The sequence below is a fragment of the Serratia sp. BIGb0234 genome (assembly GCF_024809915.1).
In the GTDB taxonomy this organism is placed as follows: Bacteria; Pseudomonadota; Gammaproteobacteria; order Enterobacterales; family Enterobacteriaceae; genus Serratia; species Serratia liquefaciens.
The window spans coordinates 173,015-288,088 of sequence record NZ_JANUEI010000005.1; the positions used below are offsets into that span (position 1 = coordinate 173,015).

General features: G+C 56.8%; 108 protein-coding genes, 3 tRNA genes and 1 other annotated feature (2 of these 112 only partly in view). Of the genes, 36 read left to right on the forward strand and 75 right to left on the reverse strand.

Annotated features, from left to right (window positions below; translation table 11 throughout):
• The 3 genes from folA to M2407_RS18815 form a co-directional block, all read right to left on the reverse strand.
• Positions 1–73: the start of a type 3 dihydrofolate reductase gene (gene folA / locus M2407_RS18805; protein ID WP_020825173.1), read on the reverse strand. 410 nt of this gene lie to the left of the window's left edge; only the first 73 of its 483 coding nucleotides appear in the window; it begins with the start codon at positions 71–73; its stop codon lies beyond the left edge, outside the window.
• Positions 74–216: 143 nt separating this feature from the next.
• The gene (locus tag M2407_RS18810) at positions 217–681 is read right to left on the reverse strand and encodes a threonine/serine exporter (RefSeq protein WP_020825172.1); all 465 of its coding nucleotides are present in this window, start codon (positions 679–681) and stop codon (positions 217–219) included.
• A complete protein-coding gene (locus M2407_RS18815) occupies positions 678–1,478 on the reverse strand; it encodes a threonine/serine exporter ThrE family protein (RefSeq protein WP_259218903.1) in 801 nt (266 codons plus the stop codon). Before M2407_RS18815 ends, M2407_RS18810 begins: the two co-directional genes overlap by 4 nt.
• Before the next feature lie 129 nt (positions 1,479–1,607).
• Here M2407_RS18815 and M2407_RS18820 point away from each other — a divergent pair, with 129 nt between their 5' ends.
• Positions 1,608–2,222: a LysE family translocator gene (locus M2407_RS18820; RefSeq protein WP_020825170.1), complete on the forward strand. Its 615-nt coding sequence runs from the start codon at positions 1,608–1,610 to the stop codon at positions 2,220–2,222.
• 43 nt (positions 2,223–2,265) lie between these two features.
• Here M2407_RS18820 and kefC read toward each other — a convergent pair whose 3' ends face one another.
• From kefC to dapB, 5 genes are all read right to left on the reverse strand, one after another.
• Entirely contained in the window at positions 2,266–4,119 is a 1,854-nt protein-coding gene (kefC, locus tag M2407_RS18825; protein WP_259218904.1) for a glutathione-regulated potassium-efflux system protein KefC, read from the reverse strand.
• Positions 4,112–4,669: a glutathione-regulated potassium-efflux system oxidoreductase KefF gene (gene kefF / locus M2407_RS18830; RefSeq protein ID WP_020825168.1), complete on the reverse strand. Its 558-nt coding sequence runs from the start codon at positions 4,667–4,669 to the stop codon at positions 4,112–4,114. The genes kefC and kefF overlap by 8 nt, the downstream gene beginning before the upstream one ends.
• Positions 4,670–4,853: 184 nt before the next feature.
• Positions 4,854–8,078, reverse strand: coding sequence for a carbamoyl-phosphate synthase large subunit (gene carB / locus M2407_RS18835; RefSeq protein WP_044554139.1), 3,225 nt, complete (start codon positions 8,076–8,078; stop codon positions 4,854–4,856).
• Positions 8,079–8,094: 16 nt separating this feature from the next.
• Positions 8,095–9,243, reverse strand: a complete 1,149-nt coding sequence (gene carA / locus M2407_RS18840; protein WP_071844605.1) for a glutamine-hydrolyzing carbamoyl-phosphate synthase small subunit — start codon at positions 9,241–9,243, stop codon at positions 8,095–8,097.
• A gap of 470 nt (positions 9,244–9,713) precedes the next feature.
• Positions 9,714–10,535: a 4-hydroxy-tetrahydrodipicolinate reductase gene (dapB, locus tag M2407_RS18845; RefSeq protein WP_128865021.1), complete on the reverse strand. Its 822-nt coding sequence runs from the start codon at positions 10,533–10,535 to the stop codon at positions 9,714–9,716.
• A 433-nt stretch (positions 10,536–10,968) separates the two neighbouring features.
• Here dapB and M2407_RS18850 point away from each other — a divergent pair, with 433 nt between their 5' ends.
• The 8 genes from M2407_RS18850 (at position 10,969) to M2407_RS18885 (ending at position 19,723) form a co-directional block, all read left to right on the forward strand.
• Positions 10,969–11,700 carry a FadR/GntR family transcriptional regulator gene (locus tag M2407_RS18850; RefSeq protein WP_048762910.1) on the forward strand — a complete coding sequence of 244 codons (732 nt, stop codon included), beginning with the start codon at positions 10,969–10,971 and terminating at the stop codon, positions 11,698–11,700.
• A gap of 100 nt (positions 11,701–11,800) precedes the next feature.
• Positions 11,801–12,703, forward strand: coding sequence for a 2-dehydro-3-deoxygalactonokinase (locus M2407_RS18855; RefSeq protein WP_142815943.1), 903 nt, complete (start codon positions 11,801–11,803; stop codon positions 12,701–12,703).
• Positions 12,700–13,347: a 2-dehydro-3-deoxy-6-phosphogalactonate aldolase gene (locus M2407_RS18860; RefSeq protein WP_122077118.1), complete on the forward strand. Its 648-nt coding sequence runs from the start codon at positions 12,700–12,702 to the stop codon at positions 13,345–13,347. Before M2407_RS18855 ends, M2407_RS18860 begins: the two co-directional genes overlap by 4 nt.
• Positions 13,348–13,420: 73 nt before the next feature.
• Entirely contained in the window at positions 13,421–14,851 is a 1,431-nt protein-coding gene (locus tag M2407_RS18865) for a sugar porter family MFS transporter (RefSeq protein WP_122077115.1), read from the forward strand.
• A 34-nt stretch (positions 14,852–14,885) separates the two neighbouring features.
• On the forward strand, positions 14,886–16,286 hold the full coding sequence (locus tag M2407_RS18870) for an MFS transporter (protein WP_259218907.1): 1,401 nt from the start codon (positions 14,886–14,888) through the stop codon (positions 16,284–16,286).
• A 2-nt stretch (positions 16,287–16,288) separates the two neighbouring features.
• Positions 16,289–18,001, forward strand: coding sequence for a dihydroxy-acid dehydratase (gene ilvD, locus M2407_RS18875; protein ID WP_259219004.1), 1,713 nt, complete (start codon positions 16,289–16,291; stop codon positions 17,999–18,001).
• The gene (locus M2407_RS18880; RefSeq protein WP_116691307.1) at positions 18,001–18,903 is read left to right on the forward strand and encodes a dihydrodipicolinate synthase family protein; all 903 of its coding nucleotides are present in this window, start codon (positions 18,001–18,003) and stop codon (positions 18,901–18,903) included. Before ilvD ends, M2407_RS18880 begins: the two co-directional genes overlap by 1 nt.
• Positions 18,904–18,943: 40 nt before the next feature.
• Positions 18,944–19,723: an SDR family NAD(P)-dependent oxidoreductase gene (locus tag M2407_RS18885; protein ID WP_217331529.1), complete on the forward strand. Its 780-nt coding sequence runs from the start codon at positions 18,944–18,946 to the stop codon at positions 19,721–19,723.
• Positions 19,724–19,768: 45 nt separating this feature from the next.
• Here the strand turns inward: M2407_RS18885 and M2407_RS18890 are convergent, their stop codons facing one another.
• The 3 genes from M2407_RS18890 to pvcA all read right to left on the reverse strand — a co-directional run bounded on the left by M2407_RS18890 (position 19,769) and on the right by pvcA (position 22,968).
• Positions 19,769–21,028, reverse strand: coding sequence for a glycosyltransferase (locus tag M2407_RS18890; protein WP_128865036.1), 1,260 nt, complete (start codon positions 21,026–21,028; stop codon positions 19,769–19,771).
• Between the two features lie 20 nt (positions 21,029–21,048).
• On the reverse strand, positions 21,049–21,912 hold the full coding sequence (locus M2407_RS18895; protein ID WP_128865025.1) for a TauD/TfdA family dioxygenase: 864 nt from the start codon (positions 21,910–21,912) through the stop codon (positions 21,049–21,051).
• Between the two features lie 90 nt (positions 21,913–22,002).
• Entirely contained in the window at positions 22,003–22,968 is a 966-nt protein-coding gene (pvcA, locus tag M2407_RS18900) for an L-tyrosine isonitrile synthase (protein WP_128865026.1), read from the reverse strand.
• Positions 22,969–23,160: 192 nt separating this feature from the next.
• Between pvcA and M2407_RS18905 the strand changes: the two genes are divergently transcribed.
• Complete coding sequence (locus tag M2407_RS18905; protein ID WP_115060160.1) at positions 23,161–24,084, forward strand: LysR family transcriptional regulator; 924 nt, start codon at positions 23,161–23,163, stop codon at positions 24,082–24,084.
• 306 nt (positions 24,085–24,390) lie between these two features.
• On the opposite strand, the gene ispH is transcribed toward M2407_RS18905, so the two are convergent.
• The 5 genes from ispH to ribF all read right to left on the reverse strand — a co-directional run bounded on the left by ispH (position 24,391) and on the right by ribF (position 30,218).
• Positions 24,391–25,344, reverse strand: coding sequence for a 4-hydroxy-3-methylbut-2-enyl diphosphate reductase (ispH, locus tag M2407_RS18910; RefSeq protein WP_020825154.1), 954 nt, complete (start codon positions 25,342–25,344; stop codon positions 24,391–24,393).
• The gene (gene fkpB / locus M2407_RS18915) at positions 25,325–25,795 is read right to left on the reverse strand and encodes an FKBP-type peptidyl-prolyl cis-trans isomerase (RefSeq protein WP_046374547.1); all 471 of its coding nucleotides are present in this window, start codon (positions 25,793–25,795) and stop codon (positions 25,325–25,327) included. The genes ispH and fkpB overlap by 20 nt, the downstream gene beginning before the upstream one ends.
• Before the next feature lies 1 nt (position 25,796).
• Complete coding sequence (lspA, locus tag M2407_RS18920) at positions 25,797–26,306, reverse strand: signal peptidase II (protein WP_020825152.1); 510 nt, start codon at positions 26,304–26,306, stop codon at positions 25,797–25,799.
• Positions 26,307–29,123, reverse strand: coding sequence for an isoleucine--tRNA ligase (ileS, locus tag M2407_RS18925; protein WP_187962266.1), 2,817 nt, complete (start codon positions 29,121–29,123; stop codon positions 26,307–26,309).
• A 156-nt stretch (positions 29,124–29,279) separates the two neighbouring features.
• On the reverse strand, positions 29,280–30,218 hold the full coding sequence (gene ribF, locus M2407_RS18930; RefSeq protein ID WP_020825150.1) for a bifunctional riboflavin kinase/FAD synthetase: 939 nt from the start codon (positions 30,216–30,218) through the stop codon (positions 29,280–29,282).
• 390 nt (positions 30,219–30,608) lie between these two features.
• On the opposite strand from ribF, the gene rpsT reads away from it, so the two are divergent.
• Positions 30,609–30,869 (forward strand): 30S ribosomal protein S20, encoded by a 261-nt coding sequence (gene rpsT, locus M2407_RS18935; RefSeq protein WP_012005147.1) that lies wholly within the window; start codon positions 30,609–30,611, stop codon positions 30,867–30,869.
• 69 nt (positions 30,870–30,938) lie between these two features.
• On the opposite strand, the gene nhaR is transcribed toward rpsT, so the two are convergent.
• The 4 genes from nhaR to dnaK all read right to left on the reverse strand — a co-directional run bounded on the left by nhaR (position 30,939) and on the right by dnaK (position 36,585).
• Positions 30,939–31,838 carry a transcriptional activator NhaR gene (gene nhaR, locus M2407_RS18940; protein WP_004950031.1) on the reverse strand — a complete coding sequence of 300 codons (900 nt, stop codon included), beginning with the start codon at positions 31,836–31,838 and terminating at the stop codon, positions 30,939–30,941.
• 194 nt (positions 31,839–32,032) lie between these two features.
• Complete coding sequence (nhaA, locus tag M2407_RS18945) at positions 32,033–33,199, reverse strand: Na+/H+ antiporter NhaA (RefSeq protein WP_020825149.1); 1,167 nt, start codon at positions 33,197–33,199, stop codon at positions 32,033–32,035.
• A 235-nt stretch (positions 33,200–33,434) separates the two neighbouring features.
• On the reverse strand, positions 33,435–34,565 hold the full coding sequence (dnaJ, locus tag M2407_RS18950; protein WP_020825148.1) for a molecular chaperone DnaJ: 1,131 nt from the start codon (positions 34,563–34,565) through the stop codon (positions 33,435–33,437).
• 106 nt (positions 34,566–34,671) lie between these two features.
• Positions 34,672–36,585, reverse strand: coding sequence for a molecular chaperone DnaK (gene dnaK, locus M2407_RS18955; protein WP_020825147.1), 1,914 nt, complete (start codon positions 36,583–36,585; stop codon positions 34,672–34,674).
• Positions 36,586–36,909: 324 nt separating this feature from the next.
• On the opposite strand from dnaK, the gene satP reads away from it, so the two are divergent.
• Positions 36,910–37,509 (forward strand): acetate uptake transporter, encoded by a 600-nt coding sequence (gene satP, locus M2407_RS18960; protein WP_041415204.1) that lies wholly within the window; start codon positions 36,910–36,912, stop codon positions 37,507–37,509.
• Between the two features lie 51 nt (positions 37,510–37,560).
• On the opposite strand, the gene M2407_RS18965 is transcribed toward satP, so the two are convergent.
• The 3 genes from M2407_RS18965 to tal all read right to left on the reverse strand — a co-directional run bounded on the left by M2407_RS18965 (position 37,561) and on the right by tal (position 40,683).
• The gene (locus M2407_RS18965; protein ID WP_046374548.1) at positions 37,561–38,868 is read right to left on the reverse strand and encodes an MFS transporter; all 1,308 of its coding nucleotides are present in this window, start codon (positions 38,866–38,868) and stop codon (positions 37,561–37,563) included.
• A gap of 123 nt (positions 38,869–38,991) precedes the next feature.
• Positions 38,992–39,579 carry a molybdopterin adenylyltransferase gene (gene mog, locus M2407_RS18970; RefSeq protein WP_020825144.1) on the reverse strand — a complete coding sequence of 196 codons (588 nt, stop codon included), beginning with the start codon at positions 39,577–39,579 and terminating at the stop codon, positions 38,992–38,994.
• 150 nt (positions 39,580–39,729) lie between these two features.
• Complete coding sequence (gene tal / locus M2407_RS18975) at positions 39,730–40,683, reverse strand: transaldolase (RefSeq protein WP_020825143.1); 954 nt, start codon at positions 40,681–40,683, stop codon at positions 39,730–39,732.
• 381 nt (positions 40,684–41,064) lie between these two features.
• Between tal and M2407_RS18980 the strand changes: the two genes are divergently transcribed.
• Positions 41,065–42,489, forward strand: a complete 1,425-nt coding sequence (locus M2407_RS18980; protein WP_122077097.1) for a sodium:alanine symporter family protein — start codon at positions 41,065–41,067, stop codon at positions 42,487–42,489.
• 104 nt (positions 42,490–42,593) lie between these two features.
• Positions 42,594–43,367, forward strand: coding sequence for a peroxide stress protein YaaA (gene yaaA / locus M2407_RS18985; RefSeq protein WP_020825141.1), 774 nt, complete (start codon positions 42,594–42,596; stop codon positions 43,365–43,367).
• Positions 43,368–43,430: 63 nt separating this feature from the next.
• Here yaaA and thrC read toward each other — a convergent pair whose 3' ends face one another.
• The 5 genes from thrC to M2407_RS19010 all read right to left on the reverse strand — a co-directional run bounded on the left by thrC (position 43,431) and on the right by M2407_RS19010 (position 49,164).
• Positions 43,431–44,720, reverse strand: a complete 1,290-nt coding sequence (thrC, locus tag M2407_RS18990; RefSeq protein WP_020825140.1) for a threonine synthase — start codon at positions 44,718–44,720, stop codon at positions 43,431–43,433.
• A 3-nt stretch (positions 44,721–44,723) separates the two neighbouring features.
• Positions 44,724–45,653: a homoserine kinase gene (gene thrB, locus M2407_RS18995; protein WP_020825139.1), complete on the reverse strand. Its 930-nt coding sequence runs from the start codon at positions 45,651–45,653 to the stop codon at positions 44,724–44,726.
• A 1-nt stretch (position 45,654) separates the two neighbouring features.
• Positions 45,655–48,114, reverse strand: a complete 2,460-nt coding sequence (gene thrA, locus M2407_RS19000) for a bifunctional aspartate kinase/homoserine dehydrogenase I (RefSeq protein WP_122077094.1) — start codon at positions 48,112–48,114, stop codon at positions 45,655–45,657.
• Between the two features lie 25 nt (positions 48,115–48,139).
• Positions 48,140–48,258, reverse strand: a sequence feature (Thr leader region).
• Positions 48,197–48,283, reverse strand: coding sequence for a thr operon leader peptide (gene thrL / locus M2407_RS19005; protein WP_071592991.1), 87 nt, complete (start codon positions 48,281–48,283; stop codon positions 48,197–48,199). (Overlaps the previous feature by 62 nt.)
• Positions 48,284–48,477: 194 nt before the next feature.
• Positions 48,478–49,164: a tRNA/rRNA methyltransferase gene (locus M2407_RS19010; RefSeq protein WP_020825137.1), complete on the reverse strand. Its 687-nt coding sequence runs from the start codon at positions 49,162–49,164 to the stop codon at positions 48,478–48,480.
• A 633-nt stretch (positions 49,165–49,797) separates the two neighbouring features.
• Between M2407_RS19010 and arcA the strand changes: the two genes are divergently transcribed.
• A complete protein-coding gene (gene arcA / locus M2407_RS19015; RefSeq protein ID WP_004949989.1) occupies positions 49,798–50,514 on the forward strand; it encodes a two-component system response regulator ArcA in 717 nt (238 codons plus the stop codon).
• A 44-nt stretch (positions 50,515–50,558) separates the two neighbouring features.
• Here the strand turns inward: arcA and creA are convergent, their stop codons facing one another.
• Complete coding sequence (gene creA / locus M2407_RS19020; RefSeq protein ID WP_020825136.1) at positions 50,559–51,038, reverse strand: protein CreA; 480 nt, start codon at positions 51,036–51,038, stop codon at positions 50,559–50,561.
• Positions 51,039–51,380: 342 nt separating this feature from the next.
• Between creA and robA the strand changes: the two genes are divergently transcribed.
• The gene (gene robA / locus M2407_RS19025; protein WP_259218914.1) at positions 51,381–52,250 is read left to right on the forward strand and encodes an MDR efflux pump AcrAB transcriptional activator RobA; all 870 of its coding nucleotides are present in this window, start codon (positions 51,381–51,383) and stop codon (positions 52,248–52,250) included.
• Here the strand turns inward: robA and gpmB are convergent.
• Complete coding sequence (gene gpmB, locus M2407_RS19030) at positions 52,247–52,894, reverse strand: 2,3-diphosphoglycerate-dependent phosphoglycerate mutase GpmB (protein WP_020825134.1); 648 nt, start codon at positions 52,892–52,894, stop codon at positions 52,247–52,249. The genes robA and gpmB overlap by 4 nt on opposite strands.
• Positions 52,895–53,005: 111 nt before the next feature.
• Between gpmB and yjjX the strand changes: the two genes are divergently transcribed.
• A complete protein-coding gene (yjjX, locus tag M2407_RS19035) occupies positions 53,006–53,545 on the forward strand; it encodes an inosine/xanthosine triphosphatase (RefSeq protein ID WP_259218916.1) in 540 nt (179 codons plus the stop codon).
• Positions 53,546–53,566: 21 nt separating this feature from the next.
• On the opposite strand, the gene trpR is transcribed toward yjjX, so the two are convergent.
• Together trpR and sltY are read right to left on the reverse strand one after the other, a co-directional pair.
• Positions 53,567–53,896 carry a trp operon repressor gene (gene trpR, locus M2407_RS19040; RefSeq protein ID WP_259218917.1) on the reverse strand — a complete coding sequence of 110 codons (330 nt, stop codon included), beginning with the start codon at positions 53,894–53,896 and terminating at the stop codon, positions 53,567–53,569.
• A 55-nt stretch (positions 53,897–53,951) separates the two neighbouring features.
• Positions 53,952–55,880 (reverse strand): murein transglycosylase, encoded by a 1,929-nt coding sequence (gene sltY / locus M2407_RS19045; protein ID WP_259218918.1) that lies wholly within the window; start codon positions 55,878–55,880, stop codon positions 53,952–53,954.
• 737 nt (positions 55,881–56,617) lie between these two features.
• Here sltY and M2407_RS19050 point away from each other — a divergent pair.
• The 4 genes from M2407_RS19050 (at position 56,618) to ettA (ending at position 60,817) form a co-directional block, all read left to right on the forward strand.
• Positions 56,618–57,232 carry a YfiR family protein gene (locus M2407_RS19050; RefSeq protein WP_122077080.1) on the forward strand — a complete coding sequence of 205 codons (615 nt, stop codon included), beginning with the start codon at positions 56,618–56,620 and terminating at the stop codon, positions 57,230–57,232.
• Positions 57,229–58,476 (forward strand): diguanylate cyclase domain-containing protein, encoded by a 1,248-nt coding sequence (locus M2407_RS19055; protein WP_048762898.1) that lies wholly within the window; start codon positions 57,229–57,231, stop codon positions 58,474–58,476. Before M2407_RS19050 ends, M2407_RS19055 begins: the two co-directional genes overlap by 4 nt.
• A gap of 35 nt (positions 58,477–58,511) precedes the next feature.
• Entirely contained in the window at positions 58,512–59,009 is a 498-nt protein-coding gene (locus M2407_RS19060) for an OmpA family protein (RefSeq protein ID WP_020825128.1), read from the forward strand.
• A gap of 140 nt (positions 59,010–59,149) precedes the next feature.
• Complete coding sequence (ettA, locus tag M2407_RS19065) at positions 59,150–60,817, forward strand: energy-dependent translational throttle protein EttA (RefSeq protein ID WP_041414175.1); 1,668 nt, start codon at positions 59,150–59,152, stop codon at positions 60,815–60,817.
• A gap of 30 nt (positions 60,818–60,847) precedes the next feature.
• Here ettA and M2407_RS19070 read toward each other — a convergent pair whose 3' ends face one another.
• Positions 60,848–61,759 (reverse strand): LysR family transcriptional regulator, encoded by a 912-nt coding sequence (locus tag M2407_RS19070; protein WP_020825126.1) that lies wholly within the window; start codon positions 61,757–61,759, stop codon positions 60,848–60,850.
• A 98-nt stretch (positions 61,760–61,857) separates the two neighbouring features.
• Between M2407_RS19070 and M2407_RS19075 the strand changes: the two genes are divergently transcribed.
• A complete protein-coding gene (locus M2407_RS19075; RefSeq protein ID WP_259218920.1) occupies positions 61,858–62,859 on the forward strand; it encodes a zinc-binding alcohol dehydrogenase family protein in 1,002 nt (333 codons plus the stop codon).
• A gap of 33 nt (positions 62,860–62,892) precedes the next feature.
• Here M2407_RS19075 and nadR read toward each other — a convergent pair whose 3' ends face one another.
• From nadR to serB, 3 genes are all read right to left on the reverse strand, one after another.
• Positions 62,893–64,149 (reverse strand): multifunctional transcriptional regulator/nicotinamide-nucleotide adenylyltransferase/ribosylnicotinamide kinase NadR, encoded by a 1,257-nt coding sequence (nadR, locus tag M2407_RS19080; RefSeq protein ID WP_020825124.1) that lies wholly within the window; start codon positions 64,147–64,149, stop codon positions 62,893–62,895.
• Between the two features lie 56 nt (positions 64,150–64,205).
• Positions 64,206–65,591, reverse strand: coding sequence for a DNA repair protein RadA (gene radA, locus M2407_RS19085; protein ID WP_259218921.1), 1,386 nt, complete (start codon positions 65,589–65,591; stop codon positions 64,206–64,208).
• 65 nt (positions 65,592–65,656) lie between these two features.
• Positions 65,657–66,634, reverse strand: a complete 978-nt coding sequence (serB, locus tag M2407_RS19090) for a phosphoserine phosphatase (RefSeq protein ID WP_020825122.1) — start codon at positions 66,632–66,634, stop codon at positions 65,657–65,659.
• 104 nt (positions 66,635–66,738) lie between these two features.
• Between serB and M2407_RS19095 the strand changes: the two genes are divergently transcribed.
• Entirely contained in the window at positions 66,739–67,425 is a 687-nt protein-coding gene (locus tag M2407_RS19095; RefSeq protein WP_048762896.1) for a YtjB family periplasmic protein, read from the forward strand.
• 111 nt (positions 67,426–67,536) lie between these two features.
• Here M2407_RS19095 and M2407_RS19100 read toward each other — a convergent pair whose 3' ends face one another.
• The 14 genes from M2407_RS19100 to M2407_RS19165 form a co-directional block, all read right to left on the reverse strand.
• On the reverse strand, positions 67,537–67,743 hold the full coding sequence (locus M2407_RS19100) for a hypothetical protein (RefSeq protein ID WP_259218923.1): 207 nt from the start codon (positions 67,741–67,743) through the stop codon (positions 67,537–67,539).
• Between the two features lie 139 nt (positions 67,744–67,882).
• The gene (gene deoD / locus M2407_RS19105) at positions 67,883–68,614 is read right to left on the reverse strand and encodes a purine-nucleoside phosphorylase (protein ID WP_020825118.1); all 732 of its coding nucleotides are present in this window, start codon (positions 68,612–68,614) and stop codon (positions 67,883–67,885) included.
• A 111-nt stretch (positions 68,615–68,725) separates the two neighbouring features.
• The gene (gene deoB / locus M2407_RS19110) at positions 68,726–69,949 is read right to left on the reverse strand and encodes a phosphopentomutase (protein ID WP_020825117.1); all 1,224 of its coding nucleotides are present in this window, start codon (positions 69,947–69,949) and stop codon (positions 68,726–68,728) included.
• Between the two features lie 69 nt (positions 69,950–70,018).
• Entirely contained in the window at positions 70,019–71,341 is a 1,323-nt protein-coding gene (deoA, locus tag M2407_RS19115; RefSeq protein ID WP_046374560.1) for a thymidine phosphorylase, read from the reverse strand.
• 68 nt (positions 71,342–71,409) lie between these two features.
• Entirely contained in the window at positions 71,410–72,189 is a 780-nt protein-coding gene (gene deoC / locus M2407_RS19120; RefSeq protein WP_259218924.1) for a deoxyribose-phosphate aldolase, read from the reverse strand.
• A 366-nt stretch (positions 72,190–72,555) separates the two neighbouring features.
• Positions 72,556–73,833: a NupC/NupG family nucleoside CNT transporter gene (locus M2407_RS19125; RefSeq protein ID WP_048762894.1), complete on the reverse strand. Its 1,278-nt coding sequence runs from the start codon at positions 73,831–73,833 to the stop codon at positions 72,556–72,558.
• A gap of 195 nt (positions 73,834–74,028) precedes the next feature.
• A complete protein-coding gene (locus tag M2407_RS19130) occupies positions 74,029–74,805 on the reverse strand; it encodes a TatD family hydrolase (protein WP_115060173.1) in 777 nt (258 codons plus the stop codon).
• Entirely contained in the window at positions 74,802–75,923 is a 1,122-nt protein-coding gene (locus M2407_RS19135) for a patatin family protein (RefSeq protein ID WP_041414172.1), read from the reverse strand. Before M2407_RS19135 ends, M2407_RS19130 begins: the two co-directional genes overlap by 4 nt.
• Positions 75,924–75,933: 10 nt before the next feature.
• Positions 75,934–76,119, reverse strand: coding sequence for a hypothetical protein (locus tag M2407_RS19140; RefSeq protein WP_020825111.1), 186 nt, complete (start codon positions 76,117–76,119; stop codon positions 75,934–75,936).
• Positions 76,120–76,444: 325 nt separating this feature from the next.
• Entirely contained in the window at positions 76,445–76,606 is a 162-nt protein-coding gene (locus M2407_RS19145) for a DUF1328 domain-containing protein (protein ID WP_004857650.1), read from the reverse strand.
• A gap of 155 nt (positions 76,607–76,761) precedes the next feature.
• Positions 76,762–77,376: a molecular chaperone OsmY gene (gene osmY / locus M2407_RS19150; RefSeq protein ID WP_020825110.1), complete on the reverse strand. Its 615-nt coding sequence runs from the start codon at positions 77,374–77,376 to the stop codon at positions 76,762–76,764.
• A gap of 532 nt (positions 77,377–77,908) precedes the next feature.
• Complete coding sequence (gene prfC, locus M2407_RS19155) at positions 77,909–79,498, reverse strand: peptide chain release factor 3 (RefSeq protein ID WP_020825109.1); 1,590 nt, start codon at positions 79,496–79,498, stop codon at positions 77,909–77,911.
• A 170-nt stretch (positions 79,499–79,668) separates the two neighbouring features.
• Entirely contained in the window at positions 79,669–80,112 is a 444-nt protein-coding gene (gene rimI, locus M2407_RS19160) for a ribosomal protein S18-alanine N-acetyltransferase (RefSeq protein WP_020825108.1), read from the reverse strand.
• Positions 80,057–80,494 (reverse strand): DNA polymerase III subunit psi, encoded by a 438-nt coding sequence (locus tag M2407_RS19165; RefSeq protein WP_020825107.1) that lies wholly within the window; start codon positions 80,492–80,494, stop codon positions 80,057–80,059. The genes rimI and M2407_RS19165 overlap by 56 nt, the downstream gene beginning before the upstream one ends.
• Before the next feature lie 281 nt (positions 80,495–80,775).
• Here M2407_RS19165 and rsmC point away from each other — a divergent pair, with 281 nt between their 5' ends.
• Positions 80,776–81,819 (forward strand): 16S rRNA (guanine(1207)-N(2))-methyltransferase RsmC, encoded by a 1,044-nt coding sequence (gene rsmC, locus M2407_RS19170; protein ID WP_046374563.1) that lies wholly within the window; start codon positions 80,776–80,778, stop codon positions 81,817–81,819.
• A gap of 61 nt (positions 81,820–81,880) precedes the next feature.
• Here rsmC and M2407_RS19175 read toward each other — a convergent pair whose 3' ends face one another.
• Positions 81,881–82,873: an aldo/keto reductase gene (locus tag M2407_RS19175; RefSeq protein WP_259218925.1), complete on the reverse strand. Its 993-nt coding sequence runs from the start codon at positions 82,871–82,873 to the stop codon at positions 81,881–81,883.
• A 132-nt stretch (positions 82,874–83,005) separates the two neighbouring features.
• On the opposite strand from M2407_RS19175, the gene M2407_RS19180 reads away from it, so the two are divergent.
• From M2407_RS19180 to M2407_RS19195, 4 genes are all read left to right on the forward strand, one after another.
• A complete protein-coding gene (locus M2407_RS19180; RefSeq protein WP_046374565.1) occupies positions 83,006–83,950 on the forward strand; it encodes a LysR family transcriptional regulator in 945 nt (314 codons plus the stop codon).
• Between the two features lie 72 nt (positions 83,951–84,022).
• Positions 84,023–84,109, forward strand: a tRNA-Leu gene (locus tag M2407_RS19185).
• A gap of 34 nt (positions 84,110–84,143) precedes the next feature.
• Positions 84,144–84,230 (forward strand) — tRNA-Leu (locus tag M2407_RS19190).
• A gap of 44 nt (positions 84,231–84,274) precedes the next feature.
• Positions 84,275–84,361, forward strand: a tRNA-Leu gene (locus M2407_RS19195).
• Positions 84,362–84,446: 85 nt separating this feature from the next.
• Here the strand turns inward: M2407_RS19195 and M2407_RS19200 are convergent.
• A complete protein-coding gene (locus tag M2407_RS19200; protein ID WP_020825103.1) occupies positions 84,447–84,731 on the reverse strand; it encodes a DUF1435 domain-containing protein in 285 nt (94 codons plus the stop codon).
• 263 nt (positions 84,732–84,994) lie between these two features.
• Between M2407_RS19200 and M2407_RS19205 the strand changes: the two genes are divergently transcribed.
• Positions 84,995–86,068, forward strand: a complete 1,074-nt coding sequence (locus tag M2407_RS19205; RefSeq protein WP_020825102.1) for a GGDEF domain-containing protein — start codon at positions 84,995–84,997, stop codon at positions 86,066–86,068.
• Between the two features lie 17 nt (positions 86,069–86,085).
• Here M2407_RS19205 and fucP read toward each other — a convergent pair whose 3' ends face one another.
• From fucP to M2407_RS19240, 7 genes are read right to left on the reverse strand one after another with little or no spacing between them, the layout of a single operon-like run.
• Positions 86,086–87,315 (reverse strand): L-fucose:H+ symporter permease, encoded by a 1,230-nt coding sequence (gene fucP / locus M2407_RS19210; protein ID WP_048762889.1) that lies wholly within the window; start codon positions 87,313–87,315, stop codon positions 86,086–86,088.
• A gap of 27 nt (positions 87,316–87,342) precedes the next feature.
• Positions 87,343–87,702: an L-rhamnose mutarotase gene (locus M2407_RS19215; protein ID WP_046374566.1), complete on the reverse strand. Its 360-nt coding sequence runs from the start codon at positions 87,700–87,702 to the stop codon at positions 87,343–87,345.
• Positions 87,699–88,475: an SDR family oxidoreductase gene (locus M2407_RS19220; RefSeq protein ID WP_259218932.1), complete on the reverse strand. Its 777-nt coding sequence runs from the start codon at positions 88,473–88,475 to the stop codon at positions 87,699–87,701. The genes M2407_RS19215 and M2407_RS19220 overlap by 4 nt, the downstream gene beginning before the upstream one ends.
• A complete protein-coding gene (locus M2407_RS19225; protein ID WP_259218933.1) occupies positions 88,453–89,316 on the reverse strand; it encodes an amidohydrolase in 864 nt (287 codons plus the stop codon). Before M2407_RS19225 ends, M2407_RS19220 begins: the two co-directional genes overlap by 23 nt.
• 14 nt (positions 89,317–89,330) lie before the next feature.
• Positions 89,331–90,608 (reverse strand): L-fuconate dehydratase, encoded by a 1,278-nt coding sequence (locus M2407_RS19230; protein WP_142816000.1) that lies wholly within the window; start codon positions 90,606–90,608, stop codon positions 89,331–89,333.
• 14 nt (positions 90,609–90,622) lie between these two features.
• On the reverse strand, positions 90,623–91,468 hold the full coding sequence (locus M2407_RS19235; protein WP_142816001.1) for a fumarylacetoacetate hydrolase family protein: 846 nt from the start codon (positions 91,466–91,468) through the stop codon (positions 90,623–90,625).
• Positions 91,469–91,506: 38 nt separating this feature from the next.
• Complete coding sequence (locus tag M2407_RS19240; RefSeq protein WP_020825095.1) at positions 91,507–92,247, reverse strand: SDR family oxidoreductase; 741 nt, start codon at positions 92,245–92,247, stop codon at positions 91,507–91,509.
• Positions 92,248–92,482: 235 nt separating this feature from the next.
• Here M2407_RS19240 and M2407_RS19245 point away from each other — a divergent pair, with 235 nt between their 5' ends.
• Together M2407_RS19245 and ampH are read left to right on the forward strand one after the other, a co-directional pair.
• A complete protein-coding gene (locus M2407_RS19245; protein ID WP_020825094.1) occupies positions 92,483–93,241 on the forward strand; it encodes a FadR/GntR family transcriptional regulator in 759 nt (252 codons plus the stop codon).
• 327 nt (positions 93,242–93,568) lie between these two features.
• Complete coding sequence (gene ampH / locus M2407_RS19250) at positions 93,569–94,711, forward strand: D-alanyl-D-alanine-carboxypeptidase/endopeptidase AmpH (protein ID WP_020825093.1); 1,143 nt, start codon at positions 93,569–93,571, stop codon at positions 94,709–94,711.
• Positions 94,712–94,748: 37 nt separating this feature from the next.
• On the opposite strand, the gene hpaC is transcribed toward ampH, so the two are convergent.
• From hpaC to M2407_RS19305, 11 genes are all read right to left on the reverse strand, one after another.
• Complete coding sequence (hpaC, locus tag M2407_RS19255) at positions 94,749–95,264, reverse strand: 4-hydroxyphenylacetate 3-monooxygenase, reductase component (RefSeq protein ID WP_122077028.1); 516 nt, start codon at positions 95,262–95,264, stop codon at positions 94,749–94,751.
• A gap of 17 nt (positions 95,265–95,281) precedes the next feature.
• Complete coding sequence (hpaB, locus tag M2407_RS19260) at positions 95,282–96,844, reverse strand: 4-hydroxyphenylacetate 3-monooxygenase, oxygenase component (RefSeq protein ID WP_020825091.1); 1,563 nt, start codon at positions 96,842–96,844, stop codon at positions 95,282–95,284.
• A 315-nt stretch (positions 96,845–97,159) separates the two neighbouring features.
• Positions 97,160–98,056 (reverse strand): 4-hydroxyphenylacetate catabolism regulatory protein HpaA, encoded by an 897-nt coding sequence (hpaA, locus tag M2407_RS19265; RefSeq protein ID WP_044554078.1) that lies wholly within the window; start codon positions 98,054–98,056, stop codon positions 97,160–97,162.
• A gap of 169 nt (positions 98,057–98,225) precedes the next feature.
• A complete protein-coding gene (gene hpaX, locus M2407_RS19270; protein ID WP_116691327.1) occupies positions 98,226–99,596 on the reverse strand; it encodes a 4-hydroxyphenylacetate permease in 1,371 nt (456 codons plus the stop codon).
• 30 nt (positions 99,597–99,626) lie between these two features.
• Complete coding sequence (gene hpaI / locus M2407_RS19275; RefSeq protein WP_046375088.1) at positions 99,627–100,421, reverse strand: 4-hydroxy-2-oxoheptanedioate aldolase; 795 nt, start codon at positions 100,419–100,421, stop codon at positions 99,627–99,629.
• A 46-nt stretch (positions 100,422–100,467) separates the two neighbouring features.
• The gene (hpaH, locus tag M2407_RS19280; RefSeq protein ID WP_020825087.1) at positions 100,468–101,271 is read right to left on the reverse strand and encodes a 2-oxo-hept-4-ene-1,7-dioate hydratase; all 804 of its coding nucleotides are present in this window, start codon (positions 101,269–101,271) and stop codon (positions 100,468–100,470) included.
• A gap of 10 nt (positions 101,272–101,281) precedes the next feature.
• Positions 101,282–101,668 carry a 5-carboxymethyl-2-hydroxymuconate Delta-isomerase gene (locus tag M2407_RS19285; protein WP_020825086.1) on the reverse strand — a complete coding sequence of 129 codons (387 nt, stop codon included), beginning with the start codon at positions 101,666–101,668 and terminating at the stop codon, positions 101,282–101,284.
• Positions 101,669–101,719: 51 nt separating this feature from the next.
• Positions 101,720–102,793: a 3,4-dihydroxyphenylacetate 2,3-dioxygenase gene (gene hpaD, locus M2407_RS19290; protein WP_020825085.1), complete on the reverse strand. Its 1,074-nt coding sequence runs from the start codon at positions 102,791–102,793 to the stop codon at positions 101,720–101,722.
• A gap of 37 nt (positions 102,794–102,830) precedes the next feature.
• Positions 102,831–104,285 carry a 5-carboxymethyl-2-hydroxymuconate semialdehyde dehydrogenase gene (hpaE, locus tag M2407_RS19295; RefSeq protein WP_020825084.1) on the reverse strand — a complete coding sequence of 485 codons (1,455 nt, stop codon included), beginning with the start codon at positions 104,283–104,285 and terminating at the stop codon, positions 102,831–102,833.
• A complete protein-coding gene (locus M2407_RS19300; protein ID WP_115060190.1) occupies positions 104,282–105,046 on the reverse strand; it encodes a fumarylacetoacetate hydrolase family protein in 765 nt (254 codons plus the stop codon). The genes hpaE and M2407_RS19300 overlap by 4 nt, the downstream gene beginning before the upstream one ends.
• Positions 105,043–105,675 (reverse strand): fumarylacetoacetate hydrolase family protein, encoded by a 633-nt coding sequence (locus M2407_RS19305; RefSeq protein ID WP_046374572.1) that lies wholly within the window; start codon positions 105,673–105,675, stop codon positions 105,043–105,045. Before M2407_RS19305 ends, M2407_RS19300 begins: the two co-directional genes overlap by 4 nt.
• A 359-nt stretch (positions 105,676–106,034) precedes the next feature.
• Here M2407_RS19305 and hpaR point away from each other — a divergent pair, with 359 nt between their 5' ends.
• Positions 106,035–106,487 carry a homoprotocatechuate degradation operon regulator HpaR gene (gene hpaR / locus M2407_RS19310; protein ID WP_041415197.1) on the forward strand — a complete coding sequence of 151 codons (453 nt, stop codon included), beginning with the start codon at positions 106,035–106,037 and terminating at the stop codon, positions 106,485–106,487.
• Between the two features lie 96 nt (positions 106,488–106,583).
• Here hpaR and M2407_RS19315 read toward each other — a convergent pair whose 3' ends face one another.
• From M2407_RS19315 to M2407_RS19335, 5 genes are read right to left on the reverse strand one after another with little or no spacing between them, the layout of a single operon-like run.
• Positions 106,584–107,375 (reverse strand): SDR family oxidoreductase, encoded by a 792-nt coding sequence (locus tag M2407_RS19315; protein WP_128865546.1) that lies wholly within the window; start codon positions 107,373–107,375, stop codon positions 106,584–106,586.
• 4 nt (positions 107,376–107,379) lie between these two features.
• On the reverse strand, positions 107,380–108,177 hold the full coding sequence (locus tag M2407_RS19320) for a molybdenum cofactor biosynthesis F family protein (protein WP_020825079.1): 798 nt from the start codon (positions 108,175–108,177) through the stop codon (positions 107,380–107,382).
• Between the two features lie 10 nt (positions 108,178–108,187).
• Positions 108,188–108,970, reverse strand: coding sequence for an SDR family NAD(P)-dependent oxidoreductase (locus M2407_RS19325; RefSeq protein ID WP_142816002.1), 783 nt, complete (start codon positions 108,968–108,970; stop codon positions 108,188–108,190).
• On the reverse strand, positions 108,963–109,550 hold the full coding sequence (locus tag M2407_RS19330; RefSeq protein ID WP_259218942.1) for a DUF3156 family protein: 588 nt from the start codon (positions 109,548–109,550) through the stop codon (positions 108,963–108,965). The genes M2407_RS19325 and M2407_RS19330 overlap by 8 nt, the downstream gene beginning before the upstream one ends.
• On the reverse strand, positions 109,525–111,018 hold the full coding sequence (locus M2407_RS19335) for an APC family permease (protein ID WP_201895771.1): 1,494 nt from the start codon (positions 111,016–111,018) through the stop codon (positions 109,525–109,527). The genes M2407_RS19330 and M2407_RS19335 overlap by 26 nt, the downstream gene beginning before the upstream one ends.
• 565 nt (positions 111,019–111,583) lie before the next feature.
• Here M2407_RS19335 and M2407_RS19340 point away from each other — a divergent pair.
• From M2407_RS19340 to M2407_RS19355, 4 genes are all read left to right on the forward strand, one after another.
• Positions 111,584–112,231, forward strand: coding sequence for a LuxR C-terminal-related transcriptional regulator (locus M2407_RS19340; protein ID WP_046374577.1), 648 nt, complete (start codon positions 111,584–111,586; stop codon positions 112,229–112,231).
• Positions 112,232–112,371: 140 nt separating this feature from the next.
• Positions 112,372–113,544, forward strand: coding sequence for an MFS transporter (locus tag M2407_RS19345; protein WP_259218943.1), 1,173 nt, complete (start codon positions 112,372–112,374; stop codon positions 113,542–113,544).
• 13 nt (positions 113,545–113,557) lie between these two features.
• Positions 113,558–114,670 (forward strand): class II histone deacetylase, encoded by a 1,113-nt coding sequence (locus M2407_RS19350; RefSeq protein ID WP_259218945.1) that lies wholly within the window; start codon positions 113,558–113,560, stop codon positions 114,668–114,670.
• Between the two features lie 86 nt (positions 114,671–114,756).
• Positions 114,757–115,074, forward strand: the start of a protein-coding gene (locus M2407_RS19355; RefSeq protein ID WP_115060203.1) for an alpha/beta hydrolase. Its footprint extends 489 nt past the window's final position; only the first 318 of its 807 coding nucleotides appear in the window; it begins with the start codon at positions 114,757–114,759; its stop codon lies off the right edge, out of view.

Consider the following 115,074-nt stretch of genomic DNA (forward strand, 5'->3'; position numbering starts at 1 on the left):
GGTGCCAAGGCATGGCGTTTTCCATGCCAATAACGCGATCCGCCGCCAAGGCAGCGATCAGGCTGATAATCATTGTTAAACCCTGTGTAGGCAGCAAAATTGCTCACACTATACGTAAAGCCCCAACGGTCGTCGATAGGCTAATCAAGCAATATGAATATATAAGATAGCTCTTATCAGTATATCTAATGCCCAACAATTTTTGGCCCATGATCCTTAAACGCCGGGACGTTTGCGGTATAACCACAGCCCAGGTAATGACAGCCCAATCGATAATGCCCCCACGATAAAGCAGGCTTTGAGGAAGTTGGTCATCATGGTGGCCATCAGCGCCTCGCTGTATCCCAGATGCGAAATCTCCACCACGCTGATCATCGCGGTATAGGCCGAGATACCGGGGAACATCGGGATCACTGCCGCCACGGTAAACACCTTCGGATGCGCCAACAGCCAGCGCGACCAATAAATACCGATGATGCCAATCAGGATCGCCGCCAGCAGCGATGACCATTCAATATTCATCCCCACATGCATCATCAGCATGCGGGAGCCGTGGCCAATCGCCCCCAACAGCGCACAATAGCGCAGTGCGCGCAGCGGCACGTTGAACACCATGGCAAAACCCAACGCCGGCACCGCCGCCAGCAGCATATCCTGCAATAAGGCCCAGAGCAGACTCATGACCACCCCCGCAGATCCCACAGCGACATCGCCATCACCACGCCGATACAGGTAGCCAGCGTCAGCAGACTGGCCATCGCCCAGCGCGCCAAACCGGTATTGACGTGGCCCTTGAACATGTCGGCCACCGCGTTAATCAGCGGGAAACCGGGCACCAGCAGCAATACGCTGGCGGCCATCGCCACGGTGGAGGTTTCGTTAAACAGCGGCAGCCGCAGCAACAGCCCGGAAACCGAGGTCGCGACAAAGGCCGTCAGGCAAAAGTTAATCAAGGGATTCATGTGGCGTGCGGTCAGCACCTGACGCACCGACATAGCCAGGCCGCTGGCAATAAAGGTGACGGCAAAGGCCTTTTGATCGCCGCCGTTCAGCACGCTGAAACAACCGCATGACAGCGCCACCATCAATACCACCAACCAGCGTGGATAACGCAAAGGGCGGATCTTGTCGAAGCGCCGGGCAACGTCATGCACATCCGCCAGCCGATGCTCTGCCAAAATAACGATGTGCTGCACCTCCGTCACCATCTGCATATTGATGCCGCGATCGACGTTCTTGCGCGTGGTGGTCAGACACTCACCGTGGCTGATGGTGGTCAGCACCACCGCATTGGCCGAGATCGAACTTTCAACGCTGTCCATCCCCAGCGCTATCCCCAATCGGGTCGATAACTGCTCCACCACCGTGCTCTCGGCACCGTGCTGCAGCAACAGTAAAGCGCACTGAATGCACAGGCGGGTAATTTCACGCTGCTGTCGCTGCGTTTCCGGCTGGTCTATATGGGTTGTCTGATACATGAGGCCCCGTCGAGATCCCTGAGTGAATATTCATCATATTGCCAAACATTACCTCATTTGGTTGATGCGTATCAGGGGACGTGGCGTTATTATCGCCTCCATTACGCCTTTTGTGCAGAGAGTCAAATCATGCTTGAAACTTCGCTGTTCGTTGCTGGTATCGCCACCTTGGGCATGCTGTCACCCGGCCCGGACTTTTTCCTGGTGATCAAGAACGCCGCCCGCTACCCGCGTCTGGCCGCGATGATGACGGCTTTCGGCGTGATCTGCGGCGTCGCCACTCACATGTCTTACTGCGTCGCCGGGCTGGCGGTCGTGATCACCACCACGCCATGGCTGTTCAACGTGCTGAAATACGCCGGTGCGGTCTACCTGATTTGGGTCGGCATTCAGGCACTGCTGTCGCGCAGCGGCAGCAAGATGAACGTCAGTAACCTGCCGCCGCAGCAAACAAGCCTGAAAAGCGCCTTCGTACAGGGCTATCTGTGCAATTTGCTCAACCCAAAAGCTACGCTGTTCTTCCTGGCGGTATTCACCCAGGTGCTGCAAATCGACTCAGGGTTGGGCGAAAAACTGTGGTATGCGGGAATTATCCTTGGCCTGTCTGCTCTCTGGTGGCCAGTTCTGGTGTTCCTGATCCAAAGCGGACCGGTGCGTCGTGGCCTGGAGAAAACGCAAAAGGTGGTGGATAAGCTGCTGGGCGGGATGCTGATTGCTCTGGGTATCAAGGTGGCGCTGAGTTAATTCGGCCATCGTGGGCGCAGCCCGACGGCTGCGCCCATTAGGCTTATCCCTTGGCTTCCACCACCTCATCTTCCGGCGCTTTGCCATCAATACTGCCACGCCAACCACTCTGCGGTACTCGCGCCAACCGATCCTGATCCTGTTCGATGGCCGCGCTGAGCATTTCTTTCGCCCGCTGCAGGCTGGCAACGCGGAATTCGGTATCCTGATAATTATCCAGCGTGTCTTCCAGCATTTTCAGGTTATAGCGGCGGAAAGTATCCGCTTTTTCCCGCGCCTCGTAGGCGTCCAGCCCCAGCAGCTCCAGCGTTTCGCGGCCTATGCGTAGCGAGCTTTCAAAGGTTTCACGCTCCGGCTTTTCCACGCCTAACTGACGCAGCTGATACCAGTGATCGACATCACGCGCGCGCGCTACCACTTTCAGGTGCGGGAAGTGCCGTTTTGCCAACTCGGTCAGTTGCAGGTTAGCCTCCACGTCGTCGATGGCGTTGATCAACACCTTGGCGTGCTCGGCACCGGCGGCCTCCAGCAGATCGGCGCGGGTGGCATCACCATAAAACACCTTGGTATCGAACTTGCGCAGCGTTTCAATATGGTCAGGATCGTGATCCAACACCACGGTATGTACGCCATTGGCCAGCAGTAAACGGCCGGCTATCTGACCGAAACGACCAAACCCGGCGATGATCACGCTGGCGTTCTCTTCATCAATCACATCCGCCGGGCGTTCGTCTTTCGGCGTATTTTTCTCGAGCCGTGTTGCCACCACCAGCAGCAGCGGCGTCGCCGCCATCGACAGGGCAACCGCCAGCGTCAACGATTTGGCCCAGTCTGGCGGCAATACTCCGGCCAGTTGAGCGGCGCCGAAGATCACGAAGGCAAACTCACTGCCCTGACCCAGCAGGATCGCGAACATGCCGCGTTGACGCTTCGGAACCCCAAGCCAGGAGCCAATCAGCCACAGCAGCGCCGCCTTGATCAGCATAAAGCCCAGCAGCAGCGAGGCGATCAGCAGCGGGTGATGGAACAAGGTACCGAAGTCGATCGACATGCCAACGCCGATAAAGAACAGCCCGAGCAGCAGCCCCTTGAACGGCTGAATATCGCTTTCCAGCGCATGGCGGTATTCAGAGCTCGCCAGCAGCACCCCGGCGAGGAAGGCGCCCATCGCCATCGACAGCCCGGCCATTTCCAGCAGAATGCCAAAGCCGAACACCAGGAACAGCGCCACGGCGCTGAAAACCTCACGCATGCCCGATCGCGCGACAAAATGCAGCAGCGGCCGGGTCACATAGCGCCCCAGCAGTACCACTATTGCCAGCGCACCCACCACTTTGGCCGCTGACAGGGAAAACGCCGCTAACGTAGTCGTGGCACCGCTGCTGGCCAGCAGTGGGATCATCGCCACCAGGGGGATCGCCGCGATATCCTGGAACAGCAGTGCCGCAAACGCACTGCGACCAATCGGCGACGGCGTCAGGTTACGTTCGCTCATGGCCTGCATGGCGATGGCGGTGGATGACAACGCCAGCGTCAGGCCAATCAGCAGCGCCACCTTCCAGTTCAATCCGAGGAAGTAGCAAAAGGCGCTCAGCGCCAATCCGCATGCTGCCATCTGAATAATGCCACCGCCAAATACCGAGGCGCGCAGCGTCCACAGCCGTTTCGGATCCAACTCCAGGCCGATGATAAACAGCATCAGCACCACGCCGATTTCGGCAAAGGTGAGGATCGATTCGGCATCGGAGACCAGCTTCAGCCCCCAGGGGCCAATAATGCAGCCGGCAATCAGGTAGCCCAACACCGAGCCCAGCCCGAGCCGCACCGCAATCGGCACAAACAACGCGGCCGATCCCAAATAGATCAGCCCCTCAATCATCATCTGGTGATTATCCATGCTCAACTCCCTGCTCGGCGGGTTCACCGTGTTCCATCAGATAGGCTACCAGCCGTTGACGGTAGGCTTCCCCTGCCGCAATCAGCGCCGGTTCATTGCAGGTAAAGGTGTTATGCACGGCAAAATACGGTTGCCAATGCATACCGCAGTACAGCGCCGTCGCTTGCAGCGGCTGCCCGAGAGCCGCGAAGTTCGGGTAATCGCCCAGCTCGAAATGGTGTTCATCGCCACCGCTGGTCACTGCCCACAGCACATCTTTGCCCACCAGGGCATTGCCTTCATGACCATAGGCCCAGCCGTGCTCCAGCACCTTATCGATCCACAATTTCAGCAGCGGCGGTTGGCTGTACCATTGCATCGGATGTTGCAGCACTACCAGATCGGCGCGCTCCAGTGCCCGCTGTTCGGCATTGATATCGATGTTGAAGTCGGGATACAGCTCATACAGCGAGCGTACCTCCACCTCGGGAATATCCTTCACGGCCTGCAGCAGGCGGTGATTGGCATGCGAATGCCGGGGATAGGGATGGGCGTAAATAATCAGAATCATTGTTGTCGTCGTTCCTTCGTTCCATGCCAATACATCAAGCATATACCAATCACACAGGGTGACAGTTTGCTGAATGATTGATAGCGGAAATTTCTAATTCACGACAACAAATTCACTGAACAAGTTAAAAAAATAAGGGCGCTGCAATGAACTGCAGCGCCCTGGCTTTTACGGCATCATCGAATTACTTGGTGATACGCGCGTGCAACTCCTGCACCGAAGTCACCTGCTCGGTCGGATCCGCTTTTAGCGCCATCGCGGTGGCAAAGCCGCCGTTCAGGGTCGTATCGTAATGCACCTTGTACTGCAATGCGCTACGACGGATCAGCTTGGAGTCCTCAATCGCCTGGCGACCGGCGGTGGTGTTGACGATGTAGGTGTATTCGCCATTCTTGATACGGTCCTGAATGTGCGGACGGCCTTCATGCACCTTGTTGACCAGGCGTGGGTTAATCCCCGCTTCGCCCAGCACCACGGCGGTACCGTGAGTGGCATCCAGCTCGAAGCCCTGTTTCAGCAGGCTTGCCGCCAGATCTACTACCCGGGCTTTATCGCCTTCACGCACCGACAGCAGCGCACGGCCCTGTTTTTTCATGCCTGACTGGCTGCCGAGCATCGCCTTGGAGAAGGCCTCGGCAAAGGTGCGGCCCACGCCCATCACTTCCCCGGTAGAGCGCATTTCCGGCCCTAAAATCGGGTCGACGCCTGGGAACTTGTTGAACGGCAGCACCACTTCTTTTACCGAGTAGTAAGGCGGGATGACTTCTTCCGTCACGCCCTGCTCTGCCAGGGTTTTGCCTGCCATCACGCGCGCAGCCACTTTGGCCAACGGCACGCCGGTGGCCTTGGAAACAAACGGCACGGTACGCGCGGCGCGTGGGTTGACTTCAATCAGGTAGACTTCATTGTTCTTCACGGCGAACTGCACGTTCATCAAACCGCGCACCTGCAGCTCAAACGCCAGTTTCTCAACCTGCTGACGCATCACGTCCTGAATTTCCTTGCTCAGGGTGTAGGCCGGCAGTGAACAAGCCGAGTCACCGGAGTGCACGCCCGCCTGTTCGATGTGTTCCATGATGCCACCGATCAGCACTCGTTCGCCGTCGCAGATGGCGTCGACGTCGACTTCTACCGCGTCATCCAGGAAGCGGTCCAGCAGCACCGGGGCGTCGTTGGAGACGCTGACTGCGTTTTGGAAGTAACGGCGCAGGTCGATTTCGTCGTAAACGATTTCCATCGCCCGACCGCCCAGCACATAAGAAGGACGTACCACCAGCGGGTAACCGATCCCGGCCGCTTTCTCTACCGCCTGCTCAATGGTTGCCACGGTGGCGTTGGCCGGCTGTTTCAGGCCCAGACGGTGTACCGCCTGCTGGAAACGCTCACGGTCCTCGGCGCGGTCAATCGCGTCCGGGCTGGTGCCGATAATAGGTACGCCTGCGGCTTCCAGCTCGCGCGCCAATTTCAGCGGCGTCTGGCCACCGTATTGCACGATAACGCCTTTCGGCTTCTCGATGCGCACGATTTCCAGCACGTCCTCCAACGTTACCGGCTCGAAGTACAGACGGTCGGAGGTGTCGTAGTCGGTAGACACGGTTTCTGGGTTACAGTTGACCATGATGGTCTCGTAACCGTCTTCGCGCAGCGCCAGTGAGGCATGCACGCAACAGTAATCGAATTCGATACCCTGGCCGATACGGTTTGGCCCGCCGCCCAGCACCATCACTTTCGGACGGTCGTTGGTCGGGTTGGACTCGCACTCTTCTTCATAGGTGGAGTACATGTAAGCGGTGTCGGTGGCGAATTCCGCCGCGCAGGTATCCACACGCTTGTAAACCGGGTGCAGGCCATAGCCATGACGCAGCTTGCGGATTTCGCTTTCGGCGACGCCGGCCAAGATGGCCAGACGCGCATCGGCGAAGCCTTTGCGCTTCAGGGTGCGCAGGAACTCTTTCGTCAGGCCGTTGATGCCGGTACCGGCAACCTGTTCTTCCAGACGCACCAGCTCTTCAATCTGCACCAGGAACCAGCGGTCTACGTTGGTCAGGTTGAAGACGCCGTCAACGGACAGGCCGGCGCGGAAGGCGTCAGCGATGTACCAGATGCGGTCAGAACCGGCGTCTTTCAGCTCACGACGGATTTTGGTCAGTGCTTCCGGGTCATCCAGGCTCACTTTAGGGTCAAAACCGGTGGCGCCCACTTCAAGCCCGCGCAATGCTTTCTGCAGCGACTCTTGCTGGGTACGGCCAATCGCCATCACTTCGCCGACGGATTTCATCTGGGTAGTCAGACGGTCATTGGCACCGGCAAATTTCTCGAAGTTGAAACGAGGGATCTTGGTCACGACGTAGTCGATGGACGGTTCAAACGACGCCGGCGTACGGCCACCGGTGATGTCGTTCATCAGCTCATCGAGGGTGTAACCCACCGCCAGTTTGGCGGCGATTTTGGCAATCGGGAAGCCAGTGGCTTTAGATGCCAGCGCCGAAGAGCGGGATACGCGCGGGTTCATTTCGATGACGATCAAACGGCCGGTTTTCGGGTTAACCGAGAACTGCACGTTGGAACCACCGGTTTCCACGCCGATTTCACGCAGTACCGCCATCGAGGCGTTACGCATGATTTGGTATTCTTTGTCGGTCAGGGTTTGCGCCGGTGCTACGGTGATGGAGTCGCCGGTATGGATACCCATGGCATCGAAGTTTTCGATCGAACAGACGATGATGCAGTTATCGTTCTTATCGCGCACCACCTCCATCTCGTACTCTTTCCAGCCGATCAGCGACTCGTCAATCAACAGCTCTTTGGTTGGAGACAGGTCCAGACCACGCTCGCAGATCTCTTCGAACTCTTCGCGGTTGTAGGCGATGCCGCCACCGGTGCCACCCATGGTAAAGGAAGGACGGATAATGCACGGGAAGCCGACGTCAGCGGCCACCGCCAGCGCTTCTTCCATATTGTGCGCAATACCGGAGCGCGCGGTGTCCAGGCCGATTTTTTTCATCGCCACGTCGAAGCGACGACGGTCTTCTGCTTTGTCGATCGCGTCAGCGGTAGCGCCAATCATGGTCACGCCGAACTCGGCCAGCACGCCCTGACGTTCCAGCTCCAGCGCGCAGTTCAGTGCGGTCTGGCCGCCCATGGTCGGCAGCACGGCATCCGGACGCTCTTTTTCGATGATTTTACGCACCACTTCCCAGTGGATTGGCTCGATGTAGGTCGCATCCGCCATTTCCGGGTCGGTCATGATGGTGGCCGGGTTGGAGTTGACCAGAATAACGCGGTAACCCTCTTCGCGCAGCGCTTTACACGCCTGGGCACCCGAGTAGTCGAACTCACACGCCTGGCCGATAACAATCGGGCCAGCGCCGAGGATCAGGATGCTTTTTATGTCTGTACGTTTTGGCATTTTTTACTGCTCCTGATTATTTGGCGTTAGAACGGTAAGTCTCAATCAGTTCGATAAAGTGATCGAACAGCGGCGCGGCGTCGTGTGGGCCCGGGCTGGCTTCAGGGTGGCCCTGGAAGCTGAACGCTGCTTTATCGGTGCGGTGAATGCCCTGCACCGTGTGGTCAAACAAGGATTTGTGCGTGACGCGCAGTTCGGCCGGCAGGTTGTTTTCGTCTACCGCAAAACCATGGTTCTGCGCGGTGATCATGACGCAGTCGTTATCCAGATCTTTTACCGGGTGGTTGCCGCCGTGGTGGCCAAGCTTCATCTTCACGGTTTTTGCACCGCTGGCCAGAGCCAGCAACTGATGGCCGAGGCAGATGCCGAACACCGGGATATCGGTTGTCAGGAACTGCTTGATGGCGGCGATGGCGTAATCGCATGGCTCCGGGTCACCTGGTCCGTTGGACAGGAAAATACCGTCCGGATCCATCTTCAAGACTTCATCCGCCGGGGTCTGTGCCGGCACCACCGTCAGGCGGCAGCCGCGATCCACCAGCATACGCAGAATGTTGCGCTTGGCGCCGTAGTCATAGGCCACCACGTGGAACGGCAGCTCAGAGGCCGGTTTGGCTTCCGGCAGGTCGCCTTCAAGCGTCCAACTGCCCTGCTGCCAGCTGTAGGCTTCCTGGGTGGTAACTTCTTTCGCCAGATCCATGCCTTTCAGGCCCGGGAAGGCTTTGGCCTTCGCTAACGCCAAGGCGGCATCCGGCGTGTCGGCGGCGATGATGCAGCCGTTCTGTGCCCCTTTCTCGCGCAGCAGGCGGGTCAGCTTGCGGGTATCGATATCGGCAATCGCCACGATGTTGTGACGCTTCAGGTAGTCAGACAGGCCTTCTTCGTTGCGATAGTTGCTGGCAATCAGTGGGAGGTCGCGAATGACGAGGCCTTGGGCGTGTACAGCGGAGGATTCTTCGTCGGAAGCATTGGTGCCGACATTGCCGATATGAGGATAAGTAAGAGTAACGATCTGGCGGGAGTAGGAAGGATCAGTGAGGATTTCTTGATAACCGGTCATCGACGTATTGAAGACCACTTCCCCCACTGCCGTACCCTCTGCCCCGATGGCCCGACCGTGGAATTGGGTTCCGTCTTCGAGAACCAATAGCGCTGACTTAATCAAAACACCCTCCAAGGAATAATCAATCACAATATTTGCATATTAATTCAGATATCACGATCTAAATCAATGCAAAAACCGCCCTCAAGGTCAATTTTTGGCAAATTGGGCGCATTTTAATGATGAGTGCTCCGCTTGTCTACCCAAAGCGCCATTTTTTCTCTTATTTTTGCACTTCTCGGCGTTTAATGGGGTCAGTAGCCATAAAAACACGTCTAAACTCGGGTGAGTAAACGGTTGCGAGCTCTAAAGACAGAAAATCACAATTCCCAGGGCACTTTTCCAGGCAAGAGATACGTTGGAAGGGGAAAAAGCATCATAAATTAAAAGTTAACCACCAAAAATAGCAATCAACCAATAAAAACAACCTCAAACACATATTTATCATGTTAAAAAAAAGGACAATAAAATTATTGTCCGTTAATCATAGCACTATGATTAATACAGCCACATCACGATGGCATACAAATCAATTATAACTGGTCTAAACCGAGCACATCACGCATATCAAACAGACCTTTATCATGGCCTTTAAGCCATATCGCAGCCTTAACCGCACCACTGGCAAAAGTCATGCGGCTGGAGGCCTTATGGGTGATTTCTACCCGCTCACCGATGTCGGCGAACATGGCGGTGTGCTCGCCGACGATATCGCCAGCGCGAATAGTGGCAAAGCCAATGCTCTTCGGATCGCGTTCACCGGTATAACCTTCACGCGCATACACCGCGCACTCTTTCAGATCGCGCCCCAGCGCGCCGGCAATCGCCTCGCCCATCGCCAAAGCCGTCCCCGAAGGAGCGTCTACCTTATGACGATGATGCGCTTCAACAATCTCAATATCGGTATAGTCGCCCATCACCTGCGCGGCTTTTTCCAGCAGTTTTAACACCAGGTTCACGCCCACGCTGAAGTTGGCGGCGAAAACGATGCCAATCTGCCCAGCTGCGGCGCGGATGGCTTCCTTACCCGCATCATCGAAACCGGTGGTGCCAATCACTACGGCTTTTTTGTGCTCAACGCAGAAAGCCAGGTACGCCAAGGTGCTTTCCGGACGGGTGAAGTCGATCAGGATATCGAAATCGTCGGCCACTTTTTCCAGGCTGTCGCTGACGGTTATGCCCAGCGCACCAATGCCCGCCAGTTCACCGGCGTCGGTCCCAATCAGGCTTGAACCTGGGCGCGATACTGCCGCCCCCAAAACCACGCCCTGCGCCTGATGTACCGCCTGGATCAATTGGCGGCCCATACGGCCGCCGGAACCCGCAATCGCAATGCGGATGGGTGAATCAGTCATACTTGCTCTCTTGTTGATTGATTTCATTACCCTAAATAATTGGAGCTGTATCAAGGCGGCAAGCGAGCTTATCCCAATGAGCTTACTTCAGTAAGTGATTCGGGTAAGTGAGCGCAGTCAACACAGATACAGCTTCAAGTATGACGGGTATATCGGTTCAGGGTAACTGCCTCGTCCTATCATCGCCAGAGGATTCATTTCATAATTAGAAAATTATGATATCCCCCACTTTTCATCAGTAATGCTGTCAATGGGTTAACAATCAGGCCGATCAACGCCCATTGACGATTGTACATAAACATGCAATTTGAACCGGTGAAATTTGCATGAAAAAACGCTCGTTTTCTTCATTCAAACCGGCACAGGTACCACCCGCACGCCGCTTAGCTTAGTATAGGGCGCAACTGCCGCTTTAATTACCTGAGAACCACGGATGAAAACCGCGCAAACCACCATATCGGAAACCCTGACGCAAGATTTGGCCCGCCGCATCATCAGTGGCGATCTGCCGCCTGGGCTGTCGCTGCCGGGGGAGAATGAATTGGCCTTGCAGTATTCGGTTTCACGCACTTCGGTACGTAACGCGTTGCAGGTGCTGGCGGCGAAGGGGTTGGTCTCCATTCAGGCCAAGAAGCGCAGTACCGTCAATGCCCGCGAGCAATGGAGCTTTTTGGATCCTGACGTACTGAGCTGGTTGGCGGAAGGCAGTCTCGACCAACAACTGGTCGAACAATTGATGGTTACCCGTCTGATCTTTGAACCGAATATCGCGGCATTAGCGGCCGTTAACGCCACCGGTCATGACCTGGCCGCGCTGGAAGATGCTTGCAAACTCATGTCACAAGGGCAACAGCAGGCCAGTCGCCAACTCTTCGAGCAGGGCGATATGGCATTTCACCTTGCCTTGCTGGGCGCCAGCCACAATCCTTTTTTGCATTCATTGGGCAGCGCACTTTCCGCGGCCATGGCGCTCTCTTTCCAGCAAACGCTGGAAGAAGATATCCGGCTGACCAAAAATGCGGTTGAAGAGCACCAACAATTGCTGGAGGCCATTCGCTTCAAACAGGTAGAAACCGCACGCCAGCGCATGCGTGTCATTCTGCTCAATGCGGCCAAAAAGAATCACTGGCAGCAGCAACCGGAAATGTTCGCCCACATCCTCTAAAAATCCCTCTTTGCTGTAATTTCGATCGCCCTCACAGATCCTGAGCAATTTTCGCTCTAGCATTCTTGTATGACAAGACTGAATGGTTTGTATTACCTGAATGAATAACAACTGGATTGGTATCGATTGGGGCACCACTAACTTCCGCGCTTTTTTAATGTGTGGGGAGCAATGCCTAAGTAACCTCAGCCATCCCTGCGGGTTGCTGGCCGTGGAAAAAAACCGGTTTGCCGACACCCTGCATACCTTATTACAGCCCTGGTTAGTCGAACATGGCGCTTTGCCGGTGGTCATGGCCGGCATGGTGGGATCACAACAGGGGTGGCATGAGGTTGCCTACATAACCCAGCCGTGCGGCATGAAAAGTTTGGCGGCCGGGGCCATGAAATTCACCACTGACTGGGGTAGCCCAGCGTGGATCATTCCCGGCGTTCAGGGGCTGGGGCTGGCTCAGCAGCCTGAAGTGATGCGAGGAGAAGAAGTGCAGCTGCTCGGTTTGGCCAGACGACATCCAGCGGCGCAATGCCTGGCAATTTTACCCGGAACCCACAGCAAGCATGTTCAGTTGAATCAGGGAGAAATCGGCCACTTCTCAACCTTTATGACCGGCGAACTGTTCTCGTTGCTCTGCCGGCACTCCATTTTGGGCAACGCCCTGCCGGAACAACAGGAGGACGCGCAGGCGTTCATCCTCGGGGCCGATACGGCACGCAGCGGTGCCCCCCTCAGCCACCTGATTTTCTCGGCACGTACCCGCCGCCTCAGCGGTGAAATCGCCGCGGCAAATATACACAGCTACCTTTCCGGCTTGTTGATCGGTAATGAGCTTCAGGCGCTGCCCGCGCACCAGCCCATCTGGGTTGTCGCCAGCCCCCCGCTGGTTGCGCGCTACCAAATGGCGGCGGAACCCTTGGGCCTGTCATTGCGCGCCACGGATGGCGATAGCTGCTTTATCAACGGATTAAGTCAACTGTATCCCCTACTACAAGGAACCGCCCAATGAGCCCAGAGATCTTCCTCCAACAGTGGCAGCAACAGCCGCTCCCCCTGGTCGCTATTTTGCGTGGCATCACGCCTGAGGAGGCTGAGCCCGTCGCCGAAATTCTGCTGGACTGCGGCTTCCGCTTTCTGGAGGTACCGCTTAATAGCCCCACCCCGTACGACTCTATCCGCGTGATCAGGAAAACCGTCGGCGACAGGGGTTTTGTCGGCGCTGGCACCGTCCTGAACGTCCAGCAGGTTGAAGAGGTGGCCAAAGCCGGGGGACAACTGATTATTTCTCCCAATACCGACGCCGCGGTGATCGGCCATTCCCGTTATTTGAATCTGATCAGCATGCCCGCCGTGGCCACCCCTTCCGAAGCCTTCTGCGCCCTTGCCGCCGGAGCCAGCGGATTGAAGCTGTTCCCGGCAGAAAGTATTACCCCAGCGGTAACCAAGGCGCTGCGTGTCGTGCTTCCCCAAAGGCTGGTTTGCTTGCCGGTAGGGGGGATCCAACCGGATCCCCTGCAGATGCGCGCCTATATCCAGGCGGGCAGCAACGGGTTTGGGCTGGGAGGCGGACTCTATCAACCCGGCATCAGCCTGGCGGCATTACGTCAACGCGCGCTGGCCTATCAGGCCGCCTGGCAACATTGCGTGGAATAGCTATTTGCCCACTGCGACGTTGCCGATGCTTGTATAAAAATAAATATAACGCATTGAATTAAAAGGTGTTGTTATGAATAAATCATCTATTCCCGCAAAAACAAACCGCCAAACCCTACAGGTTTGCTTTCTTGCCGCGTTAGCCGGTTTGCTGTTCGGCCTGGATATGGGGGTGATCGCCGGTGCGTTGCCGTTCCTGGCAAACGAATTTAGCCTCTCGAGCCAACAGCAGGAAATCGTCGTCAGCATCATGATGTTCGGCGCCGCGCTGGGGGCCCTGAGCAGCGGGCCTATGTCCTCCCATTTGGGCCGTAAAAAAAGCTTGTTGTTAGGTGCGGTTTTGTTCGTCGTCGGCTCGATCGGCTGCGCCGTGGCCCAAAATCTAGAAGTGCTGGTGATTTCCCGCTTTATCCTGGGATTAGCCGTGGGCATAGCCTCGTTCACTGCGCCGCTGTATCTGTCGGAAATCGCTCCAGAGCGCATTCGCGGCAGCATGATTTCTCTCTATCAGTTGATGATTACCATCGGAATTTTGGCCGCCTTCCTGTCTGATACCGCATTCAGTGCTGGCGGACACTGGCGCTGGATGCTGGGCATCATCACCTTCCCGGCGCTGGTGCTATTTATCGGCGTACTGACACTGCCGGAAAGCCCACGCTGGTTGGCGATGAAGGGGCGCGGTGAATTGGCCGGCAAGGTCTTGCAACTGTTACGCAATTCGGATGCCGAGGCTCGCGACGAACTCAACCAAATCCGTGAAAGCCTGCAAATGAAGCAACGAGGCTGGCAGCTGTTTCGCCACAATGCGCACTTCCGCCGCTCCACCTACCTGGGCGTTCTGCTGCAATTTATGCAGCAGTTCACCGGCATGACGATCATCATGTATTACGCCCCCAAGATTTTTGAAATCGCCGGTTTCGCCACCACCCGCGAGCAAATGTGGTGCACCGTGATAGCAGGCCTGACCAATGTTCTGGCCACCTTTATCGCGATCGCGCTGGTCGATCACTGGGGTCGTAAACCGATCCTCAAACTCGGCTTCAGCCTGATGGCAATCTGCATGGCGACGCTCGGTTATATGTTTTATATCGGCATCGGCAATCCCACGGAACAATACGCCGCAGTGACGGTGCTGCTGATCTTTATCATAGGTTTCGCCATGAGTGCCGGCCCATTGATTTGGGTACTGTGCTCCGAAATCCAACCGCTGGCCGGACGAGACTTTGGCGTCACCTGCTCCACCATGGCCAACTGGATTGCCAACATGATTATTGGTGCCACCTTCCTGACGCTGATCGACAACCTCGGCAGCGCCGGGACTTTCTGGCTTTACGCGCTACTCAATCTGCTATGCATCGTACTGACGTTATGTTTCGTACCGGAAACCAAAAATATCTCCCTTGAATGCATCGAAAAAAATCTGATGCAGGGTGCCTCCCTGCGCCATATAGGCAGGCCACCCCAGCCCAAGACTACCGACCATTCCTTGAATACGCCGGCATAACCCGGCTAATAAAAATAAATCAGAGGAAACCATCATGAAGCTGACCACGGAAAATCCAACGGCGGAACAGGCCGCTGAAACGCGGGTGTACGGTAAAATTACTCGCCGTCTGATCCCTTTCCTGATTTTGTGCTATTTCTTCGCCTATTTGGACCGCGTTAACGTCGGGTTCGCCAAGCTGCATATGCAGGATGCCCTGAGCTTCAGCGATACCGTTTATGGCTTGGGCGCCGGCATATTCTTCATCGGCTATTTTATTTTCGAGCTGCCAAGCAACCTGCTGATGCAACGCTTCGGGCCGCGTTTTTGGATTGCCCGCATCATGGCTACCTGGGCGATCCTGTCCGCGGCCATGATGTTTGTCACCACGCCAACCACCTTCTATGTATTGCGTTTCCTGCTTGGCGTGGCCGAAGCCGGCTTTTTCCCCGGCATCGTGTTCTATTTAACGCTGTGGTTCCCTTCATGGCGTTCCGCCCGCACGCTGGGGCTGTTCATTCTGGTTACACCACTGTCGGTGATTATCGGCAGCCCGCTTTCAGGTTTGATCCTCAAACTGTTCGAAAATGTCGGCGGTTTACACAACTGGCAGTGGCTGTTCCTGGTCGAGGCCATTCCCTCTTTCGTACTGGCCTTTGTGGTACTGCGTTACCTGGATAACAACGTGGACGAAGCCAAATGGCTCACCGCCGAAGAAAAACAGATCGTGCAAACCGATCTGGCCAAGGATCGTGCCAACCGGGATCGGGCGGCGAACGGCAAAGCGTCCCACAGCCTGAAAGAGATGCTGGCTAACCGCTATGTCTGGTTGCTGGCGCTGATTTTCTTCAGTTTCAACGTCGGTTATTACGGCGTCAGCTTCTGGCTGCCTTCCATCATCAAGACTTCGGGTATCAGCGACGATCTCCAAATCGGCCTGCTGGCAGCCCTACCCTACGTGTTTGGCGCGGCATTTATGATATGGAACAGCCGCCATTCCGATCTGAAACAGGAACGTCGCTGGCATATTGCCATTCCGGCAGTGATTGGCTGTATCGGCCTGACGCTGAGCGCTTACTGCAGCGGCTCCACCTTCTGGATGATGACGTGGATCTGCGTAGCGATGTCCGGCACCCTGGCGCTGATCCCTACCTACATCAGCCTGCCCGGCACCCTGCTTTCCGGCACCGCCGCCGCTGCCGGTATTGCTCTGGTGAATTCTGTCGGCAACCTCGCGGGTTTCTTCGGCCCCACGGTTCTCGGCTGGCTGAAAGATCAAACCGGCCAGACCGACAGCGGCCTGTACATTCTGGCGGGCTTCCTGCTGCTCTGTGCGCCGTTGATTTTCATGCTGCCTGCCAAGCTGGTCTCCCCCGGCAAAACCCATGGCATGCATGACCAAGATGTTGCTCAGCCTGACGCTGAGGATCCTTTAAATATCACTGAGAGATTTTAATGATGAGCGGATGTGGAACCTGTGGCAGCAGCGGTTGCGGCTCGCATTTCAACCCTATTCTGGAGGGCGATGACGGCGCGCTGAAGCGTGCGCTATACAAATCCATGGGGCACAGCGACGAACAACTGCGCCGTCCGGTGATCGCCGTGGTCAACAGCTATACCAACGCGACGGCCGGCCACGCCAATCTGAATGAGCTGACGGCCAAGGTATTGCAGGGCATTGAAGCAGCCGGCGGGGTCGGCATGGTGTTCGGCACTATCGCTCCCTGTGACGGTATCGCCGAAGGGCATCTCGGCATGCGCTACATTCTGGCCGCTCGTGAAGTGATCACCGCCTCCATCGAAGTGATGATGCGTGCCCATCGTTTCGACGGCATGGTGTTGCTTGGCTCCTGCGACAAAATTGTCCCCGCCATGCTGATGGCGGCGGCACGGCTGGATATTCCGGCCATCATGGTTAACGGCGGGCCGATGTACCCGGCTGAATATAAAGGTAAACACTGGGACGGCAACATCGTCACCGAGGCCATCGGTTGGAAGATGCGTGGCGAAATCGATGAGGCGGAATTTGCCCATATCGAAAATATCGCCGAACCCGGCCCGGGCTCCTGCACTATGTACGGCACCGCCAACACCATGTGCTGCATCGGTGAAGTACTGGGTATGAGCCTGCCGGGCAGCAGCACGCTGCCGGCGGTTTCGGCCGAACGCCGCGAGTGCGCTATCGAAACCGGGCGCACCGCGGTGGAACTGGTATTGAATGGCGTCAATGCCCGCCAAATTATCACCGCCGAGTCGATCCGCAATGCGGTGATCTACCTGCTGGCCACCGGCGGCTCCACCAATGCCATCCTGCATCTGCAAGCCATTCATTACGAAGCGGAACTGGGCCACCTGCCGCTGTCCGTCTTCGATGAGTTGAGCCACCAGGTACCGCTGGTTGCCTCGCTCTACCCGGCCAGTGAACATGACATGATTGATTTTTGGGACGCGGGTGGCGTACCGGCAGTAGAGCTTGAGATTGCCAAACTGCTCGATCTCAATGCGTTAACCGTCACCGGCAAAACCAAAGCGGAACTGCTGGCGGAAACCCGGCCAAGCCGCCGCCCGGAAGTCATCCATACCCTGTCCATTCCGGTGCGGAATGAAGCTGGCGTTGCCGTGCTGCACGGTAATTTGTCACCGTTAGGCTGCGTGGTGAAACCTGCGGCCGTGCCGGAAAATTTGATGCGCTTCCGGGGGCCCGCCGTGGTGTTCAACAGCGAGCAGGAGTCCGTCGAGGCGATTATGTCCGGCCAGATTAAGCAGGGTAGCGCCCTGGTCTTGCGCTATGAAGGGCCTAAAGGTGGCCCCGGAATGCCGGAAATGTATAAGCCGATGAAATCGCTGGAAGGCATGGGCCTGGCTGACAGTTGCGCTCTGATCACCGACGGCCGTTTCTCCGGCTCCAACCGCGGGCTGTTTGTCGGCCATATCTCGCCTGAAGCGGTGGACGGCGGCGAGCTGGCATTGGTGCAAGACGGTGACGAAATATCCATCGATATCCCCGCGCGTACTCTTACGCTGCACGTTGACGAGACGATGTTGGCGCAGCGGCGCCAAAACTGGCAACCCGTGGACAAAGAAGTGCCGCGCGGCTTCCTGCGTTTATATCGTCGCTGGGCTTTACCTGCTGCGCAGGGTGCCGTACTGGCCGATCGGGAGGAGGAATAATGGGCCGTTACCAAGCTATCGACATTGAAGGGGTCAACCCTATCGTCGCCATGCCGTTCAAGGCCAATGGCGAAATCGACCCGCTGAGTTTTACCCAGTTGCTGGAGCATCTGGCAGCAACCGGCGTTCAGGGAATGACGCTGTTTGGCATCGCCAGCGAATTCCCGAAGCTCGAGGAGCCTGAGCGTGAACGCCTGGCGGAGATATTTATCAGCGAACTGGCAGGAGCCCCGCTGTTTCGCGCTATCTCGGTCACCGATCACAGCAGCGAAGTCGCCGTCAAACGCGCTCGTCATTATCAAGCTCTGGGCGCCGACGCTTTGATGCTGCTGCCTCCCTTTTTCCTTCAACCCAGCCCACAGGCGATCCAGCAGCACATTTTCGCCGTTCTGGAGGCCGTAGACATCCCGGTAATGGTGCAATACGCGCCGAGTGAAACCGGTTTGCCGATCACCCCGCAACAATTGGCCGACGTGGCAGCCCGCTATCCCCATGCGGTGTTCAAAATTGAATGTAATCCGCCGGTGGAATACACCAAAGAATTTCTGCAACTGGCTCCCCAGGCCAACGTTCTGAACGGCTATGCCGGGCTTTATATGTTGCAGATGTTGGCGGCGGGCGGCAAAGGCGTGATGCCGGGTTGCTCGTTCAGCGAGATTTACCTGCGTATTTATCGCCATTGGCAGGCCGGTGAAGTGGAACAAGCGAATAGGCTGCATCAGGCATTGTTGCCTTACATCCAACGCTGGATGAGCCACTGCGAATACATCATTCAGATCGAAAAGACCATCCTGCAACGACGCAATATCATCGCTACCGATTACTGTCGCCACCCTGGTTGGCAACTGACCGCTGATGATCACCTTATGATCGCGCAGTTTTTAAGCCAGTTTTCTCTGTAGCCAAGACGGCCGCTTGATCGCGGCCCTTTCGGAGGTCTATATGCTACGCCACCAATCCGGGCGTGTAGCCATCGTCACTGGCGCCAGTCAGGGCATAGGGCTGGCTATCGCCAAAACCTTTCTCGCTAACGGCGATACCGTGATGGGTTGCGCCTATCCCAGCCTGGAAAATGCGCCGCAGGCCCGACAATTATTGGCCGATTACCCACAGCATTTTTTCTATTCTTCGGTCGACGTCACCCAGACCGCCGAGATTAAACGCTTTGTCGCGAATGCTGAACAACAATGCGGACGCATCGACATCGTGGTTTCCAACGCTGGGAAAAACGTCTTCAAAGGCATTGATTGCGAAGAAGAAGACTGGACCCACAATTTCGATCTCAACCTGCGCTCGCACTGGTATCTGGCGAAATGCGCCCGCCCGGCATTGACCAAAAGCCATGGCGTGATCCTGGTGATCACCTCCAACCACGCATTTTCCACCATGCCTGGCTGTGCGCCCTACAACATCAGCAAACGGGCGCTGCTGTCATTGGTGCAAAGCCTGGCTATTGAGTGGGGTCCGACGATCCGCACGCTGGGTATTGCCCCTGGCTTTATTGATACCGAAGGCAATCAGGCCTGGTTCGACGCCCATACTGACGCCAAACTGGCGCGAGAGAAAACCGTTAAGAAACATCCGGTCGGTCGCCTTGGCCGCCCCGAGGAAGTCGGTGATTTATGCCTGTTTCTTGCCAGCGATGGTGCGGGATTTATCGCCGGCACCACAATTGTGATGGATGGGGGACGCAGTGCCATTATGCAAGACGACGACCGATAGCGGAAGACACAAAGAGGGGGCCGAAGCCCCCGTGATAAAAGCGACTCAAGCGGTTAACGCCGCCACCTCTTCGGCAATAGTCGCCAGCGCATCATGGCAGGCGTAATCGGCCTGAACCCATGCCGCGTGCTGTCGGTAGGTCGGTTGCGTCAGGATCTGCTGCACGGCATGACGCAGCTGCGATTCGTCCGGATTGCTGGTGTGCAGATTAATGCCGCAGCCAGCTGCCACCACCCGAGCAGCCGCCTCGAGCTTGTCCTCGCCGGTACCGGCAATAATCAACGGCACGCCCTGATCCAACGCGTAGTTGATCGAACCGTAACCGCCGTTGGTGATCAGCACTGCGGCCTGCGGCAACCAGCGTTCGAAAGAGATAAACTCTCGCACTCTGGCATTGTCCGGCAGCCGATCCAACAGCCCGTCGACCGAACGCCCCCCGGTGGTCGCCAGCACCCGTACCGGTAACTGTGCCAGCGCCTTCAGCGTCGGAACAATCAACTGATGCAGATCGACATTCGCCAACGTACCCTGGCTGACAATCACCAGCGGCCGTTGGTCCGTCTCATCCCAGAGGGCTTCGCTCGGCTGTTGTATCGGGGCGCTGCGCAACGGGCCAATAAATCGCACGCCGGCCGGCAAATCGTCACGCCGATATTCCAGCGCAGGGGTCGCCAGTTGCAAGAAACGATCGCAACCGCTGATCAAGGCATCGCTAAAGGGTTGGTGCAGCGGCCTGCCACCGGATTGCGTCATCGCGGCGTCAAAACTCTGCTGCACCTCATCAATCAAGGCACGCGTGGCGTCATCCACCAGCTGTTCGCGACGTAGCTCCCGCGGTAACAGCGCCGGAGGAATGCGCGGCCCGTAGAAGATGGAATCTTCAGACGAGAATGACAGCGGCGTTACGCCGATACCGATAACCGGAGGGCGTTCTTCCGCCTGCAGCAGCGGCAATACCCCGTAGAAACAGTTTTCCACCATCAGCAGATCGGTAGCCTCGGCGGCGATCACCGTACGCAACTGTTGATTCAGCAACGGGATTGGAGCGGCGAAAAAGTCTTTCAACGCCAGCGCCATCTGCACATTGCCCGGCGGCAGTGCAGCGCGTTCCGGAAAGTGTTCCTCGAGATAGCGATAGTCGAAATCGACCTTGGGATCGAAGGCAACAAACTTCGCCCCTATCGCCTCCGCACGTTCACGGAACAACGCGCCGGTCATCACCCGAACCTGGTGCCCTTGCGCAATCAGGTGCCGGGCAATGCCCAGCATCGGGTAGACGTGACCGGGCGTTGCCACGGCGGTCATCAGAATACGTGCCATAACTTTTAAGCCTCTGCGTTGGCCGGTTTCAGCGCCAGATTGGCGCATACCGGGTTGCTCTGTATATGAACCCGTTGTAAATGGCGGGCCGAGCGGGCGGTAAAGCCTTCACGCCCGTGCAGCAGCGAGAAGTTGTCTGCGATCACCACATCACCCTGCTGCCACTGGTGGGCGTAATAGTGGCGCGGATCGTAGAGATGCTGTTGCAGAGTCTGATGGAACGCTTCCTGCTGATCTTCCGGCACCCCGTGATATTCCAGCGCATGCTGGTTGAGGAATTTCTTCCCTTCTGTCGGCGGTTCGTTGTAGCGCATGATCAGCCCACTACCGCTCGGGTGCGTCACCACCAGCGGCGAACACACCTCACCACCGTAGTGCACCACCTGCTTGATGCGGTATGAGATAGACACCGTCAGCCACTGAGCCAGCTGCGACTCATCGGCATTGGCCAGCAGGCGCGTGGTATCGACAAAGGTAGTACAACCCCCTTCATCCTGCGAGGGCGCGGCTACACAGTGAAACAGCTGGAATTCCGGGATGGTCGGTTTATACATGCCGTCCCAGTGCAGCGGCACATAGCTGCTGTCGAAAATATGGTCCTTGGCGTCTGGATGTTCTTTCACATCCAGCACCGCGCCGAAGGGCCACATCATGATCTCACCCCAATTGCCGGCATAACGGGTCAATACCCGCGGATCGGTAAAACCCGAATCGAAGCCGCGCAGCACCAACAGGTGATGCTGCTGTGCCAACGTCCGCAGCGCCGCTACCGGCAGCTCGCTGATGGATTGCCCCGGGTGTTCAGGGGTCAATACGGCGCCAAAGGGGCTATTGAGTTCAATACGGCAGTTCAATTGTTGATTGTCCATCGGTGACTCTCCTTGAAGCAAATTTGCTGCTCACACGGCAACCGTGCCGTTAAAAGACGCTCGCCAAGATAGCGGGCGTAAGGTGGCGCGTTACACCACTTGAGGTTGTTCAATCAGGTAATGGCTTGGCGTACCGCGGATCGCCACCAATTCGCCCTCTAACTCCTGAGCGTCTTTGCGTTTCATCAGTACGAACTGTCCGTTGACGTTGGCCGCGACGCCGTGCCACGGTGTCAACCAGTCGTCCTTGGTTGGCATCATATGAATGCCTATTTTTAGACTGTCGGCAGGCTGCGGGTGGATCGACAAGCGGATCGCCGCCGGAAAATGCTGAGCCAGCAAATTACCCCAGGCCCAGCTGCGTTGGATCACGCCGCAGGCACGCAGCTTGGCGTCTTTCTGCAACGCGGCATTCGAGCCGCTGTAGCCCGGCAGTTGACTGTCTTCATACAGGAAGCGGGTAATGGCGCGGTACAGTTGCAGCCCCTGCTCGCTTTCCATCAGCTGTTGTTTGATTGCCGACTCCGATTCGGCATAACCGTCGACCAGCAACTGGCGCAGCAAGTCGTAGTCGTCGGTGTGTTCCGCCAGCCCTTCCACGTCCCCCAGGTTGAACACGCTCAGATGCGTGGCCCCAACCTCATGCAGCAGAGTTTCAATTTCGCGCTGATAGTGGTTGATGGCATCGTCACTGACGCGGATTAAATCGCCGAAAACATGACCATCCGAACAGATGACAATATGCGCACCCGGCGGATAATAAAGCTGAATACGCTGGCAGAGGGAATTAAGGAATATCAACGATAAGCGTTCCGCCATATCGGGTACCGCACCGATCACCTTATTGGTATTGGGTGATTTTGTCGGAAAGGCCGGCAGTACAAACTCAATCCGCCGTTGTTGTTCAATGAATGCCCGGATTCGCGGCAATTGCACCTGAGTGACGAGCAGCTCTTCCTCGGAGTTTGATGTTTCCATTCCTGGAAAACGACGCCGATATTGCAATAGCTCATGAAGGATCTTTAACGATATTTTTTCAATACGGGCACTGTCCACAATTAACTCCTGTTCAGATTATGGCGCAGGTGATTTATTCACAAACGCAATAAGACTTTTCGAAAAAAGAGGCATCACCAGGGAATAATACTCACTGCTGAGATTTATCTGCTTCAGGCAATATAGAAGAGATGGTGCTATATTATTAGCCCGTATAATTAACAATCTTGGTTAAGTTGAACTTAACAAACTATGAGTAATATTCTAAAACGCATGGCCATTTTTTCTAAAGTTGTCGATTGCGGCGCGTTCAGCATGGCAGCCAAGGAATTAGGCATTACCACCTCTGCCGTCAGCCAGCATATCCGCCTGTTGGAAAACGAACTCGGCATTCAATTACTTCTGCGTTCCACTCGCTCACTGAGCCTGACCGAAGCCGGGCTCTGTTTTTATGAAGATTGCGTTTTAATGCTGCATGCTGCCGAGCGGGGGCAACAACGTATCGCCGCCCTGCGCGGCGAACTGAGCGGTGAATTGCGCGTCGCGACCTCTACCGAGTTCGCCACTCACTATCTGGTGCCTGCACTGCAAAGCTTCCTTGATGAACACCCGCGCATCACGCTGAGGCTGGAGATCCACGACGAGAAAATCGACCTGATAGGCCAGCGTATTGATCTGGCGATCCGTGGCGGTGTATTGGCTGATTCCAGTTACGTTTCTACCCGCCTTGCGCGCTTTCGTGAGGTATTATGTGCATCACCAGCCTACCTTGCGGGACATGGTATTCCCGAGAGCCCACAAGCGTTAACCCGGCATCAATGGGTGACTTTTACCCCCTTGGGCAACCCGCAATTTGTTCGCCTGCTCCACCACAACGGCGATGAACATCGGCTACGAATGACCGGGCGTCTATTTACCAATAACGGTATGGCCATGAAAGAACTGGCGCTGGCGGGCAAAGGGATCATCCGTAATTTCTTTGTCAATGTTGAGCGTGAATTACACAATGGCGATTTGGTGGAAATCCTGCCTGAATGGCGATTACCAGAGATTAATTGCTATGCAATTATGCCGCGACGGGACAGCCAACCTTTAAAAGTTCGCCGTTTGCTTGAGCATATGAAAATCCATCTGCAGCAAAAGGAGAAAAATTCTTTAAACCAGTTTCGAACTTAATTAAATAAACAGTGTCTGCAACGACAATTAATTTAGTTATTTAACCTCTCAGCCCTTTGCTGACCAACACCAGACTTTATTTAGATTGCAGACTAATGATATTAGTCTTAATAACTTTATTACTGCCTATATAAGCACTTCATTTTTCATTAATTCAAATTGTCAGAACAAATTTGACTTTAAATAACAGAAAATTTGAATTACATCCTATTCCTTCCTCTCGATCTAATATTGCCCCCCGTCCCCCGATCCCCAAATGCAAAACGGGGAGCCTAAGCTCCCCGTTCATTTATTTACCACTGTGGCCTAGTCAACCTGCCGGATATCGACCCGCAGCTCTTTTGGCACTTCAAACACGATATTCTCTTCACGGCCGCTGACTTCATGGACGTTAAGGCCGCCCAAGGCTTTCAGACGAGCGATCACGTCCTGTACCAGCACGTCAGGGGCGGACGCACCGGCGGTAACGCCGATGTTACTCGCGTTCTTCAACCAGGCTTCCTGAATATCCGCGGCGGAATCGATCAGGTAGGCCGGCTTGCCAACGCGCTGAGCCAATTCAGCCAGACGGTTGGAGTTGGATGAGTTCTTCGAGCCCACCACTAACACCACGTCCGCATCCCCGGCCAGGTTCCGTACCGCTTCCTGGCGGTTGGTCGTGGCATAGCAGATGTCGTCCTTACGTGGCCCAATGATGCTCGGGAAGCGCTTGCGCAAGGCGTCGATCACGTCAGAAGTGTCATCCACCGACAGCGTGGTTTGCGTCATAAAGCACAGGTTGCTTTCATCCTTCACCTGCAGCTTCCACACGTCGTCCGGCGACTCAACCAGATACATGCCCCCCTTCGGGTTGCTGTACTGGCCCATGGTGCCTTCCACCTCCGGGTGGCCGGCATGGCCAATCAGGATCGCCTCAGTGCCACGACGGCTGGCGCGCGCCACCTCCATATGCACTTTGGTTACCAGCGGACAAGTTGCGTCAAACAGCATGGTCAGATCGCGCGCCTTGGCTTCCGCCCGTACCGCTTGGGAAACCCCGTGCGCCGAAAAGATCAGAATCGACCCATCCGGCACTTCACCGATCTCCTCAATAAACACCGCCCCGCGCTCGCGCAGGCTGTCCACCACATAGCGGTTATGCACCACTTCGTGGCGTACATAGATAGGCGCACCGTAAATTTCCAGTGCGCGCTCTACTATACTGATCGCACGATCAACCCCGGCGCAGAAGCCACGTGGGTTAGCCAGCAATATTTGCATGCGTCTCCTCCTGCACGGGATCAATCTCCAGCACTTCAATATCGAAGCTCACCGGATGGCCCGCCAGCGGATGGTTGAAATCAACGGTAATCGAATCTTCCGCAACTTCACGCACCACGCCCGGCATTTCACTGCCGTCGACGGCGGTAAACAGCATGATGGTGCCCACATCCGGTACCCCAGTCTCCGCGAAATCGCGACGTGAGAAGTACTGGACCAGGTCCGGGTTCTCTGCACCGAATGCGGCTTCCGGCTGCAAGGTAAAGGCGCACTTGTCGCCCGCACGCAGGCCAATCAACTCCGCTTCCAGCGGTGCCGATAGGCTGCCGTCACCCAGACGGAACAGCGCCGGTTTGCCGCTGCTGCGGGTAGATTCTGCGGTCGAACCGTCTTCCAGTTTCAGCGTGAAGTGAACCAGCACTGCGCTGCTACCGTTAACCTGAGCCGTCATATTACTCACCTTTACTCTTTGCGCTTTTGCTCGCCGGCGACAAGAAGCCTTCCAACACGATCATCGCCGCCCCCACGCAGATAAAGCTATCCGCCAGATTGAAGGTCGGGTAGTGCCAGTCGCCTACGTAGAAGTCGATGAAATCGACCACGAAACCGTGCCACAGGCGATCGAACAGGTTGCCGAGCGCCCCGCCGATGATAAAAGCATAGGCAATATTGTTCAGCTTTTGCTGTGCCTGACTGCGGTACATCATCACCAACAGCACCGCAACGATAGCGACGGCGATGCCAGCAAAGAACCAGCGCTGCCAGCCGCCGTGATCGGCGAGGAAGCTGAAGGCGGCGCCGTAGTTGCGCGCATAAAACAGATTGAACGACGGGATCAGCGGCTGGGACTGGCCCAGCACAAAGTTACCGAGGATCCACTGTTTGCTGGCGAAATCCAGTACCAACACCACCACCACCAGCCACAGCCAGCGCAGACCGGTCGAACAGATTGGTTTACTCATTTAGGCAAACTTACGCTTTTCGCCGTCACCGGCTACGTTGATCACACAGCGGCCGCAAAGATCTGCATGCTCCGCCACCAGGCCGATATCGGTGGTGTAATGCCAGCAGCGCGGGCACTTCTCACCTTCTGCGGTGCTGAAGGCAATTTTCAGACCTTTCACCAATTCTGCTGTTTGTGCATCCGCCGGCGCATCGGCCAGTGGAGCAACGCGCGCCGCCGAGGTCAGCAACACAAAGCGCAGCTCATCCTGCAGACTGTTAAGACGTTCGGCCAGTTCGGTATCGGCATACAGCGTGACCGCCGCTTCCAGAGAACCCCCCAGGCGTTTGTCGGCACGTGCCTGTTCCAGCACCTTGTTCACTTCGCCGCGCACTTTCAGCAGCTCGGCCCAGAAGGCGTCGTTCATGCCTTCACCTTCGGCCAAACCGAAGAGACCGTCGTACCACTCTTCAGTGAACACGTACTGCGCACGTTTGCCTGGCAGGAAGCTCCAGATTTCATCGGCGGTGAACGACATGATCGGCGCCATCCAGCGAACCAGCGCTTCCGCGATGTGGAACAATGCGGTCTGGCAGCTGCGGCGAGCAACGCTGTCGCTCTTCGCGGTGTACTGACGATCCTTGATGATATCCAGGTAGAAGGAGCCCATCTCGACCGAGCAGAACTGCATCAGGCGCTGCACTACTTCATGGAAGTCATAGTTGGCGTAAGCCTGTTCGATATCCTTCTGCGCCGCCAGTGCACGGCCCACCGCCCAGCGATCCAGTACCACCATGTCTTCCGGGGCCACGCAATCGGTGCTTGGCTCAAACCCGTTCAGGTTGGCCAACAGGAAACGCGCGGTGTTACGGATACGACGATAAGAATCGGCAGAACGCTTGAGGATCTCGTCGGACACCGCGATTTCACCGGTGTAGTCGGTAGACGCCACCCACAGGCGCAGGATGTCGCCACCCAGCTTGTTCATCACGTCTTGTGGACTGACGGTGTTGCCGATGGACTTGGACATCTTGCGGCCCTGACCGTCAACGGTGAAACCGTGGGTCAGCACTTCTTTGTATGGCGCCTTGCCCTTCATCGCGGTGGAAATCATCAACGATGACATAAACCAGCCGCGGTGCTGATCTGAGCCTTCCAGATACATGTCGGCACCGTGGCCCTGGAATTCCGGACGTACGTCAACCACGGAAGAGTGGGTAGAACCGGAGTCGAACCACACGTCCAGGGTGTCTGGCACTTTGACGTAGTCGGCAGCATCCGCGCCGAGAATATCGGCAGCGTCCAGATCCCACCAGGCTTGAATACCGTCTTGCTCAACGCGCTTCGCCACTTCTTCCATCAGCTCAACGCTACGTGGGTGCAGTTGTTCAGTGTCTTTGTGCACAAACAGCGACATCGGCACGCCCCAGGTACGCTGACGCGAAATACACCAGTCCGGGCGATTGGCCACCATGGTTTCGATACGTGCCTGGCCCCATTCCGGGATCCACTGCACGCCTTTGATCTCTTCCAGCGACTGCTGACGCAGGCCTTTCTGGTCCATGCTGATGAACCACTGTGGCGTTGCGCGGAAGATGATCGGCGTTTTGTGGCGCCAGCAGCATGGATAGCTGTGAACCAGTTTTTCAACGTGCAACAGTGCGCCTTTCTCACGCAGCAGGTCTACGATCAGATCGTTGGCCTTGAAGACAAACTTGCCGTCCAGCAACGGATGAGTGCCGGTCAGGTAGCAGCCGTTCGGCCCTACCGGGTTGGCAATCTCCAGACCGTATTTCTGGCTGATGACAAAGTCATCCGGACCGTGGCCACCGGCGGTATGGACCGCACCGGTACCGGCATCCAGCGTGACGTGTTCGCCCATGATCGCCGGCACGTCGAAGCCCATGAACGGGTGTTCGAAACGCATCAACTCCAGATCGGCGCCTTTGCAGCTGCCCAGCACGGTCCATGAGCTGATACCGGCGCGCTTCATCACGCTTTCTACCAGCTCAGCCGCCAGGATCAGGCATTGGCCTTCGACCTGCACCAGTTGATAAGCAAATTCAGGGTGCAAAGAGATCGCGCGGTTAGCCGGCAAGGTCCACGGCGTGGTGGTCCAGATCACCAGAGAAACCGGGCCGCTGAAGCTGGTGACGCCAAATTTGGCCGCCACGGCAGCCGCGTCAACCGCGTGGAAAGCCACATCGATCGACGGCGAAGTCTTGTCGTAATATTCCACTTCCGCTTCCGCCAGCGAAGAGCGGCAGTCGGTACACCAGTGCACCGGCTTGGCGCCTTTCAGCAGGTGGCCGTTGTCGATGATTTTGCCCAACGCGCGGATGATATTGGCTTCGGTTTTGAAGTCCATGGTCAGGTACGGGTGATCCCAGTCGCCCAACACGCCCAGACGGATAAAGTCTTTTTTCTGGCCTTCAACCTGCTCAGCGGCGTACTCACGGCACTTCACACGGAATTCCGCAGCGGTGAGTTTCTCACCCGGTTTGCCGTACAGTTGCTCAACTTTCAGTTCGATCGGCAGGCCGTGGCAGTCCCAACCCGGAACGTAAGGCGAGTCGAAGCCGGACATCCCTTTCGACTTGATAATAATGTCTTTGAGAATCTTGTTAACCGAGTGACCAATGTGAATGCTGCCGTTCGCATACGGAGGGCCGTCATGCAAAATGAAGGATTTTTTGCCCTTTTTGGCAGTACGAATAATCCCGTACAGATCCTGTTCATACCAACGTTGCAGCATGCCAGGTTCACGCTTGGCCAGATCGCCGCGCATCGGGAACCCTGTTTCCGGCAAGTTCAGGGTATTCTTGTAGTCACTCATGAGATTCTCGTTTCCGTTTTCGGCTATTTACCCGTCACACTTCAAGCTGCATCTTTGTTGGCTGCCCTTTCTTACCCGAATCACTTGCCTGTGCAAGCTCATCGGGGTTCGCGCGGTTGCCGCCACGATGCCACTCGAATTGTTTAGGGTAAACGATTAAACCAGTGTTTTTAACCCGAAAAACTTTCGGGCCGTCACCACATCATTGGCGATTTGCTGCTTCAGGGCATCGAGCGAAGCAAAACGCTGTTCATTGCGCAATTTCGCGCGGAGCACCACGTCTATATGGCGCCCGTAAAGATCCATTGTGACATCCAGCAGGTGGACTTCCAGCTGCTGACGCACACCGGCAACGGTTGGGCGCGTGCCGATATTGGCTACGCCAGGGAGCGGCTCAGGCCCCAGACCATAAACTTCTACCGCATAAACCCCTTTCACCGGGGCAACCAGGCGCTTCAGCGGCAGGTTGGCGGTCGGGAAGCCGATGGTACGACCCAGCTCATCGCCGTGCACCACCCGACCAGAAATGCTGTACGGGTGGCCCAGCAGCGTCTCCGCCTGCGCCAGGTCGTCATCGCGCAGCGCATTGCGGATCGCCGTGCTGCTGATGCGTTGATCGCCCTCGCGGAAGGTCGGCGTGCTGATCACCTCAAAGCCGTATTCCTTCCCGGCTTTTTGCAATAGCGGAAAATCGCCCTGGCGGGTAGCGCCAAAGCGAAAATCATCCCCGACCATCAGGAATTTCACGCCCAGTTTTTCCACCAGCAGGTCGGCGACGAACGCCTGTGCCGTGTTGGCGGCAAAACGCGGATCAAACTTGACGCACAGCAGGTAATCAACCCCCGCCTGCGCCAGGTATTTAGCCTTGTCACGCAAACGCGTGAGACGGGCCGGTGCCTTGTCCGCTGCAAACATTTCCAGCGGCTGCGGCTCAAAGATCATGACCATCACTGGCAGCCCGAGGCGTTGCCCCTCTTGTTTCAGCTGCTCCAGCAACGCTTGGTGACCGCGGTGTACGCCGTCAAAGTTGCCGATGGTGAGCACGCAACCATGGTGGCGTGCCCGGATATTGTGAATGCCGCGAATTAGCTCCATAGCTGGCTCAAAACAGTGGAAATCGCCGGATTATACCTTGTACAGCGGTTAAGGTTAACCCGCGATTGGTGCCTTTATGTAATAGACATACCATACCGGAGATAATCTGCAGGTGAAACGCCCTAACCGCAGTTTATCCGGCGTCATCCGGGTGATTACCGACTGCGGCCAATGGGTTGCGACCACCGTGGCAAATCATTGGTGAATTTTCTCGCGAAAGACTGTATTCCCATGACCGAAGCTGGTAAAATCCTGCGCCATCACAACGTAGCAAGTGCCGCCCGTACAAACGGCGCTTATTTGCACAAATTCATTGACAAACGCAGGCTAAAAGGGCATATTCCTCGGCCTTCGAATTGTCCTCAATAGAATATATTTGGGAGTTGGACCTTGGCTAATATCAAATCAGCTAAGAAGCGCGCCGTACAGTCTGAGAAGCGTCGTAAGCATAACGCTAGCGGCCGCTCAATGATGCGTACCTACATCAAGAAAGTAGAAGCTGCTATCGCCACTGGCGACAAAGAAGCTGCGCAAGCTGCTTACGCTGTAATGAAACCAATCGTGGACCGCAAGGCTGCTAAAGGCCTGATCCACAAAAACAAAGCAGCACGCCATAAGTCAAACCTGTCGGCGCGCATCAACGCTTTGTAATAAGCATCGTGTTGTCTGCTTGAAAAAAAACCGGCTCAGGCCGGTTTTTTTACGTCTGCGCTACCCGGTCTAGTAGGCAAACAGCGCAGAGAAGTCCTTGTTGCACACCCGCTGTACCGCCGGATGCTGGATCATGCGCTCGGCAAAGATGATGTAGTACTCTTCCTGCACGCTATCAATACGTCCAATCTCCACCACGTCATCGTCGTTATAGGTATCTTGCGCATACAGCGTCGGAGCAACGAAGATCGCGTTGTGGTACATGCCAAAGGTTTTCATCAGGGCCGCATCGTCAAACTCGCCCAGGATTTCCACCTGAATGCCTTGGGTGTTAAACCAGTTAAGCAATTTACGTCCCAGCATCGAACGTCGGCCAGGGATCAACAATTTGCGCTGTTCCAGGCAGGCGGGGAACGGCAGGTCCGGCGCCGGCTGACGACAGAAGAAGCTGATGCCGCACTCACCCAGCTTGAGTGAAAACAGCCCTTCCTGCTGGCTGGAATCCACCGGGCAGTCTGACAGGATCATATCGAGCTTATGCTGGCTGAGCTGCTCCAGCAGCATCTCATGCGTCGACTCAAAGCAACGCAGGTGAATTTGCTCATTATCCACCACCACCGCCGTTTCCAGCACCTGGCTCACCAAACGCTTGGACAGCGCATCCGCCACCCCTACGTCGAACAGCAGGTTGGATTCCTTGCGATAGTTGACGATATCCAGCATTTCCTGGCTGAGCATAAACATCTTGTCGGCATAGCGGAACACCAGCTGCCCCAATTCAGAAGGCACCAGCCCACGCCCCTGCCGCTTGAACAGCTTGCCGTCCAAACGCTCTTCCAGCGCTTTGATCTGGCCTGTGATGGTCTGCGGCGTCAGAAACAACGCTTCGGCGGCGCCGACCACAGAACCTTCCTTGCAGACCTGCCAGAAGTAGTAAAGGTGATTAAAGTTGATATGCGACATCCTCACGAGGTGCTCTCCTTAACATTTCATCGCGGCGAACTTTCGACCGTGACGAGCGACTAATGTCCTTTCCCTGTTTCAGACAACCTGTTGCTGCATTCGTCCCAAACAGAACGGCCGAAGCTGCACATATTTTATACTGTGCAGCTCCGACCAGCTATTGTAGTGTGTCCCCGCAAACAGGGGATACCCTAAAGGGGTTATCTGACCCTTGGTAACGACATGCGCAACAGAGCGTACCCGACCACCGCCGCCGTAGTTGACCCAATCAGGATCCCCAGACGCGAATAGGTGCTTAGTACAACATCCGCATCACCAAACGCCAGTGACGCGATGAAAATCGACATGGTGAAACCAATACCACAGAGCACAGAAACGGCAAACACCTGTTTGAAACCAATTCCTTCAGGCAACCTGGCAATCCCCAACTTCACTGCCAACAGGCTAAAGGTGAAGATGCCCAACGGCTTACCGATAAACAGACCCGCCGCGATCCCGACCGGCAATAGCGAGGTCAGCCCGCTCAACGACACGCCCTGTAATGAAACGCCGGCGTTAGCGAAAGCAAACAGCGGCAGGATCATAAAGGCCACCCACGGATGCAGTTCATGCTCTAACGTTTCTGAAGGCGACGGGCCTTTCTTCACGTTCAGCGGGATCATAAAACCGACGATCACCCCGGCAAGCGTTGCATGCACCCCGGATTTGAGGATAGCTACCCACAGCACCAGGCCGACAATCATATAGAGTGAGGTTTTCCCCACCCCGCGCCAGTTCATAAACGCCAGTACCGCAACAGCCGCCGCCGCCACGCCCAGCGCCGCCATCGAGACTTCGTGGGTATAGAACAGCGCGATAATTACGATCACGCCCAGGTCATCAATAATCGCCAGCGCCAGCAGGAACACCTTCAGGCTGGTTGGCACGCGGTTACCCAACAGCGCCATCACCCCGAGGGCAAACGCAATATCGGTCGCCGCCGGGATTGCCCAGCCCTGACGAGTCACCTCGTCCGCGCCGTTGAACATCAGGTAAATCAGCGCCGGTGCCAGCATGCCGCCCAGCGCGGCAATTGCCGGGAAGACTGCCTTGTCGCGCCCGGCCAATGAGCCTTGCATCAGCTCACGCTTAACCTCCAGCCCCACCACCAGGAAAAAGATCGCCATCAGGCCATCGTTAATCCACAGCAGCAGCGGCTTGGCAATCTCGAGTGAAGACACCTTAACCATGACCGGTAAATTGAGGAAAGCGTGATAGATCCCCTGAGCCGGGGTATTGGCCATGATCAACGCAATAATCGCGGCGACTATCAGGATGATACCGCCCGCGGCCTCCTGACGTAAAAACTGACGAATAATGTTGGTCACAATACGTCTCTCCAGATCTGTGCGTAGCACATGGGCCCCGCAGACAAAGTAATGGAACGAGTATAGACGGCGATTTAGCTCGATAAAATACGTTTATAAATGCTTTAAACATCGTTAAAACCGAACAATTAACGATATATATCACATTTTTTATAGGGGTATTGGTGAATAAACGTCAATAAAAAACCCCGGTTTTGACACCGGGGTTATGCAGAACGCTAACGGAGACAGAAGCTTAACGCGTCAGGTCATCAAAAAACTTTTTCACGCCGTCGAAGAAACTTTTCGAACGCGGACTGTTTTTATCACCGGAAGGGCCACCCAGGCTCTCCTCCAGTTCCTTCAGCAATTGCTTCTGCTTGTCGTTCAGGTTAACCGGGGTTTCCACCACTACACGGCACAGCAGGTCGCCCTGGCTACCGCCACGTACCGATTTAACACCCTTGCCGCGCATGCGGAACAGTTTGCCGGTCTGGGTTTCTGTCGGCACTTTCAGCTTCACGCGGCCATCCAGCGTCGGCACTTCGATCTCACCGCCCAATGCTGCCATCGCGAAGTTAATCGGTACTTCACAGTACAGGTTGTTGCCTTCACGCTCGAAGATCGGGTGAGCCTTCACCTGAACCTGAACGTACAGATCGCCAGCAGGTGCGCCGTGTTCGCCTGCTTCACCCTCACCCGCCAGGCGGATGCGGTCACCGGTATCCACGCCAGCCGGGATTTTCACCGACAGCGTTTTGGCTTTCTCTACCCGGCCGTGGCCATGGCAGCTGTTGCAAGGGTCTTTGATGATCTGACCGCGGCCATGGCAATGCGGACAGGCCTGCTGCACGGTAAAGAAGCCCTGGCGCATCTGCACCTGGCCCTGACCGTGACAGGTTGGACAGGTCACCGGCGAGCTGCCTGGCTTCGCGCCGCTGCCGTGACAAACACCACACTCTTCCAGCGTCGGAATGCGGATCTCTTTGGTCACGCCACGAACAGCTTCCTCGAGGGACAGCTCCATGTTGTAGCGCAGATCGGAACCGCGGCTGGCACGTTGACGGCGGCCACCACCGAAGATGTCGCCAAATACGTCGCCAAAGATATCGCTGAAGTCGGCACCGCCGCCGCCAAACCCACCGCCACCGCCCATGCCGCCTTGTTCAAACGCCGCATGGCCGTATTGATCGTAGGCCGCACGCTTTTGATCGTCGGTCAGAACTTCGTACGCTTCCTTGACCTCTTTAAATCTGGCTTCGGCGTCCTGATCCTGGTTGCGGTCAGGATGGTACTTCATCGCCAGGCGTTTATACGCCTTTTTGATCTCACGTTCTTCCGCCGTCTTGGAGACGCCGAGAATCTCGTAATAGTCTTTCTTCGCCATTATTTCTGTAACCCTTAACATGCGTGCACGGGCGTAGAGTTGCCTCGACGCCCGTGCTGGTTTCCGGTAACGGCCTCTCAGCCGTTCCGTGCCCGCTTAAGGGCGATTATTTTTTGTCTTTAACTTCTTCGAACTCAGCGTCAACCACGTCGTCATCTTTCTGCGCCGCGTTGTCAGCACCGGCATCAGCACCTTGCTGAGCCTGCTGCGCCTGGGCCATTTCCAGCAGCTTGCCGGAAACCTGCACCAGAGCCTGGGTCTTAGCTTCGATCTCGGCTTTATCTTCGCCTTTAACCGCAACTTCCAGATCTTTCAGCGCCGCTTCGATAGCCGTTTTGTCTTCCGCCGGCAGTTTGTCGCCCGCTTCTTCCAACTGCTTACGGGTACCGTGGATCAGGTGGTCGGCCTGGTTACGGGTCTGCACCAGCTCTTCGAACTTACGGTCAGCTTCGGCGTTCACTTCAGCATCGCGCACCATTTTCTGGATTTCTTCTTCGTTCAGACCAGAAGAAGCCTTGATGGTGATCTTCTGCTCACGGCCGGTATTCTTGTCTTTGGCAGACACGTGCAGAATACCGTCGGCGTCGATGTCGAAGGTCACTTCGATTTGCGCCATACCGCGTGGAGCCGCCTGGATGCCGTCCAGATTGAACTGGCCCAGTGACTTGTTATCGTTAGCGCGTTTACGCTCACCCTGCAGCACGTGGATGGTTACCGCAGACTGGTTGTCTTCAGCGGTAGAGAACACCTGGCTGTGCTTGGTCGGGATGGTGGTGTTTTTGGTGATCAGCGGAGTCATCACGCTGCCCATGGTTTCGATACCCAGCGACAGCGGGGTAACGTCCAGCAGCAGAACGTCCTTCACATCACCGGCCAACACGCCGCCCTGTACCGCAGCACCCACCGCAACGGCTTCGTCCGGGTTAACGTCTTTACGTGGTTCTTTACCGAAGAAGTCAGCGACTTTCTTCTGAACCATTGGCATACGGGTCTGGCCGCCCACCAGGATCACGTCCTGAATGTCGGAAACCGACAGGCCTGCGTCTTTCAGAGCGACTTTCAGCGGCTCGATAGAACGCGCAACCAGATCTTCTACCAGCGACTCGAGTTTTGCACGGGTCACTTTGATGTTCATGTGTTTTGGGCCGCTCGCATCTGCAGTAATGTACGGCAGGTTTACGTCGGTCTGCTGAGCGGAAGACAGTTCAATCTTCGCTTTCTCAGCGGCTTCTTTCAGACGCTGCATCGCCAACGGATCGTTGCGCAGGTCGAAACCTTGTTCTTTCTTGAACTCTTCCACCAGATAGTTGATCAGGCGGCTGTCGAAGTCTTCACCACCCAGGTGGGTATCACCGTTGGTTGCCAGAACTTCGAAGGTTTTTTCGCCGTCAACTTCGTCGATTTCGATAATAGAGATATCGAAAGTACCGCCACCCAGGTCATAAACCGCGATGGTACGGTTGCCAACTTCTTTGTCCAGGCCGTAAGCCAGGGCCGCAGCGGTCGGTTCGTTGATGATACGTTTTACTTCCAGACCTGCGATACGGCCGGCGTCTTTGGTCGCCTGACGCTGTGCGTCGTTGAAGTATGCAGGTACGGTGATAACTGCTTCAGTTACCGGTTCACCCAGGTAATCTTCCGCCGTTTTCTTCATTTTCTTCAGCACTTCTGCAGAGATCTGCGGTGGTGCCACACGCTGGCCTTTCACTTCTACCCATGCGTCGCCGTTATCAGCAGCCACAATTTTGTACGGCATGATGTCTTTATCACGCTGTGCTTCTTCATCCTGGAAGCGACGGCCAATCAGGCGCTTGATCGCAAACAGGGTGTTTTGTGGGTTAGTAACAGCCTGACGCTTAGCAGGCTGGCCAACCAGAATTTCACCATCCTGGGTATATGCGATGATCGAAGGTGTAGTACGATCGCCTTCGCTGTTCTCCAGCACGCGCGCTTTACCACCATCCATAATTGCTACACAAGAGTTGGTAGTACCCAGGTCGATACCAATGATTTTGCCCATCTAAACGTCTCCACTAATAAATTCATATTCGGTCAGGTTGCTAACCTATATGCGGGCGAATTTTTGCTTTTCAACTGCCCGACATTTCAGACTTACCCGCGGTCAGCAACTGCGGTTGCAAATAAGATGGGGCCATACAATCCAGCATCAAGGGGCAGGGCAAAAAAAAATTCGTTTTTATCGTCACTCAGATCATTGTTTCCTGTTCTGGGGATCATTATGATGCCGCGCGCTCTGATGGAAGTTATAGGTTTTTCGGCCATTCAGACCATTTATGAATTTACCTATCCATTTTCGTTAAAATTCTGTTATCGCAGAGGACATATGCACACCAACAAGTTGGCGAATCCCGGCCCTCTCGGCCTGATGGGCTTCGGGATGACCACCGTCTTGCTGAACCTGCACAACGCGGGCTTTTTCCCATTGAACTCTTCCATCATCAGCATGGGGATTTTCTTCGGTGGACTGGCCCAGATTATGGCTGGCCTGCTGGAATACAAGAAAGGCAATACCTTCGGCATGACGGCCTTTATCTCTTACGGCAGCTTCTGGCTGAGCCTGGTCGGGCTGCTGCTGCTGCCACGCCTGGGCCTGGCTGAACCGACCGACGCCAGCGTGCTGGGGATCTATCTGGCACTGTGGGGCGTCTTCACCCTGTTCATGTTCTTCGGCACTCTGCGCGCCAACCGCGTGCTGCAGTTCGTGTTCGGCAGCCTGACGCTGCTGTTCGCCCTGCTGGCCGTCGGTAACATCACCGGCAACCCTGCGCTGCTGAAATTTGCCGGCTACGAAGGCATCATCTGCGGTGCCAGCGCCATCTACCTGGCTATGGCGGAAGTGCTCAACGAGCAGTTTGGCCGTACGGTGCTGCCGATTGGCGAACCCAGCGTCAACAATGTAGAACCTATCCGGGCAGTGGCATAAGCGTCATTGACCTGAAATGAAAAGCCCTGCGGTTGATTGCAGGGCTTTTTTTTAGCTGTAAGAACCGGCGCGTTGCGCCTTGGTTTCGCTGTTCAGATCGCGATGGAGGTAAATCCCCAGCAGCAGTCCTATCCCCGACAACGCCAATACGTAGTAAGCGGGTGCTAACGGGGTTAACTTCATGATCAACGTCACAAATATTGGGGTTAAACCCCCAAAAATAGCGTATGCGACATTATATGAGAACGAAATACCGGTAAATCGCACTTCCGCCGGGAAAGCCCGCACCATCACATAGGGTACAGCGCCCACCACGCCCACGCTGAAGCCTACCAGCGCATAGCAGGCGAACAGCATTTCCGGGTGTTCTCCCACCGTCCGATAAAATAGCCAACTGCAGCCGGCCAACAGCAAACTGCCAACGATAAAGGTCTTGCTGGCACCGAAGCGATCCGCCGCCAAACCGGCGGTAATGCAGCCGGCAATCAGCATGATGGTGGCAATGCTGTTCGCCTGCAGCGACAGCGCCGGGGCAATGCCAAATTGCTTTTGCAAGTAAGTCGGGGTCATCAGGATCACCACCACGATACCGGCGGACAGCAGCCAGGTCAGCAGCATCGACACCACCACTTCCTTGCGATGGTTAAGCACCACGGATTTCAGCGGCAGCTCCTCCGCCAGGGCTTTGCGCGCCTGCATCTCGATGAAAATTGGCGTTTCCTGCAACCAGCGGCGCAGGTACATCGCCACCAGGCCGAAAATGCCGCCCAGCAGGAAAGGAATGCGCCAGCCCCCCTCGGCGATGGTCTGTTGGCTGAGCGTAGTGTTGATCACCGTCGCCACCAACGAGCCCAGCAAGATACCGACCGTCAGACCGGCGGTCAGGGTACCGCAGGCAAAACCAATGCGGCGGCGCGGCACGTGTTCGGCAACAAACACCCAGGCCCCCGGCACTTCACCACCAATCGCTGCACCCTGCAGCACGCGCATCAGCAGCAGCAAGAGCGGCGCGGCAATACCTATGCTGGCGTAGGTCGGTAATAGGCCCATGCCCAGCGTCGGTAGCGCCATCAGCAGAATGCTCAGGCTGAACATCTTCTTACGGCCGACCAAATCGCCGAAGTGTGCCATGACGATGCCGCCCAACGGGCGGGCCAGGTAACCGGCGGCAAAGATGCCGAAGGTTTGCACCTGACGCAGCCATTCAGGCATATCCGCCGGGAAGAAGAGTTCGCCCATCACCGCAGCAAAGAAGACGAAAATGATGAAGTCGTAGAACTCCAGCGCTCCGCCCAGGGCAGCTAATGTCAGAGTTTTGTAGTCTTGCCGGTTTAACCGGCGATTATTATCGTGAGGCATAGGGTACCGTCAGAGGAGACTGTTAAAATAAAAGCCAGCGGCTTCTGTAAACGAATCCTTACTATAACGGCAAAATATTTTCACACCAGAACGCTTGGGGCTTATCTCACATAACGCTGAAATTTAGAGGTTTATCTCGCGACGCGCATTCTTCGGCCTAAATGCTGCTACCACTTCAGCCTGAGTTTCCACATAAGGCCCCTCGAGCAACTGAATGCAGTACGGCACGCTGGCGAAGATACCATGCACCACCACCTTGCCCTGTTCGTCCTTGACCCCTTCCAGCGTTTCCTTGATTGACTTCGGTTGTCCCGGCAGGTTGATGATCAGCGCCTGCTTGCGGATCGCCCCCACCTGGCGTGAAAGAATTGCCGTTGGCACATAGTGTAGGCTGATTTGACGCATTTGCTCGCCGAAGCCAGGCATCACGCGATCGGCGATCGCCAGCGTGGCGTCTGGGGTCACGTCACGTCGCGCCGGCCCGGTACCGCCGGTCGTCAGCACCAGATGGCAGCCCATTTCATCCACCAGCTCACACAGGGTTTGCTCGATTAACGTTTGCTCATCGGGGATCAGGCGGGTTTCCAGTTTGAACGGCGTGGCCAGCGCGTCGGTCAGCCACGCTTCCAAAGCCGGTATGCCTTTGTCCTGGTAAACGCCGCCGGAAGCGCGGTCAGAAACTGAAACCAAACCAATACGTAATATGTCCATGCGTAACCTCTACAGCCTAATGGGGTTCGAGCGGGTTCGCTTCCCGCCCTGTTATTCATCCCGAGAGTATAAGGTGTCTGCCCGCGCCGGGGATCTGCGGGCATAAAAAAAGGCGGCCTAAGCCACCTTTTTCTGCGCTGACTGCCTGAATTACAGCAGATCGGCGATCATTTTTTCCAGCTTGCCCTGGTCTACGGCAAACTTGCGGATACCGTCGGTCAGTTTCTCAACCGCCATTGGATCCTGGTTGTGCTGCCAGTAGAACTCAGGCTCGGTCAGCGCCGCAGGACGCGCTTTCACTTCGCCGGTGTAAGCCAGTTTACGCTCCAGGGAACCTTCGCTCTCTGCCAGCTCTTTCAGCAGTGCAGGGGCGATGGTCAGACGGTCACAGCCAGCCAGTTCGATGATTTCACCGACGTTACGGAAGCTGGCGCCCATCACCACGGTTTTGTAACCGTGCTCTTTGTAATACTGGTAGATCTCGGTAACGGAAACCACACCTGGATCTTCGTTTGGCGCGAACTCTTTCTTGTCGCCGTTGGCTTTGTACCAGTCGAGGATACGACCAACAAACGGAGAGATCAGGTACACGCCAGCTTCGGCACAGGCACGCGCCTGAGCGAAGGAGAACAGCAGCGTCAGGTTACAGTTGATGCCTTCTTTCTCCAACTGCTCTGCCGCGCGGATGCCCTGCCAGGTAGAAGCCAGTTTGATCAGGATGCGGTCGTTACTGATGCCGGCATCGTTGTACAGCTTGATCAGGCGCTTGGCCTTGGCAACGCTGGCCACGGTATCGTAGGACAGACGTGCGTCCACTTCGGTAGAGATACGGCCAGGAACCAGCTTAAGGATTTCCAGACCGATGTTGACGGCCAGCTTGTCGGCGGCGTCGGCGATCTGCTGTTCGCGATCGCTGCTCTGCTCACGCGCCCAGGCAATGGCTTCGTCAATCAGTTTGCGGTATTCAGGAATTTGGGCTGCATTGAGGATCAGCGAAGGGTTGGTTGTAGCATCTTGCGGTTGATACAGCTTCATTGCCGCGATATCGCCCGTATCTGCAACCACGGTAGTGAGTTGGCGCAGGGAAGTTAATTTATCGGTCATGTTGGCATTATCTCATCGTTTGTGCATGAACTTTTGGCATCGTTCAACCATGCCCTGCCCTGATAATAACATGCGCAAGGCCCGGTGCAAGGCTGGAAAATCGCGGCCCGGCGGCGCTGGTTTTATCCTTGAGCGAGCAACCGTTTACGCTCGTATCTTTCGTCATTCCCGAGCTGAAGAAAAGGCAATAACGTGCTATCGATTGAATAAATTATGTTAAATTCGCGAAAATTGATGCAATAGGGCCAGTGATCTGAGAAAAATCTCAATTGCTCAGAACCCGACTGGTTTCAGCTAAGCTCTTGTAAAAATTCAATCAATATATCTTCACCCGCGGTGGATGCGGCGCGGTGCACAAAAAATAACAACAAGGAGGGATCCGTGACGGACCTGATGAATTTTATAAATAATATTTTGTGGGGTTCGGTACTGATTTATTTACTGCTTGGCGCAGGCATTTATTTTACCCTGCGTACCCGCTTTATCCAGGTCCGCCATTTCAGCCATATGTTCTCGGTGCTCAAGCACAGCAACAAAAGCGACAGCGCAGGCATCTCCTCTTTTCAAGCTTTATGCACCACTCTTGCCGCGCGCGTCGGGACCGGTAATCTGACCGGCGTGGCTATTGCCCTTACCGCCGGTGGCCCGGGGGCCATCTTCTGGATGTGGGTGGTGGCGTTCATCGGCATGGCCACTTCCTTTGTCGAAAGCAGCCTGGCGCAGCTCTACAAAACCAAAGACGATCAGGGTAACTTCCGCGGCGGGCCAGCTTACTATATGGAAAAAGGGCTGGGCATGCGCTGGATGGGCGTACTGTTCTCCATCTTCCTGATCGTAGCCTTCGGATTAGTGTTCAATGCCGTGCAGGCCAATTCCATTGCCCAGGCCTCCGCCGTTGCCTTCAACGTGAAGCCTCTGTATATCGGTATCGGTCTGGTCGTACTGAGCGGTCTGGTCATCTTCGGCGGTATCCGCTCGGTTGCCCGCGTGGCTGAATGGGTGGTGCCACTGATGGCTGCGGCTTATCTACTGCTGGCATTCTGGGTGATTGGCCAGAATATCGAGCATATGCCGGCAATCTTGTCGCTGGTGTTCAAGAGCGCCTTCGGGCTGCAGGAAGCGGCGGCAGGTGCCGTCGGCTATGGTATTTCGCAGGCAATGACCCAGGGCGTTCAGCGTGGCCTGTTTTCCAACGAGGCCGGTATGGGTTCCGCGCCCAACGCGGCGGCTTCCGCCTCCCCTTACCCGCCGCACCCTGCGTCTCAGGGCTACGTGCAGATGCTCGGTGTCTTTATCGATACCATCGTGATTTGCAGCGCGACCGCCGCGATCATCCTGTCGTCCGGCGTACTGGATCAGCCGGTAGCCAATGTCAGCGGTATCGACATGACTCAGCGAGCCTTGTCCGCCGCCGTCGGCAGTTGGGGATCTCCCTTTGTTGCCATTGCCATTTTCTTTTTCGCCTTTACCTCGATCATCGCCAACTATGCCTACGCCGAAAGTAATCTGGTGTTCCTCGAGCGCAACCACCCGGCCGGCCTGCTGGTTTTCCGCTGCGCCGCACTGGGCATGGTGATGTTTGGTGCGCTGGCTGAATTGCCGGTTGTCTGGAAAATGGCTGACACCTCAATGGCGTTAATGGCCATCACCAACCTGACGGCGATCCTGCTACTGTCAAAAGTGGCGCTGAAACTGGCCGACGATTATCACCGCCAGCGTACGCTGGGCAAATTGCCGACTTTCGACGCCAACCGCTTCCCTGAACTGAAATCTCAGTTGGAACCCGGCGTGTGGGATAAAAACTGAGTTTTACGGGCGCGTCTGGCTCGCGCCCTGCCTATCAGACCCATTGACCCTTTTTCCCGCGCTTTTTGCTACAGTACCCCTTCTTGGATAAACAGGATCTGGCCATGCTCGTTATTATTTCACCTGCAAAAACCCTTGATTACGAAAGCCCATTGGCGACAGAACGCTTCACTCAGCCGGAACTGCTGGACAAGTCGAAGCAGCTGATCAAAATCTGCCGCGAGCTGACGCCGGTACAAATCTCCAAACTGATGGGCATCAGCGACAAACTGGCCGGGTTGAACGCCGCTCGCTTTGGCGACTGGCAGCCAAAGTTCACCCCAGACAATGCTCGCCAGGCCCTGCTGGCTTTCAAAGGCGACGTCTATACCGGTTTGCACGCACAGGACTTCAGCGAGGGCGATTTTGACTTTGCCCAGCAGCATCTGCGCATGCTGTCCGGGCTGTACGGCGTGCTGCGCCCGCTCGATCTGATGATGCCTTACCGTCTGGAGATGGGCATCAAACTGGAGAACGCCAAGGGCAAGGATTTGTACAGCTTCTGGGGCGAGCAGATCACCAAAAAGCTTAACGAAGCGCTGGAGCAACAGGGCGACGACGTGGTGGTCAACCTGGCTTCCGACGAATACTTCAAATCGGTGAAGCCGGCCAAACTGCACGGCACGCTGATTAAACCGGTGTTCCTCGACGAGAAGAACGGCAAATACAAAGTGATCAGCTTCTACGCCAAGAAGGCGCGTGGATTGATGAGCCGCTATATCATCAAGAATCGCCTGACGCAGCGCGAACAACTGCTTGGTTTCAACCTGGAAGGTTACGCCTTCGATGAAGCCGACTCCAAAGGCAACGAACTGGTGTTCAAACGCCCCGAGCAGTAATCCGCCACGCCCATAAAAAAAGCCGTCGCAATGACGGCTTTTCGCTTTATGCCTCCAGCGGGATCAGGCAGGCAAGGCCATCAGGAACTTACGCAGTTCGCCAAAGCTGGCCGGCAGATTGTGGGACAACAGCGGCAAATCGGCGCGCAGCGCCAGTGCCTTCGGCAGCGGCAGCTCCTGACCGAGAATTTCCTCTACGCTCTCTTTGAACTTGGCTGGATGCGCAGTACCGAGGAACAAGCCAAACTCCCCTTCCTTCAATTGGTCACGCAACGCGCGATAAGCGATTGCCGCATGCGGCTCAGAAAGGTAGCCCAGTTGCGCCAGCTCACGCATGCTGTCCTTGGTGGTTTCGTCACTCACCGTTGCGTGCCCCAGTTCTTTCAACTGCCAGATCTTGCGACGGAACAGCTCTTCTACGCGCGGCCAGTTATTCGGCTGGCTGACGTCCATCGCATTCGACAACGTTGCCACCGTGGCGTGTGGCTGCCACTGACCATTCGTCAGGAAGCGCGGCACAGTATCGTTGGCATTGGTCGCGGCGATAAAACGCTTCACCGGCAGTCCCAGTGATTTGGCCAACAAGCCGGCGGTCAGATCGCCGAAGTTACCGCTGGGTACCGAAATCACCAGTTGATTACGTGCTTCCTGCGGCAGTTGCGCTACCGCTTCGAAGTAGTAGCAAATCTGCGCCAGCAGGCGGCTGATATTGATCGAGTTGGCCGAGTTCAGGTGCAGCGCTTCTTTCAGCTCCTGATCGTCAAACGCCTGCTTGACCAGGGCCTGGCAGGCATCGAAGTCGCCATCAATCGCCACGGTGTGAATGTTGCCGCCCAGGGTGCAGAACAGTTTTTCCTGCAGCGGGCTGATTTTGCCCTGCGGGTAAAGGATCACCACGCGAACATTCTTCAGGCCGTAGAAAGCATGTGCCACCGCCGCGCCGGTATCGCCGGAAGTCGCCGTCAGGATAGTCACCGGCTGATCGCCTGCCACTTCCGCCAGCATTTGCGCCATAAAGCGGCCGCCGAAGTCTTTAAAGGCCAGCGTCGGGCCGTGGAACAGCTCCAGGCACGCGATGTCGTCTTCCACTTGCGCCACCGGTGCCGGGAATTCAAAGGCCGCCGCTACGCGCTTATGCAGAGCCTCTTCGGAAACTTCATCGCCAATAAACGCCGACAGAATGCGGCTGCTGCGGGTGACAAAATCCTGCTCCAGCAGATGATCGATTTCGGTCAATTCAAATTCCGGCAGTTCCAGCGGGAAAAACAGCCCTTGCTGTTTGCCCAGGCCTTGTTTGATCGCCTGCGCGAAGCTGACCTGCTCGTTGTGATCCTTAAGGTTGTACAGTTTCATGCGTTATCCCAGTAGTCGTGCGCCTGCGGTATCCAGACGGCAAATATGAACAAAACCTTCGTCGTTTTGCAGATAGTGATTAGTCAGCCAATCGGCCATGCGTTGAGCCGTAGCGCCATCATCACAGACGGCGAACAGCGTCGGGCCGGAGCCGGAAATACCGCAAGCCAGCGCACCTATATCCTGCGCAGCTTTACGCGCATCGGCAAAGCCCGGCAGCAGGCGGGTGCGGTACGGCTCGGCAATCACGTCCTGCATCAGTTTGGCGGCCAAACGCGGCTGTTGGGTGTGGCAGGCATGAATAAAGCCCGCCAGATAGCGACCGTGACTGACACAGTCCTGACGACGATACTGCGCGGGTAAAATCGCGCGCGCTTCGGCGGTGGACACCTTGATGCCCGGATAGGCCATCACCCACAGCCAGTCTTTAAAGCATGGCACTTCCTGGCTGATGAAGCCTTCTTCTTCCAGCATCAGTTGCAAGCCGCCAAGGTAGCAAGGCGCCACGTTGTCGTAATGCACGCTGCCGGAGATGCGGCCTTCCAGCTCGCCCATCAGGCTCAGCAGGGTCATTTTATCCAGCGGACGGTTGCAGAATTCATTCATCGCCATCAGCCCGGCAACCACCGAGCAGGCGCTGGAACCCAATCCTGAACCGATCGGCATGTTTTTCTCCAGCCGCATCGCCACCGGGATCTCACGGCCGATCTCCTGACAGAAACGCTGCCAGCACTGATAAACGATATTCTCTTTTGGATCGTCCGGCAGTTTGCTGACGAAGCGACCGGCGTTCTGAAGGCTGAACGTGGCGGCAGCCTCGACGCTGACGCAGTCGCCCAGCAAGGTACCGTCGATCGGTGACACCGCTGCACCCAGAACGTCAAAGCCGACGCTTACGTTGCCAATTGAGGCCGGCGCATACACCTTAACCATATTAAACTCCCAACTTCCATGACAGTGTGCGCAACAGATCGGCGAAGACCCCTGCTGCAGTCACATCGTTACCGGCACCGTAGCCACGCAGTACCAACGGCAACGGCTGATAGTAACGGCTGTAGAAAGCCAAGGCGTTCTCGCCGTTCTTCACTTTATACAACGGATCGTTGCCATCTACCGCATCTATGCGAACCTGACAGCGGCCATTTTCAATGACGCCGACGTAGCGCAGCACCTTGCCCTGCTCAGCGGCGTTGGCCACATTGCGAGCATACTCTTTATCCAGTTCCGGCAGGCGCGCCATAAAGGTTTCCACATCCCCGGAGGCGTCAAAGGAAGGCGGCAGCGCCGACTCGACCTCAATATCTTCCAGTTCCAGTTTGTACCCCGCTTCACGGGCCAGGATCAGCAGCTTGCGGGCCACGTCCATACCGGAAAGGTCGTCACGTGGATCCGGCTCGGTATACCCTTTAGCCTTGGCCTCCAGGGTCGCCGCCGACAGCGACATGCCCTCGTCCAGTTTGCCGAAAATAAACGACAGCGAACCGGACAGGATGCCGGAGAAACGCGTCAGCTCATCACCGGCGTTCAGCAGGTTTTGCAGGTTTTCGATCACCGGCAAGCCCGCGCCGACGTTGGTGTCATACAGAAACTTGCGGCGCGAACCGGCCGCGGCGGTGCGCAACTGTTGGTAGTAGTTCATCGACGAGGTGTTGGCCTTTTTATTCGGCGTCACCACGTGGAATCCATCCGCCAGGAAGTCCGCGTATTGATCGGCAACGGCCTGGCTGGAGGTGCAGTCGACAATCACCGGGTTCAGCAGGTGGTACTCCTTCACCAAACGAATCAAACGCCCCAGGTTGAACGGCTCTTGCGCGCCGGCCAGCTCATCACGCCAGCTTTCAAGCTGAATGCCGTGAATGTTGGTCAACATGGCACGCGAATTGGCAATGCCGCACACCCGCAGATCGATATGCTTTTGTTTCAGCCAAGGTTGCTGACGGTAAATCTGCTCGATCAACGCGCCGCCCACGCCACCAACGCCGATGACAAACACTTCAATCACCTGATCGGTATTGAACAACATCTGATGGCAAACGCGCACCCCGGTGGTCGCGGAATCATTGCTGACCACCACCGAGATGGAGCGTTCAGAAGAGCCCTGAGCAATAGCGACAATGTTGATATTGGCGCGAGCCAGCGCAGAGAAGAAGCTGGCCGAAATGCCGCGCAGGGTACGCATGCCGTCGCCGACCACCGAGATGATCGCCAACTGTTCCATTACGTCCAGCGGCTCCAGCAGACCGTCTTTCAATTCAAGATAGAACTCGTCTTCCAGCGCCCGACGCGCACGTTGCAGTTCGCTCTGCGGCACGCAGAAACTGATGCTGTATTCAGAGGACGACTGGGTGATCAGCACCACAGAGATGCCGGCGCGCGACATTACGGCAAATACCCGCGCCGCCATGCCGACCATGCCTTTCATCCCCGGACCGGAGACGTTGATCATCGCCATATTGTTCAGGTTGGTGATGCCCTTCACCGGCGTATCAGAATCCAGATTTTCGCCGCCAATCAGCGTGCCTGGTGCCTGTGGATTAGCGGTGTTTTTGATCAGGCAGGGGATTTGGAACTGAGCGATGGGGGCAATGGTGCGGGGGTGGAGAACGCTGGCGCCGAAATAGGAAAGCTCCATGGCTTCCTGGTACGACATCGATTTCAACAGCCTGGCATCCGGCACGGTGCGTGGGTCACAGGTATAAACGCCGTCAACGTCGGTCCAGATCTCGCAACAGTCGGCGCGCAAACAGGCAGCCAGCACCGCGGCAGAGTAGTCGGAACCGTTACGGCCCAGCACCACCAATTCGCCCTTGTCGTTGCCGGCGGTGAAACCGGCCATCAGCACAATGTGATCCGCCGGGATGGCCGATGCGGCGATACGCAATGTGGATTCTGCGATATCTACCGTGGACTCCAGGTAATGCCCCTGCGCCAGCAGTTTCTCAACCGGGTTAATCACCGTGACCGGGAAACCTTTGGCACGAAACACCCCTTCCATGATGGCAATGGAGAGCTTCTCGCCGCGGCAGATAATGGCCGCATTCACGCTGTCCGGGCACTGTCCAAGCAACGCAACGCCATGCAGCACCTGCTTGAGCTGGGCGAACTCCTGATCGACAAACGTCTTGAGGCGATCGTACTCAAAGCCGGGCAACGCCTGCGCCAGCCCGCTCAGCAGGTCGGCGAAGATGCGCTCTGCATCGCTCATATTTGGCAGAATGTCTTGCCCCGCTACCGTTTTTTCAATCATTGCCACCAGGTGGTTAGTGATTTTAGCCGGAGCGGACAAGACCGTGGCCACCTGTCCCTGACGTGCATTACTTTCCATGATGTCGGCAACGCGCAGAAAACGTTCTGCATTCGCTACCGAGGTTCCGCCAAATTTCAGCACTCGCATTTCTTGTCTCTCCCGAATTTAAGCCGAAAAAAAAGCCCGCACTGGTTAGGTGCGGGCTTTTTTCTTTTGTTTCCTGTACGCGTCAGCCCGCCCCGTTACCTGTGGTATCGGTGGTGGTAATAATTGTTGTGTTCAGGCTGATGTTTCGCATTTTGTCTGTCTGTCTCATTAAATACTCTGTCCCCTCTATTGGTTAAAGCAATCGCTATCCCAAGTCAAATTATTTCTTGTTTTTGCTTATTTATCGTCCAGCAGGCTAACCGGGCGATGCGAGAGATGAAAAGCCAGATGACAGAACAAAAAGACAGGCAGGCGGCAAATTTGCAGTGGATCACACTGCAAAATTAGCCATGTTTACGGGTATCACTTTGTCAGTTTTTTTTCGATATCGTGCAACAAAGTATGCAGCATCGCCGTGTCCCGCTGTTGCAGAACACCAAGGCGTTGATGCAGCCAGTCGCGCAATTTTTGATCGTCGCTGACCTCCAGCGCCGCCAGTAATCCCTCGGCGCGCTGACGTAATGCCTTGAGTTGACCCTCGTTGGCTACCGGCTCTTGTGGCGCACTGACGTTCATCAGCTCTGACAGTTGATAACAGTACACCATCACCGCCTGACCGAGATTGAGCGAAGGGTAATCCGCCTGCATAGGTACGCCGGTCAGCAAATCCGCCAGTTCCAGCTCCTCATTGGTCAGGCCGGAATCTTCACGGCCAAACACCAACGCCGCCTGGTTCACCCACTGGCTGCGCTCACTCAGTTGGCCTAACAGCTGCTGCGGCGTACAGTAATAATGAAAACGCGCCCGGCTGCGGGCCGTGGTGGCCACGGTGAAGTCTACGTCCGCCAGTGCCTGTTCCAGCGTGGCAAAAGTTTGCACGCCGTCGAGGATATCCCCCGCCCCATGAGCAACCCAACGCGCTGCCGGCTGCAGGTGCGCTTCGCTGTCGACAATGCGCAACGAAGTAAAACCCATGGTTTTCATTGCCCGCGCCGCAGCGCCGACGTTTTCCGGCCGTGCCGGAGCCACTAAAACAATATGCAGCTGCATCAATACTCCACTGAATAAGGGATCGCAGGTTTTTGACTGTTCAGGATACTCTGATTATATTTACAAGTGTGCAACAATAATCCCGCGCACCACGATAGACAGGGGTAAATGCGCTATTGGCCTTATAAATGGCACGGAATACATATTATTACTTCTTATGATTTACTACTCTTATTAATCAAGGTGTTAATATAACTGCTTTATCAATAAGCCGTTAATTCTACCTCATTAGGCACAACAATGCTGAATCGTACACAGAATTTATGGTTCTGTGACTTAAGCTGGCATTTCTGTAAGTGTTTTTCACAAAACTGTTAACGTGCTACAATTGAATTTGATATATGTCAACAAAGCTTAGTTTTGTTGGGTGATGAATTCGGTACGCACTGTTATATTGCTGTTAATAGGGTTAGGATATGCGCCGTTTTGGCACCTTTGGGGATGTAAGGAATAGCACCCCCACCAAGCTAGCGATCTTGTTGACATGAGATGGAAAGTGCATCAAGAACGAGTTTACGTACTGTAGTCATTTGGTAAGAGGGAACGTGAGCGCTAATCTCTGCCCTCCGCTAAGAAAACAAAGACTTCTGTACTTCCTATTTTCTATTTTGTTGGCAATTTTAGGTAGCAAATATGCAGACCCCGCACATTCTGATTGTCGAAGACGAGTTAGTCACTCGTAACACCCTGAAGAGCATTTTCGAGGCGGAAGGCTACGTTGTTCATGAAGCCAATGATGGTGCAGAGATGCACAACATCCTGTCTGAAAATGATATCAATCTGGTTATCATGGACATCAATCTGCCAGGCAAAAATGGCCTGCTGCTGGCGCGTGAACTGCGCGAACAGGCCAGCGTTGCGCTGATGTTCCTGACCGGCCGTGATAACGAAGTTGATAAGATCCTCGGATTGGAAATCGGCGCTGATGACTATATCACCAAGCCATTTAATCCACGTGAACTGACCATTCGCGCACGCAACCTGCTGTCCCGCACCATGAACCTGGGCAGCGTCGGCGAAGAACGCCGTCTGGTTGAAAGCTATAAGTTCAACGGTTGGGAGCTGGACATCAACAGCCGCTCACTGATCAGCCCAGCGGGCGAGCAATACAAATTGCCGCGCAGTGAATTCCGCGCCATGCTGCACTTCTGCGAAAACCCGGGCAAGATCCAATCCCGTGGCGAACTGCTGAAGAAGATGACCGGTCGCGAGCTGAAACCGCATGACCGCACCGTGGACGTGACCATTCGTCGCATCCGCAAGCACTTCGAATCCACGCCGGACACGCCTGAAATCATCGCTACCATTCACGGTGAAGGCTACCGTTTCTGCGGCGATCTGGAAGAGTAAGTCTCGCGTTAAAATAGTTGGGGTTCAGTTGAACCCCAAGTCTCTTATTTTGCCTCACCCCAAGGGATGATCGGCACCGCGCTCAACGCGTTCTTCGGTGAACCATCCACCACACGGTCTGAATAGCTAAGATAAATCAACGCATTACGAGCTGAATCGTAGAAGCGTACCACCTGCAGCTTCTTGAACACCAGCGACGTTCGTTTCTGGAACACCACCGTCCCTTCAGCCTTGCCGTTTTTGATTTTATCGTTCAGCGCAATCGGCCCGACCTGCTGGCAAGAAATGGCCGCATCCGCAGTATCCTCCGCCAATCCCAGCCCGCCTTTAATGCCACCGGTTTTGGCTCGGCTGATATAACAAGTTACATTTTTAACATCAGGATCGTCGAATGCTTCCACCACGATTTTGTGGTCCGGACCGAAGAGTTTGAATACCGTATCCACCGACCCAACCTGTTCTGCCTGCGCGCTGTTTACCGTTGCGCAAACTAAACCAAACAAAAATATCCATCCTTTTTTCATTCACTTAACTCCAATAACCTGGGCGCTGAAAATAGCCGCAGGCAATTAATATTGTTTATGTTTCAGGTCACAGAATAGGGGTTTTTCCGGTCTGCACCGGTCTTTTTAGCACAGAGCGTGAAAAAAATCTTTGAGAGTCTCGGAGGAAAAAAATTGCTATTATGCGGCGTCGTTATTTCTTTGCGCCCTTTAAGGTGTGCCCCTGTCCAACTCCCGCACAACCCGCTGCGAGAGGCAAAGAGTGCTACGCAAAATGGCTCATGGATTGGTCTGATAGCGCAAGCACCAGCGTGACGAATAAACAGTTCGGGTCCCGACCCTAAAGCTCTACGAGGAAGATCTATGGATCAAGCCGGTATCATTCGTGATCTGCTTAGCTGGCTGGAAAGCCATTTGGACCAACCCTTGTCGCTGGACAACGTGGCGGCAAAAGCGGGTTACTCAAAATGGCATCTACAACGGATGTTCAAAGATATTACCGGTAACGCCATCGGCGCTTATATCCGGGCAAGGAGATTATCCAAGGCTGCGGTGGCGCTGCGTTTAACCAGCCGCCCTATTCTGGATATCGCCTTACAGTATCGCTTCGACTCGCAGCAGACATTCACTCGCGCATTTAAAAAACAGTTTGCGCAAACGCCGGCATTGTATCGCCGCGCCGAAGACTGGAGCGCATTCGGCATCTGTCCGCCAATCCGCCTGGGCGCCTTTACCCTGCCGCAGCCAGAGTTTGTCACACTACCGGAACTGCACCTGATTGGCCTGACGCAAAGCTATTCGTGCACGCTGGAGCAAATTTCAAACTTCCGTACCGAGCTGCGTTCACAGTTCTGGCGCCAATACCTGGGCGAAGCGGAGACGCTGCCGCCGGTGCTGTATGGTCTTCATCATTCGCGTCCAAGCCAGGAAAAGGACGACGAGCAGGAAGTGCTGTACACCACGGCACTGGAACCGCATCACGTTCCGAAGGAAATTCAGGCTGGGCAGCCGCTGACGCTGCTGGGTGGCGAGTATGCGATGTTCAGTTATGAAGGCCCAGCCTCTGGCCTGCAGGACTTTATTCTGACGCTGTACGGCACTTGTCTGCCGGCACTCAAACTCACGCGCCGCAAAGGGCACGACATTGAGCGCTTTTATCCCAAGGGTGACCGTCGGCCACCCCAACCGCCAACCGAGATCAACTGCGACTATTTGATCCCGATCCGCCGTTAACGTTGCAGTTCGTCGAGTGCGGGCATGTCCAGATGCGTGATATCGCCCGCCGTTTCGACAATCCAGCCGGAAGCCAGCCAAGGGCTCTGCTGATAGTCGACACGTGACAGCGAACAGTTGCGCAAACGCAGGCGACGTTCGGCATAGGCAGGTAACCCGAGCACGGTGCTGATCAAACAACCCAACGCGATACCGTGGCTCACGATCAGCGGTTTGCTCCCCTCCGGCAGCATCAGGCAGCTTTCCAGCGCCTCGCGCATCCGCCCACCCAGCTCGCTCATGGATTCACCTTGAGGGATACGGCCGTCAGCAGTACCATCGACCATCTGCTTGCGCCACTGCTCTTCCTGCGGCGTCAGACTGTCGATCAGGCGTTCTTCCAGAACCCCCATGTGCAATTCGCGCAAACGTGGATCGTTTATCACCTCGCAACCGCAGGCTTCTGCGATGATTTGCGCGGTGCGTCGGGTACGCCCCAAATCGCTGGTAATCACGTGCGTGATGCCGAGCTTGCTGACGCGTTGGGCAACCAGATGAGCCTGATGTTCGCCGTGGGCGGTTAACGGGCTGTCGGACTGACCCTGGATACGGCGAGCCGCATTCCATTCCGTTTCGCCGTGGCGAACGAGGTATACCTGTAACATTTTGCTTTTCCGTTATACTGCGTGAAACCTGAGTTTATCTTCGTCACAGGCCGCTTGCGCAAGCGTCTGACGTATTGAATAGGCTCTTAGCTTAAGGATGCTAAACCCGTTATGTATCATGTTGTCGCTGCAACTACCAACCCGGCAAAGATTAAGGCTATTCAGTTGGCCTTTGAGGACACCTTCGGCGTAGACCAATGCCGCATTGAATCGGTCGACGTCGCCAGCGGTGTCTCACTGCAACCCATCGGCAATCTCGAAACCCGTACCGGTGCACGCCAGCGCGTCATGGAAGCACGCCAGGTACGCCCGGAGGCCGACTTTTGGGTCGGCGTGGAAGCGGGTATCGAAGAGAATATGACCTTCGCCTGGATGACGGTGGAAAACCCGTACACCCGGGGCGAATCGCGTTCAGCCAGTCTGATGCTGCCGGAGACGATTTTACAGGGAATTCGCGCCGGCCGCGAATTGGGGACGGAAATGGCGACCATCACCGGCAATGCCGAAGTGAAGCGCCAGGGCGGCGCTATCGGTATCTTCACCAATGGGCGATTGAGCCGCACCAGCGTTTACCATCAGGCTCTGCTGTTAGCGCTGGTGCCCTTCCACAACCCGATCTACCAAAACCATAACAACGCGCCGCAAAAATAAGCGCTGACGAGCGAGGCACGACTAAGGTACCTCGCCCAGCAATTGCTGCTCCAGCCACTGCTTCAACGCCGGCGTCGCCGCCTTCAGGCTGTTCGAACCGCGAGTAATGGTGGCAATACCGGCCCCCAGCTCGTTCTTCAGCTCACGCTGGCTCATCTCACCGCGCATCAGTTCCTGAATAATCCGCACCCGCGTCCCCAAAGCCGTTCTTTCGTCCGGCGTCAGCAGCAGTTGCAGCAGCGGTTGATGCAGATCCTGGGCGAACGAATTCTGCAGCAGCGCGACAAAGCGCAGCCAATCCTCATTGCCTTGTTCTGAAAGAGCCGGGTCGTTAAGCGATAATTGCGTCATGGCAAGCCACCATACTATTTAACTAGTACAGCAGCATACCATAGCACCGCAAAAATCAATAACGCCTCTGCCACTCGGCATCGGTCAGCACCTTGGCCGGACGATGCATGAGGTAGCGATAAAATGCGTCATAGGCCAGTACATTCTTCACATAAGAACGGGTTTCCGAGAACGGGATGCTTTCGACAAACGCCACCGCATCTACCCGCCCTTCGCTGTTGCCCAACCAGGTATTCACCCGCGATGGACCGGCGTTGTAGGCCGCCGATGACAGAATGCGGTTACGGCCGAACTGCTGGTACACATACTCCAGGTAGCTGGTACCGATGGTAATGTTAACCCGGGGATCAAGCAGCTGGCTTTGGCTTGAGTAGCCGGGAATATTGTACATCTGCACAGTATGCTGCGCGGTACGCGGCATCACCTGCATCAGGCCGCTGGCCCCTACCGGTGACTGGGCTTTCGGGTTCCAGGCGCTCTCCTGACGGGCTATCGCCATGGCGTAGCTCGGCGTGATCCCCTTGTCATCGGTCGCGGCCCGGAACTCTTGCGGCCAGGCTACCGGGAAGCGCTCTTCAAGGTGATCCCACAGTTTGCCAACGATGGTTGCCTGCACGCTGAGATCGGCCCATTTTTGCTCGAACGCATAACGCGCCAACGCTTCCTGTTCCGGACGACTGCGGCTGGACACAAACGAGGTCCACTCGCTGCGCGCCAGATTATCCATATTCCAGTACATCAGTTCGCGTACCCGGGCAATCTCCGGTCCGTCCACCAGCGAAGCGCGAGGTTTCGCCGCCACGGCCACCATTACCGGGTAAGGCTTATTCAGTTTCTGCGCCGCCACCATTGGATAGAAACCGCGTTCGTTCATCAGGCGACGCAGGATCTCTTCACCTTCACTGCGTTTGCCTTCATCCAGCAGCAGGCTTGCACGCCAGTAACGCCATTCATCTTTATTGCGTGACTCCGCCGGCAGGCGGGCCAGCCAGGTAGCCACCCCCTGGCGATCGCCATTGCCCAATGCCATACGCACACGACGTTCCAGCAGAGCCGGAGACTGACTGCGCAGGATCACCTTATCGCGCCATTGGGTCTGTTCGAAGGTGGCATCACTGCCCATCAGGCGCCAGGCCACCGCCTCTTCCAACCCCAACTGCTCGCTGTCGCTCATTTTCTGCAGGCGCACCAGCGTCGGGATCATCGCGCGAGCATTTTCTACATCCTGGCGCGCCAGGCGTTCAAAAGCGATGCCGGTCGCGGCACGGGTAAAATCTGTTGGCCCTACGCTACGGGCAAAGGATTCTACCGTGGCCGGATCGTTTTGCAGACGCACCAACGCATCGCCCATGGTTTGGTAATCTGACGGCAACTGACGGTACAAGCTGTTGACCAGGCCGCTGTTGCCCTCTTTCAACGCCAGCTTCATACGCTCCAGTATCGCCGATGGTGTCTGTTTGCCGGAGCCCTTCCAGACGCTGAACAGCTTGTCACAGGAGCCCGGTAACGATTTACCGCTCATCCAAACGTCTTCAGCACCGCTCCAGGCCGCCTGTTGATCGCCGGTGGCCCATTTGGCGTAGTAGTAGTTACAACGCGCAGCTATAGGTTTAGGCGCCTGTGGGCTAAAGGCCAACAGAGTCCGCCAGTCTTCACGCCGTGCCAGCTCGTTAACAAAGCGCGGGGCCAACGATTTGGCCGGCGGCAGCGTCGGATGCTGTTTGATAAAATCGTTCACCTCGGAGAACCCGGCCTGACTGAGATCTTGCGTCAGCTCACGGTATTCCAGATAAGGGTATAGCGGGTAATCACGCAGCGTCGGCATCAATTGCGCCACGACGTCCATCTGCTTACTGTCCCACGCCTGTTTAATCTGCAGGTAACGCTGACGCTGGGCGTCCAGCGAGTCCGCCAATGCGGCGCCTGAGAATGCCGTCAGGCACAGGCCCACAGCCAAAAATCGCCACTTGTCTACCTTGACCATACTGACTCTTTCCTCGCTAATGCTGATGGTGTTGCCAGAGCCGATTCCCCCGTTGCCGCGCTACGCCAGCAGCCAACGGACAGTGAAACGGCTCTCCGAGTGTTTCGCGCTCTGTCGTGGGATATCGCTTCATCCGGCACGCCAGAACAAAAGGAGGCGCTGAGTGACTGGCTCAGCCATCTACCATAGACAGCGCGATCGCTTATCCATTCACTACTGTAGATGAAGTTTATCGTCACGAAGGTCTTCAGGTAAAAAAGGTTTACCCTCGCTGACAAATAAAATAAAGCCGGCGCCAAAGACAGCGTATTAATCATTAACCCGAGGTTAACACTGGAAACGAGCGACTCATTTATTATTAATAAGCGCCGCCGACAATAAAATGAAGTCATCTGAAATAATTAGTCATGCAGGATATATTTCCAGGCCGACGACAACGCCGTTGCGCAAATGCCCCAAACCTCAGGCCGGGCGGGCTAACTTTGCAGAAAACGCCTGGCAAACCCTGACGGACGTTTTTATACTATTAAAAAAAGGTAAGATAATTCTGAGAAAACGGCACATAAAGCGCGCAACCGGGATATCTTATAATACAATCCGCGCCAATAATGGGTAGATAGTGTTCATCAGGCAGTGCGATTGACAGTTTTCAGTAAGGCAATTATCCCTTCGAGCGGGTCAGGCTTCTCATTGTTATGTTGCCGCATCGGTACTGCGGATCTGGGCAGGAATGGCAGATGAAGATGGCAAATAATGCCGCGTGGTTAGCGACCTGCGCAAAAAATTCTCTTGCGAGTTTCATTTGCGCACGTCTGGACTACGGCCGCCTGTTGTCGCTGGTGCTGCTTACCCTGCTGGCCTTTCCCGGTTCAGCCCGCCCCGAAACCGGTGATCCTTATCAAAATCGCATCCATGCCGTCACCACCGTGGTGGTAGGCATTATCAGCTATGCCCGTTGGCCCAGCGAACCCAATCCGATCCGACTGTGTGTGACGGCCCCTACGCAGTACGCCGAAGGCCTGTTCGATCCGATCCTGCTTAGCGCTCCGCGGCCCATTAAGGCCGAGCGCGTATCCTTTGACAGCCCGCTGTTGAGCACCGGCTGCGATGTTATTTATTTGGGCAATATTAACGCCGGCCAGAAACAGAATTTTATACAACGCATCAGCGGCCACTCCATTCTCAGCATCAGCGAAAACGATGTTGAATGCTCGGCCGGCAGCGCGTTCTGCCTGCAAATCGAAGGGGATACCGCGAGTTTTAAAGCCAATCTCGATGCGCTGGCACGTAGCGGCGTGCGCGTTCACCCCAACGTGTTGCAGTTGGCACGCAAACAGGCGCCCCCGCTATGAAGTGGTTGCGCAAGAACCGTTCGGGTCAGTCACGCCCTACGCTGGGCCGGGTACTGCAAAGAGTACACCTTGGGCTGGCGCTGATTGCCGTGGGTACTGCGGGGATCTTCCTGACCCTGGTGGCGCTGTTTGCACTGCGCGCCTATGCCAACCATAACCTGCATCTGATCGCGCGCTCCATCAGCTATACCGTTGAAGCCGCCGTGGTGTTCGAAGACCGTGCCGCCGCCCGCGAAGCCCTGGTGCTGATCGCCTCTAAAGAGGAAGTGTCGGAAGCCAGAATTCTGAACAACAACGGCAAAGTGCTTGCGACCTGGCACCATCCCAAGGATGGCCCACTGCACGGCATGGAGCAAGTCGTGGCGCACTGGGCGTTGCCACAACCGGTGATCCTGCCGATCACTCACGAAGGCAAAGAGGTCGGCAAAGTGTGGTTAAGTGGCCACGGCGGCAGCCTGCTGCGTTTTTTGCTACGCGGTATGGTAGGCATGATCGCCTGTCTGGTGCTCAGTACCCTGTGTGCGCTGGTACTGTCGCGCCGCATGTTGCAGGGGATCGTCCGCTCGCTGGACGATATCGCTAACGTGGCGCATGCGGTACGGCGCGATCGCGCCTTTGGGCTGCGGGTGCCTTCGGCACCGATTGCCGAACTGCATGAGCTGAGCAGCGACTTTAATGGCCTGCTTGACGAACTGGAGGCCTGGCAGGCGCACCTGAAACAGGAGAATGACTCGCTGACCCACCGGGCGACCCACGACAGCCTGACCGGCTTGCCAAACCGCGCTTTCTTCGAAGGCCGACTGAGTCGCGCGCTGGGAGACATCGAGTCACCCGAAAAACTGGCGGTGCTGTTTATCGACGGCGATCGCTTCAAGGAAGTTAACGACAGCTACGGCCACGCCGCCGGCGACGTAGTGCTGACCACCATTGCCGGGCGTATCCGCGCGCAGTTACGCGAGAGCGACCTGGTTGCACGTTTAGGAGGTGATGAGTTCGCCGTACTGTTGGCACCGGTCCACACTACGGAAGATGTACTGCAGATTGCCGATAACATTATCGACTGCATGACCCAACCGGTGATGTTACCGAACGGCGAAGAGGTCATTTCCTCTTTGAGTATCGGTATTGCACTTTACCCTGAACATGCGGTGACGCCTCAGGGGCTCTTGCACGAAGCTGACGATGCGATGTACCAGGCCAAGCATCGTTATAACGGAGGCTGGCGGCTGGCAATACAAAAATAAAGCCCCGGCTATAAAATAAAACTAGGGATTTGATTATGATACAGCAAACACTAAAAAACCGTTTTTCACTGCTGACGATGATGTTTATCGCCCTGCTGGCGCTCGCCGGCTGTCAGAGCAAGCCGCAGGGCCTGACGCCCGAGCAGATTGCCCTGTTGCAGTCGCAAGGGTTCAAACTGACGGATAACGGCTGGGAATTTGGCCTGTCCGACAAGGTGCTGTTCGGCAACAACGTGGGCAAGCTGAACCCGGAAAGCACCGACACGGTACAGAAAATGGGCCGTGCACTGATGAGCGTCGGCATCACCAAATTCCGTCTGGACGGTCACACGGATAATTACGGTGAAGACAGCTATAACGACCAGCTCTCGCTGCGCCGCGCCAATGCGGTGGCCGACCTGCTGGCCAGCGTAGGCATCCCACGCGCTAACATCGAAACTCGCGGCATGGGAAAACGCGACCCGGTCGCCGATAACCGCACCTCCAGCGGCCGGGCGGAAAACCGCCGCGTCGCGATCGTCGTCACTCCTTAAGCGACCAATATGCGCCTTCACGGGCGCATAACCGGTTATACTTAGCGATCGCTGAGTGATGTCTGGGATCCGCTTTCGAAACGGGCTACACTCCGCAGCCAGACATCCTATAAAAACTGATATAGAGAGGCTAGAGCACCGTGGCTCAATACGTCTATACCATGCACCGCGTCGGCAAAGTGGTTCCGCCGAAGCGTCATATTCTGAAAAACATCTCACTGAGCTTCTTCCCTGGCGCCAAAATCGGCGTGCTGGGTCTGAACGGCTCGGGTAAATCCACTCTGTTGCGCATCATGGCCGGCATCGACACCGATATCGAAGGTGAAGCTCGCCCGCAGCAAGGGATCAAAATCGGCTACCTGCCTCAGGAACCGCAGCTGAATCTGGAGCACACCGTCCGCGAGTCGGTCGAAGAAGCGCTGGCGGAAGTGGTCGGTGCCCTGAAACGTCTTGATGAAGTGTACGCGCTGTACGCTGAAGAAGGCGCGGACTTCGACAAGCTGGCCGCTGAACAGGGCCGTCTGGAAGAAATCATTCAGGCCCATGATGGCCACAACCTGAATACCCAGCTTGAGCGCGCCGCCGATGCGTTGCGCCTGCCGGAATGGGACGCAAAAATCGCCAACCTGTCCGGTGGTGAACGTCGCCGTGTCGCGCTGTGCCGCCTGCTGCTGGAAAAACCGGACATGCTGCTGCTGGACGAACCGACCAACCACCTGGATGCGGAATCCGTGGCCTGGCTGGAACGCTTCCTGCACGACTTCGAAGGAACCGTTGTGGCGATCACCCACGACCGTTACTTCCTCGACAACGTGGCCGGCTGGATCCTCGAGCTGGACCGCGGCGAAGGCATCCCGTGGGAAGGCAACTACTCTTCCTGGCTGGAGCAGAAAGACGCACGTCTGGCGCAGGAAGCCTCTTCCGAAGCCGCACGCCGCAAATCCATCGAGAAAGAGCTGGAGTGGGTGCGTCAGGGCGCTAAAGGCCGTCAGTCCAAAGGCAAGGCACGTTTGGCCCGCTTTGAAGAGCTGAACAGCACCGAATACCAAAAGCGTAACGAAACCAACGAACTCTTTATTCCACCTGGCGCACGCCTGGGCGATAAAGTGGTTGAAGTCAGCAACCTGCGCAAGTCCTACGGCGACCGCGTGCTGATTGACGATCTCTCCTTCGCCGTGCCGAAGGGCGCGATTGTCGGCATTATCGGCCCGAACGGCGCCGGTAAATCCACGCTGTTCCGCATGATGTCCGGTCAGGAACAGCCTGATTCCGGCAGCATCGTGCTGGGTGACACCGTCAAGCTGGCGTCGGTCGATCAGTTCCGTGACAGCATGGACAATTCAAAAACCGTTTGGGAAGAAGTCTCCGGCGGCCAGGACATCATGCGTATCGGCAACACCGAAATGCCAAGCCGTGCTTACGTCGGTCGCTTTAACTTCAAAGGCGTCGATCAGGGCAAGCGCGTGGGCGAACTGTCCGGCGGTGAGCGCGGTCGTCTGCACCTGGCCAAGCTGCTGCAGGTTGGCGGCAACGTACTGCTGCTCGACGAACCGACCAACGACCTGGATATTGAAACCCTGCGCGCGCTGGAAAACGCCCTGTTGGAGTTCCCGGGCTGCGCGATGGTTATCTCGCACGACCGTTGGTTCCTCGACCGTATTGCTACCCACATTCTGGATTACCAGGATGAAGGTAACGTCGAGTTCTTCGAAGGTAACTTCACCGAATACGAAGAGTACAAGAAACGTACGCTGGGCGCCGAAGCGCTTGAGCCGCACCGTATCAAGTACAAGAGAATCGCCAAGTAATCCGAAAGGCGCCGCATGCGGCGCCTTTTTTTATTCCCGCGCCAGCTCGCGGGCATAATCGTCAAATACCGGGTGTTGCAACACCACGTCAATAAAACAGGCCAGCGCCGGGGAATTGAGCTTGCGACTGGGATAAACCAGATAGAGTTCATTGCCTTCCGCCTGCCATTCCGGCAACACCTCCACCAGCTGTTTTTGCGCCACTACCTCGCGGCTGAGAAATGCCGGCAACAAAGTAATACCCGCGCCGTAAATCGCACATTCGCGCGCGTACAGCAGATTATCGGTGATATGCAGCGTCGGCAGTTGCCAGCGAAAATACTCATCGCCCCGGCGCAGATTCCATGCGGGCCAGGAACGATGCGCGATGCAGCGGTGCTGCTGCAACTGTTGCGGATGCAGGATCGGCGGGTACTGCGCCAGATATGCCGACGATGCCAGCAAATAGCGCGGCGCATGCCCCAAACGCCGGCCAATCAGCGAGGAGTCCTGCGGTTTGCCGGTGCGTAATGCGGCGTCAAATCCGTCCTGCACCATATCCACCATCGCATCGGATACCGACACCTCCAGTGACACGTCCGGGTATTGGCGCTGAAAATCCGCCGCCAGCCGCGCCAGCAACGTCGCCCCCAGCCCGGCAGGGGTTGAGATGCGCAACCGACCACTCGGGTTGTCACGCAGCCGTTGCAGCGCAAAATCGGCGCGTTCGGCAGCATTCAGCATCTCCTGGCAGTGTTCCAGATAGCGTTCGCCGGCAAAGGTCAGGTTGAGCTGGCGGGTGGTACGGTTCAGCAAGCGCAGGCCCAGCGTCTGTTCCAACTGGCTGATGCGCTGGCTGACGCTGGACTTCGGCAAAGCGGCGCGTTTGGCGGCGGCGGTAAAACTGCCGCACTCGGCCACCAGTGCAAACAGCGCCATATCCTGCAGCTGCTTAAACCTCATTGTTCACCTCAAACGAACACTTAGTTAGTTATTGTCCATCTTATCACTCCCTCTCAAGAGGTCTACACTGAGGTTATTCATTCGAAAGGAGCACAGTCATGCCGATTAAAGCCATTGCCGTAGACCCGAAAAACCCCGCCGCCTTCATAGAGATCAGCCCGGAAAAACCCACGCCGGGTCAGTACGATCTGTTGGTGGAAGTGAAAGCGGTGTCGGTCAACCCGGTGGATACCAAGGTCCATGCCGGCCTGCAAAAAAGCGGCCTGCAGCAGCCACGCATTCTCGGTTGGGACGCCAGCGGCGTCGTGGTTGAAGTGGGCAGCAGCGTCAGCGGCTTCAAACCCGGCGATGAGGTTTGGTACGCCGGTGATATCACTCGCCCGGGCAGCAACAGCACCCAACAATTGATCGATTCACGTATTACTGCTCACAAGCCTCGCAGCCTGAACTGGGCCGAGTCTGCCGCCATGCCGCTGACTGCACTGACTGCCTGGGAAGCACTGTTCGAACATCTGAAAATTCAGGATGCGGCACCGGGGAAAACTCTGTTGATCATCGGCGGCGCCGGTGGTGTTGGTTCGCTGGCGATCCCGTTTGCGGCACAGCGCAGTCAGGTGAAGGTGATTGCGACCGCCTCTCGTCCCGAGTCGGCGGCCTGGTGTCTGGAACGGGGTGCCGATCTGGTGGTGGACTACCGCGATCTGAAAGCTAACCTGGCGCAACAGGGCATTGAGAACGTGGATTATATTCTGTGCCTGAACGATACCGACGGCCACTGGCAAGCCATCTCCGATCTGATCGCGCCGATGGGACATATCTGCACCATCGTGGAAAACGCCCAGCCGTTGGACCAGAGCGCACTGAAGCTGAAAAGCGCCGCGCTGCACTGGGAATTGATGTTTACCCGCAGTATGTTCAACACGCCAGATATCGCTCAGCAGGGCGAGATCCTCAAGCAAGTGGCGCAACTGCTGGATGAAGGGAGGCTGAGCACCACCCTGAGCGAAACGATGCAAGGGCTAACGGTGCCGACGCTGACCGCCGCGCATCAAAAACTGCTCGACGGACATATGCAGGGAAAACTGGTGATTGTTTACTGATGACCGACGGGGCGCAGCCTGCGCCCCGCAGGCTTAGACTGCAACGCCAACCAGGCGGCTGGCATCGGCCGCCAGCAGCTGTTTGACCAGTTCTACGCAGCGCAGGAAGCGCTCGTCGTAATCGCTGGACTCTACATGGACGTATTCAATGTTGTTGGCCCGCAGCATCTCTTCCAGCAAATACTGGAATGCCTTGCGATCGTTGGGATTGCCCAGGCTGCGCAACCCATCCGCCACCCATGGGGTATTATTCTCCAGCAGGATCACCAGATCAAAGCGGTACTCGTCGATCAACGCCTGTACAAAGGGGTGCTCGCGTCCTTCGTACTTTTTGCAGAACGCCTGAGTGGTCACGAAGTCGGTATCGATAAACGCCACTTTATTGGCGTATTTCACCGCAAAATCGACGTACTGCGCCTGGCCCAGGGCGATTTTGTCATAGTCGGAATACTGGAGCGCCATCTCATCCCCGCCGAGGTGTGAGAACACGTAGTCGCGGCCATATTCCCAGGCGCTGGTAGTGTTGAAGATGTTCGCCAGCTTATTGACCAGGGTCGATTTCCCGCTCGACTCGCCGCCGAGGATAGCCACGGTGCGTACAAAAAACGGCTTCACTTCGGTCGGGATATAGTCCCAATAGCGGAACGGATCCTGGCGGATTTGGCGGCCGCTGATGTTCATAAATGAACGTTCGGGATCGATCAGAATGGTTTCAATGCCCAGATGTTCGCGATAGCGCGGAGCATCCTGTGCTTCACTGGAATAGATAAAGCTCGGCACTATGGCCTTTTGCTCCAGAAAAGCTTTCACCCCGTCACTCCACACGTTCCAGCCGTGCGGATAGGGCTCGATGCCCTGTTCGTCAAACGAGTGAATATGAATGTTTTTCTGATACTTGAAGGTTTGCAGCAGCCAGCGCAGACGATCGCTGACCGTCGGCTGTTGCGACATCGAGCTGTTGTCGAACAGCTCCCGATCGCGCGGTTCATCGTGACACAGGATCACGTGCAACTCATCCACCTGGCTACAGGCTCGCTGGATCAGGTAAATATGACCGGTGTGCAGAGGGTAAAATTTACCAAACACCACGCCGACCTTTTTCTCACGGCGTGGGAACTCAAGCCCAAGGTAACGGTGCAGCGCCTCCAGCTTCTGGGCGCTAGGGCTTTTGATTTTGTCGTTTAACAGCTGGCTAAGATAGCCTTTGGTCATGCCACTGGCATCCGCCACCTGCTGCAGAGTGCAGTTCTTTTGCTTAATCGACGCCTTCAGGTAATCGAATTGCCGCATAGCCCCTCCGTTTAGTATGCTAAACAAAATAGCATAATCTGCGTACCGCGTGGCAATTAATAAAACTGTTCCAACACGTCCAGCGCATCCGCCAGTTTCTTCACGCCAAACACCTGCATATTGGCCGGCGGTTTTTTCGGCACGTTAGCGTGCGGCACGATGGCACGCTTGAAGCCGTGTTTCGCCGCTTCGGAAATCCGTTCCTGACCGCTCGGTACCGGACGGATCTCCCCCGCCAGCCCCACTTCGCCAAACACCACCAAATCGTTCGGCAATGGGCGGTCACGCAGGCTGGACACCAACGACATCAGCAACGCCAAATCGGCGCTGGTTTCACTGACCTTCACCCCACCGACCACGTTAACGAACACGTCCTGATCGGACATCTGCAATCCGCCATGCCGATGCAGCACCGCCAACAGGATCGCCAATCGGTTTTGCTCCAGGCCGACCGCCACTCGCCGCGGGTTAGACATCATGGAATGATCCACCAGCGCCTGAATTTCCACCAGCAACGGCCGCGTACCTTCCCAAACCACCATCACCGAACTGCCGGAGGTGACCTCATCGCCACGGCTGAGGAAGATGGCAGACGGGTTGCTGACCTCACGCAGGCCCTGCTCGGTCATGGCGAACACGCCCAGCTCATTCACCGCACCAAAGCGGTTTTTATGGCTGCGCAGGGTACGAAAACGTGAATCGCCGTCGCCGTCCAGCAGCACCGAACAGTCGATGCAGTGTTCCAATACTTTCGGCCCGGCCAGGGAACCGTCTTTGGTGACGTGACCGACCATGACAATCGCCACGCCGCGCGTCTTGGCGAAACGCGTCAGATAAGCCGCCGTTTCACGTACCTGCGCAACGCTACCCGGCGAAGATTGAATATCCGCCATGTGCATCACCTGAATGGAGTCGATCACCATCAGCTTCGGCTGTTCCTGCTCGGCGATCAGGCAGATCTGTTCGATGCTGGTTTCCGACAGCATATTCAGGCCGCCGGTCGGCAAACCGAGGCGATGGGCGCGCATCGCGACCTGCTGCAGTGATTCCTCACCGGTGACGTACAGGGTTTTCATCTGCTCGGACAGTTTGCACAGCACCTGCAGCAGCAAGGTACTTTTACCTGCGCCGGGGTTACCGCCGATCAGGATCGCACTGCCCGGAACCACCCCGCCGCCCAGCACGCGGTCAAACTCGAGGAAACCGGTGGAAAAACGCGGCAGCTCTTCCAGGCTGATGTCCGACAGCTTTTGTACCTTGCTGATACCGGCATCGCCGGCGTAGCCGCTCAGACGCTCGTTGCGAGAAGAGGAAGACACGGCAGCCAGACGCACTTCTGTAATGCTGTTCCAGGCGTGGCAAGCGCTGCACTGCCCCTGCCAGCGCGGATAATCTGCGCCGCACTCATTACATACAAACGCCCGTTTTGCTGCTTTTGCCACGTATTACCTCTGCTTTATTACCACATTGCCGCTGACGGGCGTCATCGCCGGGTCAGGGGCCTACTTTAGCGTACTTCGTGTTTCAGGCTGCCGGTCAACACGCACAGCACGCCCATAAGATCGGCATGGCGAATCGACACCTGCGCCTTCTCATACACTTTCGGTTTGGCGTGATAGGCAATGCCCAACCCGGCAACCTGCATCATTTTCAAATCGTTGGCGCCGTCGCCGATAGCGACAGTTTGCTGCGGTGGAATACCCAGTTTTTCCGCCAGCGCTACCAGCGTATCGGCTTTGAACTGCGCGTCCACCACCGGTCCCAGCACCTCGCCGGTCAACTTGCCGTCGCGGATCTCCAGCTCGTTAGCCACCACCGCCACCAGCTTCAGTCTGTCACGCAGATACTCGGCATAGTAGGTGAAGCCGCCGGAGGCAATCGCCACGTGCCAGTCCATCGCCTGCAGCTTGCGCACCAGGTTGGTCAGCCCGGACATCAGCGGCAGCTCGTCACGCACCTGCTTGAGGATATTGGCATCGGCGCCTTTCAGCGTACCGACGCGCTGACGCAGGCTGGCGGTAAAGTCCAGCTCGCCGCGCATCGCGCGTTCGGTCACTTCCGACACCTGCTCACCGACGCCCGCCAGTTTGGCAATCTCGTCGATGCATTCAATTTCAATCGCGGTGGAGTCCATATCCATCACCAGCAACCCGGGGGTGCGCAGGTGGGGGATCTTGCCCAGCGGCGCCACGTCCAGCCCGCTCTCCGCCGCCAGCGTTTTGGCGCGTGCCGTCAGCGTGCCCGCCAGACGCACCACCTGATAATCCTCTACGCACCAGGCAGTGACGATCACCATCGCCGCGCCCAGCTTGCGCTGGAAATCGGTAATGCGCGTTTTGTTCAGTTCTCTGCCATATAATAGCCAACCGGTATGACCCGCCCGATAATCCAGCGGCATCACTTCGTCACCGCTCAGCGAAAGGGGAAGACCCGGCCATTGAGAGATCTCAGCCGGGAGATCGCAATAGGTCAGACTATTCGACATCCTTAACTCCTGAAAAAACACTGCATGATAAAACGACGCATCAAGCTATCCTATCGCCATTGCTTCTGGCAACATAAAGTGTCCAAGATGCCCAAGGAACCTGCATGGCCCGCGCTAAACTGAAATTCCGCCTGCACCGCACCGCTATTATCCTGATTTGCCTGGCTTTGCTGGTGCTGTTGATGCAGGGCGCTTCCTATTTTAGCCTGAGTCACCAATTGGCGCGATCCGAACAGGTGGAAGAACTGGCGCAAACGCTGACCAAACAGGTGGCATCCAGCCTGGCCCCCCTGATGGATGACGACAGCGACGTCGACAACCAACGCATCGACGCCATCCTCAAACAGCTCACCGACCACAGCCGCATTTTGGACGCCAGCGTCTATCAGTTGGACGGCTCCCTGGTTTCCCACGCCGGTGAGCAGATAAGTATACGCGATCGCCTGTCGCTTGACGGTAAACGCGCCGGCAGCTACTTCAATCATCAGCTGGTTGAACCCATTGAGAACAAAGACGGGCCGATCGGCTTTATCCGCATCACGCTGGACACCCACGTGCTGGCGACCGAATCCAAACAGGTGGATAACACCACCAACCTGCTGCGCCTGATGATTTTGCTGGCGCTGGCCATCGGCATCATCCTGGCCCGTACGCTGTTGCAGCACCGCCGCAGCCGCTGGCAGCAGTCCCCGTACCTGTTAACCGCCAACACGCCGTTGGAGGAAGGCAATACGGTGGAAGATGACGATGACGAAAAGCCGGAAGATAAGAAAGAAGAGAAGATGCCCTAGGCTTGCTTTAAGCCATGCGCTGGATGTGTTCATTCAACCCTTGAACCTGCATCAACATCTGGTCGGCAAGACTACGGAATGCCTCGCTGATCAACTCATGCTGTGCCCTGCTCATCCACCTGATAGAGTGGAAAATACGTCTCCCCCCACGGCCCTGCGCAAGGCATAGCGAGTGGCTCGGCCTTTACCCATAGTCAGCACAGCTTCCGCCAACGCATGGATACGGCGCGACAGCGTCGGTTGGCTGATACTCAGCGCATCGGTGAGTGCTTTCGACGCGGCGGGCCCCTTACGCAGAACTTGCTCGAGGCTGGTCATAGATGAATAGAGGAGTGAATAGATTGATGAATAGAGTAATAGCGCTAATTACCTATAAGGTAAAGCATTTCAAGAAAATGAGGGGAGCACGATGAATAGATTAGCTGGGGCGCAGCAGAACGCTGCGCCCGCAGTATGATTAGGCTTTGTCGCCCAGCAGCACAGATTCCAGCGCGATAATGATCATTTCATTAAAGGTGGTTTGACGCTCTGCAGCGGTGGTCGCTTCATGACGCAGAATGTGGTCGGAGACGGTACAAATGGTCAGTGCCTTGGAACCGAACTCTTCGAACAGCTCAGCCGCCACGCCGTAGATACCGGCCGCTTCCATTTCCACGCCCAGGATGCCGTACTTCTTCATCACCTGGAACATATCCGGATCCGGCGTATAGAACAGATCAGCGGAGAAGATGTTGCCCACACGCGCCGGGATACCCTGCGCTGCTGCCGCGTCTACGGCATTACGCACCATATCGAAGTCGGCGATTGCCGCGTAGTCGTGATCCTTGAAACGCAGACGGTTTACTTTGGAATCGGTGCAAGCACCCATACCAATCACCACGTCACGCAGTTTGATATCGTCACGCACCGCGCCGCAAGAACCCACACGGATGATTTTCTTCACGCCGAATTCGGCAATCAGTTCACGCGCATAGATGGAGCAGGATGGGATACCCATACCGTGGCCCATTACGGAGATTCTGCGGCCCTTGTAGGTACCGGTGAAGCCCAGCATGCCACGCACGTTGTTCACTTCCACCGCGCCTTCCAGGAAAGTTTCCGCGATGTATTTTGCACGCAGCGGATCGCCCGGCATCAGTACTACGTCAGCGAAATCACCCATTTCAGCATTAATGTGCGGCGTAGCCATAATTATCTTCCTTCAGAAATCATATTTAATAAAAACATCAAACATCTAAGCCTTGAATTTCGAGTTGCAGCCAGGCGCGTAGCAACAACGCTGCGGCTTGAAATACGGGGCTTAGAGCATGGATTTACCGTAATCCATCGGTGACACGCCAAAGTAGCTGGCTACTGTCTGGCCGATGTCGGCGAAGGTTTCACGGTGGCCCAACGAACCTGGTTTCACTTTCGGACCGTAAATCAGGACCGGAATGTGCTCACGGGTGTGGTCGGTGCCCGGCCAGGTCGGGTCGCAGCCGTGGTCAGCGGTGAAGATAATGATATCTTCATCTTTCACCAGTTTCAGCAGTTCCGGCAGACGGCGGTCGAACAGCTCCAGCGCAGCGGCATAGCCCGCAACGTCGCGGCGGTGGCCGTAAGAGGAGTCAAAATCAACGAAGTTGGTGAACACGATGGTGTTGTCACCGGCTTTTTCCATTTCGGTCACGGTTGCGTCGAAAAGCGCGTCGATGCCGGTAGCCTTGACCTTTTTGGTGATGCCCACGTTGGCGTAGATATCGGCAATTTTACCGATCGACACCACTTCGCCGCCCTTCTCGTCCACCAGCTTTTTCAGCACGGTTGGCGCCGGTGGCTCTACGGCCAGATCGTGACGGTTACCAGTACGCTGGAAGTTGCCCGGCTTGTCGCCCAGGAATGGACGAGCGATCACGCGGCCAATGTTGTAACCGCCTTCGGTCAGCTCTTCACGGGCGATTTCACAGAGTTCATACAGACGATCCAGGCCGAAGGTCTCTTCGTGGCAGGCGATCTGGAATACCGAGTCGGCAGAGGTGTAGAAAATCGGCTTGCCGGTTTTCATGTGCTCTTCGCCCAGTTGGTCGAGGATCACGGTGCCGGATGAGTGGCAGTTACCGAGGTAGCCCGGCAGGTTAGCGCGCTCGACCAGCTTGTCCAGCAGCTCCTGCGGGAAGCTGTTGTGTTCGTCGCTGAAATAGCCCCAATCGAACAGTACCGGCACGCCGGCGATTTCCCAGTGGCCTGACGGCGTATCTTTACCGGAAGAGAGTTCGCTGGCGTAAGCATAGGCGCCGATGATGTCCGCGTTGCGATCCAACCCTTGCGGGAAGGTGCCGGTGGATTCTTCCGCGGCCTTGCCCAGGCCCAGACGGCTCAGGTTAGGCAGCGTCAACGGGCCCTGACGACCAACGTTGGCTTCACCGCGCGCGCAGACCTCGGCGATGTGACCCAGAGTGTCGGAACCCTTGTCGCCAAAACGCTCGGCATCTTCGCTCGCGCCAATACCGAATGAGTCTAATACCATAATAAATGTACGTTTCATCATGCTCTCCTGCGTGTTTTCACGCTGTGGGCGACAGCGAAAAGGCCGCTGCCGCTCCTGATTCGTTAATTATTCCGTGATGCGCTTATAGACTACTGGCGTCACTTCCGGCGCTTTGTCGCTCAGCACCATCGCACTGCGTACCGCTTCGGCCGCCTGCTGCCAAGTCTCTTCGTCGTTGGCATGGATCACCGCCAGCGGCTGCTGGGTATCCACTTTGTCGCCCAGGCGCGCCATCTCAGTCAGACCCACGCTGTAGTCGATGCTGTCGGTTGCACGGCGACGACCGCCGCCCAGGGACACCACCGCCATGCCCAATGCACGGGTATCCATTGCACTGATGATACCTTTTTTCTCAGCGTAAACCGGCTTGCTGAGGGTTGCGGCAGGCAGATAGCTGTCGTAGCGCTCGACGAAATCGGTCGGGCCCTGCTGTGCAGCGACCATACGGCCAAACACTTCTGCCGCTTTACCATTGTCCAGCACTGCCTGCAGTTTGGCACGCGCATCGGCATCATCTTTCGCCAGGCCACCGGAAAGCAGCATTTCCACGCACAGCGCCATCGTCACTTCCAGCAGGCGCGGGTTGCGGTATTCGCCGGTCAGGAAGCGCACGGCTTCGCGAACTTCCACGGCGTTACCGGCGCTGGAGGCCAGCACCTGGTTCATGTCGGTCAGCAGCGCGGTGGTTTTGCAGCCGGCGCCGTTGGCCACGCCAACAATCGCCTGCGCCAAATCGGCCGACAGTGCGTAGGTTGGCATAAAGGCACCGGAACCGACTTTGACGTCCATCACCAACGCATCCAGGCCTTCCGCCAGCTTCTTCGCCAGAATAGAGGCGGTGATCAGCGGAATGGAATCTACGGTAGCAGTGATATCACGGGTCGCGTAGAAGCGTTTGTCCGCCGGTGCCAGCGAGCTGGTTTGGCCGATAATCGCCACGCCCACGTCCTGTATAATTTTGCGGAAGGCATTGTCGTCCGGGAAGATATTAAAGCCCGGGATCGCTTCCAGCTTGTCCAGCGTACCGCCGGTATGGCCCAAACCACGGCCTGAGATCATCGGCACATAGCCGCCGCAAGCCGCCACCATCGGGCCCAGCATCAGCGAAGTGACATCGCCCACGCCGCCGGTGGAGTGCTTGTCGACCAGTGGCCCGTTCAGTGACAGGCTTTTCCAGTCCAGCACGGTACCGGAATCACGCATTGCCATGGTCAGCGCCACGCGCTCCGGCATGGTCATATCGTGGAAATAAATGGTCATCGCCAGCGCGGCAATTTGACCTTCTGAAACGACGTTGTCACGGATACCATTGATGAAAAAGCGAATTTCTGCTTCGCTCAACGGCTGACCGTCACGTTTCTTACGGATAATTTCTTGGGCCAGGAACAAAGCGTCCCCCTGTTTTAGCTAGAGTAGAGTGCAGGCCGGCGATTATCTCGCCTTGCCGACGTAATCGTTCAGTAACCGCTGCCGGACTGCCCGGCACTGTGGCCCAGCGTCGTCAGCAGGCTGGCTAACAGACTGGAAGCCCCGAAGCGGAAATGACGCGCATCGGCCCAACCTTCGCCCAGAATACGATCGGCAAGTTGCAGATAATGCAGCGCGTCTTCCGCTGTGCGTACGCCACCGGCCGGCTTGAAGCCCACCGTTTTGGCAACGCCAAGATCGCGGATCACCGACATCATCAGCTCGGCGCTTTCGAGCGTCGCGTTGACCGGCACTTTACCGGTAGAGGTTTTGATAAAGTCAGCGCCGGCGTTGATGGCGATTTCCGATGCTTTACGGATCAGACTGGCCTGCTTGAGCTCACCGGTTTCAATGATCACTTTCAACAGCACGTTGGCGGCCTGGCAAGCCTGCTTGCACTGTTTGACCAGTTCAAAACCCACCTGCTCGTTACCGGCGAGCAGCGCGCGGTAAGGGAACACCACGTCCACCTCATCGGCGCCATAGGCGATAGCCGCGCGCGTTTCCGCCAGCGCGATTTCAATATCGTCATTGCCATGCGGGAAATTGGTGACGGTCGCAATGCGGATGTCCGGCGTCCCCTGCTCACGCAGAGCCTTGCGCGCCACCGGGATAAAACGCGGGTAAATACAGATGGCCGCCGTATGGCCGGCCGGGCTATTGGCCTGACGACACAGCGCGATCACTTTTTCATCGGTGTCATCGTCGTTCAGCGTGGTCAAATCCATTAAGGTCAGCGCACGTTGCGCTGCTGCGGTTAATTCGGTCATAAAACTCTCCAACTGAGTACCTGGGTGTTGGCGAGCGGACTTGGTTCCTTGAAGATAGCGCTGGGGAACGGGTTCCCACCGCGGCAACTGAGATCCTTCTCACCGCACATAACCCTTCGCATCGCGCAGGGTCAGTAATAGCTATTTGAACACGATCGCCGGGGGCAATTCGCGCTCAGGGTCACACTATATGAAATAACACTGTAACAGGCCGGAATTATATGTGAAGAACATCACAAAATAACGCGATATCGTTCACAAATTCGCTAAAGAAACGGACGCGGGCACGGCACGCTGCGCCCGTCTTAGAGTATAGGCGGTGTCCTGCAATAGGGCTCGCGGCGCTATCACAGGACAGAACCGGGGTTACAGCGCCAGGAAGAACCCGGCGATGGTCGCACTCATCAGGTTGGAGAGCGTACCCGCAGCCACGGCTTTCAGGCCGAAGCGCGCGATGTCATGACGACGGTTCGGCGCCATGCTGCCCAGACCACCGAGCAGGATCGCCACCGACGACAGGTTGGCAAAGCCGCACAGCGCAAAGGAGATGATCGCCTTGGTGTGCGCCGACAGCACCTGCAGCCCTTCTGCCGCCACCACGTCGTCCGGACGCAGATAAGCACCGAAGTTCATGTAGGCGACGAATTCGTTAACGATAATCTTCTGGCCAATAAACGAGCCGGCCGCCATCGCTTCATGCCAAGGCACGCCGATCAGGAAGGCGATCGGTGAGAATACCCAGCCAAGTATCAGTTCCAGCGACAGCTGCGGATAATCGAACCAGCCGCCGACACCGCCAAGAATGCCGTTCAGCAAAGCGATCAACGCGATAAACGCCAACAGCATCGCGCCGACGTTCAGCGCCAGCTGCATGCCGGAAGCCGCACCTGAAGCTGCCGCATCGATCACGTTGGCCGGGCGTTCATCTTCTGCGATCAATTTCATCGCGTCGTCTTTATCGTGGGTTTTTTCGGTTTCCGGCACCATCAGCTTGGCGAACAGCAAGCCACCCGGAGCAGCCATAAATGAAGCGGCGATCAGGTATTCCAGCGGCACCCCCATCTGGGCATAACCTGCCAATACGGAACCGGCTACCGAGGCCAGGCCACCGCACATCACGGTAAACAGCTCAGACTGGGTCATGGTGGCGATATACGGGCGCACCACCAGCGGGGCCTCGGTTTGGCCGACGAAAATATTGGCGGTCGCCGACAGTGATTCGGTCCGTGAGGTACCCAGCAGCTTTTGCAAGCCACCGCCCAACACGCGGATCACCAATTGCATGATACCGAGGTAATACAGTACCGCAATCAGCGAGGAGAAGAACACGATCACCGGCAGTACGCGCAGCGCGAACACAAAACCGCCGCCGCCGAAGACTTCAAACATCTTGTCGGAAACCAGGCCACCGAAGATGAAGGAGATCCCCTGGTTGCCGTAGGCGATCACGTTAGCCACGCCCGCCGACATGCCGCCGAGAATCGCGCGACCAACTGGAACGTACAGCACCAGCGCGCCGATGGCGACCTGAAGAACAAATGCCCAAATAACGGTGCGCAGGTTAATCGCGCGGCGGTTGCTGGAGAGCAGCACCGCAATGGCGATCAGCACCGCCATGCCGACCAGGCTCATGATGAGTTGCATGCAAAGTATCCCTGTTGCGAAAAAGAAATGCATCCCTGTCAGAGAGGAACACGGGGCTGCTTTAGAGTAATTTCGGGGAGCGATTATACGGAGCGAGGTACCCCTCGTACCGATTTATGTCACAAATGCATACAACAGGAAGCAAATGAAAATCTTATAACGTGAGCATCATCACAGTTATGGCGGGTTAGACACCTAAAGGGTAAACAGGGCGTGAGTGTTGTGTTGCAACTGGGCGGCAATATCCTCGGCTGACTCGGGGCGCAAGCGGCACAGTTCCTGGAAAACTTCGGCGGCACGTTCAGGGCGGTTGGGCTGCCCCTGGTAACCGGCCAGCGGCATGTCCGGCGCATCGGTTTCCAACAGCAAGGAGGTCAACGGCAATTGAGCCATCACGCTACGGGTTTTCTGCGCCCGCTCATAGCTGATGGTGCCCCCCACGCCAATGTAATAGCCCAGGCGGATAAACGCCTGCGCCTGCGACAGGCTACCGGCAAAACCATGTACGACGCCACGGCGTGGCACTTCGCTACGACGCAGCATTGCCGCCAGCTGATCGTGGCTGCGGCGGGAATGCAGGATCACCGGCAGATCGTGTTCTTTAGCCAGTTTCAACTGGGCCTTCAATACCCGCTGTTGCCGTTCGAACTGCGGGTTCTCCATATACAGATCCAGACCAATCTCCCCCACCGCCACCAGCTTCTGAGGTCGGCTGGCCAGAAAACCCGCCAACTGTTCAAGCTCCGCTTCCTGATGCTGGGCAATATACAGCGGGTGCAGCCCTAGGGCTGCGAACAACGGCGGATAGTCGCGCGCCAGTTTTACCACCCGCGCAAAGCGGTCGGCAGTTACCGTCGGCACGATAATTCGCCTTACGCCCGCCCGTTCGGCCAACGCCAGGCTTTCAAGCTCCTGCCCGCTGAACGGCGGGAAATCGAAGTGGCAGTGGGTATCGGTGAAATCTGGGGTCACAGCAACCCCCCTTCACCCGGGGGTACGTCACCCGGCAAAATAATCTCTCTCGCGGCCAGATTGGGCTCCGGCTGCGTGGAAAGTTCGCGCGGGTGTGCCACGTCGGTGATGATCGGCGAAGGCATAACGACATTCTCAGGCTGGATCAAACGGCGCGACAGCGCCTTTTTCACCTTCATACCGTCCAGTTTGTCCTGCTCGACCAGCCAGTGCCCGACGGTCGCCAGGAAATAGCGCCCGCAGCGGCGCCCCAGATGATAATCCTGATTGAGCGACGTCAGCCGGCTGCCCAAGGCATTGCTGGCCAGCGGCTTCGGCGGGAAAATTTCAAAGATGCGCAGCTTGCCGGGCGGCTTCTCAATGAATTGCTGAATGCGGTGATAGCTTTGTTCGTGGTGTTGAAGGATGCGCACCATCTGCTGCAGGCTGCTTTCGCTCAGCCAGTGCTCCATGCGCTTCATCCACTGCGGGGTGTAATACATCTGCGAAGGCACGGTACGGATCACCACGATGGTGTCCGCGCCACGGCGATAGGCCTCTTCGACTGGGATCGCATCGCTGATGCCACCGTCCTGATAGCTGACGCCGTCCAAATCCACGCCCATACGGTAAAAACCCGGAATGGCGCTGGATGCCTTGATCGCCGGCAACCAGCTGGCACGCTGCGCCGGCAGGTAAGTGGGTTCAAAGTCATCGCTGCGGCAGGCGCACATCAGGAATTCACGGCCATCGATCAGGTGTTTTTCCGCCACGTCCATTGCCAGCGGCAGCTGTTGCGACGTAGTGTCGATCAGCCAGTCGAGATCGATCAAATGCCCGCCACGCACAAAGCGCAGCGGGTTAAAGAATTCAGCGGAGGTGGTGTAACGGGTGATCACCCGCCGCGCATAGCCCATCTGGCCACAAATAAAGGCCGAGAGATTTTGCGCGCCGGCAGAAGTGCCGATCATCAGATCAAAAGGATTAAAGCGGGCACGCTGAAACTCGTCCAGCACGCCGGCGGTAAAAATGCCGCGCTGCCCGCCCCCTTCACATACCAGCGCCATTTTGCCGGGCCGGTAAGGTTTATACGCCAGCGGTTCTATATTGCCGAGCGTGATGGGTATTCTGTATCCCAACCCTGCATCCTCAGTGAGACGTTTTACCCGAGGATACCTCGTCTTGCTCTCTTCCGTAATCCTCTTGCAGTATGCCAGAGAGGCAGTCATTGCTTCCCATCAGCCAGATGCAGTCATTGTCGGACCACTCCGCCAATGCCTGACACACCCGGCCCTTCAACTGTTTCCAGCGTCCGAGGATGATGTCGCTATTCATGACTGACCTCCCTGGGGTGAGAAAAGGAATTAAGCTTTGTTACACTTTGAGAGAAACAAGGCTGTGTCCCGTAATAGTGCGTGAGCTCCGCTGGCGGTCATTTGGACGCGCAACAAGGCACGGGTCGTGAGGTTTGGTGGGCCAAATAAACGGCTCGTAACACAGGGGCGCGTTCAAATGGCCCCAGCCCTTCGGGTCGCGCCCCAAAAAGCCCGTACTCCGCGTTGTCGGGCTTGAACGTAGGCCCACTATGCTCATCACCCTCCGCCTTGATTACGGGCTTTTTGGGTCTGCGACGGCGCCACGACCTATTGCGGGACGCAGCCTATGGACGTCGGCGGCCGGTAAACAGGCTGACCAGGAACAGAATGATCCCCACGACGAAGACGATTTTTGCAGCCCAGGCGGCGGTACCCGCCAGAGAGCCGAAACCTAACGCAGCAGCAATCAGTGCGATGACTAAAAAGATAATGCCCCAACGAAACATAAGCTTCTCCTTACCATAGTGAAAAAACACATCGCAACCTGTGCCCTTTTCAGGCTCATCCAGGTTGCCGGTCAGTTTCTTTTTTTGATGGTGCTTCCTGGGTTAACCTTTCAGCCAACCCAGGATTTGGTGCTTATTGTTGCTCGTACTAAAACTTACGGCTTAACTACCAGGTCGTTTTTAACGCTTTTCACGCCGTCGATCGCTTTGGCGATGCTTTCTGCACGCTCAGACTGGGCCTGAGTTTTCACTTCACCGGAAAGCTGTACCACACCATCAGTGGTTTCCACTTTCACGTTGCGTGAAGGCACGATGTCATCGGCCAGCAGTTTGGCTTTCAGTTCACTGGTGGTCGCAGTGTCACCGGCATAAGCCTTCACGGACTGTTTGCTTTCGTCTTTCACGTGCAGCTTGTCGCTGACGGATTTGACGCCTTCCACTTTACCGGCCACTTCAACCGCATGCTCGGCCTGCGCCTGGCTGCCGACAAAACCGCTCAGGGTGACGGTACCTTTTTCCGTTTTCACCGAGATATCGCTGCTGGTAATGGTTTTGTCATCCACCAGCGCACTTTTAACTTTAGCCGTTGTTGCGCTGTCATCCATGTAGCCGTCAACTTTTTTCATGGAGCTATCGATTTTGGCACCCGCGCTATCAGCGGCACTCGACGCTTTGTTGAGCAGCGTATCTTCAGCCAGCGCGCTGCCACTAACCAGAACGGAACCCAAAACAACAGCCATCAGTGATTGTGCAAATTTAGTATTTTTCATCGATCTCTTCCTTTGGTTATGGATCCAAAATGATTGCGGACCCTTCAGTCGCCATAACGCGACTCACTCAGTGAATACTTCACGATTTCTATACGTTCAAACATTCACGCTAAGACGATTGTTGCCACACCAGGAATATTGCAACGGCTGTGCCAACTTTAAAAAATCATTAAAAATCAATAACAAAATAAAAGTTGATTAATAATCGAACTAAAAACTGTCGCCTATTGACGACAACACCTGTCCGTTAAATCAAGGTTATAGCTATGTTATTGATATTAATAACATCACACTGTCTCTTATTGGCAACACTACCGAATAACTCGCTATTATCGCGGCAAAAAATAGTGAATTACGCTTACTGGCTAAATGATGCCCTATTAAATATAGACCATATGACAGAAAAAACAGGAAAGACCGGGCAAATGCTGGCGGATGCGAGGGAGACGAAACTGGTGAAGGAGATTTATTAATTAGCAGAATGGGGAGACGCAATATAACACAGGGCGCCCTAAGGCGCCCTGCTGTTCTGTTAGTGCTCGCGCGTTTTGCGGAACACCACTTCCGGATAGCGTTCCTGCGTCAGATTCAGGTTAACCATGGTAGGCGCGATGTAAGACAGGTTGTCCCCGCCGTCCAACGCCAGGTTAAGCTCGTTCTTACGCTTGAACTCCTCGAATTTCTTCACGTCGCTGCATTCCACCCAGCGCGCCGTAGAGACGTTGACCGACTCGTACAAGGCTTCGACGTTGTATTCGCTTTTCAGACGCGCAACTACCACGTCGAACTGCAGCACACCCACCGCGCCCACGATCAAGTCGTTGTTGGCGATTGGACGGAAGACCTGTACCGCCCCTTCTTCGGACAGCTGAACCAGACCCTTCAGCAGCTGTTTTTGCTTCAACGGATCGCGCAGACGAATACGGCGGAACAGCTCCGGTGCGAAGTTCGGGATACCGGTGAACTTCATGTCTTCACCCTGGGTGAAGGTATCGCCGATCTGAATGGTGCCGTGGTTATGCAGGCCAATGATATCGCCCGGATAGGCTTCTTCCACGTGCGAACGATCGCCCGCCATAAAGGTCAGCGCGTCGGAGATCACCACATCTTTACCGGTACGTACCTGGCGCAGCTTCATGCCTTTTTCGTAACGGCCAGACACCACGCGCATAAAGGCCACGCGGTCGCGGTGTTTTGGATCCATATTGGCCTGGATCTTGAACACGAAACCGGTGAATTTCTCTTCCGCAGCCACCACTTTACGGGTGTTGCTATCGCGCGGCATCGGCGCCGGCGCCCAGGCGACCAGACCGTCGAGCATGTGATCCACGCCGAAGTTACCCAGCGCGGTACCGAAGAAGACCGGGGTCAAATCGCCGCTCAGGAAGGCCTCATGATCGAACTCGTGCGAAGCGCCTTGCACCAGCTCCAGCTCTTCACGAAGCTGCGCGGCCAGATCTTCGCCCACCGCGGCGTCCAGCTCTGGGTTATCCAGGCCTTTGACAATGCGTACTTCCTGAATGGTGTGGCCTTTACCGGTCTGGTAGAGGTAGGTTTCATCCTTGTACAGATGATAAACCCCTTTAAACAACTTGCCGCAGCCGATAGGCCAGGTGATAGGCGAGCAGGCAATTTTCAGCTCACGCTCGACTTCGTCCATCACTTCCATCGGATCGCGGATATCGCGGTCCAATTTGTTCATAAAGGTCAGGATCGGCGTATCGCGCAGACGGGTTACTTCCATCAGCTTACGGGTACGATCTTCAACCCCTTTCGCGGCGTCGATCACCATCAGGCAGCAGTCGACGGCGGTCAGGGTACGATAAGTATCTTCGGAGAAGTCTTCGTGCCCTGGGGTATCCAGCAGGTTAACCAGGCATTCGCGATACGGGAACTGCATCACCGAGGTGGTGATTGAGATACCACGTTGCTTTTCCATTTCCATCCAGTCGGATTTGGCGTGCTGGTTTGAGCCACGGCCTTTTACCGTACCGGCGGTTTGGATCGCCTGTCCGAACAGCAACACCTTTTCGGTAATGGTGGTTTTACCGGCATCGGGGTGCGAGATGATGGCGAAAGTTCTTCTTTTCGAGACTTCGCGGGCAAATTCACTAGGAGACATGTTTTTCAGATTCTACAGTTAGTCCGCCCTGCGAAAGCATCAGAACGCGCCGCGCACGGCGCCAGGCAAAGCGGTAAATAAAAGATAATAGCCGGGCATTTTCGCTGATTTGTCAACCGGTGACAATCAATGCTTTTCCCGGCGGGAAGAAGTTAAAACCAAGACACCGGCTAAGCCAGCGGCAGTGCCATGACGATGGCGTCTTCACGCCCATTGGCGCTCGGATAGTAATTACGGCGGACGGTCACTTCGTTAAAGCCGAGATCTTCATACAACGCAATCGCCGCACGGTTGGAGGCGCGCACTTCCAGCCACAACGTGACCACGCCACGGGTTTCCAACTGTGCAATCAAGGCTTCCAGCAACTGACGGCCAAAGCCGCGACGCTGCCAGTCGGGGTGAATGGCGATGTTGAACAGCGTGGCCTCATCCAGCACGATCTGGGTAATGGCAAAGCCCGCCATCTGCCCGTCGGCGTCCAGTTTCAGGTTAAGATAACGATCGCCCTGATTGCTGGAAAAAGTGGCTTGCGTCCAGGGAAAGGCGTGACTGGCTTGCTCAATCTTGAAGGCCGTGGCCAGATCGGCCGCGGTCAGGGTAGAAATACTGTTCATGATGACAAATCTGCTGCCAGAGTGCGCGTTTGGCACCCGCATCGAGAGAAAGCTCGGCCAGCGCCGGGCTGTGTAGCTGTGCGCCGGCCACCGCGAGCGGCTCCGCAACGCCCAACCGCCAACTGTTGCATTCGGTATCTTCAGGCAGCATCGCCACCTGATCCGGCGTCAGGCCGTAGGTTTGCGCCGGGGTCAACCCCAGGCTGCGCAACACGTCGCAAAACAGCGGATCGTTATGCTCAGGCAGTGCCTGCGCTACGATCAGCAAACGCACTTCGGGCGGCAGGCTGACCGCTACTTCGCCCTGCAACACGCCCGGGCGGCGCAATGTCCACTGCGTAATACCCAGTTGTTGTAACAGCCAGTCGCGTTTTGATGCCATGCCGATTCCTGTCAGGATCTACCCGTTGTGGTGCGCCATGCCTGCCATGCGCTGCGCTATGCTAACAAACCCGCGCGGACTGCGCCAACATCCCCTTCATCTTTCAGGCTGCAGCGGCGTTGGCTTCCCTCGCTCATCCCAGTCACTGAGTTATCTCAGCTCCCGGGAACTCTCTCGATCCCCGCCTTGCTGGAGCCAGAAAGCTATTGGGCATAAACCCGTCGAACATATCGCCACAAAGCTCTATAATCCCCGGTCTAATTTCTAGGAGCCAAAACCTGATGTCTGCATTAACCCCCGCCAGTGAAGTCATGCTGCGCCACAGTGATGAGTTTATCGAACGCCGCGTTCTGTTTGCCGGTGACCTGCAGGACGCCCTGCCGGCCCAATTCGAGGCCGCGGATGTGCGTGTCCATACCCAGCAGTACCATCACTGGCAGTTACTGAACCGGGCGATGGGCGAAAACGTGCAGTTCGGGCTGACCGTGGACGCTGCGTTTGTCGCCGAGTGCGATACGCTGATCTACTATTGGCCGAAGAGCAAACAGGAAGCGCAATTCCAACTGTGCAACATTCTGGCGCTGCTGCCGGTCGGCGCAGAAGTGTTCGTAGTCGGTGAAAACCGCAGCGGCGTACGCAGTGCCGACCAGATGGTGGAAGACTATGCCACACTGGTGAAAATCGACAGCGCCCGCCGCTGTGGCCTGTATCACGGCCGTCTGGATACGCAGACCGAATTCAACCTGGAAGACTGGTGGGAAAGCTATCAGCTGCACGATCTGGAAGTGAAAACCCTGCCGGGCGTGTTCAGCCGCGACGGGCTGGACGTTGGCAGCTCACTGCTGCTGTCGACCCTGGAAAAACACATGAAAGGCAAGGTGCTGGACGTAGGCTGCGGTGCCGGCGTGATGGCTTCCGTGCTGTCCAAACTGTCGCCGAAGATGAAGCTGACCCTCAGCGACGTCAACGCCGCCGCCGTGGAGTCCAGCCGGGCTACGCTTGCCGCCAACGGCATTGAAGGCGAAGTGATCGTCAGTAACGTCTATTCCGACATTACCGGCCGTTTCGACCTGATCATTTCCAACCCGCCGTTCCATGATGGCCTGCAAACCAGCCTGACCGCAGCAGAAACCCTGATCCGCGGGGCGTTGAAACACCTGCCGATCGGCGGCCGTCTGCGCATCGTGGCCAACGCCTTCCTGCCGTATCCGGACATCCTGGACGCCACCTTCGGCAGCCATGAAGTGCTGGCACAAAACGGCCGCTTCAAGGTGTACCAGGCGACCGTAGCCCGTGCGCCGCGCGATACCAAGAAAAAGAAGTAACGGCGACCCGCTAACGCGTCGCCGTATCAGGGCGCAGCGTTTACACGCTGCGCCCTTTTTATTAGCCGTTGATATAGGTCATCGACTCTGCACCGTAGCGTGCCCCTGCCGCGGCCTGCAGGGGGAACACCGCCTCAATGGCCGCCAGTTCGGCAGCGCTGAGCGTCAATTCGGTCGCTGCGATATTCTCTTCCAGATAGCGACGGCGTTTGGTACCAGGGATCGGGACAATGTGCTCACCCTGCGCCAACACCCAGGCTAACGCCAACTGCGACGGCGCAACGCCTTTCTGCTTAGCCAGCTCGGTCACTTTTTCCACCAGCGCCAGATTGCGTGCAAAGTTTTCCCCCTGAAAACGCGGGTTGCTGCGACGGAAATCGTCAGCGTCCAGATCTTCTGGCCGTTGGATCGCTCCGGTCAGAAAACCGCGCCCCAGCGGGCTATAGGGAACAAACCCAATGCCCAGGCGTTCACAGGCCGCCAATACGCCCTGCTCGGCATCGCGTGTCCACAATGAATACTCAGTTTGCAGCGCCGTAATCGGGTGAACTTTATGCGCTCGCTCCAGCGTGGCGACCGAAGCTTCGCTTAGCCCGATATAACGGATTTTTCCTTCGCTAATCAGGTCCGCCATCGTACCTACCACCTCTTCAATCGGCACTTCAGGATCGACGCGGTGCTGGTAATAAAGATCAATCACCTCGACCCCGAGACGCTTCAGGCTGCCCTCCACCGATCGGCGGATGTACTCCGGTCGGCTGCTGACGCCCCGCGCTGCAGGGTTGGCCGGATCGCGCACAATGCCAAACTTGGTGGCCAGAAAGACCTGCGGCCGCTTGCCCTTGATCGCTTTGCCAATCAGCTGTTCGTTGGTATGCGGGCCGTACATGTCGGCGGTATCCAGCAGAGTGACGCCCAACTCCAGCGCACGGTGCAGCGTGGCGATAGCTTCTTGTTCATCGTGAGCGGTCGAATAAAAATCACTCATCCCCATGCAGCCTAACCCCAGAGCGGAAACCAGCGGGCCAGTGGGACCTAATTTGCGTTGTTGCATTGTGTTGCCCTCTTGCGGTTTTTATCAGCGAAGATGCTGATGCAACAGAGTCTGGTTGTTTCGCCTAAAAAGATAAATAATGCAGATTGCTCATCACTGTTCATAAATCACTAACAATACGGAGCGGGCAAGATGGATCAGATCCAGGCCATGCGCATTTTTACCCGTATCGTCGAACTGGGCAGTTTCAGTCGGGCGGCGGAACGCCTGCAGTTACCGCGCGCCACGGTCAGCAATGCCGTTAAGCGGCTGGAGCAGCGCCTCGGTGTGCGCTTGCTGCTGCGCACCACCCGTCAGGTACAGGTGACCAGCGAAGGCACCCTCTATTACCAGCGTTGCGTACAGTTGCTGGGCGCACTGGAAGAGGCGGACACCTTGTTCAGCCACCAAAAACTGCAGCCTTCCGGCAAAGTGCGTATCGATATGCCCCATTCGCTGGCGCGCGAAATCGTTATTCCGGCATTGGATGACTTTTACCGGCGCTACCCGGATCTGACCCTGGCATTGGGTGCCAACGACACCCACGTGGATTTACTGCGTGATGGAGTAGACTGCGTGCTGCGTGCCTGGGAAACCGAAGATGACAGCCTGGTGGCACGCCGCATTGCCATGTTGCCACAGCTGACCTGCGCCTCCCCTGCCTACCTGGCGGCGTTCGGCGTGCCGCAGTCGATTGACCAGCTACAGCAGCACCAGGCGGTAGGTTATTTTTCCCTCACCAGCAACCGGGATTATCCGCTGGAGTTTTGCCGCAACGGCAAAGTGGAATTGCGCGAATTGCCCGCCAAACTGAGCGTCAGCGGGGCTGATGCCTACACCAGCGGCTGCCGCGCCGGCATGGGGCTGATACAGGCAGCGCATTATTCGCTGGCACCCTGGCTGCAGAAAGGAGAATTGGTCGAAGTGTTGGCAGAAACCCCGCCACCGCCGATGCCCATTTACGTCATGTATCCCCCCGGCCGTTTCCTTGCGCCACGGGTCAGGGTGTTGATTGACTGGCTGATTTGGCTGTTTGAACGCTATCAGTCACCCAAAACGGACGTTTTTCCAGCAAACGCCCGCAAACAGGGGAAATAACTATTGACGTACCCGCCAAAATCTCTAGAATTCGCCTCCGTGGTAACGTTACTCCGGTAATGTATCTGGTATGCGAAGGTGGCGGAATTGGTAGACGCGCTAGCTTCAGGTGTTAGTGTCCTTACGGACGTGAGGGTTCAAGTCCCTCTCTTCGCACCAAATAACCACATGATTTATATTGCACAGCATCAATGCGAAGGTGGCGGAATTGGTAGACGCGCTAGCTTCAGGTGTTAGTGTTCTTACGGACGTGAGGGTTCAAGTCCCTCTCTTCGCACCAAGCTGGTGATATAAATCGAAAGCAAAACAAAGATTATCGGCTGTGCGAAGGTGGCGGAATTGGTAGACGCGCTAGCTTCAGGTGTTAGTGTTCTTACGGACGTGAGGGTTCAAGTCCCTCTCTTCGCACCAATCGATAAATCTCTTCGGAAGCCCTCCCCAAAGCTATTCCCAATCGAAACGATAACCAACACGCGATAGCGTGATTTTTGCGTTTTTATCCCAGATTAAAATTCAGGCTGATCGCCGCCAATCCCCCAGCCAATGCCATACAGGAAGGCAGCAGCAGGTAATGCCGCCAGCGGCTGTTGAACAACATCACCAGCGTCGCCAGCATGGCGATCACAATCAGCGTACGCAGTTGCATCATATCCAGGTTGATCAATGCCAGTAACGGCATTAAAGCGCAGGGCAACAAAACGCCCCAGGCGCTGGCCAGCCGATTGCCCAGGCACCAACTGACGCCCCACAACCCACACGCGGTAATCATGGCTGCAATCATGATAACCCTACCCTTCAAGTGATAATGATAACCAATATCATATAACACTTTTTTTCACTGCGCATCATTTTCGCCGCAACCACCAAACGCGGATGACATAACGGTGTAAAAATGATAGTTTGCCATAAGAAAATTCTTAGTCTTATTCGCATGTTAATAATCACAATCAACAACCATACAATGCGAATGTTTAATTCACGCCGATAGAATTTTTCGCCACCTTAATTTTTCGACAGATCGATATTGTGAAGAGTGAACTCCGTATGAACGCGCGTTCTTATCAGGAACTGCTGAACAGCAAACACCGCTTATCATTATTTTTATTTTTGTTAATGAACGCGGCCTCTTCCATATTTACATTATTGGTCCCATTTAATGACAAGCCAGCTTTTACCCTACCTTTATTAGGTATACCGATATTTTGTCTGGTGGCGCTGTTATTTACCTTGCAGTCTCCACGGTTATACGTCAAAAAATTGAATCTATTTTCCTGCGTGCTTGGCCTGCTGTGGGCTGCCCATATTTACGTTAAAAGTCAGTACTGTGCGCCGAACAACCAAAGTTTTCTATTAATTAGTCTGTTCAGTATGTTTTTTATCAGCGCCATTGCCTTAACCGATAACTTTATCGCTTTTTGCCTGCACGCCGTGCCTTCCGCCCTGGTTATTCTATTACTGGACGGTATGCACAATACCACCAGGATCGTATTCACCACGGTATTGCCGATTATCGCATTCTCTATTCATCATCTGATGCTCAAACGCAGCGAACTTTTTACCCAAACGCTGGTAGCCAATCTGTATAACGAACGGGACCGGTTCAGCAATTTGAGCATGATCGATCCCTTAACCGGGCTTTATAACCGCCGGGGACTGGAAAATAAAATCAATATGCTGACGGTACCGCCGTCGGGTTGTCATTTCGTGGTGTTACTCGATATCGACCATTTCAAGGCTTATAACGATAACTATGGTCATACCATGGGCGATCAGGCGCTGGTGCAGGTTGCCATCACCATCCGCGATTCGGTGCGTTCTCGAGATATTGTGGTGCGCTACGGCGGGGAAGAGTTTCTGGTGCTGCTGACCAACGTCAGCGAGGATTACGCCACCCAGTTGGCCGAACGGGTGCGGCTGCGGGTGCAAGGATTAAAAATCCCCCATCGCTTCAACCAGTTGGAAAGCACCACTGTGACGCTCAGCGCCGGGATCTCCGCCTTGGACAAGCTTGACGTGTCCTCGGCGATCCGTGCGGCCGATGCCGCCTTGTATCAGGCGAAAAACAACGGCCGCAATAATATTCAGTTGGCGCCTAGCGTGCAGCCCGCCGCTGTCTGAGCCGGCGGGCCAGACTTTTAGCGGCGGCGCTGCTGCAAACCGTAAACAAACACCACGCCGAAGCACAACAGCGGCAGCACATACGACAGTGCCGTACTGTATTTGTCCGCCAGCGCCCCCATAAAGTAAGGCATGATGGCCCCCCCGACGATCGCCATGATCATAAAGGAGCTGGCACGCTTGGTGTGTTTGCCCATGTTTTTCACCCCCAGGGCGAAAATGGTCGGGAACATGATCGACATAAAGAAGAACACCGCGATCAATGCCACCACCGAGACCCCATCCAGGCTGAGCATCACCACGCCACACAGCGCAATGTTAATCAGCGAGTAGATCATCAGCAACGTGGCCGGCTTGACCCGGCCCATCAGCCAGGTGCTGAAGAAGCGCCCGACCATAAAGCAAATCATGGCGATAGAAAGCAAGTAGGACGCACTTTGGTTGGACACTTCGTTCCAGTGTTCGGTGGCGTAGTTGATAAAGAATGCACCGACGCCCACTTGGGCTGCCACATAGAAGAACTGGGTGATCACCCCGCCGACAAAGTGTTTGTGCTGCCATAGCCCCTGAACGATTTCACCGTGTTCCGGTTGCTCTTCCTCACGAATGTCCGGCAGCCGGGTGCGGCCGAACAAAAAGGCAATCAGCAGCACCAGCACGGCGATCGCCACATAGGTCATCTTCACCGCGCTCTGGTCGCCGCTGCTCGCCCCTTGGGTGGCAGAGAAAAACAGCGTGCCGCCGATCATCGGGCCGATAAACTGCCCCAGACCGTTAAACGACTGGGAAAGGTTCAGCCGCCGTTCGGCCCCCTTCGCGTCGCCCAGTACCGTGGCATAAGGGTTGGCCGCCGTTTCCAGGCAGCCCAGCCCACAGGCAATGACAAACAGCGCGAACAGGAACATGGCGAAGCTGTTGGCGGATGCCGCCGGCACAAACAGCAACGCCCCCAGCGCATACAGGCACAGCCCGACCAAAATTCCGGCCTTGTACCCTTTCTTATCCATAAAATAGCCGGCGGGCAGCGCCACCAGGAAGTAGGCGCCGAAATATGCCGCCTGCAATAATCCCGACTGCGCCTTGGTAACGTGCAATGTCTCCTGGAAGTGTTTGTTTAATACGTCCAACAGGCCATACGACAGCCCCCACATAAAGAACAGGCTGGTGACCAGAATAAAAGCCCAGCGCAGGTTGGCGGTTGACTTGACGCCCAGCTGTGGCGGGGCCGCACTTTTTTCAGCAAGCATTGATATATCCTCGGTAGGGTTGCTATGTTATTGTTTTTGCAAAGAAAATATCTGCTCCATCTCCACCCATTTTTCGCCTTTCGGCGTCCAGGGGGTGGCGACCTGGTATTGCCACATCAGGGCTTCCCAGCGCTGCACGTGGGGGTTGCTCAGGCCGGCGGCGGCAAACCGCGCGGCATCGAACTCGGTACTAACGTCAACAATCATGAACAGCCGAGTACCCAGCCGATAAATCTCCATATCCAAAATGCCGTGCTCTCGCAGATGAGCGGCAATCTCCGGCCAGATACGCTGGTGATGGTGCAGGTACTCCTCGATCAGCGCCGGTGAGTCGACCAGATCGAGCGCCTGACAAAAGCGCCGTCCCCTGTCCGCCGCGCCACTCATGTGATCGCCCGATCAAGATGCAGATAACCGCCATCCACCGACAGCCATTGCCCGGTGGTGTGCGACGAACGCGATGAAATCAAAAACACCACGGTGTTGGCGATTTCCTGCGGCGTGGTCATCCGATGTTCGAGAGGAATGCGTGCGGTAATTTTCTCGAGCTGCTGTTCCGGCTGCGCGAAGGTACTGATCCAACGCTGATACTGCGGTGTGATCACCTCCGCCGGAACCACCGCATTCACCCGTACGCCTTCATGGCGCAGCGACACCGCCCACTCGCGGGTCAACGCCAGCACTGCGCCCTTGGCGGCGGTATAACCGCTGGTGCCGCCCTGCCCGCTCAGGGCCGTTTTGGAAGCGATGTTGACGATGGCACCCTTGCTGTTTTGCAGCGCCGACTGACACAGGTGCGCCATCAGGTAGTAATGGATCAGGTTTTTCTCCAGCGATCCGACAAAGGCCTCGCGGCCGGCCTCCAACCCCACGCCATCGTTAACACCGGCGTTATTCACCAGCGCATCGATGCGGCCGAAGGTCTCTTGCGTTTGTGCCACCGCCCGTCGACAATCCTGCTCTTCGCATAAGTCGGTGATGATCACCGCACTCTGCGGCTGCAACTGCCGTAGCTGCGCCAGAAACTCCGCCTCTGGCGCAGCGTTGGTGACAATCACCGGGATCGCCCCTTCCTCCGCCAGCAGCAGGGTGATGGCCGCACCGATGCCGGAACCGCCGCCGGTGACGATCACCACCTTATCTTTCAGATACAGATCCATAACCAGACTCCGTTAAGCCATAAATTCGGCAGGCGGTACCGCCCCAAATCTCCGCCTGTTGCGAAGGACTCAGCGTGGCGATCGCCTGCTCACTCAGTTGATAAACCTGGCCATAGTCCCCGGCCAGCAGGCACACCGGCCAGTCGGAACCGAACATCAGCCGCTGCGGGCCGAATGCCTCCAGCGCCGCATCAAAAAACGGCAGCAGCTGCGATGCCTGCCACCGGCCACCGGGCACTTCGGTGATAAGCCCCGACAGTTTGCAGACCACATGGCCCAATGCCGCCAACGGCTTGATTTGCTGCGCCCAGTGCTTTGCGCCCAAAGCGATATCCGGTTTACCGAGATGGTCCAATACCAACCAGTAGTCGTCATGTTCAGCGGCAAACTGCGCCGCCGCCGTCAAGTGCCGGTGGGTGACCAACATGTCGTAGACGTAGCCCTGCCGCTGCAGCATCTGCATGCCGCGCCGCACTTCCGGCCGCGCCAGCCAGGCGTCCGGCTGCGGTTCATCCTGCACCAGATGACGCAGGCCACGCAGCAGAGGCTGCTGCCGCCATTCATCAAGCCGCTGCGACAGCTGCGGCGCAGTGATGTCCAGCCAGCCCACTACCCCGCAGACGCCACGGCTCTGCTGCACCTGTGCCAACAGTTCCTGTGTTTCCTGCTCGCCGTGGCGGGCCTGCACCACCAGCGCACCGTCAAAACCGTGGCGCTGCAGCAACGGATCAAGCTGCGCCGGACCAAAGTCCTGCTGCAGCACCGCCATCTGCTCGCTGATCCACGGGTAGCGTTGCGGATGGTATTGCCAGTAATGTTGGTGGGCATCGATGCGCAGCATGGGCTGTTTCCCGTTCAACCGCGGAACCGATACTGTTCGAGCGATGACGCGTGCATCTCGATCGAGTAACCCGGATGACGTGGCGGCATATAGGCCGCCCCCTTGACGTCGCAAGGGTGAACAAAGTGTTCATGCAAGTGATCGACGTATTCGATCACCCGTCCTTCGTGGGTACCGGCAATGCACAGATAGTCGATCATCGACAGATGCTGAACGTATTCACACAGCCCCACACCTCCGGCATGCGGACACACCGGGAGGTTGTATTTGGCCGCCATCAGCATCACCGCCAGCACTTCATTGACGCCCCCCAGGCGACAGGCGTCGATCTGCACTACGTCAATCGCTTCGCGCATGATGAACTGCTTGAACATAATGCGGTTTTGGCACATCTCGCCGGTGGCAACCTTGACCGGATGAACCCCTTCGCGAATGCGACGGTGTCCTTCGACATCATCCGGGCTGGTGGGCTCTTCGATAAACCAGGGCTTGGCGAATGCCAGATGTTTCACCCAAGGGATGGCGTCGTTGACCTCCCAGACCTGGTTGGCGTCGATCATCAGTTGACGATCGGGGCCGATGACCTCGCGGGCAATGCGCACGCGGCGGATATCGTCTTCCAGATCGCGCCCCACCTTCAGCTTCAGGTAGGAGAAACCGGCATCGACCGCTTCCTGACACAGCCGACGCAGCTTGTCGTCCGGGTAGCCCAGCCACCCGGCGGAGGTGGTGTAACAGGGGTAGCCTTCCTCCAGCAGCCGTTCCAGACGCTGCTCTTTACCCTGCGCCCGCTGTTTGAGCAGCGTGAGCGCCTCCTGCGGCGTAATGCAGTCGGTGATGTAGCGAAAATCGATGCAGCGCACCAGTTCCTCTGGCGTCATCTCCGCCACCAGCCGCCACACCGGCTTCCCCTCGGCTTTGGCCCACAGATCCCAAACCGCGTTGATCACCGCGCCGGTCGCCAGGTGGATCGCCCCCTTGTCCGGCCCGATCCAACGCAGCTGGCTGTCGCTGGTAAAACGACGCCAAAAGGCCCCCATATCGGCGGCGATCTCTTCCAGATTGACACCGACGATCTGGTGCTCCAGCGCGCGGATCGCCGCGCAGCAGATCTCATTGCCGCGGCCAATGGTAAAAGTCAGCCCGTGGCCGCTCAGATCGGCGCGATCGGTCTCCAGGATCACATAAGCGGCGGAGTAGTCGGGATCCGGATTCATCGCATCGGATCCGTCCAGCGCCAGTGAAGTCGGGAAGCGAATATCTTCCACCCGCAGTGCGGTAATCGTTGTCATGGCAATGCTCCCCATCAGGCCTGTACGGTTGTTTGACGCTGTTCACCCAATCCCTCAATACCCAGCCGCATCGTCTGCCCGGCTTTCAGGTAGAGAGCCGTGGGTTTCTGCCCCATGCCGACGCCCGGCGGCGTACCGGTCGAGATCACATCGCCCGGTTGCAGGCTCATAAAACGGCTCAGGTAACTGATAATTTGCGGAATGCGGAAGATCATGGTGCTGGTGTTGCCGTCCTGATAACGCTTGCCGTCCACCTCCAGCCACAGGTTCAGGCTATGGGGATCGGCAATTTCGTCGGCGGTCACCAGCCAGGGGCCGGTGGGGCCAAAGGTGTCGCAGCCTTTGCCTTTGTCCCAGGTACCGCCGCGTTCAATCTGGAATTCACGCTCCGAAACGTCGTTAATCACGCAGTAACCGGCGACGTGGTGCATCGCGTCCTGTTCGCTGATGTAGCGTCCGCCCTGGCCAATAATCACGCCCAGCTCCACTTCCCAGTCTGTTTTAAGCGAGTCACGCGGGATTTGTACCTCATCGTTCGGCCCGACCACCGCGCTGGTCCATTTGTTGAACACTACCGGCTCGGAGGGGATCGCCGCGCCGGTTTCCGCCGCATGGTCGGCATAATTGAGGCCAATGCAGATAAATTTGCCGATGTGGCCCACGCACGGCCCCAGTCGCGGTTGTCCTTCCACCCGCGGCAGTTGGTTGATGTCCAGCGCACGCAGTTTGTCCAAGCCCCCCGGCAGCAACGCATCTCCACTCAGGTCAGCAATATGCTGCGACAGATCGCGGATCTGCCCGTGCGGATCCAATATTCCTGGGCGTTCCTGTCCCGGTGCGCCGTAACGTAAAAGTTTCATGATGTCCTCACTCTAAAAATGTTCCAAAGCGCCTGGCCTCAGTTGCTCCAGCCGCCATCGATAATCTGTACCGTCCCTGTGGTGTAGGAGCTGGCGTCGGAGGCCAGATACAGCGCCAATTGGGCGATCTCGCCGGTGGTGCCGATACGGCCAATCGGTTGACGAGCCACAAACGCCTGGTACACCTCTTCTTCGCTGCGTCCCTGCTCACGCGCCTGCTCGGCGATGCGCTGCCGCAGCGAAGGCGACTCCACCGTACCGGGGCAAATGGCGTTGCAACGGATGCCCTGAGTGACGTAATCCGCCGCCACCGAACGCGTCAGGCCGATTACCGCCGCCTTGGTGGCGCTGTAGGCAAAGCGGTTAGGCACTCCTTTCACGCTGGAAGCCACCGAGGACATATTGATAATCGACCCGTTTTTTCGCGCCAGCATGCCGGGCAGAAAGGCGCGGATCATGCGGTACATCGCGGTCACATTCAGATCCAGCGCAAATGCCCACTGATCCTCACTGCACTCCAGGATTGATCCGCTGTGTACCACGCCGGCGCAGTTGAACAGCACGTCGATCGGACCAAGGCTTTCCGCCGCTGCCGCAATCGCCGCGGCATCGGTGACGTTAAGCGTCATTGGCTCGATGCCGGGCAAACCCTGCAGTTGCTCGGTGTTGATGTCGGTGGCAATGACTTGCGCGCCTGCCTCAGCAAAAAGTTTGGCGGTACTGAAGCCAATCCCCTGGCCGGCGGCGGTGATCAGCACGCGTTTTCCGGTTAAATTCATTTTCGCTCCCTTGACTTAAAGGTCTAATGGTCAGGCCACTCGGGGCAATTAAAGGTCAGGCCTTTAACATGACAAAAGACGCTTTACGCGTTATGGTTTGGTGAGAATGTTATGAGATACACTTGGAACAGCTTTTTGATTAACCAATTTTTTACACTTGAATAACGATTACTCAAGCGGTTTGACTAATAACTGTGCGCTGAATCACTTAACACGGAAAAGGCCAAGGTAAAAAATGCCGATCACCCGACTGGAAAACCCTCGTATTTACAGACAGATAGCCGACCAATTGAAACGGCTTATCGATAACAATGAATTTCCTCCCGGCAGCCGCCTGCCCTCCGAACGCGATCTGGCCCAGCAGTTACAGGTTAGCCGGGCCTCCGTTCGAGAGGCGCTGATCGCGCTGGAAGTGATTGGCCTGGTGGATGTCAAAGTCGGCAATGGGGTGATCGTCCGGGCGCAAACGCCGGTGATGACATCGCAAGAGCCGGTGATGGCCCAGGCCGGCCGGGATCAGTGGGCGGAAATCGATGATGAATTGAATATCGAGCTGGATTTTAACGCCGAGCTGCCGCCGTTCTCACTGCTGCAAACCCGTCTGTTGATCGAGCCCGAAACGGCGGCACTGGCGGCACGGCACGCCACCGATCAGGAACTGGCGGGCATCCGTGAGGCCTACGAGCAAAACTGCCGTGATAACCGCGCGGGATCGGCCACCCATCCCGGCGATCGGCTGTTCCATATCCGCATCGCCCAGGCCAGCGGCAACCCAGCTTATGCCTTTATCATCGGCCACCTGCTCGGCCACCGCTACGGCAGCATGTTCCGCGTACTTCAGCGTCACTATACGCCGGATGACATGCCGCACCGTTCCGAGCAGGAACACCGGGAAATTCTGGCCGCTATCGAGGCGCGTGACGTGCGTGGCGCACGCAAGGCGATGAAAGCGCATCTGGACGAAGTGATCGCCATTTTCGCCCGCGCGCAGTAGGACGATTGGTCGGCATCAGGGCGGTGAGAAATTTTTTCTCAAACCGCCTTTTTTCCACATGCAGCCAAGGCTCAGGCACATTACACTGACAGCATATTGCATTGCACCCTATGGCTTTCAAGTTGCAGCCAGGCGACCTGCTCGCTCATCCCCAGCTTTTGTAGAGGCGCCGCATGCTGCGCCCGCATTAATCGGGGCGAATATATTCGCCCCCTACAGTAACTGGGATGAGTGACAAATCTGTCGGAAACGGATTTGAACGCTGCGGCTTGAAAGACGACGGGTATAGGCCCTTTCACTGCTGCCTTTTAAAATGGATAACCATCGTTGAAGAACTCTTTCTCCGCTTCATTGCTGGCGCTGAGCCTGTGTGCCGCGCCGCTGGCCGCGCAGGCCGCCGCCCCGCAGCTGGCTTCGCAAATCGTCGACCAATATGCCGAGCACATTTTCTACAACAGCGGCGCCACCGGCATGGCGCTGGTGGTAATCGACGGCAATCAGGTGGTTAACCGCAGTTTTGGCGACACTAAACCCGGTAACAACCTGCGTCCGCGCCCGGATTCCCTGATCCGCATCGCCTCGATCACCAAGCTGATGACCAGCGAAGTGATGGTAAAAATGGCGGCGGAAGGCCGGGTCAAACTCACCGATCCGCTGCGCAAATACGCCCCGTCCGGTGCCTACGTTCCGGCTTATAACGCTCGCCAGCCGATCACCTTGCTGAACCTGGCCACCCACACCAGCGCACTGCCGCGTGAGCAACCGGGCAAGAAACCGCCTAAAACGCCGGTGTTCACCTGGCCGACCAAAGCACAGCGCTGGCAGTGGCTGGAGCATGCCAACGTGACGGTACCGCCGGGCGTACGTGCCTCTTATTCCAACCTGGCGTATGACCTGCTGGCGGATGCGCTGTCACGAGCGGCGGGTAAACCTTACAGCGCCCTGCTGAAAGAAAAAATCACCGCGCCGCTCGGTATGGTCGACACCACCCTGACCCCCAGTGCCGAGCAGTGCTCACGGCTGATGGTTGCCTCAGCCGGCCCTAGCGCCTGCCGCGATACCACGGCCGCGGCCGGCAGCGGCGGCGTCTACTCTACCCCACGCGATATGCAGCGCTGGATGCAACAGTTCCTCACTTCCAACGTCTCCGGCCCACGCAAATCAACCGCGGCCAGCGAGCAGACCATGTACTTCCAGCGTAACGATCTGGTTTCGCTCAAAGGGATGGATGTGCCGGGTGAAGCCAGCGCCCTGGGATTGGGATGGGTGTATATGGCGCCGAACGGCGAACTGCCGGGGATTATTCAGAAAACCGGCGGTGGCGGTGGCTTTATCACCTATATGGCGATGATCCCGCAGAAAAACGTTGGGGTATTTGTGGTGGTAACCCGCTCGGAACTGAGTAAATTCACCAACATGAGCGATCCGGTTAACCGGCTGGTCGCCGAGTTGGCGACCAACAAAAGCTAATGCCGTAACGGGGCGCAGCCCGTGCGCCCCGCCGTTTTCAGACTAACGCCGCCATCTTGTGCATCACCGGATGGAAGTTGCGTTTGAAGTAGATCAGGCCGTTACCGCCCGCACTCACCCGGATCTGGCGGATCTGCACCAGATAAACCTGATGGGTGCCAATGCTCTGGATCTGCTCGATCTCCCCTTCCAGACTGGCCAGCGTGTTACGCAGCACCGGCTGATCCAGTGCGCCGTTTTGCCACTCCTCCAGACGGAAACGATCCTCCATGCTGAGTTCGGTCATACCGGCGAAGTGGCGCGCCATCAGCTCCTGCTCATGATTCAACACGTTAACGCACAGACGCTGATTCGCCTGAAAAACCGGGTTCATCGCGCTGTTGCGGTTAATGCAAACCAGCAGCGTCGGCGGCGTATCGGTCACCGAGCACACGGCGGTGGCGGTAATGCCGCAGCGCCCCGCAGGACCGTCGGTAGTGACGATATTCACCGCGGCGGACAGGCTGGCCATCGCGTCGCGAAACAGCAAACGGTGTTCATTTTCCTGAGACATACACCCCTCCTTCAGGATCACTTGAGCAAGTTATCCAGCTGATTAATGTCACCATTATTATGCAGATGCGGCACTTTCCAACCGTGCTGGTCGTAGTCGGACAGGCATTTGTCGACCATCTCCATCATCTGGTTCATGGCGCCGGATCCCTGTGCGTTGCGCAGACACTGCAGGCGGATCTCATCCTGGCTGCCGGCGTAGTTGATCTCATACAGCTCGTGGCGACCGCCGAATTCGCTGCCGATCGCATCCCACATCAGCTTGAGGATCTTGATGCGTTCAACGTGATCCATACCGTCGGATCCGCGCACGTAACGCGCCAGGTATTTATCGATCTCCGGATTATTCATGTCGCGCACGCTGGACGGCAGATAAATCAAACCGCTGGTGACGTTCTTTTCGATAATGTGCTTCACCTTGGTGTAGGCCATTGGTGCCATCACGCGGTAAGTTTGCATCGCGGTGGAATCCGGCAGATAAGCGCCGTTTTCCCATTGGGTGGCCTCGGCGCACATCGCATCGCTCAGTGACCAGAACATATTGCGCCAGGCCACCACTTCACCAAGATCGGCCTGTACGCCACGGAACTCCAGCACGCCGGTACAGGACAGGCTTTTTTGCAGCAACGCGGTGATAAAGTCCATCTTCACCGCCAGGCGCACACAGGCCTGCAGCGGGAACAGACGAGCGAAGCCCCCTTGCGTACTCCAGCGACGACAACGATCGAAATCTCGGTAGATCAGCACGTTTTCCCACGGGATCAGCACATGATCCATAATCAGGATCGCATCGTTCTCATCGAAACGGCTCGAAAGCGGATAATCGAACGGGGATCCCGTTGCGCCCGCCACCAGCTCATAAGAGGCGCGAGAAATCAGCTTCACCCCTTCGGCATCCATCGGCGCCACAAACATCAGCGCGAAGTCCGGGTTATCCCCCATCACCTGGGCAGAACCAAAACCGATAAAGTTATAGTGGGTCAGCGCCGAGTTGGTCGCCACCACCTTGGCCCCGCTGACGATAATGCCCGCGTCGGTCTCTTTCTCCACCTGAATGTAAACGTCTTTCACTTCGTTGACCGGCTTGTGGCGGTCAATCGGTGGGTTAACGATAGCGTGGTTAAAGTACAGGCCGGTTTCCTGAATGCGTTTGTACCAGTGGCGCGCGTTATCGGCGAACTGACCATAAAACTCGGGATAAGCCCCCAGCGCACACCCGAAGGCTGCTTTGTAGTCCGGGGTGCGCCCCATCCAACCGTAACTCTGGCGCGACCAGTCGGCGATGGCATCACGCTGCTGACGCATCTCTTCCGGGCTGCGGGCGTAGCGGAAGAATTTGTGAGTGTAACCGCCGTTGCCGGTATCGGTGTTCCAGCACAGGCGATCCTGGCTGACCGGATCGTGCAGCGCGTCGTACAGTTGACCGACAGAAGCCGCTGCATTACGGAATGCCGGGTGAGTGGTGACATCTTTCACTCGTTCGCCGTAGATATAAATCTCACGACCGTCCTGCAAACTTTTCAGGTATTCGGCACCGGTGAACGGGCGTTTGTTGTCAGCACGAAAGTCTTCAGGTTTCATTAAGCATTCCTCGTAATCGGCCGTATCCTTCATATTTGCAGTTGCCGCGGTGTTGACTGCGCTCCCTCACCCGAATCACTGACCAAAGTCAGCTCATCGGGATGCGTTCACTGGTCGCCTTGCTGCAACTCCAACTATTTTGGCTAGCACTAATATCGTTTGAACATTTTATTGTTAATAAAATGTTTTCTTTTGGTTGCTTAATTGAAGCTTCCAGGGCCGGTTTCGAGAAGAGACTTTTGCGGCAAACGCCGGTACTTTTCAGGCGGGTTGGCCACAATCGCCGCGAATTGTGATCCAGACGGTGTTCCGCCGTTATGAAAGGGGATGCTGCGCGGCGCGGTAGGTCGAGGGTGAACAGCCTTCCAGACGATTGAAGAAACGCGCGAAATAGGCCGGATCCTTAAAGCCCAGGCTGTAGGCGGTTTCATGCACCGTACAGGCGCTGAATAGCAGCATGCGCTTGGCTTCGCGCAGCAGGCGATCGAAGATCAAACGTTTGGGGGGCTGATTAGCAAACCGTCGGCACAAATCGTTGAGCCGCGATTCGGTGACGCCGAGCGCCTGAGCATAGTCCGGCACCGCCAGGTGATCGCGAAAACGCTCATCGACCATCTTGTTGAAACGCTGGAACAGCTTCAGCTCACCCCGCACGCCGCTGGTGGCGGTGTCCTCCAGCGTGGTATTGCGCAACAGCAGGGTAAACACCGCCTGCGCCAACAGCACCAGCGTCTGTTCGCGGCCCACTAACCTCTGGCTGAACTCACGCCGGATCAGCGCCCAGTAATGGCTAAGCGCGGTCAATTCCTGCGGTGCATCCGCCAGTGAAAGGCAAATGCCCGGCATGTCCAACGCCAGATTGCTGCCAGGGTAGAGGCGCTCCAGCAAAGGCCAAATCAGCTCCTGGCGTACCGTCAGCACGTGGCCGTCGCTGTCCGGTTCGGTGAAAAACGCATGGGGTACCGAGGGCGGCGTCAGGATGAACAGCGGTGCCTGCACCGAATAGTGCTGGCTGTCCAGCTGCAGCTCTATCTTGCCGGTCTCCAGAAAATGCATCTGGAAAAACCGATCGTGCCAATGCACCTGCATATCGCGGCCAAAAAACGCCGCCAGTCCGGCGAAGGTTTCATAGTGCACTTCGTCGGTGGCGTAACGCGCATCGTACTCTTTGCAGATATCGATATTGGCGATAAAACCGGTACTTTTCTGCACATCATCCTCCATCAGCGATGAGATCAGTGATAAGCCTTTTATTAGGCGTCATTGTCGCAGACAGTTTGGCCATGGACAGCGCGCAGGAACCCGAGCGTACACGCAGTACGTAAGGGGTCCGAGCACTGCCCTAGGCCAAAATGGCAAGTAAAATAGCCTAATATCAGGCTTATGGCGTGGCCCGTGGACGCGAGCCTTGCATCGGGATCCGCCACACGATCACGGCACCGATGACCAACAACGCCGAAACGAAATACAGCCCAGAGTTAAAGCTGCCGGTCAGATCCTTAAACCAGCCGATCAATACCGGGCTGACCGCCGATCCGATATTGCCGGTGGCATTGATCACCGCGATCCCAATCGCCCTCGCCTCGAGGCTGATGGACTGATCCGGCGTAGTCCAGAAGATCGCCATCGCCGTGAACGACCCCACCGACGCCATCACGATCCCCAGCAGCTGGATCATGCTGTGATCGGTGGCCGACGCCAGCAGCCAACCGGCAGCGGCAAACAGGTACGGCAGCGCGGTGTGGTGTTTGCGCTCTTGCAGCCGATCCGATCTCTTACTCCACCACACCATACCGGCGATGGTACAGACTTGCGGGATCGCCGCCAGAATACCGATCACAATGTTGCTGCTGCTCTGGTTGAAGCTCTGCAGGATCTGCGGCGTCCAGATATTGATGGCGCTCAGGGTGTTGGTCAGACAGAAATAAGCCAGGGTATACATCAACACAATCGGCGTGAAAATTTCCCGCCACAGGCTGCGCTGTTGCAATGCCCGATGGCTGCCCGGCCCATTGGGCTGCACCAGTTGCAGTTTGTCCGCCTCCATCATCGCCTTCAGACTGGCCTTTTCCTCGTCGGTCAGCCATTTGGCTTTGGCAGGAGTATCGTCGAGGTAGAACCACACCACCACGCCCAACAGCACCGAAGGAATGCCCTCCAACAGGAACAGCCATTGCCACCCTTTGAGGTTCATCAGCCCGTCCAGCGCCAGAATATAGCCGGACACCAATGAGCCAATTGCCATGGTTACCGGCATGGCGATCATAAACAGCGCGTTGGCGCGAGCGCGGTAAAAAGCCGGGAACCAATAGGTGAGATACACCAAAATCCCCGGCAGAAAACCGGCCTCGGTAATGCCTACGATCATCCGCAATAGGTACAGGCTGGTCGGCCCGGTGGCGAACAGCGTGCAGGTCGAGGCGATGCCCCACAGCACCATGATGGTGGCGATCCAGCGGCGCGCGCCGACGATCCCCAGCATGATATTGCTCGGAATGCCGAAGATCACATAGGTGACGTAGAACAAGGTTGCCGCAAGGCCGAACATGGTCGAGCTCAGGCCGAGATCCTTGCCCATCGTCAGCCCGGCGAAACCGATGTTGATGCGGTCGAGGAAAGAGAAAACAAACAGCACAAACAGAAAAATAATCAGTCGCCGAAATAACTTTTTAATCACCGATTGCTCGGCGGCGGTTAACGCTTTATGTTGCTGCGCCGGGTTGACCGGCGGCAGCGAATCGACGTTGCTCATGGTGTCTCCAATAAGATGGCGGCCTGCAACCTAATAAACGCTCGGGGACTGTACGGGCGGCCGCTCTTGTTTAAAGCGGCTGGCCAAAGATTCCGCCGCTCGCGACAGCAGGGTGGTATCCACCCCTACTGCGACAAACAGCGCGCCGGACGCCAGATAGTGCTGCGCCAGTTCCGGGTTGGCCGTCAGAATGCCTGCTGCCTTACCGGCGGCGCTGATGCGCGCTATAGCGTCGTCGATGGTGCGCTGCACTTCCGGCTGCTGTGGATTGCCGGAAAAACCCATGTCGGCACTGAGATCCGCCGGGCCGATAAATACCCCGTCGACCCCCTCCACCTGCAGGATGGCATCCAGGTTTTTCACCGCCTCACGGGTTTCGATTTGCACCAGTACGCACATCTGCGCGTCGGCCTGTTGCAGGTAATTCGGCACCCTGTTCCAGCGGGAAGCACGAGCCAGCGCACTGCCAACGCCGCGTATGCCATGCGGCGGATAACGGGTGGCTCGCACCGCGTCACGCGCCTGTTCTGCGTTCTGGATCATCGGGATCAGCAGCGTCTGCGCACCGACGTCCAACAGTTGCTTGATCATCACCGGATCATTCCATGCCGGACGCACCACCGGATGACTCGGATAAGGCGCGATGGCCTGCAGCTGGCCCAATACCGTTTGTACGTTGTTGGGCGCGTGTTCGCCGTCGATCAGCAGCCAGTCGAAACCGGCCCCGGCCAGCATTTCTGCGCTGTAGCTGCTGCACAGCCCCAGCCACAGGCCAATCTGCGGGCGTTTTTCCTGCAACGCCTGCTTGAAAGGGTTGGTTAACATGGTGTTCTCCATTGGTTTTTCCACTCTCCCACAGGGAAAGGGCCGATCAGACAAAGCGACAGCTGATGCAGCCCATCGGGCCATAATCCGCATGGAAGGTGTCGCCACGTCGGGCGGCAACCGGTCGGGTGAAGGAACCGCCGAGGATCACCTGCCCGGCTTCCAGCTCTACGTCGTACGGGAAAAGTTTGTTGGCCAGCCAGGCCACGCCGTTGGCCGGATGGTTCAGCACCGCTGCCGCCACGCCAGACTCTTCAATCACGCCGTTGCGGTACAGCAACGCGCTGATCCAACGCAGATCCAACGCGTCCGGTTTGATCGGCCGCCCGCCCATCACCACCCCGGCATTGGCGGCATTGTCGGAAATGGTGTCGAACACCTTGCGCGGGCGCTGAGTTTCGGGATCCACGTTATGGCTGCGCGCATCGATGATCTCCAGGGCCGGAATGATGTAATCGGTGGCGTTATAAACGTCGAACAGCGTGCAGTTTGGCCCGCGCAGCGGCTTGGCGAGCACGAAGGCCAGCTCCACCTCGACGCGCGGCACGATAAAACGGTCGATGGGAATATCGCTGCCATCGTTGAAAAACATGTCGTCCAGCAGCGCGCCGTAATCCGGCTCGGAGATCTGGGAGCTGACCTGCATGGCGCGCGACGTCAGGCCGATTTTATGACCCTTGAGTTTGCGCCCTTCGGCGATCTTCAGCTCTACCCACTGGCGCTGAATGGCGTAAGCGTCTTCAATGGTGATCTCGGGATGATCCAGCGACAGCGCGCGGATCTGCTCGCGGTTTTGCTCCGCCTGATGCAAGCGCTGCACGGCACGACTAACCAGCTCTTTATTCAACATTGACGGCCCCTTAGCCTTGGCGAAATAGCGCGTGGACATTGTTTTGCTTGTAGTTCAGCACCGGATCCAGCTCTTCCATCGTGAAGGACAGCGCCAGATAGCGCCTGGCCATCAGCGCGGCGAAATGTTCTTTGATCAGCGCAAACAGCATCTCGCCCACCTGTTCACGACTTTCCAGGCTGCGGCCGTGACCAATCTTCAATGTCATATGCACGAAGGCGTAATCGTGCTTACCGTCGGCCATCTGCCAGGTATCCAGCCAGATAGCGCGGCTGCGCACTCCGGCCAGCGGAAAAATACCGGTGTCCGCCAGTGCCTGATTGACCTTGGCGAACAACGCGGGGAGCTCGGCTTCTTCGCGGATGTTATTGGTGCATTCAGCATAAAAATGCGGCATAGCAATCTCCGGGAAACGAATTTGCGCGAACGCCTGTCCGCGCGTTGGGGGCTACAGGGTGTTACCGAGCTTAAAGCCTTTCTCTGTATCGCCTTGACGGGTATAGGAAAAACCATCCGCGCCAATGGTGACGGCCATTTCGCTTGGCGCGTTGCGTTCGATAACCGGCTGCGGCTGGCCATCGAGATCGAGCACCAGTGACCCCTCGGTGTACCAGCTTGGCACTACCGGGTTGCCCCACCAGTCGCGACGCTGGTTATCGTGCACATCCCAGCTCACGGTCGGGTTGTCAGGATCGCCGGTGTAGTAATCCTGGGTATAGATTTCTACGCGATGGCCATCGGGATCGCGCAGATAGAGATAGAAGGCGTTAGAGACGCCGTGGCGGCCTGGGCCACGTTCGATCAAATCGGATTTACGCAGTGCGCCGAGCTTGTCGCAGATGGCCAGAATGTTGTGCTTTTCATGGGTGGCAAACGCAATATGGTGCATACGCGGCCCGGCGCCGCCGGTCATCGCGGTGTCGTGCACCGTGGCTTTGCGGCGCATCCAGGCGGCGTAAACCACGCCATTTTCATCCCGGATATCTTCCGTCACGCGGAACCCCAGGCCCTGGATGTATTCCACCGCACGCGGAACATCGGGCGTGATCTGGTTAAAGTGGTCGAGACGTACCAGCGCCCCTGGCGTGTAGAGATCGTAACGCCAGGCCAGACGCTCGACGTGCTGCACGTCGTAGAAGAATTCGTACGGGAAGCCGAGCGGATCCTCTACCCGCACCGAATCGCCAATGCCTTTGGCGAAGCCATTCACCCGACGCTCGGTACGACAACCCAGCGCTTTGAAATAGGCTTCAGCCCGATCGACGTCTTCCGGCGTACGCACCCGGAAGGCAAAGGCCGCAACGGCAGCCACCGGTCCTTCACGCAGCACCAGATTATGGTGGATAAACTCTTCCATCGACCGCAGATAGAGGGTTTTCTCATCCTCGGCGGTCACAACCAGACCCAGGATATCGACGTAGAATTCGCGCGCGGCTTTAAGGTTGGTGACCTGAATTTCCATATAGGCGCAGCGCACAACATCGGGAGCAGGGACAGCATCGGTGGTAAGTTTGGTCGTCATTGTTCTCATCTCCTTCTTTTTTATTATGGTTTGAGGCTTAAACGCCCCAGCGCGGGATCGGGTGGTCCCCCATGGAAATGCACACGTTCTTCATCTCGGCGAACACTTCAAAGCTGTATTCCCCGCCCTCGCGGCCGGTGCCGGAAGATTTCACGCCGCCAAACGGCTGACGCAGATCGCGTACGTTTTGGGTATTGACGAAAACCATCCCCGCTTCAATATTGCGGGCCAGACGCAGCACCTTGCTCACATCCTGCGTCCAGATGTACGACGCCAGGCCGTACTCCACGTCGTTGGCCATGCGCAGGCCGTCTTCTTCCGATTTGAACGGCAGCAGGCAGGCCACCGGCCCGAAAATCTCCTCCTGCGCGATGCGCATCCGATTGTCGACATCCGCCAGCACCGTTGGGCGCAGGAAGTTGCCGTGGCTGAGGCCAGCCGGTTTGTCCGGGCCACCGGCCAACAGGGTGGCGCCTTCTTCCAGCCCGAGGCGGATATAGCCGGACACTTTTTCCCAGTGCTGCTGGCTGATCAACGCCCCAACCTGCGTGTTGGGATCCTGAGGATCGCCTACGCGCAGGCGGTTGGCGCGCTCGGCAAAACGTTTGACGAATTCCGGGTAAATGCTCTCTTGAATAAAGATGCGCGAACCGGCGGTGCAGCGTTCACCGTTGATCGAGAAAATGGTGAACAGCGCGGCGTCCAGCGCACGTTCGATGTCGGCATCTTCGAAAATCAGTACCGGCGATTTCCCGCCCAGCTCCATGGAAAACTTCTTCAAGCCCGCGCTTTCAATGATCCGGCGTCCGGTGGCGGTGCCGCCGGTAAAGGACACCGCACGCACGTCCTTATGACGCACCAGCGCATCCCCGGCGGTGGCGCCGTAACCCTGCACCACGTTGAGTACCCCGGCCGGAATGCCGGCTTCCAGCGCCAGTTCACCCAGGCGATCGGCGGTCAGCGGCGACAGCTCGGACATTTTCAGCACCGCGGTATTGCCCAGCGCCAGGCAAGGCGCGGTCTTCCAGGTTGCGGTCATGAAAGGCACGTTCCACGGTGACACCAGCGCACACACCCCCACCGGCTGGATCAGCGTGTAGTTGAGCATCTTGTCGTCCACCGGATAGGTACGGCCGTTCATCTGCTGGCAGATCTCGGCAAAGAACTCAAAGTTGTGCGAAGCACGCGGGATCAGCACGTTTTTGGTTTGGTGGATCGGCAGACCGGTGTCGGCGGTTTCCATCTCGGCAATCTGCGGCACGTTCTCGTCAATCAGCTCGCCCAGACGACGCATCAGGCGAGCACGCTCTTTCATTGGCGTATTGGCCCATTTCGGGAACGCAGCCTTGGCGGCAGCCACCGCCTGATCGATCTCCAACTGCCCGCCGGAAGCGACCTCTGCCAGCACCTCGCCGTTGGCCGGGTTGGTGGTAGTGAAATACTCTTTGCTGGCTACGTTTTTACCGTTAATCCAATGGTTGATGGTTTTCATCGCAGGCTTTCCTCGTAATCTTTTTCACTGATGATGTGGTTAACCAGGCGGCCGATGCCCTCAATCTCCACCACCACTTCATCGCCCGGCTGCACGTCGGCCAGCCCTTTCGGCGTGCCGGTGGCGATCATGTCGCCCGGCTGCAGCGTCATAAATTCACTCAGGTAACTGATCAGGTAGGGGATATCGAAAATCATGTCGGCGGTGCTGCCGCGCTGGCGCAGCTCGCCGTTGACGTAGGTGCTGAGTGCCAGACGGTGCGGATCGGCGATATCGTCACGATCGACGATGTACGGCCCAATCGGCGTCAGGGTATCGCGGCTTTTCACCCGCAGATTCGGGCGGTAATAGTTTTCCAGATAGTCGCGAATGGCGTAGTCATTGCACAGCGTGTAGCCCGCCACGTACGCCATCGCATCTTCGCGGCTGACGTTACGCGCCGTCTTGCCGATCACCGCCACCAGCTCGGCTTCGTAGTGCATATAGTCGACGTTGGCCGGACGTACCGAAACCTGCCGATGGCCGGTCAGGGTGTTCGGCGCCTTGAGGAACACCAGCGGCTCTTCCGGGGCCTTGAATTCCAGCTCGCTGGCGTGATCGGCATAGTTCAGCCCCAGGGCAAACACCGTGCCCTGCGCCGGTGGCAACCACTCGACGTCCTGCTCTGGCAACACCGTGCCGTTCGGCAACGTCACGCGCAGTTGCTCGTCGACGCTGACATTAACAATTTGGCCATGATGGCGAATACGGGCGTGTCTCATGCGGTTTCTCCTGCCTGCACTACGCGGTTGGTCAGGGTCGGCAAACCGGCGGCACGCACCCTCACTTCATCTCCAGGTTTGATCTCCACCCGCTGGTGCGGCGTGCCGATCAGCACTGCGTCGCCCGGCTGCAGGGTAATAAAATCGCTGATGGCGGCGATCAGTTCCGGCACCGAACGCACCAAATCGGCCGTCGACCAGCGATCCTGCTCTACCCCGTTGATTTCGGTGATGATCTCCACCGCATCGGTGGTCACCAATGAACCGATCTCCCCCAACGGGCAAAAACCGTCACGGCATTTCGCCTTGATCGCCGGACGGTAGAAGCTGCTTTCCGGCAGGCTGATGTCGTTGGCCAGCGCATAACCGGCCAGATAGTCGGCGACCCGTTCGGCCGGCACCTTACGGGCGGTGTTGCCAATCACTACCGCCAGCGTGGCGCCACTTTGCACTTGCTCACCGGCAGGAAACGGGATCGCCCCGCCGTTGGCGAGGTGGGTATTGCGCGGTTTGATAAACCACACCGGGGTCTTCGGCGGGGTTTTATACGGCGGCTGATGAAACGCCTGATCCCAGGCGTCTATCTGGCTGCGGTGATTCAACGCGACGGAAAATACGGTGCCTTTCATGCAAACTCCTTTCAATGACACAACAGGGCAATTCGGCATTCATTAATATGTTAATGAATACTTTTATACGCTGTTCAGCTTTTACGCAACGCCGGTGGATTGATTTGTGATCGTGATAACAAAATATTCACAACCCATGAACATTGGCGTGATTATTCAACGAATTAATCATTTTTAGGTGATTTTTACCGCTGCGGATGCGTTTTCGCTTTATCCATCTGGGTAAACTTGGCTACTATTAAGTTATTAATAAAATCAGGATTTACCGATAGGGGTATTGCAGTGTCCGCACGGCCACCTGCTGAGCCACAACGGTAAATGCCAGAATAACGAACACCTTTATAGCCAAGGCCAAATCTATGCATGAGTCCTTAACCATTGCCCTGCTGCAAGCGCGTGAAACCGCCATGGGCTTTTTTCGCCCGATCCTGAAAAGCCATAACCTGACCGAACAGCAATGGCGCATCATTCGCGTTTTGGCCAACAGCCGTTCGATCGAATTCCACGAATTGGCGGCAGAAACCTGCATCCTGCGCCCCAGCCTGACCGGCATTTTGTCGCGCATGGAACGCGATAAGCTGATTTTCCGCCTGAAACCGGTTAACGATCAGCGCAAGCTGTACGTGTCTCTCACCCAGCAGGGTCAGGAGCTGTATGAAGTGGCGCGCCACCAGGTAGAACAGGGGTACGCTGAAATCGAAGCCGCATTTTCACAGCAGAAAATGGACCAGTTGATGACCTTACTGGACGAGCTGATCACCCTGGGGGATAAACTGCCCGCCAACGTGACCGCTCATCCCACAAAGAAATGATCCTTCCGATTATCATCCTCTGATTAATTGGCGTTGCAGCCAGGCGGCCAGGGCGTGAGTCCCCTGGCGCTTACTAGTGACTGGGGTGAGCCAACGTCAAGAAAGAACAGGATGAGCCTCGGGGAGCAACGCGCCGCCGTCCACCACCAGCGTTTGGCCGGTCATATAGGCGGCCGCCGGTGAGGCGAGAAACACCATCGCCGCCGCGATGTCTTCCGGCTCCCCCAATCGCCCGAGCGGCACTGCGGCCGCAATCGCCTGATTGACCGCCGCGCCCCCCAGATTGGCCATCGCCGGCGTGCGGATCATTCCCGGCTCCACACCGTTGACCCTGACGCCAGCCGCCGCCAGTTCCAGCGCCGCCGCGCGAATAAACCCGTTTACTCCGGCCTTTGAAGCGGCGTAGTGCGCCAACCCCGGATAGGCGACCCGTGGCCCGGTCACCGACGACGTCACCAAAATGCAGCCCCCGCCCTGACGTTGCATCCAGGGTAAAGCCGCCTGCGCCAGAAAGAACGGCGCCATCAGATTAACGCTCAGCGTGCGTTGCAATAACACGGCGTCAATCTCGGCAAAGGGCGTCAGCGGGAAGTAAGCCGCGTTATGGATCACCACGTCCAGCCGCTGATGCTGCTGCCCAACCGCTGCAACCAGTTCGGCAATCTGCCCCGGATCGGCCAGATCGCAGGCCATCGCCTGGACCTGCCCGCCCTGCTGTTGCAGCGTCTCGGCGGCATCCTGCGCTTTTTGCAGCTGCAGATCCGCCATCACCACCGTCGCGCCCAACTGAGCAAAGGCACTGACGATCGCCAGCCCGATGCCCTGCGCACCGCCCGTCACCAGCACCACCTGCCCCTTGAACGCATCAGCCGCATAGGTTGCATTCATCGGCCTATCCCCGTGGATGGTGGGTGGTGTTCAGCACCTGCGCATGGGCGCCTACCGCAAAATTGCTCAGCGCGCTGAAATCACTGCCCTGATAGCCGAGGATCTTGCCGTCGGTACGCATGCCCTGCAGATCGATCATGACCACGCCCAGCGTCGGCACAATCTTCTCTCGCCAGACAAACAGGTACAGCTGTTCGGCCACCTTCACGTAGTGGCAGCGATCGACATCCGCCAGCCCTTTCTCCACGCCGTCCAGGCACTGCCAGGCGTAGAAATTGTCGTTCAGATAAATGTGTTCGTAACGCTCGGTCGGGCTGTAGGTATACATGTTACGCATACCGATCAGCTCGTCGGTGAACTCTGGCGGCGCAACATCGGCGTTATCCAGCGTGCCAAAGTGGAATTCAACGTTGACCGCCGTCAGCGGCAGCCCTTGCTCAACCCGGCTGAAGGCGTCCAGACGGGCTTGTTCCTCATCCGGCAACTGGCCATACACCGCCGTGAAATTACCCTGGTTGCGATCGCACACCAGCGTGATGCTGGCGTTCTCCTGTGCGGGATCGAGAAAATCGATAAACAGAATGCCGGGGCGGATGCTGGTGGCGCGATAAGCGATGCCCCTGTACTCCCCCCAACTCAGCGTCTGCTCATCGACAAAGTGACAACTCAGCATTTCACCGTCGGCAAAACGTAATGTCAGCGTGTTACCGCTCAACCCATGCTGCTGTTCCAGCGTATTGCTGTGCGGCGCAAAGCCTTCCGCCAGTGCGCCAACCTGAATAAATACCGCTTCTGTACTCATTTGATGCTCCTTAAAGGGAAGTAAAAGCCAATGTCGGTACGTCGACGATGGTGGAGCCGCCGTCGGCCACCAGCGCCGCACCGGTAATGATCGACGCGTCCTCCGAACAGAGAAAACGGCAGATAGCGGCGATCTCTTCGGCGCTGGCCGGGCGACGCAGCGGCACGTCGCGGCATACCCGTTGGTAAGCCTGCTCCAGCGTGAGGTGGTACTCAGCCATCAGCGGCTGCATCTCTTCATCCGCCATCGGCGTAGTGACCCAACCGGGACACACCGCGTTGGCACGCACGCCCAGCGGGCCGTAGTCACGAGCGATGGAGCGCATCAGCCCAATCAGCGCATGTTTGGCGGTCACGTAGCCGCACACCTCCGGCCCGGCGGCCAGCGAAGCGATAGAGGCGACAAACAGCAGGTTGCCGCCGGTTTTCACCAGCTCCGGCAGGCAGGCGCGGGCGCTGGCAAAAGCACTGTTGAGGTTGCTGTCCAGTGCCTGACGCCACTGGTCATCGTTCATTTCGGTAATGCGCCCCATCCCCATCCCGCCGGCGCTGCAGATCAGGCAATCAATGCGCCCGGCCTGTTGCAAAATGGCCGGCAACAGCTGGCTTTGCCAGCATTCACCGCTGGCCGCATCTCCCACCAATGCCTGCGCGCCAATGTCGTCCGCCAGCGCCATCAGAGGTTCACGGCGGCGGCCGATGATAAACACCCGATCGCCCCTGCTCGCCAGCAGCCTGGCGCACGCAGCCCCCACGCCGGTGCCGCCGCCGGTAATCACCACCACTCTACTCATCCAGTTTCTCCATCAATTGGCCGATCATCAGCAGGCTGCTCAGCAGCAAGCGCCGCTGCTCCGGTTCCAGCCGCAGATAGCGGCGACCGGCAGGCAAACGGCTGACCACTTCCGAAGCGGCGAAATGTTCGATCTCCAGCCGCCAATGACCGGCCGCGACCGTCAGTTGGATACGCCGAAAATCCAGCTGCTCCAGCGTTTCGGCAATCTGCGGATAGCGCCGCAGAGCGGCAATCATTCGCTGCGCTGCGGTATCATCCCGGGTCGCGCGATAAACCACGCCGCGTCGCCGCAACCAACCGCCGGCGTTAATGCGTAGCGTCAGCGGCTCCTTCTGCGAGCACGCCCCCTGCACGCAGAAACGCTGACTAACGATATGCGCCATAAACAGCGCGCTGACCTGTTCGTTAATGTCGATAACCGGCCCCTGCGGCAAGGTCAGGCGCAGCAGGCAGGGCGAAAGGCGCTCGCAGGCATAGGGCTGCAGATTGTTCGCCAGCCGGCTGAGGGTGACGCCCGGCTGGTAGCCCGCCGGGGAGCGCTGCCAGTAGCGATTAAGTGAGGGAAGTAAGCCGATCAAACTGGGCCTCCTCGCTTTCCGCTTTGGCAAAGGCCGTTTCCAATACCTGTTCGACCGGCACCGGTTTAAACGGATTGACCTTTTGCACACACAGGGTCCAGAAGAGCGCATAGGCAGCAGTCAGGCCAATCATGATGCTGAACGGGATATAGACGGCATGCGGATCCATGCCCGGCGGGGTGATATAGATAATCGCCAGCACGATGCCCACGCTGGAGACAATTTGCGGCAGCGGGAACCAGGGAGATTTGTAAGCGCGTGGCAGATCCGGGCGGCGAATACGCAGGATCACCACCGAGCAGGTGACCAGCAGGTAGGCCACGCCCCAGGCGCACACCGCCGCCAGCACCAGCGGAATAATACGGTCGAGATTGCCCTGAATGGCAAAGGCATGCACGCAGGGGATCAATACCGCGACCAGAATACCTACCACCGGGGTTTTAAAACGGGGGTGCAGATAGGCGAAGATACGTGGCAATGCCCCGTCCAGCGCCATGCCGTAAAGAATACGCGGCACCGCCGCCATCAGCGTGTTGATGGTCGCCGCCCCGGCCAGCAGCAGCCCGATACCCAACCAGTATTTGCCGAACTCGCCCATCACCTGACCGGCAAAAGCCGGGATCGCCATCGGCGTATCCAGCAGATGAACGCCGTTGGCGGCGTCCACCACCACGTTTTCCACCTGATGGCTGAGCGCCGCGCCGTACAACGCCATGCACACCGCCACGCCACACAGCCCCAGCGACATCGCCCGTGGGATCACGCTGGCGGAGCGTTTGATCTCCGGTGCCATCGGCGTGACCAGCTCACAACCGACGAACATAAACATCGCCATGCCGATCAGGCTGAATACCGCAAAGGGATCGCTCAGGCTCAGCGTGCTGCCGAACCAGCCTTCCAGCGGTACCGCGTGCGGCGAAAGCAGCCCGGTAATGCCAAATATCACCAGGGTGCTCCACATGGCGAAGGTCAGCACGATCTCCGCTTTACCGAAGGCCTCGATGCCGAAGGCGTTGAGTGCACCGAACACGATGACCAACCCCACCCCCACCATCCAGGAAGCATTGTGGGTTTCCATCAGGGTATTAAGGTGCTCAAAATTCACCAGCGCCATAATGCCGGAGAGAATGGTTTCGGCGGTCCCGGCAAAGATATGTACGATCAGGTAGGCCGACAGCGCGCCGGTAATGGCAAAAAAGCGTCCCATACCACAGGCGATATAGTCATAGACCGATCCGGAGGTCGGCAAGATCGCCGCCGCTTCCGAGAAGGTGGTGAGCTGGGCCTGCATCATGATAAAGGCGATCAGCATCGCCAGCGCGAAGGTATCGCCGCCGATGCCGAAACCGCTGGTCACGGTGAGGATCACCGGGCTGGCCATAATCACCCCGACCGAGCTGGCCAGCGTGGTGGGGAATCCGACCTTGCCCCGCTCAAGATGGGCATGAAGCCGCGACGACAGGTTCATGGTTATGTCCTCTTATAGTTTTATCGTTTGGCCCTGATGGTGCTTTTGCAGGTGTTTCGTCGCCAGTGGCGGCAATATCACTATAGAGAGGAAAAGAAAATGCTGACTATCGTCCTTAAGGACGAGGCCAAACCATAGCTTTTTCGTCTTACCTTTGGTGCCCAATCAACCGTTATGGTTTTCGTTGGCCGGAAAAGGTTTTCACAGGGAGAACAAACGGGATTAAGGCTGTCTATCGTTCTTAAGAACGAGCCGTGGGGAGCGGCATCAGCGGCGAGACTGGCCGGTGATATCGCAGGGGGTCACCACGCCGAGGGGGAAATTGCAGTAAATTCAGCAGGAAGGCCACAGGTCATTCGTTAATATATTAATAAAATATCGACACTCGTGCGGCACTGTCGCTGCCGAGGCCTCTTCGTTGCCTTGTTATTTATGTGTTTTATTGCAATCAGGCTCACGTTGTTAATATGTATTTATTGTGTTGCACAATTGCTATCACTATGCTTGTATCGTTCACATATTGACCGAATATTCCAGACCGAACGATAAAGGGAGGAAATGAATCATGCACATTGCATCGTCCGATGCCTTTATCAACAGCTGTTTGACCACCATTGCGCACCTGATCCCGGTGTCCGCAGGGGTGTTTTATTTGGTTAACCAGGACCTGCGGCCAGACCACTATATTTTGCACGGCATCTCCGATAAAACCCATCAGCAGTACTTGAACCATTTCCAGCAGATAGATCCGCTCAAGCCTGCCAACTTTCACCAGCAGGACATCAATATGGTCGGCATGAGCCCGGCGGCAATCGCCAATAACCGCCATTACTATCATGATTTTATGCTGCCCAATGATATGCGCGACATGACGGAGATCTTTATTCGGCAGCGTAAACGTATCGTTGCCGGGGTGTCCTTGATCCGCGATACGCCGTTTACCGAACTGGAACGCGGTCGCCTGCGGGCGGTGATGCCGCTGATCGAACTGGCGACCCGCGACCTGTTGCCCGACGGGGAAGCCCGCCTGCTCACCGCCAAAGAGCAGGAGATCGTCAATATGGTGCGTGAGGGCGCCAGTAATAAACGCATAGCGTTGAAGCTGGGTATTTCGCTTTCAACGGTAAAAACCCATATGCGCAATATTTTTGCCAAAACTGAAGTGGTCAACCGTACCGAATTGGTGGCCAGCAGCTTTATTGCCCACGGTTAATAAATAGAGCCATAACATCGGCTTATAGTGGAGAAAATAAGTTCGTTAATTATTCGCCATTCATGGCGCGGTTTCCGCCTGCCCAGAATACGGCAACGCGGTTATATCTGACTCAGGCTTAACCTGCGGGGATAATTATTATGTCCAGTGATTCCGTTTCTGTACCCGCTGCCGGGGCGGCTCTCCCCTGCCCGCCGCGGCTGCTGACCGCCATCATCATCTTTGCCGCCATTGCACCGGGCATCCTGATGACCGCCCCGGCGGTTGCCGCACAGCTGGCCAGCCAATGGTCGCTCACCCCCGCGCAAATCGGCCATCTGTTTTCCACTGAGCTGGGGGCCATGAGCCTCGCCACCCTGCCCGCCTGGTGGTGGATCAGCCGCGTTAACTGGCGCCGGGTGGCAACCCTGGCTGCGGGGGTGTTTATCGTCGGCAATTTGGCGTCGGCAATGGTCAGTGATTTTCACCTGTTACTGGGGCTGCGTTTCATCGCCTCTTTGGCTGGCGGCACGCTGATGATCCTGTGTATCACCTGTGCCGGTGGCACCGCCAACCCCAGCCGGGTTTACGCCTTGTGGGTGCTGGGCCAACTGATGCTTGGCGCCGTTGGGCTGCTGGTGCTGCCCTTGCTGTTCGCCCATTTTGGCCTGATGGCGGTATACCTGATCCTGGCGGCCATCATGCTGTGCTGCCTGCCGCTGCTTTCCGCCTTTCCCAGCGGCTTTCACCGTGCGCAATCCACCGCCCATACCACGGCAACGCCATGGCTGCGTAAAGTCTTCGCCGTCCTGGCGGTGCTGACCTTTTATATCAGCCTGAGCGCAGTCTGGACCTTTATCGGCAGTATCGCCCACGCGGCCGGCCTTTCGCCGGTCAGCAGCGGCCAGGTGCTGGCGGCCGCCACGCTGTTTGGCATCGCTGGCGCCGGCGGTGCGGCGTTCATCAACGCCAGGCGAGGCGGCAATGGGCTGATCTGGCTAAGTTACGGCTTGTTGCTCGCCGGCATTGCGCTGCTGTTCCACACGCCGCAGCTGCTGCGTTTTGCGCTGGCGGCGGTGCTGTTCAAGTTTACCTGGACCTTTGTGCTGCCGTTTATCCTGGCCCGCGTCGCCGGGCTGGATAACAACGGCAAGCTGATGAACAACATCAATCTGGTGATTGGCGGCGGCATGGCGATTGGCCCAACGCTGGCCGGTTATTGGATTGAGTCTTCAGGCGGTTTCGACAGGCTGCTGGTCGGGGCGCTGGGCAGTGCGCTGCTGTCGCTGCTGCTGATTTCGCTGGCTTCACCGCGCGTTCAACGCGCCGTTTAACAGGAGTAATAAGGTGAAAAGAAAAACCGGTTTCTTGTTTGATGAACGCTGTTTCTGGCACAGCACCGGCCTGCATGCCACCACGCTGCCGGTCGGTGGCTGGGTGCAACCGCCTTCAGGGGCGGGCCATGCCGAATCGCCGGAAACCAAACGGCGGATGAAAAACCTGATGGACGTGTCCGGCCTGTCGCGACAGATCCAGCTGCTAAGTGCCGACATGGCGACGGAAGAAGACCTGTTACGCATTCATCCGGCCGACTATCTGCAACGTTTCAAACAGCTAAGTGATAACGGCGGCGGCATGCTGGGTGAGGAAGCACCTTTGGGGCCGGGCAGCTACGAGATAGCCAAACTGTCCGCCGGGCTGGCCTGCGCGGCGGTCGAAGCGGTGCTGCAGGGCTACCTGGATAACTCCTATGCGTTGTCGCGCCCACCGGGCCACCATTGCCTGCCGGATCAATCGATGGGGTTCTGCTTTCTGGCCAATATCCCGATCGCCATCGAGCGGGCCAGGGCCAAATACGGATTGGGCAAAGTGGCGGTGCTCGATTGGGACGTGCATCACGGCAATGGTACGCAGCATATCTATTGGCAACGTGACGACGTCCTGACGCTGTCGCTGCATCAGGACGGCTGCTTCCCGGCGGGCTACTCCGGTGAACAGGACCGCGGTGCCGGGGCGGGAGAAGGCTTTAACATCAATGTTCCGCTGCTGGCGGGCGCCGGTGACGACGGCTATCTGTATGCCATGCGACAGATAGTGATCCCGGCACTCGAGCGCTTCAAACCCGAGCTGATCATTGTTGCCTGCGGCTACGACGCCAATGCCCTCGACCCGCTGGCGCGCATGCAGTTGCACAGCGACAGTTTCCGCAGCATGACGGCCCTGGTACAGGACGCCGCCGACCGCCTGTGCGATGGAAAGCTGGTGATGGTGCATGAGGGCGGTTATGCCGAGTCCTACGTGCCCTTCTGCGGGCTGGCGGTGATGGAGCAGCTTAGCGGTATTCGCACCGAGGTCGAAGATCCGCTGTTGGCATTCATCCGCCAACAGCAGCCGCGAGACGCCTTCAATCTGTTCCAACGCCAGGCTATCGATGCGCTGGCACAGCACTTCATTCGCTAAATATCCTGGGGCACCGCACGCAGTGCCCCTACCCATTCTCCGCTTTGCCGCTACGCTGAATATGACCCTTCCGATGAGAAAATACGATGTCTGAACAGAAGATCAGCTTTATCAAAGGTGGGCATGGCGATATTGCCGTGCATGACTGGGGCCATGACCGACCGCGCTTTCTGGCGCTGCTGGTGCACGGTTACGGCGAGCATCTCGGCCGTTATCAGTACGTCGCTCGTACGCTGGAAGCGCAGGGTGCGCGGGTGTTCGGCCCCGATCATCTCGGCCATGGGCTTTCGCAGGGCGAACGCGTATTGATTGAAGATTATGACGCCGTGGTCGACGACGTTCGACGCGTAACGGAGCATTTTCAGCGGCTGCATCCTGGCGTCCCCCTGGTGGTTATCGGCCAT

What these genes read in the sequence shown, in the direction of transcription:
- M2407_RS18810 (WP_020825172.1), bottom strand. Translation starts at nt 681, where the DNA reads ATGAGTCTGCTCTGGGCCTTATTGCAGGATATGCTGCTGGCGGCGGTG.
- M2407_RS18815 (WP_259218903.1), bottom strand. Translation starts at nt 1,478, where the DNA reads ATGTATCAGACAACCCATATAGACCAGCCGGAAACGCAGCGACAGCAG.
- M2407_RS18820 (WP_020825170.1), top strand. Translation starts at nt 1,608, where the DNA reads ATGCTTGAAACTTCGCTGTTCGTTGCTGGTATCGCCACCTTGGGCATG.
- kefC (WP_259218904.1), bottom strand. Translation starts at nt 4,119, where the DNA reads ATGGATAATCACCAGATGATGATTGAGGGGCTGATCTATTTGGGATCG.
- kefF (WP_020825168.1), bottom strand. Translation starts at nt 4,669, where the DNA reads ATGATTCTGATTATTTACGCCCATCCCTATCCCCGGCATTCGCATGCC.
- carB (WP_044554139.1), bottom strand. Translation starts at nt 8,078, where the DNA reads ATGCCAAAACGTACAGACATAAAAAGCATCCTGATCCTCGGCGCTGGC.
- dapB (WP_128865021.1), bottom strand. Translation starts at nt 10,535, where the DNA reads ATGACTGATTCACCCATCCGCATTGCGATTGCGGGTTCCGGCGGCCGT.
- M2407_RS18850 (WP_048762910.1), top strand. Translation starts at nt 10,969, where the DNA reads ATGAAAACCGCGCAAACCACCATATCGGAAACCCTGACGCAAGATTTG.
- M2407_RS18855 (WP_142815943.1), top strand. Translation starts at nt 11,801, where the DNA reads ATGAATAACAACTGGATTGGTATCGATTGGGGCACCACTAACTTCCGC.
- M2407_RS18860 (WP_122077118.1), top strand. Translation starts at nt 12,700, where the DNA reads ATGAGCCCAGAGATCTTCCTCCAACAGTGGCAGCAACAGCCGCTCCCC.
- M2407_RS18865 (WP_122077115.1), top strand. Translation starts at nt 13,421, where the DNA reads ATGAATAAATCATCTATTCCCGCAAAAACAAACCGCCAAACCCTACAG.
- M2407_RS18870 (WP_259218907.1), top strand. Translation starts at nt 14,886, where the DNA reads ATGAAGCTGACCACGGAAAATCCAACGGCGGAACAGGCCGCTGAAACG.
- ilvD (WP_259219004.1), top strand. Translation starts at nt 16,289, where the DNA reads ATGAGCGGATGTGGAACCTGTGGCAGCAGCGGTTGCGGCTCGCATTTC.
- M2407_RS18880 (WP_116691307.1), top strand. Translation starts at nt 18,001, where the DNA reads ATGGGCCGTTACCAAGCTATCGACATTGAAGGGGTCAACCCTATCGTC.
- M2407_RS18885 (WP_217331529.1), top strand. Translation starts at nt 18,944, where the DNA reads ATGCTACGCCACCAATCCGGGCGTGTAGCCATCGTCACTGGCGCCAGT.
- M2407_RS18890 (WP_128865036.1), bottom strand. Translation starts at nt 21,028, where the DNA reads ATGACCGCCGTGGCAACGCCCGGTCACGTCTACCCGATGCTGGGCATT.
- M2407_RS18895 (WP_128865025.1), bottom strand. Translation starts at nt 21,912, where the DNA reads ATGGACAATCAACAATTGAACTGCCGTATTGAACTCAATAGCCCCTTT.
- M2407_RS18905 (WP_115060160.1), top strand. Translation starts at nt 23,161, where the DNA reads ATGAGTAATATTCTAAAACGCATGGCCATTTTTTCTAAAGTTGTCGAT.
- ispH (WP_020825154.1), bottom strand. Translation starts at nt 25,344, where the DNA reads ATGCAAATATTGCTGGCTAACCCACGTGGCTTCTGCGCCGGGGTTGAT.
- fkpB (WP_046374547.1), bottom strand. Translation starts at nt 25,795, where the DNA reads ATGACGGCTCAGGTTAACGGTAGCAGCGCAGTGCTGGTTCACTTCACG.
- lspA (WP_020825152.1), bottom strand. Translation starts at nt 26,306, where the DNA reads ATGAGTAAACCAATCTGTTCGACCGGTCTGCGCTGGCTGTGGCTGGTG.
- ileS (WP_187962266.1), bottom strand. Translation starts at nt 29,123, where the DNA reads ATGAGTGACTACAAGAATACCCTGAACTTGCCGGAAACAGGGTTCCCG.
- ribF (WP_020825150.1), bottom strand. Translation starts at nt 30,218, where the DNA reads ATGGAGCTAATTCGCGGCATTCACAATATCCGGGCACGCCACCATGGT.
- dnaJ (WP_020825148.1), bottom strand. Translation starts at nt 34,565, where the DNA reads ATGGCGAAGAAAGACTATTACGAGATTCTCGGCGTCTCCAAGACGGCG.
- dnaK (WP_020825147.1), bottom strand. Translation starts at nt 36,585, where the DNA reads ATGGGCAAAATCATTGGTATCGACCTGGGTACTACCAACTCTTGTGTA.
- satP (WP_041415204.1), top strand. Translation starts at nt 36,910, where the DNA reads ATGCACACCAACAAGTTGGCGAATCCCGGCCCTCTCGGCCTGATGGGC.
- M2407_RS18965 (WP_046374548.1), bottom strand. Translation starts at nt 38,868, where the DNA reads ATGCCTCACGATAATAATCGCCGGTTAAACCGGCAAGACTACAAAACT.
- mog (WP_020825144.1), bottom strand. Translation starts at nt 39,579, where the DNA reads ATGGACATATTACGTATTGGTTTGGTTTCAGTTTCTGACCGCGCTTCC.
- tal (WP_020825143.1), bottom strand. Translation starts at nt 40,683, where the DNA reads ATGACCGATAAATTAACTTCCCTGCGCCAACTCACTACCGTGGTTGCA.
- yaaA (WP_020825141.1), top strand. Translation starts at nt 42,594, where the DNA reads ATGCTCGTTATTATTTCACCTGCAAAAACCCTTGATTACGAAAGCCCA.
- thrC (WP_020825140.1), bottom strand. Translation starts at nt 44,720, where the DNA reads ATGAAACTGTACAACCTTAAGGATCACAACGAGCAGGTCAGCTTCGCG.
- thrB (WP_020825139.1), bottom strand. Translation starts at nt 45,653, where the DNA reads ATGGTTAAGGTGTATGCGCCGGCCTCAATTGGCAACGTAAGCGTCGGC.
- thrA (WP_122077094.1), bottom strand. Translation starts at nt 48,114, where the DNA reads ATGCGAGTGCTGAAATTTGGCGGAACCTCGGTAGCGAATGCAGAACGT.
- thrL (WP_071592991.1), bottom strand. Translation starts at nt 48,283, where the DNA reads ATGAGACAGACAGACAAAATGCGAAACATCAGCCTGAACACAACAATT.
- M2407_RS19010 (WP_020825137.1), bottom strand. Translation starts at nt 49,164, where the DNA reads ATGCAGCTGCATATTGTTTTAGTGGCTCCGGCACGGCCGGAAAACGTC.
- arcA (WP_004949989.1), top strand. Translation starts at nt 49,798, where the DNA reads ATGCAGACCCCGCACATTCTGATTGTCGAAGACGAGTTAGTCACTCGT.
- creA (WP_020825136.1), bottom strand. Translation starts at nt 51,038, where the DNA reads ATGAAAAAAGGATGGATATTTTTGTTTGGTTTAGTTTGCGCAACGGTA.
- robA (WP_259218914.1), top strand. Translation starts at nt 51,381, where the DNA reads ATGGATCAAGCCGGTATCATTCGTGATCTGCTTAGCTGGCTGGAAAGC.
- gpmB (WP_020825134.1), bottom strand. Translation starts at nt 52,894, where the DNA reads ATGTTACAGGTATACCTCGTTCGCCACGGCGAAACGGAATGGAATGCG.
- yjjX (WP_259218916.1), top strand. Translation starts at nt 53,006, where the DNA reads ATGTATCATGTTGTCGCTGCAACTACCAACCCGGCAAAGATTAAGGCT.
- trpR (WP_259218917.1), bottom strand. Translation starts at nt 53,896, where the DNA reads ATGACGCAATTATCGCTTAACGACCCGGCTCTTTCAGAACAAGGCAAT.
- sltY (WP_259218918.1), bottom strand. Translation starts at nt 55,880, where the DNA reads ATGGTCAAGGTAGACAAGTGGCGATTTTTGGCTGTGGGCCTGTGCCTG.
- M2407_RS19050 (WP_122077080.1), top strand. Translation starts at nt 56,618, where the DNA reads ATGAAGATGGCAAATAATGCCGCGTGGTTAGCGACCTGCGCAAAAAAT.
- M2407_RS19055 (WP_048762898.1), top strand. Translation starts at nt 57,229, where the DNA reads ATGAAGTGGTTGCGCAAGAACCGTTCGGGTCAGTCACGCCCTACGCTG.
- M2407_RS19060 (WP_020825128.1), top strand. Translation starts at nt 58,512, where the DNA reads ATGATACAGCAAACACTAAAAAACCGTTTTTCACTGCTGACGATGATG.
- M2407_RS19070 (WP_020825126.1), bottom strand. Translation starts at nt 61,759, where the DNA reads ATGAGGTTTAAGCAGCTGCAGGATATGGCGCTGTTTGCACTGGTGGCC.
- M2407_RS19075 (WP_259218920.1), top strand. Translation starts at nt 61,858, where the DNA reads ATGCCGATTAAAGCCATTGCCGTAGACCCGAAAAACCCCGCCGCCTTC.
- nadR (WP_020825124.1), bottom strand. Translation starts at nt 64,149, where the DNA reads ATGCGGCAATTCGATTACCTGAAGGCGTCGATTAAGCAAAAGAACTGC.
- serB (WP_020825122.1), bottom strand. Translation starts at nt 66,634, where the DNA reads ATGTCGAATAGTCTGACCTATTGCGATCTCCCGGCTGAGATCTCTCAA.
- M2407_RS19095 (WP_048762896.1), top strand. Translation starts at nt 66,739, where the DNA reads ATGGCCCGCGCTAAACTGAAATTCCGCCTGCACCGCACCGCTATTATC.
- M2407_RS19100 (WP_259218923.1), bottom strand. Translation starts at nt 67,743, where the DNA reads ATGACCAGCCTCGAGCAAGTTCTGCGTAAGGGGCCCGCCGCGTCGAAA.
- deoD (WP_020825118.1), bottom strand. Translation starts at nt 68,614, where the DNA reads ATGGCTACGCCGCACATTAATGCTGAAATGGGTGATTTCGCTGACGTA.
- deoB (WP_020825117.1), bottom strand. Translation starts at nt 69,949, where the DNA reads ATGAAACGTACATTTATTATGGTATTAGACTCATTCGGTATTGGCGCG.
- deoC (WP_259218924.1), bottom strand. Translation starts at nt 72,189, where the DNA reads ATGACCGAATTAACCGCAGCAGCGCAACGTGCGCTGACCTTAATGGAT.
- M2407_RS19125 (WP_048762894.1), bottom strand. Translation starts at nt 73,833, where the DNA reads ATGCAACTCATCATGAGCCTGGTCGGCATGGCGGTGCTGATCGCCATT.
- M2407_RS19140 (WP_020825111.1), bottom strand. Translation starts at nt 76,119, where the DNA reads ATGAATAGCGACATCATCCTCGGACGCTGGAAACAGTTGAAGGGCCGG.
- M2407_RS19145 (WP_004857650.1), bottom strand. Translation starts at nt 76,606, where the DNA reads ATGTTTCGTTGGGGCATTATCTTTTTAGTCATCGCACTGATTGCTGCT.
- osmY (WP_020825110.1), bottom strand. Translation starts at nt 77,376, where the DNA reads ATGAAAAATACTAAATTTGCACAATCACTGATGGCTGTTGTTTTGGGT.
- prfC (WP_020825109.1), bottom strand. Translation starts at nt 79,498, where the DNA reads ATGTCTCCTAGTGAATTTGCCCGCGAAGTCTCGAAAAGAAGAACTTTC.
- rimI (WP_020825108.1), bottom strand. Translation starts at nt 80,112, where the DNA reads ATGAACAGTATTTCTACCCTGACCGCGGCCGATCTGGCCACGGCCTTC.
- M2407_RS19165 (WP_020825107.1), bottom strand. Translation starts at nt 80,494, where the DNA reads ATGGCATCAAAACGCGACTGGCTGTTACAACAACTGGGTATTACGCAG.
- rsmC (WP_046374563.1), top strand. Translation starts at nt 80,776, where the DNA reads ATGTCTGCATTAACCCCCGCCAGTGAAGTCATGCTGCGCCACAGTGAT.
- M2407_RS19175 (WP_259218925.1), bottom strand. Translation starts at nt 82,873, where the DNA reads ATGCAACAACGCAAATTAGGTCCCACTGGCCCGCTGGTTTCCGCTCTG.
- M2407_RS19180 (WP_046374565.1), top strand. Translation starts at nt 83,006, where the DNA reads ATGGATCAGATCCAGGCCATGCGCATTTTTACCCGTATCGTCGAACTG.
- M2407_RS19200 (WP_020825103.1), bottom strand. Translation starts at nt 84,731, where the DNA reads ATGATTGCAGCCATGATTACCGCGTGTGGGTTGTGGGGCGTCAGTTGG.
- M2407_RS19205 (WP_020825102.1), top strand. Translation starts at nt 84,995, where the DNA reads ATGAACGCGCGTTCTTATCAGGAACTGCTGAACAGCAAACACCGCTTA.
- fucP (WP_048762889.1), bottom strand. Translation starts at nt 87,315, where the DNA reads ATGCTTGCTGAAAAAAGTGCGGCCCCGCCACAGCTGGGCGTCAAGTCA.
- M2407_RS19215 (WP_046374566.1), bottom strand. Translation starts at nt 87,702, where the DNA reads ATGAGTGGCGCGGCGGACAGGGGACGGCGCTTTTGTCAGGCGCTCGAT.
- M2407_RS19220 (WP_259218932.1), bottom strand. Translation starts at nt 88,475, where the DNA reads ATGGATCTGTATCTGAAAGATAAGGTGGTGATCGTCACCGGCGGCGGT.
- M2407_RS19225 (WP_259218933.1), bottom strand. Translation starts at nt 89,316, where the DNA reads ATGCTGCGCATCGATGCCCACCAACATTACTGGCAATACCATCCGCAA.
- M2407_RS19230 (WP_142816000.1), bottom strand. Translation starts at nt 90,608, where the DNA reads ATGACAACGATTACCGCACTGCGGGTGGAAGATATTCGCTTCCCGACT.
- M2407_RS19235 (WP_142816001.1), bottom strand. Translation starts at nt 91,468, where the DNA reads ATGAAACTTTTACGTTACGGCGCACCGGGACAGGAACGCCCAGGAATA.
- M2407_RS19240 (WP_020825095.1), bottom strand. Translation starts at nt 92,247, where the DNA reads ATGAATTTAACCGGAAAACGCGTGCTGATCACCGCCGCCGGCCAGGGG.
- M2407_RS19245 (WP_020825094.1), top strand. Translation starts at nt 92,483, where the DNA reads ATGCCGATCACCCGACTGGAAAACCCTCGTATTTACAGACAGATAGCC.
- hpaC (WP_122077028.1), bottom strand. Translation starts at nt 95,264, where the DNA reads ATGTCTCAGGAAAATGAACACCGTTTGCTGTTTCGCGACGCGATGGCC.
- hpaB (WP_020825091.1), bottom strand. Translation starts at nt 96,844, where the DNA reads ATGAAACCTGAAGACTTTCGTGCTGACAACAAACGCCCGTTCACCGGT.
- hpaX (WP_116691327.1), bottom strand. Translation starts at nt 99,596, where the DNA reads ATGAGCAACGTCGATTCGCTGCCGCCGGTCAACCCGGCGCAGCAACAT.
- hpaI (WP_046375088.1), bottom strand. Translation starts at nt 100,421, where the DNA reads ATGTTAACCAACCCTTTCAAGCAGGCGTTGCAGGAAAAACGCCCGCAG.
- hpaH (WP_020825087.1), bottom strand. Translation starts at nt 101,271, where the DNA reads ATGTTGAATAAAGAGCTGGTTAGTCGTGCCGTGCAGCGCTTGCATCAG.
- M2407_RS19285 (WP_020825086.1), bottom strand. Translation starts at nt 101,668, where the DNA reads ATGCCGCATTTTTATGCTGAATGCACCAATAACATCCGCGAAGAAGCC.
- hpaD (WP_020825085.1), bottom strand. Translation starts at nt 102,793, where the DNA reads ATGACGACCAAACTTACCACCGATGCTGTCCCTGCTCCCGATGTTGTG.
- hpaE (WP_020825084.1), bottom strand. Translation starts at nt 104,285, where the DNA reads ATGAAAACCATCAACCATTGGATTAACGGTAAAAACGTAGCCAGCAAA.
- M2407_RS19300 (WP_115060190.1), bottom strand. Translation starts at nt 105,046, where the DNA reads ATGAGACACGCCCGTATTCGCCATCATGGCCAAATTGTTAATGTCAGC.
- M2407_RS19305 (WP_046374572.1), bottom strand. Translation starts at nt 105,675, where the DNA reads ATGAAAGGCACCGTATTTTCCGTCGCGTTGAATCACCGCAGCCAGATA.
- hpaR (WP_041415197.1), top strand. Translation starts at nt 106,035, where the DNA reads ATGCATGAGTCCTTAACCATTGCCCTGCTGCAAGCGCGTGAAACCGCC.
- M2407_RS19315 (WP_128865546.1), bottom strand. Translation starts at nt 107,375, where the DNA reads ATGAATGCAACCTATGCGGCTGATGCGTTCAAGGGGCAGGTGGTGCTG.
- M2407_RS19320 (WP_020825079.1), bottom strand. Translation starts at nt 108,177, where the DNA reads ATGAGTACAGAAGCGGTATTTATTCAGGTTGGCGCACTGGCGGAAGGC.
- M2407_RS19325 (WP_142816002.1), bottom strand. Translation starts at nt 108,970, where the DNA reads ATGAGTAGAGTGGTGGTGATTACCGGCGGCGGCACCGGCGTGGGGGCT.
- M2407_RS19335 (WP_201895771.1), bottom strand. Translation starts at nt 111,018, where the DNA reads ATGAACCTGTCGTCGCGGCTTCATGCCCATCTTGAGCGGGGCAAGGTC.
- M2407_RS19340 (WP_046374577.1), top strand. Translation starts at nt 111,584, where the DNA reads ATGCACATTGCATCGTCCGATGCCTTTATCAACAGCTGTTTGACCACC.
- M2407_RS19345 (WP_259218943.1), top strand. Translation starts at nt 112,372, where the DNA reads ATGTCCAGTGATTCCGTTTCTGTACCCGCTGCCGGGGCGGCTCTCCCC.